Here is a 115,343-nt window from a genome sequence, read left to right on the forward strand (position 1 = left end):
TATAGAAAATATCGTGCTTATTAATTTTGCCCGTTTTGGCACAAAAACTTTATAATTAGCCAACCAGTCAACCACACTTTTTGCGCTTACTTCTGTTTTAACCAAAGTAGCTTCAGCGCCAAATAGCTGACGCCATTCTGATAATGCCGCTAGCTCTTTTATTGCTTCTTGTTTTTCATGAATGCTATCAATATTGTTAGAAAGTAAATCATGAACTAAATGTTCTGTTCCACTTTTCAAACTTGTTCTATTGCTGTATTGAAAAAAAGAACCTCTACCAAACAAATCAATATCTTGACTAAAAGCATGGTCTGTATTGGCATACTCAATTCCATCTGGCAAACGATGAAAATTACGATTTAGAACTTCAAGCTCGGTTTGATTGATTTTGACTAATGCTTGCAGGAGGTCACGTTCGTATATAAGCTTATTATGACGAAGTAAAAGCACAACAAATAGAGCACTTGTTATACCTATAATGCCTAAAATGACTTGTGTATTACCCCAAATAAAATAGAGTGCAATTACGAAACCAACAAACAACAATAAACGCAACATACTTGAAGTATTTAGAGCTATTTTTAACTTTTTTAGCTGTTGCTGAAACTTGATTAGCTGTGATTCATAAAAAGCTTTGGGTGCTGTCATAAAAGTGTATCAAAAAATAAAGCTCCCTCAAATTACTAAGATGAAGGAGCTATAAAAGCATTTTGTGTGTTTATTAATCTTCAATAAATAAATAGTTCAATTTCAAACTATTGAAAGAAGCATTAAAATCTTCTATTTCTTTATCCACTAGACTGTCAAAAGCTGATAATTGTGATTTTATCTTAGTAGAAAGTTCATTCTTAACTGCAATGTCCTGTTCTGTGGGTGGAAAATCATCAATAGAAACCAGGCTATTTAAATGCCCCAGCTTATTGGTCAACCGAATTGGGAAATTTAACGGATCCTGATTACTTCTGTTTTGTGTTTGATACAACGCTTTTTCTATCTCACTAAAATCCTCTTTCATTTTCGTTGCTTTCTCCACTAAATCCTTGGTTTGCTCATTATCCTTATACTGTTTGGAAAAAGCTTCCAATTGCTTATTAATCTTTCGAATTTTTTTGATGGATTGATGTGCTCTATCAATAGTTTCATTAATGTCTGAAATGAAATCATATTGCTTTTGCATATCAGCAACAGAAACCTCTGCTCTTGGATCTGCCAAAATCTTAAAATCTTGAGATTGTGATGTTCCGTTTACATTTAAATGAGCTTTGTATGAACCAGGAACTGCTTTGGCGCCACTAAAATTAGCCCACCAAAAAATCATCCCTTCCAATTTTTTAGCCCCTTTACCACGAGTATCCCAAACATGGGTGTTTCCTCCTTTTTTAGCCTTAAATTTTTTATCCTTTTCTTTTGCAAAAGTGCTATAATTGGCCAAAGTATCACCATTCATAGTGGTATAAGTGATGCTGATACTATCTTTTTCAGACATCTCTTTTAGATAAAAATGCGTAACCACACCATTCGGGTGATTTTGCCCTTCTGTCTTTGAAGACTCTTTTGCAGCAGATCCCTTGGTACGGTAGCTGTCTTTTGGTTTGTACAACATTGTTGTTGCACTTTTAGCAGATGCATTCAATTGATGAAGCACCGTGAGGTCATCTATCATCCAAATGCTTCGCCCTTGTGTAGCAACAATCAAGTTATTCTCTTTAATGGTCATATCTGTGATGGGAACAATGGGTAAATTCAGTTGGAATTTTTCCCATTTTCGCCCGTCATTAAAGGAAACATACATTCCCGTTTCGGTACCAGCATACAATAGACCCTTTCTTTTTGGGTCTTCCCTGAGCACTCTTGTAAAATGCTCATTATTTATACCGTTCGTTATCTTACTCCAGGTCTTTCCATAATCTGTGGTTTTGTAGAGGTATGGTTGAAAGTCTCCCAGCTTATAACGTGTCGCTGCAACATAGCACGTGCCTTCATCAAAAGCTGATGGTTCAATGCTGTTGACCATACTCCACTCTGGCATATTTGGAGGTGTTATATTCTCCCAACTCTGGCCACCATCCTTAGTAATATGAATTAATCCATCATCACTTCCAACCCAAAGCAATCCTTCTTTTAAAGGACTTTCATTGGCCGCAAAAATGGTACAATAATATTCAACACTTGTATTATCTTGTGTAATGGGGCCACCACTAGAAACCAATTTTGTAGGGTCATTTCTTGTAAGGTCATCACTTAACAATTCCCAACTCTGTCCTTCATTAGTGCTCATATGCACATGGTTAGAGAATGTATAGAGTTTTTTGGGATTATGTTTGCTGAAAATAATTGGGAAATTCCATTGAAAGCGGTATTTCATACCCTCCGCACCATGACCCATTGGGTTGTCTGGCCAAACATTGATCCCTCTTACAGTATTGTTTTTATGATTGACACGAGTTAGAAATCCATCGTAACTACCTCCGTAAACAATATCATTATTTAATGGGTCAACTGCAATATGGGCAGATTCACCACCAGCAGTTGGTTCCCAATCGTCCTCCCCGATAGAGCCATCATCACTACGATGATTGATTCTTATTGTTGAATTATCTTGTTGTGCCACATAAATACGATACGGAAACGCATTATCCGTAGTCACTCTGTAGAACTGTGCTGTTGGTTGGTTATAATAGGTACTCCACGTTTCACCACCATCATAACTTACCTGAGCTCCACCATCATCACCAATAATCATTCGTTTAGAGTTCTCCGGCGAAATCCAAAGATCATGGTGGTCACCATGTGGTGCATTAAATGTATTGAAGGTCTTACCACCATCGGTAGATTTATGATACCTTACGTTCATCACATAAACCACATCTTCATCCTCTGTATCTGCATAAACACGAGTATAATACCATGCCCGTTGTCTTAGTTTACGCTCGCTGTTGACCTGTGTCCATTTTTTTCCTCCATCTTCAGAACGGTACAAACCACCTTTTTCCTTATTCTCCACTATGGCCCAAACCCTATCACTATTTTTAGGGGAAACCGTAACTCCAATAATTCCCAGAGTGTCCTTTGGAAATCCTTCATTTTTTGAAATCTCTGTCCAAGTTTCTCCGCTATCTGTACTTTTCCAAAGTGCAGAACCATCTCCGCCACTACTTAAACTATATGGCGTTCTTTTGGCTCGCCAGGTAGAAGCATACAAAATCCTTGGGTTATTTGGGTCAAAAGTCAAATCCACAGCGCCAGACTGGTCATTTACGAATAAAACTTGCTTCCAAGTTTTTCCACCATCAATACTTTTATATACGCCACGCTCTTTGGTTGGTTTATAAATATTACCAAGAACAGCTGCGTATACCGTATTGTAATCGGTTGGATGAATTCGGATTCTGGGGACATGTCTACTTTTTTCCAATCCAGCTTTTTCCCATGTTTTCCCTGCATCTTCCGTTTTCCATACACCATAGCCGCTGGATACATTTCCACGTAGTGTTTTTTCTCCACCGCCAACATAAATGACATTTGGATCACTTTTGGCAACTTCAACAGAACCAATACTTCCTCCAAAATAACCATCAGAGATATTTTCCCAGCTACGACCGCCATTCAATGTTTTCCAAACACCACCGCCGGTAGCGCCAAAATAAAATAGATTAGGTTCTCCTGGAACACCTGTTACTGCCGCAGAACGCCCACCACGAAATGGGCCTACCAAACGATACTCCAAACTGGAATAAAGTTCTTCCGGGTATTCTGGTGCAGTTTGCGTGGATTTGTTACGTCGTTGTGCCTCTGTCGAGAGGGTAAAAAAGCAAAATGCCAGCAAGAACAGGCCGGCTTTGGAAAGCTGTTGTTTCATTTTTATTGTGTTAAATTAGTCGGTATTAAAAGTAACGAAAAAGAGGGAATGATTTCTGCCTATATTTCAAAAATGGTATTTTGGTAGTCATGAAAAAAAAATCATTTACAAGTCTTCTTTTTCTAGTTATTCTTTTTTCAATTTCTGCACAGCAGAAACGCCTTCGTGATCACGGAATAGAAATTGGGGTGCTCAAACCTGGGGCCTTAAATGCCATAACAGATGTACCAGGAGTACAGGTTGGTCATTCAACATTAATAAAAGGTGATAGTATAAGAACTGGAATAACCGCCATCTTACCTCATTCTGGTAATGTTTTTCAGCAAAAAGTGCCTGCCGCTATCTATCTTGGCAATGGTTTTGGGAAACTGGCAGGGTATTCTCAGGTCAAGGAATTGGGTAATTTGGAAACTCCCATTGTTTTAACCAATACTCTTGGGGTTGCTACTACTGTTAATGCCTTAGTGGGCTATACTTTATTACTTCCTGGGAACGAGACCGTACGTTCCGTAAATGCTGTGGTAGGGGAAACAAACGATGGTTATCTTAATGACATTCGTGGGCGCCATGTTACCGAAAAAAATGTATTACAAGCAATAAAAAATGCAAAGACCGGCCAAGTTGAAGAGGGCGGCGTTGGAGCTGGAACGGGTACCATTTGTTTTGGTTTTAAAGGAGGAATTGGAACCTCATCCAGAATACTACCAAAAAAATCTGGAGGATATACCGTAGGTGTTTTGGCGCAAACCAACTTTGGCGGAATGTTAAAAATCGCTGGAGTCGATGTAGGTAAACAAATGGGGCATTACTCTGATAATTTTAAATATGCTACGGATGGTTCTTGCATGATGATAGTCCTCACAGATGCTCCTTTGGATTCCAGAAATTTGGAGCGCTTGGCAAAAAGAGCCATGCTAGGTTTGGGAAGAACCGGGGGAATTGCCAGTAACGGCAGTGGTGATTATGTAATTGCAGTTTCCACCGCGGAAGAATGCAGAATCCCATACGAAAGTGATAGCACTATACAAACTGTGCCGACTTTAAGGAACTCAGCAATGACACCACTATTTTTAGCTACCATTGAAGCTACCGAAGAAGCCATTTTAAATTCGTTGTTTGCAGCAGAAACCATGATTGGTAGAAATGGACATAAAATAGAAGCACTTCCTAAAAAGCAAGTATTGGAAATGCTAAAAGCTGCTGGAAAAATTCGGTAAATATTATTTCCATCACTGCCCCCTTTTTTTTAGCTTTAGAAAACAATTTTTAAAAACACTATTCCATGGATATTTTTAGCAAAATCAAAGAAAAACTCACCCATGAGTTTATTGATATTATTGAATGGCTTGACTATACCGATGACACTATTGCCCATCGGTTTGAACGCTACCAAAATGAGATTAAAAACGGTGCCAAGCTGATTGTTCGCGAAGGACAAACGGCTGTTTTTGTAAACGAAGGACAATTAGCTGATGTTTTTACACCTGGAACTTATGATTTAACTACGCAAAATTTACCTATTCTTAGCACCTTAAAGGGTTGGAAATATGGTTTCAATTCTCCTTTTAAAGCTGAAGTTTATTTTGTGAACACTCATCTATTCACTGATGAGAGATGGGGAACAAAAAGCCCTATTACTTTAAGTGATGATCGTTTTGGGTTGGTGGAAATTCGAGCTTTTGGAACTTATGCCTTTAAAATTTCTGATGCTGGAAAGTTTATTACCGACATTGTTGGTACCGACAACAACTTTACCAATTTTGAAATCAATGAGCACTTAAAAAGTTTGATTGCAACCCGTTTTACCGATACTGTTGGTGAAGCCAATCTGCCCATAGAGCTTTACGCAGCAAATACTTCGGAGCTCTCGGAAACATGTCAAGAGGTGATGAAATCCGAGTTTCTTTCGGTGGGGATTTCCTTGGAGAAATTCTACATTGAAAATGTTTCTATGCCAGAAGATCTTAAAAAAGAAATCTTCGAATATAGTCGTATTGACAAATTGGATTTAGACAAATTGACCAAGTTCAAAACAGCCAAAGCTATTGAAGCCGCTGCCAAAAATGAAGGCGGAACAGCTGGAGCAGGAATGGGTATGGGTATGGGCTTTGTATTAGCACAACAAATGGGCGGGCTAATGAGCCCTCAAATGGGGGGCAGCCAACAAATACAGCAAACTGGAGCAACAATTCCTCCACCAATGCCCTTATCGGTGCAGTATTTCTATGCCGTCAATGGAGCACAACAAGGCCCTGTTTCTTTTGAACAGTTGCAGGCCCTTTTTGCAGGGCGAACGGTAAACCGAGACAGTTTGGTTTGGAAACAAGGTATGGCAGCATGGACCGCATTAAAAGATATTGAAGAGTTGAAGTCATTTTTAGGAGGTAATACCCCACCGCCTTTACCGTCCAATTAATATTTTCTCATTGTCATTTTTAAAATGACTTTTCACCGGATACATGTCTGTAGAACCTAATATCCAAAAAACGGAGCTTAAAAAACCCTGTGTCAATTGTGGTGCAGAGCTCAAATACAAACCCGGAACTACCAATATTAGTTGTGAGTATTGTGGGCATGAGGAATCCATCAAAATAGATGAGAATGGGTTTACAGAGCTAGAGTTATATCCATATCTCAAAGAGATGGGCGCTCAAAAGCACAGCGAAGAAATTTCAATGCTTCATTGTAAAAACTGTGGGGCAAATCAACATGTAGAAGAAAATTACAAGTCTCTTCATTGTGTGTATTGTAGTATGCCTTTGGTCATAGAAGATGCCTATAAAGAGGATTGGATATTACCGGGCGCTGTTTTGCCTTTTCAGATTAAAAAACAACAATCGTTTCTTATTTTTCAAAAATGGGTGAGCAAGTTGTGGTGGGCCCCTAACAAACTTAAAAAGGCATCTTTAGACCCTCAGTTTACCAAGGGATTGTATTTACCCTATTGGACTTTTGATGCGCAACTTTCGGCTTCCTACACTGGGCAGCGAGGTGAATATTATTATGAGACACAGCGCTACAGAGACAGCAATGGCAAAACCCAAACACGGCAAGTTCGCAAGACACGCTGGTATGCAGCTTCGGGCAAGGTTTCTGGTTTTGTAGACGACACTTTGATAGAGGCATCCAAACAAAAGACAGGGAGAATTCCGAGCAAAATTGCACGTTGGAACTTAAAAAAGTTACAACCTTTCAATAGTGGTTTTCTTTCGGGGTTTGTAACCGAAAAATATACCATCCCATTACAAAAAGGCCATTTATCGGCCAAAGGAGAGGCAAAACAAATTGCAGAACGTTGGTGCAGACAAGATATTGGTGGTGATACACAAAGGGTAAACAGTATGGATATGAACTTATCAGAGGAAACCTTTAAACATATTCTATTACCAGTTTACATAAGCGCATATCGGTATAAAAGCAAGGAATATAATTTCTTTATCAATGGCGAAAACGGTCAAATCTCAGGAACCAGACCTTATAGTTTTTGGAAAATATTCTTGGCCATTGTTTTTGCTATTTTGTTGATTTCCATTTTTGTATATTTTGCAAAGGGTTAATCCTCTTTAAAGATTTTAGTTATGAAAAAAATGCTCTTGTTTTGTTTTGTTGTACTCTTAAGTTCTTGTGTAAAACAACAACCTCCAAGTGATTGGCAAGTTGTTCTAAAGACTGATAGAGATGGGAACGTTCTAAAAGGATCTAAAAAAGACTTGATGAACGCGATTAGAAATGGGCAGGATTTAAAAATTGGATGGGGCAGTAAAAGAGAGGATTTGTCCATTGAGCATCTCTCCGTTCCTATTTGGTTGGCCATTCTTAGTGAAAAAGAAGTAATGGCCCATTTAGACCCACAAGTATTGTCAACTATTGATTGGGACAGTCTTAATGTGAATTATAAGGATTCTGATAAATTACAACAGGAATGGCGGGTAGTACTTAGCACAAAAAGTAACTTTGATGCCGTTTGGTATGATAAAAAGGCAGATACCTTAATTAGAAGGTGGCCCCAAAAACATATTATGACATGGTTTTCCAAAGGTTCTGTAGACAAAAAAGCAGTTCCTTTGTTTAACAAATCTTAAAATTTTGGTACGCCTGCGTTAGAATTACTACTTTTAAAACGTGTCAAAACGTATCTCCTTAATATCTATTTTCGTTTTACTCAACATGGGTATAGGTCGCATGTTTCAGGAAAGCTTAGGTATGGCCTGTTTTTCCGAACTCTCTATTCTTGCTATAACCAGTTTCTTTTTTTGGAATGCCTCTGCTAAGCAAATAAAAAAATGGGGCAATAAATGGACAGTTACTTCCTCCGGAAGAAATATCCTAATTCAAAGTGGATTGGGTTTATCTGCCTCTGCTTTAAACATCATTGTGGGCCAGGTTTTAGTTGTATTTTTAATGACCACGGTTTACCAATGCACTTCACCTAGTTTTGATATCCTAAACGCAAGCTTGACCAATAATATAGCTGTAAACCTGCTTTGTTACTTTTTATTACTGTTTTGTTTTGTTGATATCAAAAAAGAAGAAGCTATTGCCATTTCTCAAAATGGGAATACCGAAAGCAATTTTCGTCTGTCAGTTTCCAAAAACAGTTCTCAATTTTTGCTTAGTCCCCAAGAAATCATTTATGTGGAAACCAGTAATAATTGTATTGTACTGCATACAGAAAAGGGGAAGTTTGTTAAGTACCAAAGTTTAAAGTCATTGTCCGTGGAACTTTGTCCTAAAACTTTTAAGCGGGTCCATCGGTCATATCTTGTAAATTCAGATTTAATAGCACATATCCAAAAGAATCATAACGGGGATGGAATACTACATTTAACCACTGGAGATGCTATTAAATTTAGTAGAACTTATCTAAATAGTATTACCAATAAATAGGCTCCTCCTCGATTCACCCTTTTTTTACCGCGACTCACAAAGCAATTCTATACTTTCATTTTACAAGTAACCATCTTTACAGAAATCAATTGAAAATGAGAAAAAGATTATCCTGCATCGTTTTACTTGTTGCCTTTGGCTGCCAAACAAATCCAAAAGAAGATACCACTGAAAGTATCATTACATCAGAAGACCAAGAAATTCTAAGGAACCTAAAAGAGATACAATGGCCAAAAGCCTATAGAGAACAGGATACTGTTTTATTAGATAACATTTTAGCTGATGATTTTCAAATGGTTGATGCCAGCGGTAACTGGTCCAACAAGGTCAAGGAGCTTGAGTGGATCAAAGGACACGCCATGCAACATGATTCTTTTTACTATGAAATTAAGCGTCTAGATATTTTAAACAATGGTACTGCCATGATTTGTGGCACCGGTCATATTTTAAACGATTCCACCGAAACCATTTATCAATCCAGCAATGTGTTAATTAAGCGTGAAGGAAGGTGGAAAGCCATAGCTTCCCATGTTTCCGGGATCAAGAAATTAGATTAGCAAGTTTTTGTGAATATTTGGTCTGAAGAAATGCATATGTAAGACCACCTATGACACCAAAAAGTTAAGTCTTGTTTTAACAAAAGTTTTAAAACATGACCTCTAATTATATAGTAATTTGGGGAAAACAGTCAATCAAATGAAAACACTTCAATGCGTTTTGTTTTTACTATCGTTTTCGCTACAAGCCCAAGCACCCAATAGTTTTATAGACCTAGTTTTTGAAAAAGACCTTATTCCCGAGGGCATTGCCGTTGATATCCAATCAGGAAAACTCTTTATTAATAGTCTTAAGCATGACAAAATAGTGCAATGCAATCTCGATGGCACAGATGCAAAGGATTTTATTCAAAGGAAGGAATATGGCTATTTAGCAGGCTTTGGAATGACTATAAAAGGAGATATTCTGTATGCACTTGGAAATAGCCTTCCAAAAGACAATAATAAATCTATCCTTCTTTTACTGGATATCACTACAGGAGATCTAATTAAATCCTATCTATTGGACAATCCTGAATTTATTTATCTGAATGATATTGCCGTAAGTAATCATGGAAGTGTATTTATTACCGACTCCGAAACCAATAATATTTATACCATCAATCCGTCCAGTGATCATTTGGAAGTGTTTTACTCCAATGATGAAATCAAACATTCCAATGGAATAGCCATATCTGATAATGACAAGTATCTTTATTTTGCGTCGTACACTAGTGGAATTCGCGTATTGGATATTGCGACCCAAAAATTGGTGAATCAGTCCAATGAACACAAAGGAATTGATGGCATGAAATTTTATGAAAACAGTTTAATTACCATAATCAATTCTAGAAGAGATGCTTCTGAAAATGGAGTTTATAAGTTTCATTTAAATAAAGAACAGACCAATATTCTTCAACAGCAAAAATTGATGCCTTTTAGGCTCCCTTCGGACATTCCCACCACTTTTGACTTAGTTAATAACAGCATATATTTTATAGCCGATTCTCAAATGGATATGCTCAATCAGCAAACCAATGAGATTATTGATGCCTCAAATTTGGAAAATTACCAATTGATCATTCGAAAACTTGAATCAGCAGATTGAATTTAAATTCTTCTCTATGAAATCGAAAACCATTTTTTATAGCGTACTCCTTTTTATGCTGTCCATACAATTTTCAACAGCACAAAACCAGAAAAAAAACACGGTCATATCAAAAAATTACTGCACGGAAATAGGCCGTTTTGATTTGCTCATTGATAATGACGAAGTGGCCGGGTCTTACCTATTGATTCATAAAAATGCGCTAGGAGGGGTATGGGGTAGATTAAAAGGTAGTGTCATGACAGGTAGATGGCACGATGCAGATGGAAAAGGCGATATTATCATCACATTTACCGACGACTTTTCCTTTTTTACCGCAAATTATCGCAGCGATGATGCCCCAGAAAAATGGTACAAAGACTCCTGGCATGGAGCCTTGAGACCTAATGAGAACGCTTCTTTTGAATTCAACAATAAAACCTATACCTGTGAATAGCTTAAAAGTCATCTCGATTCTTTTTATCATTCTAATTTTAGGGTGCAAGGAGCAGGCAGAACCTGTGGAGAAAATACAAAATCAGAAATACTCAGGTCCTTTTTTTGGTATTGATCCTACTGCATCACCTCAACTTCTGGCGCCAGAGCTTTTGGCATCACCCTCAACGGAATACAACGGCACCTTCTCGCCCGATGGAACTGAATTTTATTATACTACGGATATGCCCACCAATGCCTATATCACTTTTACTAAAATGATGGAAGACAGCACTTGGAGTGAACCAAGAATAGCTTCTTTTTCGGGAGAATTTTCAGATTACGACCCGCTTTTTTCTCCTGATGGAAATCGTATTTATTTCAGTTCAAGTAGACCTAAAGGCGATAATGAAAACAGCAAAATCTGGTATGTGGAACGAACAGATGCTGGGTGGGGTAAAGTCGTCCGGGTAACCTTAACTGGCGAGGAGGATAATGAATATTATAGCTCGTTAACCCACTCTGGTACTTTATATTTTAATATTTGGTCCAAAGGGGATATTTACAAGGCCATTCCCAACAATACTGATTATACCGTTGAGGCTTTATCAGATGTCATTAACTCTGGAGAAAATAAGGGTGATCCTTTTATCGACCCCGATGAAGAATATTTAATTTTTAGAGGCTATGATGACAGCTTGGGCAAAGGGGATCTATATATCAGTTTCAATTTAGAGGGCGAGTGGACTGCACCCGAAAATTTGGGCGACCCAATCAATTCGTCAGAACACGAGATGTGCCCTTGGGTAAGTCAAGATGGAAAACTATTTGTTTTTGCGAGCGGAAGATTAGAGGAACCCATTAATGTTAAAGCTTTAGAACCTGTTAAAAGAATAAATAGAACGCATAACAATGGGCAATTGAACTTATATTATATGTCAGCTGAGTTCATTCAAAAAATGAAAGAAAAGCACCTTTAAAATCAATCCAAAAACTCAAGGCAAACTGGACTTGGCAATGCTATTTCATTAAGAAATTCCAAGGTTCCTTGTTCAACATTACGTTTGAAGATGGTAATGTTATTGCTTCTCTGATTTGCGACCAATATGAAGTTCCCGCTTGGATCAATAGTAAAGTTCCGCGGCCAATTACCATTCACTGATTCACGACCAACCAATTTCAATTTACCCGTTACTTCATCTACGTAAAAGATGACGATTGAATTTTCTCCACGGTTAGAACCGTACAAGAATCTCCCATCCGAGGATAAATGAATATCAGCACAAAAATTTTCACCTTCAAAAGAAGCATCTAAAGTGCTTTTTGTCTCTATTTCCAAGTAATCACCATCCTTCTGTTTTTGAAAAACCGTAATAGTAGAATTCAGTTCATTGATCACATAAAGAAATTTGTTTTCCTTGCTGAAGACAAAATGTCTTGGGCCCGCACCATCGGGTAAATCCAGTGAAGCTTGACTTGCAGTAGTAAACTGACCATTTTGGTTTTGATAACGTTTTACAGCATCTAGACCTAAGTCTGAAACAAGTAATCCTTCCGAAGAAAACTTTGCCATATGCGCATGGGCCGTTTTAGCTGTATCCAATACTTTATGATCTATAACTTGAGGATTATCCTTTAGTGCCCCATCATCTTCTAATTCAAAAATGGAGAAGTTGCCTCCTGTGTAATTTGAGACGGCCAAATACCCATTATCTGATAAGGACACATGACAGGGATGTGCACCACCGGTGCCCATGCTATTCTGAAGTTCTAAAAGTCCGTCCTTTAATTTAAAAGCAGTAACGCCTCCGCCCAAACTATCAAAATCAGCGGTCTCCTGAACGGCATATAAGTTTGTTCTGTCTCTGGAAATTTTCAAAAAAGAGGGGTTGGGCAACACTGCGGCTAAGCTCTTCTCTTGAAGCACTCCAGAATTGGAATCAAAGGTAAAACGATAAATTCCCTCGCTTTCACCATCAGTATAAGTTCCTACAAATAATGGAAATGTTTTTGTCACTTGCTTTTTTTCAGAACAACCCATTAAAATCAATAAAGAAATACTAAGAATTAAATAAGAAAACTTCATTCGCTAAAAGGTCTTTTGCTAAAAATAGTAACTAAATGCGACATGTAAATTTTCTTTGATGTCTTCTTTCTATTTTTGAAGTATGGACAAGAACGCCATAATATTGGTTTTAAGTTGCTTGGGGATAGCCCAGGCCTTTTTTCTTTCTTTTTATCTCTTCACGCTCAAAAAAGGGAACAGGAAGGCCAACGTTTTTCTGGCACTTGTAATTTTAGGTTTGACCATTCGCATAGGCAAGTCCGTACTTAATGTGCATTTAAATTTGGAACCTTGGCAGCGCAACTTAGGGCTTTCTGGTATTTTATTAACGGGGCCGTTCTTATGGCTTTATGGAAAATCATTGCTAGCCACGCAAAAAAAATTCAGATATAAAGATTATGCTCATACAGTTCCCTTCATCTTATTTGCCCTTTTATGCGGCATTGTTCCCAATACTGGCAACCCAATTTCGTATGCCATATATATTTTGGTGTTTGGGCATTTGGCAACCTACATTGGTCTCTCCTATAAAGTGTTCCACAAACATAGGACAAAAGTTCATCCTCAACGAGCCAAATGGTATAGGAACCTGGTTATGGGGGTCGCTCTAATATGGCTTTTTTATATGGGGCATCTTGCTGGGTTGTTCTCTCTTTACATTGGTGGGGCCATTTTCTTTTCTGTACTAATTTATATTTTCTCTTTTCTTTTTCTTCAAAAACACGCTTTCCAATTGGGAAAGTACAACACATCTTCTTTAGACAAATCTGCCTCGGAAGAGCTATTGAGTGCCCTAAAAAAGTTGTTTGCAAAAGACGAGATTTTTCTGGACAACACCCTTTCACTTGAGTCTATTGCAGAGCGGTTGAACGTCTCTACTAGAAAATTATCCCAAGCCATAAATGAAAATGAACACAAGAATTTTTCAGATTTTGTAAATGGGTATAGAATTGAAAAAGCAAAGGTATTGCTGACCAATCCAAATCATAAAAAGGAAAAAATAGTGGCTATAGCCTATGACTGCGGTTTTAGCAATGCCACATCCTTTAATCTGGCCTTTAAGGCAAAAACACAATTGACCCCTTCTCAGTACAGGAAGGAATTTGGAACAACATAGTTCTTTTTTCGTCTTAAGAATCATGTTTTTTAAAGGGTTGTAGTTTGAGTTTTTCATCATTTGTATAAAAATTACAAAAGATGAACAAATTAGTAATTCCGTTGGCGTTCCTTTTGATAGGTTGCTCACAGAATCAAAAAACTTCTGCTTCAAAGAGTGTTTTATCTCCTTTACCAACAAAACAAATCGTGATGGATAGTCTTAACCATCCTTGGAGCATGGCCTTCTTATCAAACGAGGAAGCTTTGATCTCTGAAAAAGATGGGGATCTTTTGCGCATCAATCTTAACTCGAAAGAAAAACGAATCATCAAAGGATTTCCAACCGATTTAACCGATAGCATACGTGCTATTCATTTTGGTGACAATTCGGGGATTTTTGAGGTGCTAGTTGACCCAGATTTTATAAGCAATAAGTGGGTGTATGTTTCCTATGCGGCCAAAAGAAAAGGTCTAGGTACTACTACAAAAATTATAAGGGCTCAATTGAACAAAGATTCTCTTATTCATCATCAAGTCTTACTTGAAGCCAATCCCTTTACAAAAGAATACTACCATTATGGCGGCGGTATGACATTTGGGCCAGATGGAAAACTTTATATAACCATTGGTGAACGTCTTTTTTGGGAAAAGGATGAACCTGAAATACCAATTGCGCAGGACGTGACCGATAAACGTGGAAAGATATATCGCATTAATCCAGATGGGAGTATTCCAAACGATAATCCTGATTTTGGTCCAAATGCCGTGCCCGGCTTATATGCGATGGGGATACGTGCGGCGCAAGGAATAACCGTTGAGCCCAAAACTGGTAAAATCTGGTTCAGTGAACATGGTACCATTCAAGGCGATGAAATCAACATTCTAAAAGCCAGGGCAAACTATGGATGGCCTAATGTAACGTCTGGAAAACTAAGGAGTCAAGATTACACTCCACCAAAATTTGAAGATGTGACCTTTACGCCTCCAGTTTGGTTTTGGCACCATACTGTGGCCCCAACTGGGCTTACTTTTTACACAGGTGACGAATTCCCCCATTGGAAAAACAATTTAATTGTTCCAGGGCTATCTCGTGGAAGTCTATGGCGATTTCGCATTGAAGATGAAATTATCAAAAGTGCCGAAGAATTATTTATAGACAATCCTGTTCGCATTCGTAAAGTAAGGCAAAGTCCAGATGGAAAACTTTATATTCTCACTGATGAGGATAACGGAAAACTCATTCAAATAAAAACTCAATAAATCATCAATTCTTAAAACTTAAAAACACATGAAAACACAATTCTTGACTTTCACACTTTTACTATTAACCCTTTCTTTATTTGCGCAATCCGAGGAAGAAGCTATACGGCAAACCCTTCAAAATTATATTGATGGTTCATCCTATAGCGACCCAGAACTAATAACGTCAGCGTTTTATGAAGACGCTGATTTATTCCTATCCAAAAAAGACCAAGAATTATGGGTTTTGTCCCCAAAGGAATATGCCAACTTATTTAAGAATAGAGAACAAGGAAAATTCAACGGTAGGAATGGCAAAATATTGATGATTGATTATGCAAACAACATTGCTTCTGCCAAAGCGGAGATTCTGATTCCCAAAGGAGGGCTAAAGTTTATCGATATCTTCTTATTGAAAAAGCTTGAGGGTAAATGGAAAATCATTAGTAAAGCGGCCACCCAAATAGAATAACAAAAACTAGGGTCCAGTTGATACTTCGAGTTTGGTTTTTACTTCTTTACCCAAATAAATGCCTGTAACTATTGTTGCCAAAACATCAGCAATAGGAAATGATAACCAAACTCCAAGTTCTCCCAAAAAACTAGGTAAAATCAAAACAAGTGGAATAAAAAAGAAGCCTTGTCGGGTTAAGGTCAGAAGCAAAGCTGGGATTGCTTTTCCCACAGCTTGAAAATAGGCAGCACCTATTAATTGTAATGCTATAATAGGTGTTGCCGCAAAGACCCATCGCATTGCTGCAGGGGCATGTTCCAATACAAAAGCATTGGCTATTAATTCCTCTGGAGGCAAATCTTCCCTACTGCTTAGAAACAAAGATGTTATAGCATCGGGAAAAACCATCAATCCTATGAATACAAGTGTGGCTACCAAAGCCGCATATTTAATTGCGGTAAAAATGGATTCTTTAACGCGGTCATATTTTAAAGCGCCATAGTTAAATCCTGCAATGGGCAAAAATCCTTGGGTAACGCCAAAAACAGGGAATAGCGCAAACATCAACATTCTACCAATAATAGCGTACACAGCAACCATGGCCTCGCCTCCTAAATTGAACAGAATATTGTTCATCAGCAAATAGGTGATACTGGTAACTGCCTGTCTTGCCAAGGTTACAAAACCAAGAGAGCCAATCTCTTTTAAAATTGGCATGTTCAACCCAAAATGTGGTAGGCTTATTTTTAGCTCTGAATTCTTAGAAAGAAAAAAGTAAAAGATGTAACCAAAACACATTAGGTAACCAACTGTTGTTGCCCATGCTGCTCCATGCATCCCCCAGTCAAAAACATAAATGAAGATGTAATCCATGAGCAGGTTCCCAACAGACGGAATAATCATGGCTATCATGGCAAATTTTGGTTTCCCTTCGGCTCTAATGACCGTATTGCCCATCATACAAAGTGCCAAAAACGGTACCCCGTATAAAATGATGGTGTAATAAACTTTTGCAGGATCAAAGATGGTTCCTTTACCTCCAAAAGCTGGTATAAGATCATCTACAAAGTAGAGCCCCAAAGCCACCATACTGATAGTCACCAAAAGGGTCAGTGTAATCTGGTTTCCAAAAGTTTTAAGGGCTTTTTCTTTGTTTTCAGCTCCCAGTGCCCTGGAAATTATGCTGGAACCGCCAATCCCGATTGCCATTCCCAATGCGGCAATAAAAAACGATACGGGCAATACAACATTAATGGCAGCTATGGCAATGGACCCAATCCAATTTCCTACGAAAATGGAATCCACCAAAACATTCAAGGACATTACCAAAATTCCTATGGAAGCGGGTACTGCTTGCTTGATCAGTAATTTACCAATCGGCTCTGTTCCTAATTGATCAGAGGATACTTTTGCCATCTAAACTGGCAAAGTTTCTTTGGACTGCCAATCATTGACCCATTTGGCCATTAACTCCACCCATTCCTCATTATCATTTAGACAAGGTATGTGAATATAGGACTCGCCACCGGCTTCCATAAATTGGTCCTTTCCTTCCATCGCAATTTCTTCCAACGTCTCCAAACAGTCAGAGACAAATGCTGGAGTAATTACAGCCAATTTTGTCTTTCTTTCTTTTGCCAAACGTTCAAATTCAAAGTCGGTGAAGGGTTTTAGCCATGGATCATTGGGCAATCTAGATTGGAAAGAAATACTGGTTTTATCTTCTGGCAATCCTAAAAAAGCTTTTACTTTTTCAGTAGTGTCAAAACATTGATGACGATAACACGTATGATGCGCTACGGAGTTTGTTTTACAACAGCTTCCGTCTATTTTACAGTGGAATTTTGTTGGGTCCGATTTTCTAATATGACGTTCCGGGATACCATGATAAGAGAACAGGATGTGGTCATAGTCGAACTCTTCAAGTCCTCTTTCAATACTTTTTGAAAGCACCTGAATATAATCGGGATTGTTATAAAATGCAGGTAGCGTAGTAATTTTCATTTCTGGAAAATGTGTAGTTTGCACCTCCATGGTTTTTACCACAACGGTTTCAAAAGAACTCATGGCATATTGTGGATATAGTGGAACCAACAGTACCTCATCCACGCCTTTATCTTGTAATTCCTGTAATGCATTTTTTATGGTGATGGAACCATAACGCATACCAAGGGCAACTGGCATTTCTGTATGACTCTTTACCTTTTCGGCAAAGCGTTCCGAGATTACAATCAATGGAGAACCCTCTTCCCACCAAATCTTGGAATAGGCTTCGGCCGATTTCTTTGGGCGCGTCTGTAATATGATTCCCCTAACAATGATGTTTCGCAACCAGTTGGGAACATCAATAACCCTCTCGTCCATCAAAAATTCATCCAAATAAGGCTTTACATCTTTAGCTGTTGGGCTATCTGGAGAACCCAAATTAACCAATAACACTCCTTTCATAGCAATTTGTTAAGAGCAGTAAAAATACTACTTGAAGATGATTTAACATTTGATTCCATTAATTTGTTTCCTTATAATTCCATAGATAATCCTAATTTAGTTTGGTAAACCTAAATCTGTCTATGTTACACAAGACTGTATTTTATCTTATTTTAATTTTTGCATTGACGGTAGATGCCCAAATCTCCTGCTCTCCAATGGATTCCACCCTATTTTATTCAAAATTGGAAGGGCTCAAAGGAATTGAAGGAGATTCGTATGGCGATTCTGTTGTGGACATCGGTAAATCATTTTTAGGCACTCCATACGTAGAAAAAACCTTGGAAATTGGAGACATTGAAACTCTGGTCGTCAACTTAAGAGGTCTAGATTGTACTACCTATGTTGAAAATGTTTTGGCCTTTGGTCTAATGTTCCAAAATAATCAAACCGACTTTGAAAGTTTTACAGAAAATTTAAAAACCATTCGGTATAGAAATGGTGTGTTAGACGGTTACCCTTCTCGTTTACATTACTTTACAGAATGGATAAGAAACAATGAGGGTAAGGGACTGATCCAAGATATCACTGTTAGTTTGGATGGGATTGAGATGAATAAAGCCATCAATTTTATGGGCACTCATAGAGCATTGTATCCTTTTTTGGAAGAAGACAAAAACTATGCGGCCATTCAAGCTGTTGAGGTAGAACTTGCCAAAGAAAGCCTTTGTATCCTGCCTCAAGATAAGATTGAAAGTAAGGAGCATTTGATTCAATCTGGAGATATTATTGCACTAGCAACATCTATTAAGGGGTTGGATGTAACCCATACTGGATTTGCCATTAAACAAAACGGAAGAATACATCTACTTCATGCTTCCAGTTCTGGATCTGTTAGAATTACCGAAGAACCTTTAGTTGATTATTTGAAAAAAATCAAAAGTAATATTGGTATCATTGTGGCAAGACCTACTCTACTTTCTTCCTAAGCACCATTCAATACCACCTAGTAGATGTTGTCTAAAATCAGGCTCATCAAAAGAAGTCTCTGTGTGGCCGCCTCCGGTATAAAAAGCTCTTCCACCATCAAATTCATGATACCAAGCTATAGGATGATTTTCGCCATTAGTTCCTCCTTCATAACTTTTTTCATCTAAATTAAGTAAGACAGAAACGTTGGGGTTTAGGTTTTTATAATTGTACCATTCATCCGTGCGCATCCAAGAATCAGAAAGATGGGCAGTAGAACCATGTTCTTTATTCAGCACTTCTATCTTGGCTTCATGCACCCCAGGAGGATGGCTATCAAAATAACCTCCAACCAATTTGCCATACCACGTCCAATCATATTCTGTATCTGCGGCAGCGTGAATCCCTAGAAAGCTTCCCCCACCTTTAATATAATTTTCAAAGGCCGCTTGCTGGGTATCATTCAAAACCTCCAATGTAGTACTAAGGAAAACCACTAATTTGTAATTTTTCAAGTTTTGGGGATTAAAATCTGAAGATGTTTCTGTTTGCAGTACAATAAAACCATTCTCCCTGCCTAATTGTCTTAGCGTACGAACTCCTTTTTCAATGGATTCATGCCGATAACCAGTAGTCTTACTAAAAATTAAAACCAGCTCTGGGGTCTTTGGGGTATCCTCTGCTTTTGAGTCATCTTGGGCATTAATAAATAGTGTTGAACAAAGGGCAAATAAGAATAGTCTAATAGGTCTCATCAAAAGGGTTTTAAGCATTTGAAGTTAAATATTTTTTTGGTGTGGTTCCATATTTCTTTTTGAAAGAAGCAATAAAATGACTGGCAGTGCTATACCCTACCCTAAGACCAACTTCGTTTACATTATGACTTCCCGTTTCGAGCATTTTTCGTGCGTATTCCATCTTATAGTCAAACAAAAAGCCATACACTGAATCGCCATAAATCTGTTTGAATCCCTCTTTCAGTTTCTTCAAACTTAACCCAATTTCTTTTGAAAGTTCATTCAATGTAGGTGGCTCTACCATTCTGGAAATCATTATTTCCTTGGCCATTTTTATACGGCGCACATTATCTTCATCTGCCAAGAAAGGGCATTGTTCCAAGTCCGCATCTTTTGTTTTATTAAAATACAGCGAAATCAGCTCATAGACTTTTCCTCTTACGTACAATTCTTTAATGGATGGATGCAGATTATAGTTCATCAATTGACTTAATACCACTGCAATTGCAGGGGAAACAACTTCTTGGGAATAGTATTTCTTTTCTTTATTGTCTTCACTCAAAAATGGAATGTAATTGGCCTCATTGGAAAAAAGAGAATGAAACTTTCTAATGGTCATGATAACTGATAACAACCAGGTGTTAGGGGAAATATTCAAATTTAAAGGCAAATCTTTCTGTGTATTGTACAGCAAAAGAGAGTTCTCTTCAGATACTTCCAATGTATAATGTCCATCATTAAAATTAAACCTGGAACCTCCCTTTAAACAAAAATGAAACTGAATAAATGAGCTGTCTATTTCACGTTCAATTACATTAATTTCTTCCGTATCGTTCTGAATTTTAAGTATATAAAACCCATCCTCAATTAAAATTTCCTCATAAGAACCTTTGGCGACATTTTCCATTGCTAAATGCTGTTTTTTTAAGCAATTAATCCTATTTAGAATGACTCTAAATTGTTTTTGTTAATTCAAATTTACCAATAAAAGCAGTGTTTTTGAAGTATTTAGCCGAAAAGTGCCCATAATTGTGCAAAGGCTGTTATTTATAGTTCCGCTAGCGTTATTTTTTAAAATACAGTGCCCTTATTTTTGTGACGCGATTTTATCCTTTATGAGGAGTTACCACATTTCAAAACATAATTCTTTTTACGCCATTGGCTTAAGCTATAAAAAAGCAGAGGCCGAAGTAAGAGGAAAGTTCAGTCTAGATGTTCCAGCGATAGACCGCATTATGGTCCAAGCTAAGGAGCAGGGTATAGATGGTCTTTTGGCAATCTCTACATGTAACCGGACTGAGCTGTATGGTTTTGCACAACACCCATTTCAACTTATTAAATTGCTTTGTGATCATACCCCTGGGAACATGGAGGAGTTTCAAGAGGTTGCTTACGTTTATAAAAACCATGATGCAATCTCACATATGTTTAAAGTGGGTACTGGTTTGGACAGTCAGATTTTGGGCGATTTCGAAATCATCAGTCAAATCAAGCAAGGTTTTTATCGTTCCAAAAAGCAGGACATGGCAAATCCGTTCATAGAACGCCTATGCAACGCTGTAATCCAAGCAAGCAAACGCATTAAAAATGAAACGGAATTATCCTCAGGGGCCACATCTGTTGCTTTTGCCTCGGTAAAGTATATTTTAAGTACAATTTCAGATATATCTGAAAAGAACATTTTACTTTTCGGTACGGGAAAAATAGGAAGGAACACTTGCGAAAATCTTATCAAGCATTCTAATAACTCTCATATTACCTTAATTAATAGAACTCGCGAAAAAGCTGAAGCCATAGCGGGGAAATTTGATTTGACGGTAAAAGATTACGGTGATCTACAGACGGAAATTAGAAAAGCTGATATTCTTGTGGTTGCTACAGGAGCTCAATTACCAACAATTTCAAAAGCATTGATCTACCCTAAAAAACCACTGCTGATTTTGGACCTTTCCGTCCCAAAAAACGTATCGGACGATGTTTTGGAATTAGACAATGTATCCTTGGTGCATTTGGACCAACTTTCTCAAATTACCAATGATACCTTAACCAAAAGAAAAGAATTTGTCCCTAAAGCGGAAACAATAATTGAGCAGGTAAGAAAAGAGTTTTTAAAATGGTTGGAAACCAGAAAATTTGCGCCTGTTATTAATGCCCTCAAAGAAAAGCTTAAAACGATGAAAGCGGAAGAAATTGACTTTCATTCCAAAAAGCTATCTGATTTTAACCAAAATCAAGCTGAGATTATCTCGGAACGAATTATTCAAAAAATCACAAAGCAGTTTGCCAACCATTTGAAAAGTTCAGACGTTGATACAGAAGATAGCTTAGAACTTATTCAAAAAGTATTTCAGTTAGAAATTGATTCAAAATGAGCAAAATCATAAGAATCGGAACCCGCGATAGCGAATTGGCATTGTGGCAGGCAACAACTGTACAACAACAAATTGAGGCACTGGGCTTTGATACAATATTGGTTCCCATTAAGTCTACTGGAGACCAAGTTTTGGACAAACCACTTTACGAACTTGGGATTACGGGAATTTTCACCAAAACCTTGGATGTATCATTATTAAAGGGCCAAATTGATATTGCGGTACATTCCATGAAAGATGTTCCAACCCAATTGCCAAAAGGAATTGTTCAAACCGCCGTTTTGGAGCGTGCTGTTACCAGTGACATATTGGTCCATAAGGGGATGGGGGTTTTAGAATCTGAAAATACAGCAACAATTGCCACAGGTAGTTTGCGAAGAAAAGCACAATGGCTAAATAAATATCCTCACCACAAAGTAGTGGACTTGCGGGGCAATGTTAACTCTAGACTGCTAAAACTGATTGAAAATGACTGGAACGGTGCCATTTTTGCGCAGGCAGGATTGGAGCGAATAAAGTTATTGCCAAAAGATGCCATATCATTGGATTGGATGGTTCCAGCTCCTGCCCAAGGAGCAATGCTTGTAGTTGCATTGGAAAATGATGTGTTTTCTAGAGAAGTTTCTCAAAAACTCAATCACCAAGATTCAGAAATAACAACAACCATTGAACGTGAGTTTTTAAGAACTCTAGAAGGGGGCTGTACTGCTCCCATTGGGGCTTTGGCACAAATAAAAAATCAATCGATTCATTTTATAGGAGCTGTGTTCTCATTGGACGGAAGACAAAAAATTGAAATTGAAAAAACCATTCCTATTAACTCCGCCAAAGGGTTTGGAGCAATATGTGCACAAGAAATTTTAAACAAGGGTGGAGATAAACTCATGGAAAGTATCAGAAATGAAAACAGTGCTCTCCACTAAAATACTTTCACCTTCACAAAAGGAATTGTTCTTAAACTCTGGAATAGGTTTGGTTGAGTACAATGCGTTGCGTATTGAGTTTCTGGATATTACCCTTCCACTTGACTACCAAAACTATATTTTCACAAGTAAAAATGCCGTTAAAGCTTTTTTAAAGCATTCTAAAAAGGTAGACCTCTCTGATTATAAAGCTTTCTGTGTAGGTGAAAAGACACAAGCACTTTTAGAAGAAAATGGCATAAAAGTGATGAAAATCGTCCAAAATGCTTCAGATTTGGCTGATTTTATAGCAAAAAACCATCAGAATGAAGCTTTTTTGTTTCTATGCGGAAATTGGAGAAGGGAAGAATTACCGAAAATACTATCAAAAAATAACATTCGGTATCTTGAAATGGAAGCTTATCGAACTCATTTAATTCCAAAAAAGTTCAATCGTACTTTTGATGGAATCCTTTTCTTTAGTCCAAGTGGCATAAAAAGTTATATCCAAGAAAATTCTATTTCAAAAAGTTTAGTATTCTGCATTGGTAATACCACTCAAACTGAAGCCAAAAAACACACGGACCAAATTATAATCGCTAACAAGCCAACTATAGAAAACGTGTTGGTTCAAGCTATAAAATACTTTAAGAAAAATGATTAAAAACGACTTGTTTCTAAGAGCTTTAAAAGGTGAAACCGTAGATAGACCTCCCGTTTGGATGATGCGCCAGGCTGGTCGTTATCTTCCAGAGTTTATGGAACTGAAAGAAAAGTACGATTTCTTTACCCGATGCCAAACTCCAGAATTGGCTTCAGAAATAACAGTACAGCCTATTAGACGTTTTGGTATGGATGCAGCGATTTTGTTCAGCGATATCCTGGTTATTCCACAAGCCATGAATATTGAAGTAGAAATGAAACCTAATTTTGGGCCATATCTGCCCAATCCCATTCGTTCTGCCAAAGATTTAGATAGGGTCCTCATTCCAAATATTGAAGAATCTTTAGGGTATGTGCTTGATGCTATTACCATGACCAAGGAAAAATTGGAAGATGAGATTCCATTAATTGGTTTTGCAGGATCTCCTTGGACCATACTTTGTTATTGTGTGGAAGGACAGGGCAGTAAAAGTTTTGATAAAGCCAGGGGGTTTTGTTTTACACAACCTGAAGCCGCCCATCAACTGCTACAAAAAATAACAGATACCACCATAGCCTATTTAAAAGCTAAGGTAAATGCCGGCGTAAATGCTGTTCAGATTTTTGATTCTTGGGGCGGAATGCTATCGCCAGTAGACTACCAAGAATTTTCTTGGAAATACATTCAGCAAATTGTAGATGCCTTAAAAGATGAGGCGCCTGTAATTGTTTTTGGAAAAGGCTGTTGGTTTGCATTAAAAGAAATGTCTCAATCTGGTGCTTCTGCACTAGGTGTAGATTGGACATGTTCCGCACAAAATGCCCGTTACCTAACTGGAGGAAACATTACACTACAGGGCAATTTTGATCCTGCGCGACTACTTTCCCCGCCAGAAGTAATCAAAAAAATGGTAGCTCAAATGATTCGCGAATTTGGCAAGGACAGATACGTAGTGAACTTGGGACATGGCATTCTTCCCCACATACCTGTGGAAAACGCAAGGGCATTTATAGATGCCGTTAAAGAATACGTTGACTAGCTTTTTAGATATTGAAGATGCAAATTGACTTTGAAAACTACAGCATAAGCCCCATTCAAGAAAAAGACGCTTGGAGACTCTGTGATTTTGTGGTTTCAAATTCAGAACGACTCAAAGCTTATTTTCCTCAAACTTTACAGCAAAACCTCACACCTACTTTGGCGCAGTTGTTTGTTGCAAAAAAGGTTAAAGAGTTCATAACCAAAAAGGAGTTTCTCTTTACCATAAAAGAGAACACAAATCGGACTATAATTGGATTGGTGTATGTAAAAGAGCTTCAAAAAATCAAGGATCAAGGAGAATTGGCCTATTGCATAGGCTATCAATACGAAGGCAAAGGCATTATTACGAAAAGTATTCAAAAATTAATTCCATGGTGTTTTGATGAAGTTGAATTACAAACACTTCAAATCATAGTGCACCATGATAATTTGGCCAGTAAAAGAATCGCAGATAAAATTGGATTTGTTTGGAAGCGAACCCTCTCCAAAGAACACACCACTGGCAACAGAGAAGTCGTAGACATGCAACTGTATGAACTCCATAATCCTAAAATTCAAGTTTGAAATCATGAATCTAATTAAAGTTTTAAAACGATTAGATTCAAAAAGCATTTGGGTTTTGATGAAATTATGTTTCCGATTTCCTTTGTTTATTTTTCCCACGCTGTCCGCAACAAAAAAATGTATGTCTATATCAACACAACATTATGGCCGTTTGCATTATAAAAATGGTCCGGCCAATGCTTTTAGACATGCGTTTTGGAATTACTTGATTGCCAAAAATTGCAGTAATCTAACCAAAAATGAAACTGCTACACTTACTTGGTCAGAAAAGATCACAGATTGGCATGAGAAAGCATTTCCAAACCGAGAATTGGCGAGAAAGATGGATCTGCATAATAATGAGGTAGGACGCTTTATTTTTTTAAACCATTCTTCCAAAACAGAACAAGAGGTTATAGAAATTTTAAAAAAATTGACAGTTGCATCTTCCAAAGTAGATTCCAATTCCAACTTTGCTAATTTTAAAAACAAATTGGTTCATATAATTGATGAATAATGAAAGATAAATTCTACTCATACATACAAACCCTCCAAGACACCATTACCTCAAAACTTGAAGAAGTTGATGGAAAAGCCAAATTTAGAGAAGACATTTGGAAACGACCAGAAGGAGGAGGAGGCAGAACTCGAGTTATAGAGAATGGAGCTGTTTTTGAAAAAGGCGGGGTCAATATATCTGGAGTTCATGGAGAACTTCCAAAAAGTATGCAACAATATTTTGGTGTTCAAAATGCAGATTTTTTTGCTTGTGGATTGAGCCTGGTATTGCACCCAAAAAGTCCTATGGTTCCAACGGTCCATGCCAATTGGAGGTATTTTGAAATGTACGATAAGGAAGGAAATATAATAGACCAATGGTTTGGAGGTGGCCAGGACCTTACTCCTTATTATTTATTTGATGAAGATGGGAAACACTTTCATACTATTTGCAAAAAAGCATGTGACGCACATAATCCTGAGTTCTATCCCAACTACAAAAAAAGATGTGATGAATATTTTTGGAACACCCACAGAAATGAAGCACGAGGCTTGGGCGGTCTCTTCTTTGATTATTGCAAAACAACCGATACCATGAACATGGATAACTGGTATAACTTTGTAACTGAGGTTGGCAATAGTTTTCTAGAAGCATATATACCAATCGTTCTTAAAAGAAAAGAGCTTTCATATACTCAAAAACAAAGAGATTGGCAAGAAGTTAGGCGCGGCAGATATGTAGAGTTTAACTTAGTTCATGATAAAGGCACCTTGTTCGGATTAAAAACGAATGGACGTATTGAAAGCATTTTAATGAGTCTTCCGCCGCATGTGCAATGGAAGTATGACCATCATCCTGAAAAAGGAAGTGAAGAGGAAAAATTGATTCAGGTATTGCAAAATCCAAAAGATTGGGTTTAATATGTAGCTTTGTGTTCAAACCAAACCTATGAAACAAAAGATTTACCAAATAGACGCTTTTACCGATACCGTTTTTGGTGGTAATCCAGCTGCTGTATGTATTCTTGATGAATGGCTTGATTCCGATTTAATGCAAAAGATTGCCCAGGAAAACAATCTATCCGAAACGGCTTTTGTAGTGCAAAAAAATGCCACTTATGAATTGCGCTGGTTCACTCCCGAAACCGAAGTAGACCTATGCGGACATGCTACCTTGGCAACAGCTTACGTACTGTTTAATTATCATGGTCACCCAGAAAATACCATTCGTTTTTATTCGCACCGAAGTGGTGAGCTTTTAGTAGAAAAAGCTGCAAATGGTTATATGACAATGAATTTTCCAACCGATGAAACGGTTTCCTTAAGAAGTATTTCAGAAATTAATGAGGCTATTGGTTTAACTCCCCTTAAAACCATAAAAGGAAAGACAGATTATTTACTCATTTATAACTCACAACAAGAAATTGAAGCCATATCACCCAATTTTTATCTATTGGACAAATTGGATTGCCGAGGTGTAATTGTATCAGCACCTGGTGATAGTGTCGATTTTGTGTCACGTGCATTTTTTCCTCAATGTGGTATTCCAGAAGACCCAGTAACCGGTTCTGCACATACCACTTTGACTCCTTATTGGACAAATGTCTTAGGCAAAACTAAAATGACTGCGAAGCAGATTTCTCCAAGAGGTGGCGACTTATTCTGCGAATACTTGGGAGAACGTGTAAAAATATCAGGCAAAGCCGTGCCATACCTTATCGGCGAAATAGAAATATAAAGTTATGTACCCACTAATACGAAATAGAAGACTGCGCGCATCAGAATCCATTAGAAGATTGGTTCGTGAAACAATCATAACTCCAGATGACTTTTTAGTTCCCCTCTTTGTGGTAGAAGGGAAAGGAATAAAGGAAGAAATTCCATCCATGCCCAATTACTATAGATTGAGTTTGGACAACCTAGAAAAAGAAACAAAGGAACTTTGGAAAATGGGGCTTTGTGCAGTCTTACTTTTTGTAAAAGTACCAGATAACCTAAAGGATAATAAAGGTACTGAAGCTCTGAATGACAAAGGTTTGATGCAACGCGCCATCAAAACAGTAAAAGATGCTTGTCCAGAAATGTTAGTGATGACAGATGTTGCGCTGGATCCCTATTCTGCTTACGGTCATGATGGTATCGTTGTTGAAGGACAGATTCTAAATGATGAAACTTCTGAGGTTTTAGCAGAAATGAGCGTTTCACACGCACAAGCTGGTGCAGATTTTGTTGCACCAAGCGATATGATGGATGGTCGTATTCTAACCATTCGGGAAGCTTTGGAAGATGAGGGTTTTCAGGATACAGGAATCATGAGCTATTCAGCTAAATATGCAAGTGCCTTCTATGGGCCTTTCCGAGATGCCTTGGATTCTGCCCCCGTGGACATAGCCAATGTTCCAAAGGACAAAAAGACCTACCAAATGGATTTTGCAAATCGGTTTGAGGCCATTCGTGAAACTCAAATGGATATAGACGAAGGAGCGGATATTGTAATGGTAAAACCTGGATTGGCGTATTTGGATATAGTTCGTGAAATTAAAAACGAGGTTGATGTACCCGTAGCGGTCTATCAAGTTTCCGGAGAATATGCCATGTTAAAAGCCGCAGCCGAAAAAGGCTGGCTAGATCATGATGCCGTAATGACGGAACAACTTATTGCCATTAAAAGAGCTGGCGCAAACATCATTGCCAGCTATTTTGCCAAGGATTTTATACGGGTAATGGGCTAAACTTGCATCAACAAACAAGTTGTTTTATGAAGAATCTGGTTCTTGCATTCCTTACTTTTCTGTTTTTGCAAACAAACAGCGCTCAGCACTATTTGGAAGATGACACACCATATGAAACAGGTTTTGATATGGAATCCATTGCTTTTCAGGTTGATTCAATAATGACCCATGCCATACGGAACCATGCCTTTCCTGGATCGCAATTATTGGTTGCAAAAAACAATCTGGTGATTTTTCATAAAGCATACGGCTATCATACCTATGATAGTATTCAGAACGTTCGCTTAAATGATATATACGACTTGGCTTCGGTTACTAAAATTACTGGACCGCTACCGGCAATCATGAAGTTGGTGGATGAAAAAAAACTCGACTTGGATGTCCCGTTCAGCACGTATTGGAAACCTTGGAGAAAAAGAAAGAGCAAGAAAGATCTTACGTTAAGACAAATCTTAAGTCATCAAGCTGGTTTGGTACCCTACATCGTTTTTATGGCAAAAGTGATGAAAGATGGAAAAATTAAAAAACGATTTATAAGGGAAAAGCCGAGTCCACAATTTCAAAAACAGGTTTATGATGGACTATATATCGGAAATCGATTTCAACGAAAAATGCATCGCATCATTAATCGCTCAAAAGTCTCAGATGATAAGGTCTATAAATATTCTGGACTCTCCTTTCTTATTTTTCCGGAGTTAATCTCTCAACTTACCCAAATGGAATATGAAACATATCTTAAAGAGAACTTTTACAATCCTTTAGGTTGCAAAACCTTAAGTTTTAATCCTAGTAATAAGGGGTTCCCAAATAGTATTGTTCCAACAGAAAAGGATACGCTTTTTAGAAATAACCTCGTAAAAGGATGGGTACATGACGAAAATGCTTCGCTCTTAGGTGGGGTTTCAGGAAATGCAGGATTGTTTGGTACTGCAGAAGACATGTCAAAAATCATGTCCTTCTATCAAAATTATGGTTCCTGTTCAGGCAAGCAGCTTATTTCTGAAGAGACTGTCAAGGAATTTACAAAAGTTCAATTTCCAGATAATGAAAATAGGAGAGGATTAGGTTTTGATAAGCCATTAATTGGTAATGATACACTAGACTTAAAAGATGCCTATCCGTCACCCATGGCAAGCAACACAAGTTTTGGGCACTCAGGATTTACGGGCACTTTTATTTGGGCCGACCCCGAAAACCAATTGGTATTTGTTTTTCTTTCAAACAGGGTATACCCCACAAGAACCAATAGAAATCTTTACAAATTGAACATTAGAACCGCTCTGCAAGATGTTTTTTATAAAGCAACTTTAAATTAACTGGGAGCAAATTCATTGGTATTCATTATCTTGGTGTTTATAGCTAAAACCAATGGGAGTTCTACTTTTTTATGCCTTTATTTCTATATTCTTTTCATTTCTATGTTCCATTCTGGAAGCAGTATTGTTAAGCATTACCCCCACCTTCATCAATATAAAAAAACAAGAAGGCAAGGAGTACGCCAGCGAGCTGGAACTTCTTAAAAAGGATGTGGACAAACCCTTGATTGCCATTCTTACCCTTAATACCATTGCTCATACTGTAGGTGCCATTTTGGTTGGTGTTCAAGCTAAGGTTGCTTATGCAGAACTGTATGGGACTTCTACCCGTACTTTTATGGGATTTGAATTTACTGAGGACCTCATGGTTGGCGTTGTGTCCACCTTAATGACAATTTTAATTTTGGTAGCCTCAGAGATTATTCCAAAAACGATAGGTGCAACTTACTGGAAACAGTTATCCAATTTTACGGCAAAAGCTTTAAATGTGATGGTCTTTATTCTTAAATGGACTGGCTTGCTATGGGTTCTGCAACTGTTTACAAAACTTATCGGAAAAAAGGGGCATCATGGGAGTGTATTAAGTAGAGAAGATTTTACAGCAATGACAGATATTGCCCATGAAGAAGGTGTTTTTCAGGAATCGGAATCCAAAGTGATTAAAAACCTTTTGAAGTTTGATGAAATACTGGCCAAAGATGTAATGACACCTAGAACAGTGCTGAAAATTGCCTCGGAGGAAACTACCATTCAAGATTTTTTCGAAGCCAATAGGCCGCTTCGGTTTTCAAGAATCCCGCTTTATAAAGATCGAATGGATAACATAACCGGCTACTTTCTAAAAGATGAGCTTTTGGAGGCCATCATCAACAAAAAAGGTAAACAAGCCGTTTCTACTTTAAAACGCGAAATTTTAGTTACTGACCGAACAAAACCCATTCCAGAACTATTTGAAAAATTCGTGGCACAAAGAGAGCATGTTTCTTTAGTGGTTGATGAATATGGTTCGGTAAGTGGTTTGGTTACCATGGAAGATGTGATTGAAACATTACTTGGGTTGGAGATTATGGACGAAAGCGACAACGTTGAAGACCTTCAAGTGCTTGCCAGAAAGAACTGGGAAAGCAGAGCAAAGCGCTTAGGGATTATTGAAGAAAAAGATGATATAAACTAATGGAAGTTGCTTATTTACAAACTCCCATGGGTATGGCAGAGCTTCAAGGTGATGAAAACGGACTTGCTTCAGTATCTGTTTTAAACGAAAAAAAACCTATTGGTATAATTCCAGAGGTTTTAGAGGATGCCATATATCAGTTTCAAGAATATTTTGAAGGAACTCGAGAGAATTTTGATTTAAAACTAAACCCCTCTGGAACTGATTTTCAAAAAAAGGTTTGGAAGGCCCTTGTTGAAATCCCCTTTGGAAAAACAGTTTCTTATCTTGAGCTTTCTAAAAAATTGGGTGACCCCAAAGCCATACGCGCCGTAGCCGCCGCCAATGGTAAAAACCCACTCTGGATTATTGTCCCATGCCATCGAGTAATCGGAAGCAATGGAGATCTTGTTGGTTACGCCGGTGGGCTACACCGCAAGAAATGGCTTTTAGAACATGAGAGTCCTGCCAAGCAGATGACTCTCTTTTAATATTTTAATATGCTTTATAAACTTAACCTAGAACATATCCTCTTTTTGGATATTGAAACTGTACCCCAAAAACCAAGTTTCGCAGATTTAGATGAAACCACCCAAATGCTCTGGGAGCAAAAGTCGCAGTACCAACGTAAAGATGAATTTACCCCAGAAGAGTTTTATGAACGTGCAGGAATCTGGGCTGAATTTGGTAAAGTAATCTGCATCTCTGTTGGTTACTTTATCGTCAAAGGCGATACCCGAAACTTTCGAGTCACTTCCTTTTACGGAGAGGAACTAGAACTGTTAAAACAGTTTAAACAATTGCTTCAGGAACATTTTAATCAGACCAGACACCTCCTGTGTGCCCATAATGGCAAAGAATTCGATTTTCCCTATATAGCCAGACGCATGGTCATTAATGGAATGAATTTGCCCTACAAATTAGATTTATTTGGCAAAAAGCCTTGGGACATCCCTCATTTAGATACCATGGAGCTATGGAAGTTTGGGGATTATAAACATTTTACCTCGCTAAAGCTTTTGGCTCATATATTAGGCATTCCATCTCCCAAGGAAGATATGGATGGCAGTATGGTAAAGGATGTTTTTTATGAAGAAAATGATTTGGACCGGATTGTCTCTTATTGTGAATTGGACGTAGTGACCACAGCTCAGGTTTTCTTAAAACTGAGAAACGAAGCCTTGCTTACCGAAGAAGAAATTAAAAAAGTATAACTGCTAGGTAAAACAAAACCTTTTCAGAAAACTTCAGTTCTCCAAACTCGTTTGAAACAATCCCTCCTATTTTAAAAAAGTAGATATGCAATGTATTTAGTTTTTGTAAAATTTAGAGCTTTTCATTCCAGAGTGATCTTGAACAACCAAAACGTATAATCCAGAAGCTAAATCGGAAACATTTATCGCTTCTGTTGGGGTGCCTTTCTTGACTATATTACCTGAAGAAGTCACAATAGAATAAACTGCATCTTCAGACAGTTTTGCATCAACAGTAAGCCATTCCACTGCTGGGTTTGGATACAACATAATTTCCAAAGTTTCATCAAATCCAAAAGATTCGTAGACAATAAGCTGCGTTTCTGCACCATTAAACTCGAATTTAATTTCCTCCGAAAAATCGGATACCACATTCTCGGTACAAATGGAACGAATCCTAGTTTCATAAGTGACTCCCTCTTCCAGATTGGAAAATTCAAAACTGTTTTCCCAAACCAATTCACTATTCCAATTGTTTTCATTCGTGGACTTGTATTGAACTTCAAAAAGAGTCTCCTCAGCATCTGACCATGAAATGGCTGAGCTATCTTCAGTTGAGAAAAGCAACTCAATATCGGAAGGGATTTCTATGTTGCATTTTGAAACTTGGGCTCCAGAAACCAGTAATGAAAAATCTTGAAATCCGTTTACCAATGTCCCTTTATGCGAAACGGTAATGGTATACTCTCCTCTAGCATTATCAATTTCTACTCGTTCAAAAGGATCCACTAGATTGTCTCCTTTTGTAGCCGTATCATTTACTCTGGCAGCATTCAATTTCCAAGGGTAGTAAGTATCTCCGTTTTTGGTGATTCTAATATCCAAATCGTTCATCAATGCTGGGGTCGTACCATTTAAATCCCCTCTATTAATGTATTTTCCTTCTGGATCTGTCCAAGAAATGGAAGCAAACAGGGTTTCATTTCCATTTGCATTAATAGTAATAGAAAAAGTATTGCCATTTGTTAAACTTTCTTCTTCAATAAGGCTGCTATAGCCTTTGTTCTGTAAAACTTCTGCTGCGGCTTTTGCATTCATTATTCCCCATCCCATCTTATAATCTGGTCCTTTAGCATCTACATCATCCGCAGTATGTAAAGCAAGGCCTTTGAGTGTAGCCGCTTTCATAAAACTACCGTAAAGTTCCTCATGGTATTGCTGTAACAGTAGCAAGGCGCCTGTTACTCCAGGAGCTGCCATAGAAGTTCCGGCAGAAGCATCATAACTTGTATTTGTTGTAGAACTCGTTGTAAATATGGAAGACCCATCACCCGCCAAATCCGGTTTTATCCGTCCATCATCAACAGGTCCTAAACTGCTATATGAGGCAACACGAGCTTCCTTCAATTCTCCCATGTTCCCTATTTTGGTATTTGCTCCTGCAATGGTCAAACCATTTTTAGATGTTGCAAATCCAAGTAATAAATCAAACCCATCAGTAGTTGTACCAAAATTAGGAGCCTCATTATCAAAAGATTTTTGTGCATTACCCGCTGCTGTTACCATTAAATAGTAGGGAGCATTGTACATAATCTTATCCCAATCTTGAGATACTTTAATATAAGATCCAAAGTACCAGTCAGGAACCCGGTCAGATTTTATTCCATAAGAGTGATTACTCAGTAAAAGTCCGTTTGCAGCTGCTTCAGCAACTTCAATTTTATCCCTAGTCCAATCATGAGATAGTGCTTCGGCGCCATAGGCCACTCCTTTAGCATTCGGTTTTATTCCAGAGGAGATAAGGTTTCCTGTCACTAAAGTAGCATGCGAGCCTATTTCTTCAGAGTCATCGCCATTTTTTACTCTGTTATCAAATTCCTGATGTGTTGTAAGTGCAACACCAGCATCCCAAACACCTACTTGAAGTCCACTTCCATCCAATCCTAAATTCAAAAGTCCACCTGTGTACAACATGTGTGCTCTAGAAACTTGTTTTGAAGGATCGTTTAGGGTCGTATAGAAGAGAGGCGTTCCATCCGTTCCAATATCTTTAAGTGTTACAATTGAACCATCACTAAGTTCTTCAGTACGCTTCCAGTTATTGGTTTTTAAAATTTGGTCTATTTTGGATTCTTTGGATTGATGTTCGGCCTCCATCTTAGAAACAAATGAGACTATTTTATATTGATTATAGGTAGATTGAATATATTCTTTTTCTGATTTGGATTGTCCAAAAGCGGAAAAAATTCCTGGAAGTAAAAATAAAAGGGATGAAAAAATTCCTCTTGCCCAAGCAGGTATTTTGCAATCCATGATAATTGGTTAAGTAAGATTTGGACTACAAACATATTATCGATTTGATATCTATCGATAAAAAACCCTTTTATTTCGATGAATTGCACGGTGTTTGAAGATGAGCTGTTGTGAAACTACATTTTTATGTGGTGTAGTATTTTTCTTTCTTGTAAAAATTATCCATTTCCTTTTAAAACCACGTAAACTGGAAAGTGATCACTATAGCCTCCTAGGTATTTTTTACCTGCAAAAGTTCTAAATGGATTGCCTTTATATTTCCCTTTCCATTCCTTGAGAAATTTAGGGGCAAAAACTTCAGCTTTTCTAAAACTATGCGTCCCTTTTTCATAGTTCAAAAAACTATGCGAAATTAAAATTTGATCAAAAAGACTCCATTTCCCTTTATAATTGGCACTTCCAGAATTTGGAGACAACAGTTTTTGCATGGGATTTACAAATGCCCCCGTTTCCATAATTTTTTGGATACTTTCAGAGTTTGGGTCATCATTAAAATCCCCCATGATAATACAATTGAAACTCTCCATGGGCATATTGCCTATTTTTTGCAGCACGGTTTCCGCAGCTTTTACCCTTTTATAACTGGTTTCATCTGACCCATATCTGCGTGAAGGCCAATGGTTTACAAAAACATGAACTTCCTCTTCATGTAACATTCCATGTACATATAAAATATCTCTTGTTAAATCTCGATCTCCGTTGTTATTATCCACTAACAAAGGAATGGTCTCGGCGTCCAAAACCTTAAAATGGTCTCTATTATAAACAAGTGCTGTATCTATTCCTCTTTCATCAGGCGAATTAAAATGCACATAAGCGTAATCAATTTCTTTAAGGGCCTTGGTATTAAGAAGTGCATCAATGGCTTTCTTGTTTTCAACTTCAGCAATTCCTATTAAAACTGGAGGTATACTACTCTCTTCTCCACCTATTAACGATATAGTCTTAGCAAGCTTCTTCGTTTTCTTGCTAAATTTAGATTCATCCCATCTCTTCATCCCATCCGGAGTAAAATCATCATCCAACGTATGGGGGTCATTCTTGGTATCAAAAAAGTTTTCGAGATTGTAAAATGCTACGGTAAACTGGTTTTCGAGATTTTTCAACTTGAGAGAGCTTAGGCGAGTTTTTAAAATTATAAAAATCCAAAGTACAAAAAACAGCTTCCAAAACATTGATTAGATTTGCACTTTAATTGATTCAATGCTAGAAAAGAAGGATACGGATTATGAAAAGGCGGTACTTATTGGTGTTATCAATAAGGATCAGGATGAAACCAAGGTCAAAGAATACTTGGACGAATTGGAATTTTTAACCTTTACCGCAGGAGGTGAGGTCTCCCATAGATTTACCCAACGCATGGATGTTCCCAATCCCAAAACTTTAATAGGTAGCGGGAAAATGGAAGAGGTGGAGCAATATGTACAGGCAAATGATATAGGTTCTGTAATTTTTGATGATGAGCTTTCCCCAGCACAACAGCGAAATATTGAAAAGCAACTCCGTTGTAAAATTATAGACAGAACCAGCTTAATCCTGGACATTTTTGCCCAAAGGGCGCAAACCAGCTATGCACGAACGCAGGTGGAATTGGCGCAATACCAATACTTATTGCCAAGACTAACGGGGTTATGGACTCACTTGGAACGACAAAAAGGGGGTATAGGTATGCGTGGCCCTGGAGAAACCGAGATAGAAACAGATAGGCGTATTGTGCGCGACCGTATTTCACTTTTAAAAAAGAAGCTTACCAAAATAGATCGCCAGATGGAAACCCAAAGAGGTAATCGTGGTGCACTGGTCAGGGTTGCTCTAGTGGGCTATACCAATGTTGGTAAATCTACCCTAATGAATGTTATTAGCAAGAGTGATGTCTTTGCTGAGAATAAATTATTTGCCACCTTGGATACTACAGTAAGGAAAGTGGTCATGGGTAATCTTCCTTTTTTGTTAAGTGATACAGTAGGTTTTATACGAAAGCTGCCTACTCAATTGGTGGAAAGCTTTAAAAGTACCTTGGACGAAGTCCGGGAAGCAGATCTCCTATTACATGTTGTAGACATTTCGCATCCGCAGTTTGAAGAACATATTGATTCTGTCAATAAAATATTGGACGAGATTAAAAGTGCAGATAAAAAGGCCATCATGGTCTTTAATAAAATAGATCAATATCAACATGAGACTATAGATACTGATGATTTGGTTACTGAACGCACCTCCATACATTTCACTATTGAAGATTGGAAAAAAACCTGGATGGAAAAAGTAGGTGATAGAGCGCTTTTTATCTCTGCATTGAACAAGGAAAATTTAGATGAATTTAGAAAACGGGTTTATGATGAAGTGCGCGACATTCATGTAACCCGTTTTCCATATAATAACTTTTTGTATCCCGAACATTTGGATCAATATTGAAAGCTCATTAGATGATGTGTTTTAGTTTGCCGATGAAATACAATCGTTAACATTTTCCACCACATGTTTTTAGTTGTTCACAACAAAAATTTAAAGACAAGCAACAGAAAAGCTAATTTCATCCTGTTTTTAAGTGTTAACGTTACGACCTAGTCTTCCATAAGCTTAACCTACTTAGACCATGGTTTTAAAAACACAAAAAATTACGCATAACCCCATAAAAAAAGCCCTCCAATTGGAGGGCTTTTTTGTTACATCATATTTCTTTAAAAGGAGTAACTCAATCCTAATGTCCAATAGGTTTGCAACTCATTATCAATAGTATCAAAAGTAGCGGTTGGGTCAGGAGTTGGTGCATTGTTCACAATATAGTTAAGCGTTTCCTGCTTGTTGTTGCGCAATCCAAAATCAAAACCTACACCTATTACTTTCCATAAAGTATATGCAAAAGAGTTTGTCCAGGTCCAATTGCTCAAATCTCCACTTTCATAACTCTGAAACATGGAAAGATTACTCTTAAAGCTTACAGCGCCAATTTGTTTGGTGTAATCCGCAACAATCTTTGCCCCCAACGAAGAATTGAAAATAGTATCCTCATTGCTAAAAACAAAATTATAGTTTAAGGGATGAATCACTACCACTAAATCTGGTATGGGCGTCCAAGTTGCACCTACCCCTAGATCCAAATAACCAGGATCATTAAAATTACTTAAGATGGTAGTCCTGTATTCTGCCAAACCGGATATGGCAAACTTGTCACTCAATTTTCTTCCGTACAACGAGGAGATATTGAATACATCTGTGGATTCTCTAAAACCATCATCATCTGTTGGGTCATCCTTATCATCCAGTTTTACCCAGTTTAAGTTAATATTTGCAGCATTTCTCCAGAAGAATTTTTCTTCTTGTTGATTTGCAAATGCATTTACAGTAAAACCAATAGTCCCCGAAGAGTTGTTGGGAATACCTTGTGAAAACCAGTTGTTAAAACCAGAAAAGCTTCCGCCTATGGTCCCAAAGGCACCTATTTTCCATCCAGGTAATGCATCTAGCTGCGATTGTAGTGAATTAACCCGACCTTGAATAGCTGCAATGGAATCTTTCTTAGGGCCGATTTGTGATTTTAATTCTTCTTCTGTTTGTGCTTTGATGGAAATGAGCAAAAAAAATGCCCCCACTGTAAAAAGTAGTTTTTTCATAGAGTATGGAGTTTAATGTTTAGAAACGCAAAAGTAAGAAATGTCACATTTAAACGGACATTATTTACTTCTTCTTAAACAAGGGCACAGAAGAACATGCCTCTCCGTACATTACGCTTTTTGCAACTTGCTGAATTTTAGAAATTGCCAAGATATAGGCATTTTCAGGCACTGGTTTATTGGAGCAACCTTTTATGATAATAGGTTTATCCTTAAAATCGGAAACATCCAAATCTTCTAAAAGTGTTTGGTATAAGGACATTTCTAAATCTTCCAAACTTCCAATTACAGCCTTTTTAGAATATGGATTAAGCTTGGATGCTACAAGCATATAAGCCCAGCCGGGAACAATGGCATCTGTAGAACAACCCAACGCAACATAAGCATCTGTATAAGCTGACCAATCATGCTCTTCCAAGTGTTTTCTGAATTCTTTTTCCCTTAAAATAAAACCTTCGTAAAGCCAGTCCTTAATATCGAGTACCACTCTCTGGCCTTGCGGATATAACTCTTCAAGGTCAAAGGTCACTAATTTACTTTGCGCTACTCTGTTTACTATTTCAGACATATGAATTCAGATATCAGTCGTCAGATTTTGTTTTCTAGGTGTTTGATTAAACCATAAATAGTTTTGGAAATTTCATCGCAAATACCATAGGTTTTATCAAAAATAGTTTTGGTAATATAGTTTACATCCAATGCTAAATACAATTGAGATTTTACTTCATAACATGATGCTTTTGCAACATTTAAAAAGTAAATGAACTCTTTATTCGTTTTTCTTCCAGAACCTTCTGCAATGTTAGAAGAAATTGAAATCGAAGCTATTCTTATCTGATCACGTAGTGCAAAATATTTTGAAAAAACCTTCTCATCCGTAATCTGATATATTTCTTTGTTGAGCTCTCTAGCCTTTCTCCATGAAACTATTTGTTCAAACCCCTTATCCATACTAATTAATTTCTGATATCCGAGGTCCGATATCTTATTTTTACTTACAACATTCCCAACTCAAGTTTGGCTTCTTCGCTCATCAATTCTTGTGTCCAAGGGGGATCAAAAGTAATTTCAACTTCTACATCTTTTAAAGCATCCAAAGATTTAACTTTTTCTTCCACCTCAACTGGTAATGTTTCAGCAACGGGGCAATTAGGTGATGTCAATGTCATCAAAATTTTGACATCATTATCTTCATTTACAAATACATCGTAAATAAGACCTAACTCATATATATCAACTGGAATTTCAGGATCATAAATGGTTTTAAGGACCCTCACTATTTTCTCTCCCAGTTCCTGTGTATCTATTGCGATTTCTTCACTCATTTTTCTCAATTTAATTGTGTTTGATAAGCGATAGCATATAATTTCAACTGTTTTATCATACTTACCAATCCGTTTGCCCGTGTTGGCGAAAGATGCTCTTTAAGACCTATTTCATCAATAAAGTCTGTATTGGCATCAATAATATCTTGGGGTTTTTGATTGCTAAATGTTCTGATCAAAATAGCAATGATCCCTTTGGTGATGATCGCATCGCTATCCGCAGTAAAAACTAATTTATCAGTATCCAGTTCTGCATGTACCCACACTTTACTTTGACAGCCTTTGATAATATTATCATCGGTCTTGTATTGCTCATCAATCAGAGGAAGTGATTTGCCCAATTCAATCATGTACTCATACCGTTGCATCCAATCATCGAACATGGAGAACTCATCTACAATCTCTTCCTGTATCTTTTCTATGGTCATGTGTCAGTTTTGTTCAAAAATACAATTAGGATGGTTGCTAATCAAACGTTTAAGATAAAGATAACTTCTATGTTAAAGCAGCATATTTCTAGCTCGCTTTACACCTTCAACCAAAACATCCACCTCTTCTTTTGTGTTATAAAAACTGAAGCTGGCCCTAACGGTGCCCGGTATTTGGTAAAAGTCCATAATGGGCTGCGCACAGTGATGACCAGTACGAACCGCTATACCTAATTTATCTAAAATACTACCAATATCATATGGGTGGATTCCTTCTATATTAAAGGAGATGACAGAGGTCTTGTTTTTAGCAGTTCCATAAATCTTTAATCCATCAATCGTGAGTAATTGTTCCGTGGCATATTGAAGCAATTCTTCTTCATACTGGGCAATTGATTCAAACCCTATACTGTTCATATAGTCCAGAGCGGCACCAAAAGCTATCCCACCACAGATATTTGGAGTTCCTGCTTCAAACTTGTGTGGTAAATCGGCGTATGTGGTTTTTTCAAAAGTAACCTCGGCAATCATTTCTCCACCACCTTGATATGGAGGTAATTTCTTTAACCATTCCTCTTTGCCATAAAGCATTCCCACACCTGTAGGGCCACAAACTTTATGTGCTGACACGGTGTAAAAATCAACATCCAAAGCTTGCATATCGGCTTTTATATGAGGAGCGGCCTGCGCGCCATCAACTAAAACCGCCGCACCTACTTCATGGGATGCTTTAATAATCTCTTCTATGGGATTTATAGTTCCCAAAGCATTGGAAACGTGATTACAAAACACCATCTTGGTCTTGTCCGAAAGCAAATCATGAAATGCCTCCATAACCAACTCACCATTCTGGTTCATTGGGATTACTTTTAAAATAGCTCCAGTACGTTCACAAAGCATTTGCCATGGCACTATGTTGGAATGGTGTTCCATGGCCGAAACCAGAATTTCATCTCCTTCTTTTACAAAAGAGGCAAAACCATTAGCCACTAAGTTAATGCTATGCGTAGTCCCAGAAGTTAGAATTACCTCATAGGTTTTGGCTATGTTGTAGTGTTTTTGAATTTTGATTCTTGCCGCTTCATAAGCATCCGTAGCTTCTTGCGAAAGACTATGCACGCCACGGTGAATATTGGCGTTGTAATTTTGGTAATAGTCAACAATGACATCTATTACCTGTTGGGGTGTTTGCGACGTAGCAGCATTGTCTAAATACACCAATGGTTTTCCATTGACTTCTCTATTTAAAATGGGGAAGTCTTTTCTTACTTTATTTAAATCGATCATAGCAATCAAAATAGATTACAAAGATACTTACAATAGGGGAATACTGTTAAGGCCCAGAGGTAATTCAGTGGGCCAATTGATTGAATTATACTAAAAACAGAAACCTGCACCGAATTTTAAAAATCCTAAGTCTTGTTCGATATCAGATAAGCCGGGGTTGTCGATATTGTTCTGAATATAATCATACTGTGCCTGTATAAAAAAGCGCTTGGTAATATCATACGATAATCCTAAGTTGATATTTATCCCTCCATCCGTAGATGTATCTGAGACTCCTCTTCCCAATCCTGGAAAGTCACCTTCAAATTTTGATGTGATTATTGTATATCCCAACCCAATAGATGGCCTGAGTTTTTCCAATGCGGGAATCTTGAACTCCATAAAAACCTTTGGTTGGATCAACCAGTTAGTTTCATCAAAATCAAAAGTTTCACCGTCAGCGAATGTACGTAAATCATCACGAAAAAACCCAGCATTTATAACTGCTCCCAGTCGAGCAAAACCAATCTCTAGAAATCTATATTTGAGTCCTAGGTCAACAATTCCTGGATTGTCATTGCCCAGCTCATCACCTATAGAAATAGGATAGTTGGCTTCAACACTCCAGTTAAAATTTTGTGCATTTACGATACAAGTAGCGCATAAAAAAAGAGAAAGAAATGGACTTTTCATTATAAAGATTTTGAATTAAGATTGCAAAACAAACAAACAATCAGAAATGTCGGTAGTCAAAAAATCATTAATTTATAAATCTTAAAAATGGAAAAACCTTATTCCAAAAAGCATTACAATTCGAACCCAACACGAACGCCAAGTTTATTGGCTATAATCTTGTTGATTCTAGTTTTAAGCTCAGGAATTCTAACGCTTTCCAAAACGTTATTGGCAAAGGCATACATTAACAAAGCTGTTGCCTCTTTCTTGGGAATACCTCTGGACTGAAGATAAAACAAAGCATCCTCATCCAATTGTCCAATGGTACATCCGTGTGAGCACTTAACATCATCGGCAAAAATTTCTAGTTGCGGTTTCGTGTTGATGGTAGCCTTATCACTAATTAATATGTTATTGTTCTGCTGAAAGGCATTGGTTTTTTGGGCAATCTTGTCTACAATAATCTTTCCATTGAAGACCCCTGTAGATTTCTCACCAAAAATTCCTTTATAATCCTGATGACTTTCACAATTTGGTTCTGCATGGTGTACCAACGTGTGATGATCCACATGCTGTTTTTCACCCAAAATAGTTACTCCTTTTAACACGGAGTCCATATACTCACCGTTTTGGTAGAAGTTTAGATTATTACGTGTCAATTTCCCTCCAAACGAAAAGGTATGCACACGAACAATGCTCTTATCCTTTTGAGAAATATAGGTGTTATCAATTAGAGAAGCTGTGTTCTCATCATTCTGAACCTTATAGTAATCCACATTTGCATCCTTGGCTGCAAATATTTCGGTTACAGAATTGGTAAGCACCTCATTTCCCGTCAAACTTTGATGACGTTCTATAATCTGAACTTCAGCGTTCTCCTCAACAATTACCAAGTTTCGGGGTTGCAGCATCAAAGCAGCTTCATTGCCAGTTGCCAAATGCACTATTTGAATAGGCTTTTTGGGCACTTTATTCTTTGGAATATAAATGTAGGCTCCTTCTTTACTAAAAGCCGTATTCAAAGTAGTTAAAGACTCATCTTTAGAAGCCACTTTATTGAAGTATACATCTATGACCTGCTTGTATTGTGGTTTGGTCAATGCGGCACTCATCAAACATACATCGACACCATCATGGGTGGTTTCCGATAGGTATGAACTATAAACTCCGTCAATAAATACAATCTTATAGGTATCTATTTCATGTAGGAAATACTTTTTAATATCCTTGTACTCCAGTGTATTTTCCTTTTTTGGGAAAATACTAAAGTCCACTTTTTGAATACCGTTCAAGGACGTATATTTCCAAGCTTCTTCTTTTTTAGAAGGAAAGCCTTTTTCTTCAAAATTTTTGATGGCCTCTGAACGAACTTCGTGTACTGGATGGTCCAAGTCCACATTGTTCTCAAAAGCTAGAAATGAAGAAAGTAATTTATCTTTTAAATCCATTGTAATCAGTGTTCAGCTATCAGTTCTCAGAAATCTGATAATCTTAATATCTGTTATTTATACTATCGCTTCTTGCTTTATCCAGTCGTATCCCTTCTCTTCCAATTCCAGAGCCAATTCCTTTGAGCCCGACTTTACAATTTTTCCATCATGCAATACATGCACAAAATCAGGAACAATGTATTCCAACAATCTTTGGTAGTGAGTAATCACGATAATAGCATTGTCTTTTCCCCTAAGCTTGTTGACCCCATTGGCCACAATACGAAGCGCATCAATATCCAGTCCTGAGTCTGTCTCATCTAAAATGGCCAACTTAGGTTCTAACATTGCCATTTGAAAAATTTCGTTTCTTTTTTTCTCTCCTCCTGAAAATCCTTCATTAAGGGAACGCGATAAAAACTTTCTATCAATTTCCAACATTTCGGATTTTTCACGAATCAGTTTCAGCATTTGGTTGGCGGGCATATCCTCTAAGCCTCTTGCTTTTCTAGATGCGTTAATTGCCGTTTTCATAAAATTGGTCACAGAAACCCCAGGAATCTCAACTGGGTATTGAAATGATAAGAAGATTCCTTTGTGCGCTCTTTCTTCTGGATCTAATTCTTCTAAATCTTCACCATCCAAAGCAAGACTGCCTTTCTTTATTTCAAACTCTTCTTTTCCGGCAATCACAGATGCCAAGGTGCTCTTACCTGAACCATTTGGCCCCATAATAGCATGAACTTCTCCTGCGTTCACCTTAAGATTGATTCCGTTCAAGATTTTTTTATCCTCTATGCTTGCGTGTAAATCCTTAATCTCTAGCATTCTCTTGTAATTCAATATTATTTTAAAAAGTTGGGTGTCTTAGGCAGTTTTTCAAAATCTCCCTTAGCATGTTGTATATAGACTTTTGCTCCCTTTTCTTCTGCAAAAGCTTCAAAAGCAGCCATACTGGCTTTGGTTTGATCTACATCAAAATTAAAGCTGGGCACTCTTTTATGTTCCCTGTTTTCATAAAAATGATACAAATCTCCAGATAGCAAAAGTGGTCCGTGCTCTGGCATATCCAAATAAAGTACTTGATGCCCTGGTGTATGTCCTGGCATGGATTTTATAACTACACTGCCATCTCCAAAAACATCAAAATCGCCAGAAAACTTTTTGGTGTTTTGAAGTTCTTTTATGGCATTATAATTATCAGCATTGTTTTTTTGAGTCTCTTCGCTTGTAATAAAATCATACTCTGCTTGTTGAACCAACCAAGTGGATCCAGCAAACACATTGGCATGCCCAGTGTGATCAAAATGTGTATGGGAAAGGGCAATGAAATCAATGTCATCCACTTTCATTCCAATGCTTGCCAGCTGGTTAACAACAGAGTCATTTCTTGATACTGTAAAAGCTCCACTTGGATCAGTAAATGGTTCTGGCATACCAACAAGCCCTTCAGGTAGGCCTGCATCCCACATTAAGTTTCCTTTGGGATGGCTTATAACATAGAAGGCATCTGCAAACTCCTTGGATTGGCCAGTGTATGTTGTATCCTGCGAAAAGATTTCCAACATGTTGGCCCTTACATTGCCCCCACTAAAGGTGTAAAGCTTAACTTCTGGTTTTACAACTTCAACTATATTCTCTTCGGTCTTGTCAGCATCTTTTTTAGCCTTTTTACAAGAAAAAGAGCCAATAATTAAAAGTGATGCAAGTATTTTTTTCATGGTTTCGTTTTGATTATCCTACTGAGCCCTCAAGGCTTATTTCCAATAATTTTTGAGCTTCTACGGCAAACTCCATTGGGAGCTTATTCAACACTTCTTTGCTAAAACCATTTACGATCAAGGCAATTGCTTTTTCAGTATCAATTCCACGCTGATTGCAATAGAATATTTGATCTTCCCCGATTTTACTGGTAGTAGCTTCGTGCTCTATCTGGGCTGTTCTGTTTTTTGCTTCGATATAAGGGAAGGTATGCGCCCCACATTCATTTCCCATTAACAATGAATCACATTGCGAAAAGTTTCGAGCGTTCTCTGCTCTAGAACCAATTTGAACCAATCCTCTATAGCTATTCTGGGATTTTCCTGCAGAAATTCCTTTGGAAATAATTGTGCTCTTTGTGTTTTTACCCAAGTGAATCATCTTGGTTCCTGTATCTGCTTGCTGAAAATTATTGGTTACAGCAATTGAGTAGAACTCGCCCACGGAGTTGTTTCCTTTTAAAATACAGGAAGGGTATTTCCAAGTTACTGCTGAACCCGTTTCTACCTGGGTCCAAGAAATCTTAGAATTTGTTTCGCACAAACCGCGTTTTGTCACAAAGTTGTACACTCCTCCTTTTCCTTCTTTATTTCCAGGAAACCAATTCTGAACGGTAGAGTATTTAATTTCAGCGTCATCTAAAGCAATAAGCTCTACAACAGCAGCATGTAATTGATTTTCATCACGTGATGGAGCAGTGCAGCCTTCCAAATAACTCACGTAGCTTCCTTCATCTGCAATCACCAAAGTCCGTTCAAACTGTCCGGTACCTCCTTCATTAATTCTAAAGTAGGTTGATAATTCCATAGGACATTTTACTCCTTTTGGAATGTAACAGAAAGAACCATCTGTAAATACAGCTGAATTTAAGGCGGCGTAAAAGTTATCCGTTGTTGGAACAACAGTGCCCATATATTTTTTTACCAATTCTGGATGTTCTTGGATTGCCTCGGAAATAGGCATAAAGATAATTCCCTTTTCTGCTAAAGTTTTTTTGAAGGTCGTTGCTACGGAAACAGAATCTACTACAATATCAACAGCGACATTTTGCAATTTCTTTTGTTCATCAACAGAAATTCCCAATTTTCGATACATTTCCAGTAAATCGGGATCTACATCTTCCAATGATTTATTGGGATCTGCTGCTTTGGGCGCGGAATAGTAGCTGATAGCTTGAAAGTCTGGCTTTTCATAATGAACATTTGCCCATTCTGGTTCTTCCATTTTTTCCCAACCACGAAAAGCTTCTAAACGCCACTCCGTCATCCACTCAGGTTCGTTCTTTTTTTTGGAAATTGCACGAACAATATCCTCACTTAACCCTTTGGGAAAAGTATCAGACTCTATATCAGTATAGAAACCATATTCGTATTCTTTGGTTTCTAATTCTTTCTTTAATTCTTCCTCTGTATAAGCCATGTGCTCTCAGTTAGTCAATTGACAATAAACAATTAGCAATATTTTTAAAGCGAAAAGCTTTCCCCGCACCCACACGTACGCTGGGCATTTGGATTGTTGAAGACAAAGCCTTTCCCGTTCAACCCACCTGAATATTCCAAAGTGGTACCAACTAGATATAAAAAGCTTTTTTTATCAACGATTATACGTACAGTATTATCTTCAAAAACTTTATCGGAATCTGTAGAAGATTTATCAAATTTTAATTCATAGGATAATCCGCTACAACCTCCGCTTTTTACACCCACACGTACAAAATCTGTAGAAGCGTTAAAGCCTTCTTCGCTCATCATGGTCACCACTTTTTGTCTGGCTGTTTCTGAAACTTTAATCATTCTTACTTGGATTTAATCTAAATAGCTAACAAATATAGTTTATAAGTAGGGTTTTTCAACGCTTCCTAACATTATAATAACGAATAATCCAATAGGTGTTATCTATGGAAAAGTAAGTGCTATTTTATTTTAATGACCACAAGGTCGGTCATGCCCTTTAGTTGAAGATTCGGAAAATCTTCACTGGCGGTTTCTCCTACTAGAATTAGGCTTCCGTCTTCGGTTTCCAATGCATCAAAACCATAATCCAAGCCGGATCCTCCAAAAGTACTTTGATATACTATGTTTCCATTGGAATCTGTCTTTATGAGCCAAAGATCATTTTCTCCATTATTCTCATTAAGATCACCATCAGAACTCTTTGAGTTCCCTGCAATTGCAAAGCCTCCATCTGAGGTTAAGCTGAGTCCCCTAGCTGCATCAAAGCCTATACCTCCAAAGGTTTTTTCCCATACAAGGTTGCCATTGTCATCAATTTTAATCAGCCAAACATCTGATTCACCGTTATTCTTTGAAATATCTATATCCGTACTGAATGTGTTTCCTGTGATTACATATGAATTGTCATTGGTTTTTACAATATCATAAGACTTATCAATTCCTGTTCCACCAAAAGAGCTTTCCCAAAGTAGTGTTCCGGTACTACTAATTTTCACCACCCAAAAATCATAGCTTCCTTTTGAGTTCGACACATCAAAATCGTTGCTTTCTGATGCTCCTGCCATCAATATCCCTCCATCATTTGCCTCGAGCACTCCAAAAGATCTGTCATTGTTTGTTCCTCCAAAATACCTCCGCCAGACCAGATTGCCATCAATATCCAGTTTCGTGCCCCAGAACTCTCCTACACCATGACGAGTCAAGTAGTTTCCCTTTCCTGTATTTCCTTCACCACCAGATGAGGTCACGTCCAAAAATCCGGTAAAGAAAAGTCCTCCATCTGAAGTTTCAGTAACATCATAGGAGTGGTCGTGCCCAGAAAACCCAAAACTCTTTTCCCATAAAATATTTCCATTAGCGTCTAGGCGTAAAATCCAATTGTCATGAAATCCTTCATTATTGCTTCCATCACCATCATCACTCATGGCGTACCCTACAATGGCATATCCCCCATCTGAGGTCTGCACCACAGATTGACCTCTGTCATCCTTGCTTCCTCCATAAGTCTTATTCCATTGCAAATTGCCTTCAGCATCTAACTTTAATAGCCAATAGTCATTTACAGCAGTCGTTTTTCCTACCAAATCCCCATCTGTGCTATTGCTGTATCCTAAAACGGCAAAGCCTCCGTCTGAGGTTTGAACAACTGCCTGTGCAGTATCTTCTCCTGTACCACCAAAACTCTTAACCCAATCCACTTCACCTAAAAATGTAACCTCCTCTATGGGGTTTGGTTCAGAATCATCGCTTGTACATGATGCAAAAGCAACCAGTGCAAAAACCGCCAACATCTTTTTCATAGCTAAAGTTTAATTGGATTTTTGAACTACAAATAGTCCCGAGTCAGTATCATTTATGATAATCTTTCCACTTTCAAAAAAGGGATAGACACTCCACACACCATCAAACCGAGCGGTGTTATTGGAAGGGTACGTATCAAAAAATGCTATTTCCGTAATTGTTTCGTTTTCAATATCTGAAATATCCAAAACACGCATTCCTGCGGTATAATTGGCCAAGAAAAATTCATCCCCAAGCACATAACCATTATGGTCAATGGCACCTGTTGGGCCAAGATATGTAGTATGTAATACGGGGTTGTCCAAATCCGTTAAATCAAAAACCAGGGTTCTGGAATTGAATCCAAAATCTGTTTCATCAAGCTCGTCTCCCAAAATAAAATACCGCTGATCTTCTGTAAACCAGCCTTGGTGGGTATACCCTAAATTACCATACATCAATGTCCCAATCTCAACTGGGCTGGCCTTATCTGTTATATCTGCTATTGCTATTTGATTTTCGTTAGCGCCAATAAATATTTCACGCCCAGCATAATCAGCATCTGGTCCGTTATAGGTTATTACCTGCGCATCGTGCGTATAACCGTTAGTTCCATACCCTCCCACTCCATTGGGGCTTGTTGGATTTTGAATATCAATAAAATGAACCCCTCCATTAAAAGCATCATTACGTGCTGTTCCCACAGGGTACGCAAAACCCAATTCTTCATTGATCACAATGTTATGGGCATTTCCTATTCCCGTATATCTAGCATCTGAAGTAAACTGTTGCGGTGGACTTGCAACATTCCGCAATTTGGTCAGATCAAAAACCTGCATGCCGTGGTTAGCCGCCTCAGCAACAATAAAAGCATGATTGCCATAGACTTTAACATCTCGCCAAGTGCTAGATGAAGTAGCGGTTAAAAGTTTTCCCAAATAGACAGGGTCTTGGGCATCGGTAATATCAACAAAGGCTGTTCCGTTATCCAATCCTATTATAGCGTACTCTTTATTGTTTGGTGTATCTGTCCATCCCCAAATATCATTTGCGGAGGATGCACCAAATGCACTTAAGTCCATTTGAAATAGCAAATCGTAACCGTTACAGGGATAGATGGAAGCAGTGCCGCTTTGGCATGGAGTGAAACTTGTAGCTACCAGACCGGTACCTAAATTTGATGCATCTTCATTGTTCCCTGAATTGGGATCCCCTCCATCATCACTTGAACACCCAAAAACCAGAAACACCGCAAGAAGCGTTAATAAAGTAGGTCTCAACATTCTATAGCAATTTTAAGTTTATTCTAAAGATACAATTTATAATTATCCTCTTATTTTTGCCGAATGATAGAAGATAAAAGTCCACAAAGAACATCGCTTGAGAATTTAGGGGAATTTGGATTGATAAAACATTTGACCAAAAACTTTGAGTTGAATCAAGATTCATCAGTTGTGGGAATCGGTGATGATGCCGCCGTCTTGGATTTTAAAGGCAAAAAAACAATAGTTACTACGGATATGCTTGTAGAGGGGGTTCACTTTGACCTCAGCTATATGCCATTAAAGCATCTGGGTTATAAATCTGTGATTGTAAATCTTTCGGACATCTATGCCATGAACGCAAAGGCAACCCAAATTACAGTTTCCATTGCAGTCTCCAATAGATTTCCTTTAGAGGCACTTGAAGAATTTTATGAAGGTGTGGCCATGGCCTGCCAAATGTATAAGGTGGATTTGGTTGGTGGAGATACTACCTCATCAACAAAAGGTATGCTGGTTAGTATTACCGCTTTAGGAATTGCTGAGGAAAATGAAATAGTTTATAGAAGCGGAACAAAGCCTAATGACTTGTTGGTCGTTACCGGCGACTTGGGCGGAGCCTATCTTGGGCTTCAAGTTTTAGAAAGAGAAAAAGAAGTCTTCAAAGTAAATCCCAATAATCAGCCAGACCTTGAACCTTATTCTTATGTTGTTGAGCGTCAACTAAAGCCAGAGGCTAGAAGAGATATTGTTGAAATATTGGAAAAACTTGAAGTTAGACCCACTGCAATGATTGATATTAGCGATGGGCTCTCTTCTGAGATTTTACACCTATGCGAACAAAGTGGTGTAGGCTGCAATCTTTTTGAAGATAAAATTCCTTTGGACCCAACCGTTATTTCCGCGGCCGAAGAATTTAAAATGGATTCTACGATGATTGCTTTGAGTGGAGGTGAGGATTATGAATTGTTGATGACCATTGATCAAGCAGATTTTCCAAAAATAAAGGGTAATCCCAACCTAACAGTTATTGGGCACATGGCAACCAAAGAAGAAGGAGTGCATTTAATTACGCGGGGCGACACAAAAATTCCGTTATCGGCACAGGGGTGGAATTCGTTTACTTCATAAAAAAATCCCGAAAACCAAGAGCATTTCTCGCTAGACGGTCTTGGGGCACAGGACTGAATAGACAAAGCGCTTTCTTAACTTCCGGGAATAAACCTTGAAATTATTTTTTAGAAAGTAAAACTTAAATTAAGCTACTTGCGGAACTTGTCTATTATGTCTTTTACGGTACATATCTTCCAAAGTACTATTGATGTCTTGCATTTGTGGAGTCAACGCAGATAGTTTGCCACTTACATCTGTGGTAACTTCTTTTTGACAATGCAAACACTTGTACTCTTTAATGTGTTCAGTAACTTTTTTGGACACTACATAATGATGCCCGAATAAGTTACAGAAGAAAGAAGAGAATTTGTTGCCATGTTGAGTAGTGGATGTCTTCATAAGTTAGGTTTTGTTTGGGGGGCGCATTAGTACGATTTGGGAACCGAAAAATGCAAAAAACATTTTTACTGTAATTTTATATTATATGAGTTAATTTTTAGTTAATCATTATTTAAGCAACGCATGTTAATAACTTTTTATTTTATCAACTTTTCCGCAAAGCCATTTTTTCGATGAAATACACGCTTATCGATAAAAAGTTATATTCGAACGGTGAAATACAATGCTCTAATATAGTTTTTTGATTTATTTTAACAAAAAAAATTATTAACAATATATGAATCGTAAAACCATCGCCATAACCGCTTTTGCACTTTTCTCTTTATTCTTTGGTGCAGGCAATCTTATTCTTCCCCCACAATTAGGTTTTAAGTCTGGCGACCTTTGGTGGTTGGTAGCTTTTGGATTTTGTCTTTCCGCAGTTCTAATTCCTATTTTAGGAATTTTGGCCCATGCCAAGTTGCAAGGCACCATGTTTGATTTTGCCAAGAAAGTATCCCCAACGTTCAGTTTGGTGTATTGTTATATTGTGTACGCGATTTCCATTTCGTTGCCCTCACCAAGAACAGCTTCGGTTACGCACGAGATGGCCATTCAACCTTTATGGGATTCCTCTTCATTAGTTACCAGCATTGTTTACTTTGGTCTGGTTTATATTTTTGTGGTCAATCGTTCTAAGATCTTAGACGTAGTGGGAAAGTTCCTTACTCCGGGAATATTACTGATTCTACTCCTTATTATAGGAGCGTCCATCTTTACTTTAGATTTTGACTTTGGAACAACAGAATTTAGTAGCCCATTTACCCATGGAATCTTGGAGGGGTATCAAACCTTTGATGCTATTGGTGCTGTAGTGGTGGGTGGTGTTATTATTATTTCCATCAATCTAAAAGATGATGCGGCATCTTACGAGGTCAAAAGAAGCTTGATCCGCAAAGTAGGTTGGTTGGCCGGGCTTGGTCTCTTTTTAGTCTACACCGGACTTATTATTACAGGAGCCCTGTTTCATGATTCTTTTGATGCTGAAATTTCCAGAACCGCCCTGCTAAATGGTATAAGTTTAAAAACCTTGGGAAGTACAGCCAATTTAATGCTCAGTATTTTGGTAAGCCTTGCATGTTTTACCACTGCTGTTGGTATTGTAACGGGAACGGCAGATTTTATTAAAGGCCGTTTTAATGATTCTAGACAGGCCTATATTATTACCGCTATTATTGGCTGTATTCTTGGGGTGTTGATGGGACAATTCAACGTAGGTTACATTATTGCTGTGGCCCTGCCCGCCCTTATGTTTATCTATCCTATTACCATTGTCTTGATTCTTTTGAATGTGGCACCTGATAAATTTGCCTCAGCCAAAGTATTTAGATGGGTGGTTATAGCAACCATAATATTTAGTATCCCCGACTTTTTAGGGAGCATTGGTTGGGGTGAATCCATATCTGGAATTACGCTATGGATTCCATTAAGCCAATTTCATATGGGATGGGTATTGCCTGCTTTGGTGGTATTTGTTTTGGCAAATTTTATTGGCAAAAAATCGGGATAGGTTTTAGGTGCACTTATTGGTTTGTTTATGAGCAGTGGCGGGTTTTTCACAACAGCTTTTCAGTTTACAATATATTTTAGTTTAACGAAAAAATGGTTCGGGTTAGCACCCAAACCGCTATTGCTTATACACCATGTTAGCTGCTGGTTTTTTCCAATTCCATTATAGTTTTCTGACAGGAACGCAAATATCTACTTCAAAAATACCGTTTTCAGGCTCTTCAGGGTATAACTCGAAACAAGCTTTGTCATCAGGTTGATATCCACTTGTTGGAAACCACTTTCCCATTAACCAATCCCAAGCCTGTTGGAATTCTTCTGCTTTTACTGTAAATCTTGCCACGACATATTTGCCTTTTTCGAGTACCATTTTTCCTATTTCGCCGTCCACTTTGGTGTTTTCTGGTGCAGTCAGACAAACACTTGTTCTTAATTTGCTTTTATCGGCAACGTTCACGTCATCGTGGTAAACTATGGCAGTTTGGAAGTCTCCATTATCCAATACTCCTTTTGGACCAGCCCAAGCGAATAGCTTACTGAACAATCTTTCAAATAATTCAGCGTCTCCTTGATAAGGTCCGATGTGTCTTACATAAATTACAGGTATGTTTGGTAATTCTTTTATTTCAATGCTTTCGTTGTTTTTCATAGCTACTTTCCATTTAATTGATTTTGTTTGATTACAAATGTAAACGGAAGGTGTTTCAATATTTTTATCTTGAGTGCTATTCACTTTATTCAAATTGCTATTTTTCTTTTTGAATGAAGTTGCTGATTCATTAAAATGAGATTTGAAATTCTTTGAAAATACTGGTAAACTTTTAAATCCACATTTAAGAGCAATATCAGAAATCGAATCGTTTCCATTACTCAAAAGTGATGCTGCTCTTTCCAATCGGAGACGAAGAATCAATTTAAATGATGTTTCTCCGGTTATGTCTTGAAATATTCTACTGAAATGAAATTTTGAAAAGTTGGAAATTTTTGCCAATTCGTCCAATGAAAAATCATTGTCCAAATTTCTCTCGATATGGTCAATTACTTTATTGATTCGATGTTTATATTCATTATCAATCATTCGGTTCGTTCAAACTTGCAGCTAACGCTAAGCTAAAAATCGTTTTAATGATAGTTTAACAACTGATAAGTGAAGTTAGCCGAATTTAAGTTTAAAATCAAGGAAAGATTGATGGTTTGAACTCGCCAAAAGGCCAAACCCAATTTACATTTGACAAGGCAGATTGAGGTAGTACCTATACTTAAGAAAAAGGATTCCTTATGGGAATATCAAATGGGATGGTTTTAATTTTCAACTAGGCTATTTGGTTATTTTATATCTAAACTCAAGTTTAATGGTGTCCTGAGTATCCGTATGTATCCCGTGAAGTACTTCCCAATTTGTAAAAGGAACAATCTGGGGTTTATACGGAATCTCTAAATAATGTTCAGGCGTCTCATACCCATTAGATCTGATATAAAACTTTCTTTTATTCTCATAAAAAATAGCATTCCTGTTTTCATACAAATAAAAGTCACCTTCTATTTTTTCATTCTTCATTTTACTATGTGACCCTCCTTTGGAACTTCTGAATGAAAAAGTTCCATCTTTTAAGCTTTCTGTTGTTCTAATTTCAAATGTTAGCCTATGCGCTTGTTTTTCTATACTCACTTGTCTGGGAGTTCCTATTTCAAAAAATGTAACAGCAAGTATTAATAATGGCAGTGCTATAGGAACGAAAAAAAGAAATTTAATCCAAGTGGAACTAATACCCTTGAAAAAAAAGGCGTTGACAATGGTAAGAACAACTGCAATTAAAAGTAATATTCCCAGACCGTAAAAAAAGGTCAGCCCTTTTGCCATTCCATTTCCTGCGGCATCACTCCCAGTAAATTGTTGGTTTGAGAAACTTATGTACATAATGACCAATATGACAACATAAATTGCTACGGAGGTAATGATAATTTTATTTGATGTCATATAGTTTTTAAGTCTTTAAAATTGTCACCCTTACATTAAACAACGTAAAAGGATAAGGTATTGGGACGCTTATCGGTTTGTCTAAACTGTGTTTTAATACAGTTTAGGTTTTGTTGGGAAATGTTTCAGTATTTGATCTATCTCCATAAAACCTGTTAAAAATTAAGCAAGCAGTAAGATCTCCAGTCACATTAACTGAAGTTCTAAACATTCCTAATATGCGGTCTATGCCAATAATAACAATAAGTCCATCAATTGGAATTCCTGCACTCTGTAATACCGAAGCAAGAATAATAACCCCACCTCCTGGAATGGCAGGTGTTCCTATAGAAGCGGCCACAACAGTGAAAGTGATTAACAATAGGTTTATTATGGATAATTCAATGCCATATGCTTGTGCCATAAATAAAGTTGTCACACATTGAAATAATGCCGTACCATCCATATTAATTGTGGCCCCAACTGGGATAACAAAATCGCTGATATTAGAGGATACCCCTAATTTCTCATCTGCTGTTTTCATGGATAGCGGCATAACAGCTGCGGAACTGGCGGTAGAAAAGGCCAATAGTTGTGGTTCCCTGATCGCCTGCAAGAATTTGAACGGACTTTTCTTGATGATTGTCAAGACCAGCACTAAATAAAATACCATTAATAGGAAGAGGCCCAAAATAACCACTCCCATGTAGTAACCCAAGCCAAGGAAAATTTCAACACCTGTTCTGGATAACAAAGCTGCAATTAGGCCAAATACGGCGTAAGGCACCAGCATCATAGCCCAGGATACTACGATCATGCAAATTTTCTGGATGGCTTCTGAAAAACGAATGATAGGCCTTGCAGTCTCCTCTTGGAGCTGGGTAATTGCGACACCAATTAGAATGGTAAAAATTACAACGCCCAACATCTCTCCCGTCAAAATGGACTCAAGCGGATTATTGGGGATAAGGTTTGATATAGCATTTGGAATGTTCTCAATAAGGCTAGTTTGCTCAACAGGCAGGTTTTGACTTTCACTGCTATTTGGAAATCCGCCAAGCGAAAAAATATATTGACCGGGTTTCAAAATAAGTGTTACAGCTAGACCTATCAAGATGGCGATAGCGGTGGTAAAAACGAAATATAGCAATAGCCGAAGGCCAAAGGATTTAAGATTCTCGGATGTGTTGCTCACTATTCCTGTCAGAATCGATGTAAATATCAATGGGATCATGATCATTTGAACCAATCGCATAAAAATTTGACCCGGGAGATCAAGCCAGTCAGCCAACCGCAAACTAATTTCTTCTGAAAGTAGTCCTGTAGATGGATTAAGCAGAACTCCTGCTCCCGCCCCTAAAACGAGCCCAATAATTACCTTAAGCCATAAGCGGCCTTTAATAAGGCGATCTAGGTGAACCGATAAATTATTAAGAGGTCTAAATTCAATCATGGTGTTCTTAATATTGGCCAACTATTACAATATGGTTCGTTTTTAATTGACTATATCAATGGATAAGTGAAGTTACCCGAATTTAAGTTTAGAATCAAGAACCCCTAATTAAAAACGCAAAGCGTTAGTAACTGAAATATCATCTAAATTTTATATGGGATGGACCCTGTCTGCTTTGGTGGTTTTTGTATTGGTGAACTTTATTGACAAAGAATCAGGATAAGCTTTATGCGTAGCTACAATACATTTATTTCATCCAAATCACTTTTTGATCAGATTCATGATTTTGCCCAATAATCTTATTGTATAGTTCTGGTCTTCGGGCCTTTATATAACGATTCCCGCCAGCCCTAGTTAGAGCTTCTGGATTCAATGTTGCAATTGCTATTTCATTGTCAAAAGAAGTGCATTCAGCTAAAACATCTCCGTACGGATCAATAATCATGGAATGACCATTTTTCAGTTGATCATCATCCATTCCTATTGGATTGGAAAATACAGCAAAAATATTGTTGTCATATGCCCTAGCTGGCAACCATTTCATAAGCCATCGTCTGCCCTTCATTCCTTCAAACTCTAGCCGTAAAGATGTTGGGTCATTTACCCTATTTTCCCAAAGAGCAGCATCTACAAACCCCGCTCCTGGTCTAGTTGATGGGGTACACATGGTTACATGAGGCATAAAAATGATATCCGCACCGAGCAATTTTGTCGCTCTAACATTTTCAATAATATTGTTATCATAGCAAACAAGAATACCACATGTCCACCCTTTTATTTTAAATATGCAGTATGAATCTCCCGGTGTAATATTTGGATTGATAAAAGGATGAAGCTTTCTGTACTTGGCAACCAATCCCTCCTTACTTACACAAACATGCGCCTTATATATATTATTTTCCTTGTCTTTCTCAAAAAGCCCACAAAGAATATGGATGTTATTATCCTTGGCTATTTTTTGGAGTTTACCTATTGTTGGCCCTTCAGGAATGTATTCGGCAAGATTTAGCATTTGTTCCTTAGACAGATTTCTAGCGAAAGTATAGCCGTGTATGGAACATTCATGAAACGCTATTACATTAGCACCACTTTCAGATGCTTGAGTCACTAAGTTGTTTATGATTATTAAGTTAGCTTCTTTGTTCCCGCTATAATTTTCAAATTGTGCCGTAGCAATTCTTAAAGGTTCCATCTTATTTTTTATGTAAAGATTAAACATGGAACTTTTTCAAAATTGTAAAAACCCGACAAAAATTATGCTACTTCTATTAAGTTTACTGCTATAGCTCTCGCCTTGATGTATTCCATCGGAGTCATTCTCGTAATATTCTTAAACTCTTTAATTAAATGGGATTGGTCATAGTAACCAGCTTCAAAAACGGAAGAAGTAATCTTCTTACTTATCAAATTCGTGTGTAAGTGCCCTATAAAGGAATGTAGTTTTACGATTTGGATAAACTTTTTTGGTGAAATTCCAATTTGGTCAGCAAACAACCTTTGAAGTTTTCTTTCGTGCAGAAGAAACTCATCTTTAATATTTTGAATAGAAATAATCCCTCTATTTCTGATGATTTTATCCGTTATATGAGTTGTAATAGTAGATGATTTAGGCAGTGGATCTACTATTAAGCTCTGAAAGTATTTATTTAAACGCTTAACTATTAAATCCTTACTTCCAATTCCAATAACCGCATCTCTTATTGTTTTAATTTCTTTTCCAAAAACATGCTCTGCATCCACTATAGCGTCTTTTATTCTATTGGCCGATAGATTCGTCAATCTGTGAAGTCCATTTGGCTGAAATATTATCGCCAATATTTTGGTATTTCCACTTAACTGAATGTCAATTGAAGTTGTTATTTGCCCAAAAACAAATATTTCAGGAATAACCACACCGTCAATCTTAGAATCATTTGAATTTTCGTTTAACACAAAAACCAATGCGGGATTACCATTAGAGAATAATCTATATTTTTTTGAAACATTACTGTTTAACTCCAGAAACAAATAGTGTTTAAGAAACAATGATAATTCTAATGGCGCTTGAATTTGCATTAATTATTTATCGTAATTAAGATAATCCTTAAAAGTCAAAAACATTATGCTCAAAGTATTTGGTAATCACTAAGAACCCCTCTTCTTTTTATTATAATAGTAAATAGCATAAGCAATCCCTATTAAAGCCACAAAGGGTAAATAGCTGCCAATAACAACACCAATCTCATAGGCACTGTCTGGTGCTTCATTTATTTTTTCTTCAATATTGGGCTGTTGTGCTACTAAAAAGAAAATCAGTTTCATATTCACATCAATTTTCATCCTTCGACGGGCTCAGGATGACAAGTATTATTTTATCAAAACCGAAAAACCATCAACTCTTCATTAGTTCTTCAATTTCCTCAACTTCAATGGGAATGTTTTTCATCAAATTAAAAGGCTCTCCTGTTTCTTGGATAACCACATCATCTTCTAGCCGAATACCCATTTGCTCATTTGGAACGTAAATACCAGGCTCTACTGTAAAGACCATATTAGGTTTCATTGGCATTTTTAGTTCCCCATAATCGTGAGTGTCCAATCCAATATGATGGCTGGTGCCGTGCATGAAGTATTTTTTATAAGCAGGCCAATTCTTGTTTTCATTCTGCACATCGGCTTTATCCAGCAAGCCTAGCCCCAATAATTCTGAGGTCATGATTTTGCCAACTTCTTTATGGTATTCTGCCCAAATGGTTCCTGGGACCAGCATTTTGGTTGCTTCATTTTTTACCCTGAGTACCGCGTTATAAACTGCTTTCTGTCTATCAGTAAACTTTCCATTCGCGGGAATGGTCCGTGTCATGTCACTGGAGTAATTGGCATATTCCGCTGCAACGTCCATTAAAATTAAATCCCCATCCTGAACTTGTTGGTTGTTCTCTATGTAGTGAAGCACATTTGCATTATCTCCGCCAGCTATAATTGGAGTATAGGCAAATCCTTTAGAGCGATTTCTTATAAACTCATGCAAATACTCTGCCTCCATTTCATATTCCCACACTCCGGGTTTAGTGAATTGTAAAATTCTTCGGAATCCTTTTTCGGTAATATCACAAGCTTGCTGCATTAAGGCAATCTCCTCTGGTTCTTTTACGCCTCGTATTTGCTGTAAAATAGGATTGCTTTTTGCCCATTGATGAGCAGGAAATTCTCTTTTACATCGTTCTATAAAACGGTCTTCGCGAGTTTGAGTTTCTACTGCTTGACGGTAATGCTCATTGGTATTAAAATATATGGTATCCGCTTCCGTCATTACATCAAAAAACACCTTGTCAAAATCAGATAACCAATAAATAGTTTCAATTCCTGAAACTTGTGTCGCTTTTTCCTTGGTCAATTTGGCTCCTTCCCAAACTGCAATGTGATCGTTGGTCTCCCTGACAAATAAAACTTCCCTATGTTTTTTATCCATTGCTTCTGGGAACAAAACCAAAATGGTTTCTTCTTGGTCCGCTCCACTTAAATAAAAAATATCCCTGTGCTGTTCAAAAGGCATAGTGCTATCTGCACTAACAGGGTAAATGTCGTTGGAATTGAACACCGCAATACTTTTTGGCTTCATTTGAGCCATAAATTTTTTGCGGTTTTTTACAAAAAGTTCACTATTGATTTGATGGTACTTCATTACGCAGTGTTGTTTTTCCAAATGTAGAAATTTGGTTGTGGGACTACAAACAAAAAAGGAGCCATAAAGGCTCCTTGACTACTTTTTTTATTTGCTTATTTGGACATCGCATTCTTTATGGCACCAACAATTGCCATAATAACGCCACCACCAACACCACCGCCAGCAACGCTTCCAAGGATTCCAGAGACATCCATTCCTCCATCAGTTCCCAAACCAAGCATTCCAAGCAAATATCCTCCCAGTCCTCCACCGAGAATTCCAGAAATTGAATTCCCCAATGTTCCTAAATTCAATTTAGGTAATAATTTTGCGGCCAGATTTCCACCTGCCGCACCAGAAACTAGTTGAATAATCAACGGTAAATACTCTTCCATAATTTATAGTTAAATGGTTAATTAGTAATAAATAAACATTTTTTTAATGAATTTGACAAAAATAAGGTTCTCAAATTTTGATTTCATTAATTTTTTGAGCAGAATAATTCAGTTTTCCTAGTTTGTTCCTGCAATTTCTTATTCATAACTTGACCAAGAGAACTAAACCTTGATTTTGATGAAAAACCTTCTGTCTTTTTGCTTGATTTTATTTGTTCAAGTGGCCATTGCCCAACAATCTTCAACTTCTTCAGAAAAGGTCATGGAGGCCTTGGAACAAAAAGCCAAAATGGCCGAAAATTCATTGGTCAAGAACATTCCTTTAAAAAACATTGGTCCTTCCGTAATGAGTGGTCGTGTGGTAGATTTGGATGTTAACCCAGACAATCCAACCGAATTCTATGTGGCCTATGCTTCTGGTGGGTTATGGCATACGGCAACCAACGGAATTTCATTTACACCAGTTTTAGATACTACCAATACACAAAACATAGGGGATATTGCCGTTGATTGGGCAACGGGGACCATTTGGGTTGGAACAGGAGAAAATAATTCTTCGCGTTCTTCGTATGCGGGAATTGGAATGCTAAAATCTACGGACAAAGGGAAGACCTGGAAAAATATGGGCTTGCATGATTCTCAACATATTGGCAGAATTTTAATCAATCCAAATAATAGCAATGAAGTTGTGGTAGGAGTAACTGGCCATCTATACTCTTCCAACCAAGAAAGAGGCGTCTATAAAACTTCTGATGGTGGAAAAACCTGGAATAAAACCTTGTCTATAAATGACGCCACTGGTATCATTGATATGGCCTTTGCTCCAAACAATTTCAACATACAATATGCAGCAGCTTGGCAAAAAGACCGTAAAGCTTGGAATTTTGAGGGTAGTGGTGCCGCATCTGGAATTTATAAAAGTGTAGATGGAGGTAGCAACTGGTCTTTGGTTACGACCCCAGAAAGTGGATTCCCCACTGGAGAAGGCGTTGGTAGAATTGGCCTTGCTGTTTTTGACCATAATACGGTTTATGCAGTACATGATAGTCAGTTTAGAAGAGAGAAAAAAGCAACAGAGAAGAAAGATGAGCTTACCAAAAATGATTTTAAGACTATGGACAAGGAAACTTTCCTTGCTTTAGATGTTAAAAAACTGAACGATTATTTAAAGACCAATGGCTTTCAGGAAAAGTACAGGGCAGAGAATGTAAAACAAATGGTGCGCAGTGGTGCCGTAATACCAGTGGATCTTTCCAAGTATTTAGAGAATGCCAATTCGCTATTGTTTGATACTCCAGTGGTAGGGGCCGAAGTTTATAGAAGTGATGACGCTGGAACTACATGGAAAAAAATGAATGAAAATTTTATAGATGATCTGTTCTATAGCTACGGATATTATTTTGCCCAAATAAGAGTTGACCCCAGCAATAAGGACCGTATTTATTTGGCAGGAGTTCCCTTGATTAAATCTGAAGATGGTGGAAATACATACACCTCCATAGGAAAGGAAAACGTACATGCCGATCATCACGCTCTTTGGATAAATCCAAAAACGCCCGGTCACCTTGTAAACGGAAATGATGGGGGTTTAAACATTTCATACGATGATGGCAAAAACTGGATGAAAAATAACTCGCCAACCGTTGCCCAGTTCTATGCCATTAATGTGGATAATGAAAAACCTTATAATGTTTATGGCGGCCTACAAGATAATGGTGTTTGGAAAGGAGCCCATAATAACAAACAGAACAGTCATTGGCACCAAACCGGGAAAAATCCTTGGGAGATGATCATGGGTGGCGACGGTATGCAAGTACAGATTGATGACAGAAATTCCAATATCGTATATACCGGTTTTCAGTTTGGAAATTATTATCGCTTGGATTTAGCAAACGGTAAACGAAAATACATTCAGCCCAAACATGAATTGGGTGAATCTCCATATCGATTCAATTGGCAAACACCAATTTTATTATCACCGCACAACCAAGACATCCTTTATTTGGGAGGAAACAAACTACACCGCTCTTTAAATCAAGGTGATGATTGGGAGGTAGTTTCTGAAGATTTAACCCAAGGAGGTAAAAAGGGCAATGTTGCTTACGGCACTATAGCAGCTATTTCGGAATCCACATTTAAATTTGGATTACTATATACCGGTAGCGACGATGGTTTGGTGCAAATTTCCAAAAACGGAGGTGGTAGTTGGGAAAACATCTCTTCTTCTTTTCCTAAAAATTTATGGGTAACTGAAGTGGCTGCATCCAAGCATAAAAAGGAACGGGTTTATGCCACCCTTAACGGATATCGTTGGGATGATTTTACTCCTTATGTATTTGTAAGTGAAAACTATGGGAAAAGCTGGAAAAACATTTCTAGCAACATTCCAGCTTCCCCGGTAAATGCTTTGGTGGAAGATCCAGAAAACGAAGACCTTCTATTTGTAGGCACAGATAATGGTCTTTATGTAAGCTTTAATCGTGGCGAGTCATGGGAGTTGTTCCAAAATGGCATGCCAAACGTAGCAGTACATGACTTGGTAATTCAGCCCGAAGCAAAACATTTGCTTATAGGCACACATGGACGTAGCATATATAAAGCGGACATTGCGGCATTACAACAAATAAAACCCGAAGTGCTATCCAAAGATTTGGTGGTTTTCGATGTTGAAAACATAAAACATTCAAAAGGTTGGGGCAACTCATGGAGTTCTTGGGCAAAACCGGATACTCCAGGGTTAGATGTAAATTTTTATTGCGCTGCACCAGGCACATGCATAGCAAAAGTGCTAACCGCAAATGGCACAGAAGTAAGTTCCACTGAAATGGGTGTAAGCGAAGGTTTGAACATCCTTTCTTATGACCTGGCATTCTCCAAGAAAGGAAAAAGCAATTTTCTGAAAAAGAACAAAATGAAGTTGACGGAAGCCAAAAATGGAAAAACATATCTCCCAAAAGGAAGCTATGCAATTGAAATTTCTGGTAATGGTCAAACTGAAAAAATTGAGTTTAAAGTAGAGTAAATGCAATTGTCCCTAAGTATTCCAGCGCTTTTATTTCCCGCTATTTCTCTTACCATGTTGGCCTATAATGCCCGCTACTTGGCCATTGCCGCGCTAATTCGTCAGTTGCATAAACAATATGCAGAAGATGCCACCCCTCCGGTAAAAAGACAAATAGAGCAATTGCGTAAAAGGCTAAGTATCATTAAAAATATGCAGGCCACTGCCATAATAAGCTTTTTACTAGCTGTAATTACTATGTTTCTGATATATGTAGAACAGAGCATCTGGGCAAACATCATTTTTGGAGCTAGTCTTATCGCCCTGATTATATCTTTACTTTTATCACTTATTGAAGTGCAATTGTCTACCAAGGCTTTAGGCATTCAGTTAAAGAATATGGAAAAATAACTTTTAAGCAATTCTTTTGGAATCTGGATTTGGGTATGGCTCAAGAAATTCTGGGAAAAATCCCGCATCACCTATATTTAGTACAAATAACAAACGATTGGTTTAAACCAATCTTTGAAATGATATTAAAAAAATAAGTTTTATAGTACAAAAATTCAGGAAGTTTACTGTCTCCCGCAAGCTTTTCCTTGCAAGAAAAAGTCAAGAATATTAATATCTTTACCATTGCTATCTGAAATACCATTCTTTCGCTATGAAGCGCGTCACGGATTTAGACTTTTTTAAAAATATACGGGAGATAAGAGAATTTGAATTTGGAATTTTCTATTATTTCGAAGGCTTGGTCATTTCTGAAATGAAAGAAGGGGTCACCATGAATTGGAATATGGCAAAAAAAGCTGTTGATGCTGCTGATGAAATTTTTGGAGAAGATAAACCCATCGCCTATATCTCTAATCGCATCAACAACTATTATGTAGTGCCGTCTGATTGGGCCAAATTCTACAAACATCGCCATCGACTCAATTTTTACTCTGTAGTGGGTAACACTAAAGGTAGTTTTACCAGCCTTGTGCTTGAGCGCATGTTTTTTCAAAACTCCATTAAACAGTTTTCGGATTTAGAAGAAGCTGTAGAGTGGAGCCTTGCTAAAATTGAGAAACAAAAAGAATTGGCTTAGCGAATTTTATTTCCCTATATGAAATAGGGCATCTCCTTGATTTACTACAGCCTGATTATTTATACAAAAAACAAATCCATCAAAAAGGGCTTTTATTTTTTTGCTTTTTTTGGCATAGGTGTCTGTAATGGTTCCCAATACTTGCCCTTTTAAAATAGGACTACCGTTTTTTACCTCAGGAATAAACATTCCCGCTCTAGATGCACGAATCCATCTTGTTGCATCAAACTCGATTGAGGTTTTCTTTGGTGCTTTTCCTGAAAGCATTTCCAACCCTGTCAAAATATTTTTTACTCCTTGAATACCAATTTCTATGGATTGTTCATCAAAACGCATACTCTCTCCTGCTTCATAAACAATAATTGGTTTCCCCATTTTAAAAGCTGCTTTTCTAAAAGAACCCGTTATCAATCTTGAAGGAAAATGAAAAGGCGCATTAAAAAGTAATGCCAAGTCTTTGCTCCGTTCATCCTCTAGGGTATATCTAATTTGTGGAAAATTATGGCGTAGTCCTCCCCCAGTATGCAGATCAATGCCAAAATCTATTTGGGGTAGAATTTCATTGGTATAGTGATACGCAATCCTACTTGCCAATGATCCCGCCCTACTTCCAGGAAAACTCCGATTTACATCCTTACCATCTGGTACGTCTCTGGAAAAATGGATAAATCCAAAGACATTTAAGATGGGAACAACGATAACAGCACCCTTTTTAATTTTAAACTGGTTATCCTGAAGTAATCTCCGCAGCGTTTCCACTCCATTTATTTCATCACCATGCAGGCCTGCTTGCACCAAAATTGTGGGTCCAGCTTTTTTCCCATTGAACACATGTACGGGAATGTCTATTAAGGTGCCGGTTGGTAGGCGAGCAATATTAATCTGAACCAATTTGTTTTGGCCGGGTAAAATGGTATCTCCATTTATAACTATGGCTTTATTTTCTACTTCTGCGGCCATTTTTTTCAACAAATTGAATTATATGTTTAGCTACATTAATTCCAGTTGCAGCTTCAACCCCTTTAAGACCGGGAGAAGCATTTACTTCTATTAAAACTGGTCCTCTTTTGGAACGCATTAAATCTACACCTGCTACACCCAAACCTAAATACTTGGTAGCATTCAAGGCAATAAACTGTTCTTTTGCCGTTGGTTTTATAGCCTCTGTGTCACCCCCTCTGTGTACATTGGATCTAAAGTCATCCAGATCACTGGTGCGTTTCATGCTAGCTACTACTTTATTTCCAACAACAATGATTCTAACATCCTCCCCGTTTGCTTCTTCAATATATTGTTGAAGTAGAATGCTCGTATCCATTTTATAAAAAGTATCTATTATAGATTTTGCCGATTTCTTGCTTTCAGCCAAAATCACTCCTAAACCTTGAGTACCTTCCTGAAGTTTAATGATTACGGGAGGACCTCCCAATAGTTTTATCTGTTCCTCAATATTATCTGGATTAATGGAAAATACTGTTTCTGGAATGGGGATTCCTTTTCTTGCCATAATTTGAAGGGTGCGGACCTTATTTCTAGCTCTAGTAATACCCAAAGAACGGGCAGTGCTAAAAACATTGTTCATCTCAAACTGCTTTACTATGGCAGCTCCATGCCTGGTTACCTTAGCACCTATTCTTGGAATAATTGCATCAAATTCATCGGTAACATTCTCCTCTCCCAAGTAAATTTGTGGTTTTCCATCGCCTAACTTAACGGAGCATTTTGTGTGGTCAATCAATTCTACGTAATGGCCTGCTTTTTGAGCTTCCTCCACTATCCTTTTAGTAGAGTGCACATTAAGACTAACAGATAAAATAGCAATATCCACGAGATTGGTTTAGCAATTTTTAAACTGCCATCAATATCGGTAAAAATTGTAATATACTTTGGGGCAGTTTCTTTATAATCAGGAAAAACTGTATTTAAGACCCCAAACGCTATGTAACAACAGTTTCAGGAAGTTGAATCAAGACCAAAGTACCTGTGGGTTTCTTTGTGGTGGCATTGACCAAATCTTGAATAGCATATTGGTAAGTCATCCCAAATTTTTTAGAAAACAAATCCAATCTGTCCCTTACTAAAATAAGCCCTAAAGATTCTTTTTTGAATGGGTTTTCAGCATTTCGCTCTTGGGTGACCTTGCGGCCAACGCCGTTATCTTGTATTTTAATTTTTATAGTTTGGGGAGCCTTATCCCTTTCAATGTGAAGACTTAATATTTTTTTTCCTTGCTTGGTAGAAAGGCCGTGCCAAATAGCATTCTCAACAAACGGCTGCAAAAAAAGCGCGGGAACCATAACTTTTTCTGTAGTTATTGATTTATCTATTACAATAGAAAACTCAATGTCATTTTTAAACCTGTCGCTTTCAATTTCAACATACATTTCAAGAATATCAAGTTCTTCTGCCAACGAAATATGTTCTTTTCTGGAACTCTCAAGAATACCTCTAATCAATTTTGAAAACTTGGTCAGGTAAAAAATGGCTTTATCCCGATTGTTCTCAATAAAATATGACTTTATTGAATTGAGCGCATTGAAAATAAAGTGCGGACTCATTTGGCTCCTGATGGCGTCTAGTCGAAGTTGAGAGAATTTGTTCTCAAACTTCATGGTCAATTTTTCCGTTCGTTCCCGTTGGGCTTCAGCCGTAATATCCTCCATTTCAAAACGGGTCTGGTTCAATTCCTCAGAAAGCGTCCTGTTGATACTCTCTTTTATGGTATGGTTTTCCTCCAACTGTTTTATGTATTTTTCCTGCACTATCGCCTTCTCTTTATAAACAACTTTTTGCTCCAGCCCAATGGCAAGCGCAAAGAGTAGGCTCTCTATTAAAATACCTATATAGAAAATATACAAGGTCTGGTTATTAGCCCTTAGGTTTTGAAAGGAATAAAAGAAAATTATAAAATAGGTAGTTGCTAAAACAACCATACCTGCCAAGATGTACCATTTGATGTCTGCTTTTTGTTTGAAAACCATATAAAGCACCCAAAAAAATACCAGGTAACCCACAGGTATAAAAACAAAAGCATGAAAATAATCTATCATAAACGACCCTCTGTTTATCAAAAAAATCCCCCAAAGGCTCAAGTAAATGACAGACAGAATCAAAAAATAATAGTTAATGATCTTCACTGCTTTTGGATATTCCTTTTTGATCTGCATAATCTCCAAAATGAAGTAGGTAAAAAGCATGGTGCCAAAAAGCTGAGATGGGTAGTGAGACCAAGTGACAAAACTCTTCCCCACCGCAGTGTCAAAATAATTTGAAAAAAACACGCCATCAATATATTTAAGAAGACCTACTCCATTGATCAATGCATACAAACTGTAGAGCAGGTAAAACCGTTTTTTATGTTGAAAAAATTGGATTAGAAAAAAAACAAAAAGATAGAACAGCACCGTTACCACCAAAAACCCAAAACCGTTTTGATTACTGTTCTCTAAAAAATTAAGAGGGCCTGTTGTCTCTTGCATGATGTTTTAAAGTGACATTTTATTCAGAAAGGCTTCTTTCTTAAGTCGGGATACCGGTATTTTTTTCTTGTTTGAGAGTACAACATAATTTTCTGTTCTAAGGTATTCCGTAACTTTTAATGTGTGTATTATATAAGAATTGTGTACCCTGAAAAAGGTTGAACCCATCAACATATCTTCCAACTCTTTGAGTTTTTTAGAGACATATAGGTTTTCCGAGGATTCAAGGTATATTTTTGAATAATTGCCATCAGACTCGCAATATATAATGTCATTTGCACGTATAAATAAAATCTTGCCATTAACGGGAATCTGCAACATTTGAGGGGCACTTGCTTTGGAAAGCGCATCAATTGTTTCCTGAAAATGAACTTGAAAATTATCGGCGTCATTTGTTTTCTTCAACTTTTCAACCACCGCTTTAATCTCATCACCATCTATAGGTTTGAGCAAATAATCCAATGCGCTTTCTTTTATGGCCTGAATAGCATATTGATTGTATGCTGTGGTGATCACCACAGCAAAATTGCGATAATCCAATTTCTGTAGTAAGGCAAACCCGTTCATTTCAGGCATTTCAATATCCAAAAAAACACAGTCTGGTTTTAGGTAATTAATTCCTGAAAGGGCTTCTTTGGCTGAGGTGAATGTTTCAACAACGGTTATGGTGTCTGAAAATTTGCGCAACTCCCAAGTAAGACTATTAATAGCAGCTATCTCATCATCAACCACGATTGCTCTCATCATATCATAGATTTTGATTCAAAATACATGCTGTTACACTCATTTGATTCGGTATTGTTATCAATGACCAAAATTGATGTACAAATGGTCACTTATACGTACAAGCTGCAGAATGAGGTTCTAAATCGTTATATGCACTGATTATACAATAAAAGTACGCACAAATAAATTGGTTGACACATACCATCATACTCGTCTAAGTTTCTGTTTTCGCGCCATTTTAAATTAGATGACTTAACAATAAATGTTTATTATGAAAACAAGAAAAATCAGAATTCTAATCCATTTGGCAGTGCTTGGATTGTTAATCGTATCATGTTCTGCAGAAGATGGTGCAACAGGGCCAGCTGGACCAGCTGGGCCACAAGGTGAACAGGGAACAGCAGGAGCGGATGGTGCTGACGGCACAGATGGCACCAACGGAGAACAAGGTGACCAGGGAGATACAGGCACCGCTAATGTGATTTTTTCGGATTGGATCGATACAGAATTTGCAGCTAATATTATAGCTACTGGAGCAGGTTTTGACATTGATGTTGCCGAACTTACCCAAGAAAACATTAATGAAGCCGCAATTTTGGTATATGGCAGAAACTTTCCTGGACTATCAACTCCAGATATATTCCCTTTGCCCTTTATTACCAGCTCCAACCAACATAACTATCGAATACAAGATGTTGGTGTTTTGCGCATTACTATAGCTTCCATTGAAGGATTATCCATTGGATCGCCATTTTTTGAAGATTACCGATACGTAATAATCCCAGGGGGAAATCCCGCAGGAGGTCCAGGAGCAGGTGGCGGTCTTGGTACCAAAAATGGGTCAGTGGATTATACCAAAATGTCCTATAAAGAAATCACAGATCATTTTGGAATAGAGTAAAGTATATTAATCCCGATTAAGAGAATTCAAGAGGCTTTTTTATCTAGAAAAGGATTAGTTTGGCAGTTTCTGTGTGCATTTTGTTTCTAGCCCCAGTTCTGGGGCTTTTTTGTTAAATTAATATTCCTATTTTTAACATAAATCCTTTACTTAGTTCAACAAACACCCTTTCATTCTATATTCATTCTAAATAGTGCCTTTTAAAATATTCAAAGCTTGTTAAAAACTTACTTGTGCCGTAAATTTGTAAGTAAAACCAGCACTAATGAGTGGATTGATAAAATCTTCGATTGCCCGTAAAGTAGTGATGGCACTTTCGGGTCTTTTTCTTGTATTTTTTCTTACACAACACTTCGTCATCAACATCACCTCGGTCATAGACCCAGAAACCTTTAACTCTTGGTCCCACTTTATGGGGTATAACCCACTAGTACAATTTGTTCTACAACCGGTTTTAATTGCCGGTGTAATTATTCATTTTGTTATGGGTTTTGTTCTAGAAATTCAGAATAAAAAAGCAAGAGGCATCAACTATGTGAAGTACAAAGGAAGCGCTAATGCTCCTTGGGTATCTAGAAACATGATTTATTCAGGATTGGTCGTATTGGCTTTCTTAGGACTCCACTTTTATGACTTCTGGGTGCATGAAATGACATATAAATATGTGGAATTCTTGCCACAAGACCCTTCTCGTTATCATGCCGAAACCGTAGAAAAGTTTGCCCCTTTTTGGAGAACTATTATTTATATAGTATCCTTTATTTTATTGACACTACACCTATGGCACGGCTTTTCATCTTCGTTTCAGACCATGGGGGTTAATAATAAATACACCCCAGCCATAAAAGCATTCGCTAAAATATTTTCAGTGGTAATTCCTTTGGGCTTTGCATTCATTGCCCTTTATCACCACCTTAACCCAATAACACATTAATTATGGGCATATTGGATTCTAAAGAACCACAAGGGCCATTGGCCGATAAGTGGACCAAACATAAAAATGAAATTGACCTCGTTAACCCTGCAAACAAACGTAATATTGATATTATCATTGTTGGAACAGGTCTGGCAGGAGGTTCTGCGGCAGCCACTTTAGCAGAATTGGGATATAATGTAAAAACCTTTTGCTATCAAGATTCACCAAGAAGAGCACATTCCATTGCGGCTCAAGGAGGTGTAAATGCAGCTAAAAATTATCAAGGCGATGGTGACAGTGTCTACCGTTTGTTTTATGATACCGTAAAGGGTGGAGATTATCGTTCCCGTGAATCCAATGTATATCGTTTGGCTGAGGTTTCTTCCAATATTATTGACCAATGTGTTGCGCAAGGGGTTCCTTTTGCCCGTGAATATGGCGGTCTTTTGGACAACCGTTCTTTTGGTGGGGTTTTGGTTTCTAGAACCTTCTACGCTAAGGGCCAAACAGGGCAACAATTGCTTTTGGGTGCCTATGGCGCCATGAACAGACAAATTCATAGAGGTAAAATAAAATCCTATACACGTCATGAGATGTTGGATTTGGTTTTGGTTGATGGGAAAGCACGGGGAATCATTGCAAGAAACTTGGTCACAGGAGAAATTGAAAGACATTCGGCCCATGCCGTGGTTTTAGCAACAGGGGGTTACGGAAATCTATTCTTCCTCTCCACCTATGCTATGGGTGCCAATGTAATGGCGGCTTGGCGAGCACATCGAAGAGGTGCTTTCTTTGCCAATCCATGTTTTACCCAAATTCACCCAACATGCATTCCTGTTTCAGGAGATCATCAATCCAAACTAACATTGATGTCAGAGTCCTTGCGAAATGATGGTCGTATTTGGGTGCCTAAAAGAAAAGAAGACGCTATAGCAATTAGAGAAGGTAAGTTAAAACCTGTCCAATTAAGTGAGGAAGAACGGGATTATTACTTGGAAAGACGTTATCCTGCTTTTGGAAACTTGGTGCCAAGAGATGTTGCCTCCAGAGCGGCAAAAGAACGCTGTGATGCTGGTTTTGGTGTAAATAAAACCGGAGAAGCTGTTTTCCTTGATTTTGCTTCGGCAATTATGCGTTATGGAAAAGAGAAAGCACTGACCTCTGGGATGAAAGACCCAGATAACAATACTATTCGAGAACTAGGAGAGAAAGTCGTTGAAGCCAAGTATGGTAACCTTTTTCAGATGTATGAGAAAATAGTGGATGCTAACCCGTACAAAACTCCTATGATGATTTATCCAGCGGTACACTATACCATGGGTGGGCTTTGGGTAGATTATAACCTTCAAACTACAATTCCCGGTTGCTATGCTGCTGGTGAGGCCAATTTTAGTGATCATGGTGCCAACCGTTTAGGTGCTTCTGCTTTAATGCAGGGCTTGGCAGATGGTTACTTTGTGTTGCCATATACCATTGGAGATTATTTATCCGATGATATTAGAACAGGAGCCATTCCTACAGATTCTCCAGAGTTTGACGCTGCTGAAAAAGATGTAAAGGATCGTATGGAAAAGCTTATGTCTGGCACAGGAATCCATTCTGTGGATTATTACCACAAGAAATTGGGTAAAATCATGTGGAACAAATGTGGAATGTCCCGTAATGAAAAAGATTTGAAAGAGGCAATAAAAGAGATTGCTGATTTACGGAAAGATTTCTGGGAAAATGTGAAAATTCCCGGTAGTCTAGATAGTAAAAACCAAGAGCTTGAAAAAGCGGGAAGGGTTGCTGATTTCTTGGAGTTAGGAGAACTTTTTGCGAAAGATGCCCTAGAGCGTAACGAGTCTTGTGGCGGACACTTTAGAGAAGAATATCAAACTCCAGAGGGAGAAGCATTAAGGGATGATGAAAACTTCAAATTTGTCTCTGCTTGGGAATATAAGGGAGAGCCAAGCGCAGCAAAACTCCACAAAGAAGATTTGGTTTATGAAAACATCAAACTAAAAACACGTTCTTACAAATAAAAGCTATGAAATTATACTTAAAGATTTGGAGACAAAAAGATGCTTCTACTAAGGGTCAAATGGTGGACTATACCTTGGACGGTGTGGAAAGGGATATGTCCTTTTTAGAAATGTTGGACATTTTAAATGAAGAGTTGATTTCCAAAGGAGAAGAACCCATTGAATTTGATCATGATTGTCGTGAAGGTATTTGCGGTACGTGTTCATTACAAATAAACGGAAGGCCTCATGGTCCAGATACTATGATTACGGTATGCCAATTACATATGCGCAGCTTTAATGATGGCGATGAAATTGTAATTGAACCATGGAGGGCAAAGGCCTTTCCTGTCATCAAAGACCTTATTGTTGATCGCACCGCTTTTGATAGAATTCAACAAGCTGGAGGTTATATTTCGGTAAATACTTCGGGAAGACCGGTGGATGCCAACGCAATTCCCATTAAAAAACATATAGCGGATACAGCTATGGACGCCGCAACTTGTATTGGTTGTGGAGCTTGTGTTGCTGCTTGCAAAAATGCAAGTGCCATGTTGTTCACATCTGCAAAAGTTTCTCAGTTTGCATTATTACCGCAAGGTCAGGTCGAAGCAGTTGATCGTGTTCAGAATATGGTCCGCCAGATGGATTTGGAAGGTTTTGGAAACTGCACCAATACTGGAGCTTGCGAAATTGAATGCCCAAAAGGTATTTCATTAGAGAATATTGCACGTATGAATCGTGAGTATTTTTCAGCGAGCATAAAAGGATAAAGTTTCTTGATTCTTAAATAGCATGACCCAAATTCTTAAGAGAGTTTGGGTTTTTTATTTAGATAATCTATCCCTTCTATAATGATAAATAAACTGTTTAACATTGTCTTCAACATCCATTTCTTCACGAGCGTCAAAGTCAGTAGTGTTAATACTCATTTTAATTAGCTCAGGATAAAACTTGCAAACTTTTGAATATAAAAACTCAACATCTGAAATTTTCTCTATGTATTCATAATTCTCTTTCGTCAATGCAGATACGTATTTATTGTCCCAAATAGTTGGAAAAATTCGAATGTAACACCCTATTGCATCTTTTGAATTTATTTGAGCTTCTAAATATTCCTTGGATTTATCCTTTTTGCGTTCATGAAGTAAGGTCATAATCATTCTATTCTCATGCAGAAATGGATTTGTAAAGAAAGGATGGTCATTTGAAGCAATCATTTTATCAATTATCATATGTTCAAGATTCTTCTTAAACTCTTGACCTCCGAATTGTCTAGTAAAATAGCAGAGTTCCCGAAAGTCTAACTTTTCCCCAAGAACTAATGATATTTTTTTAGTTTTGGGAGAATCATTTTCATTTAATTTCTCTCCAATAGTCTCTATAATATCCAATCTATTAGTTTTTCCAAAAACATCACGCTCTGAAATCGGAAACATCTCTTTTTTGTCGAACAAAAATTTATATAGATTGCTGCTTAGCTCTTTATCCTTTGCAAATTCAATCAAAGCCAAAATTCTATATTTTATCTTAGAGTAATTATGTTTATTGAACAAATTAGTATAAACATCATTTGCTTCATCAAAGTCTTCCTTCTCTATACATGTGAGAAACTTCTCAACCATGCCCTCTGATATTTTCCCTTTTATGTGATAAGAAAAATACTTGTCAAAATGATAAATGTGGTTAATCCTCAATTCATTATTAAGTTCGTCTTCTGATTTATGTTTTGCTCTGAAGTTTATTGCGTCGGTAGGAAACAATATATTAATAATAGGCATTGACTTTACAAACTGGTTTTGGAGCACCTCCCTAAACCCATTCAAATTATTATTATTTGAACCTAATGAGTCATTAAAAGTAATCCTATTATTTAATGTGCCTAATATTGGATTTGTGTAATAGTTCTTAATTTGCTCATAACAATCCGAATATTTTAACTTAAGATAATTTAGCCAAAATAAATCCCTAAGATGTACCTCTTCACCAATTGAAAATGCATCTATAAAAAAGCTATTGAAAAGTCTAATTATTTCTCTAGGATTTGTAAAATAATCAGAATTATATTCCTTTTTAATCTCTTCTATCTCTTCATTTTTTTTGGTTCCAGTGCCATCATATTGCAAATTGGTTGTAACTACTTTCAAATTTTTCTCAAAAAAACTCCTTAAGTCCTCTTCTTCTATTTTAGGCAGCCTTATTGGAATTTGAACGATTTTTTCCAAATAAAGTCTACCATCTTGAACTCTGTCACCATATCTATCCTTAATCACTTTGCATATTTGGTCATCATCCATGGTTATTAGGTAAACCACATTTTTGAAGTTTGCATTTAACTTAATTATCTTTAGCAGGGAGTATACTTCTTCTTTATCCAATCTGTCTATATCATCAATGAAAATTGCAATTTTAAAATTGGCTTTTATTAAGGCATCATTGATTAAATCTTTCAAATCCTCAATAGAGGTCGTACTTTTATTTTCTAAATCTCCTCCCAGAACTTTAAAAATTTCAGACGGATCAAAAGTAACTTTCCCAGAGAAAGCTTTTGGTACTCCCACTGATGCAGAGAGTTTAACAGCCTTGAGATATCTTCCTAGCCCTTTTATCAATTTGGCTGCCTTTTTAATATTTTCATTATCTGATATCCCTAATCTTTGAGAAAAACCTTCAAAGAAGTCAAATAAAATTTCCTCTTCATTTCCATATCTCCATGGATTAAAATGAAATTTCATTATTCCTTTTTCTCCATCCAATTTTTTAAACAAATCAATTTTATTTTCTATCAAATTCAAAAATGAAGTTTTCCCATCTCCCCATTTTCCATATATTCCTATGACGAGCGGTTCGTTACTTTTTGTTGATCTTTGGATTATTTCTTGTACTTTTTTAGAGTAAAACTTAAAATTGAACAAGTCTTCCTCATCCTTACTAATTGGTTTTTCAACAATCAATGAATCATTCATATTTGAAATTGATTTCCAGTTTTTAATGAATACCTTTAAAAGGTAATCAATTCCTAATGTTTATATTATAAAATTGTATGGATTGATAGTATCCTTTTTGTTTACTATGCCTGAAAAATATCCCAAAGAGCGTATCAAAGTTCCTCGTTTTAACGAGGAAGCTGGATTCTACACGACCCCAGAGCGTTCCAAGATAATGGGGAAGATACGAGGCAAGAATACCAAGCCAGAGCTTGCGTTTAGAAAGGCATTGTGGGCGGCCGGATATCGTTATCGCATTAATTACAAAAAGTTAATTGGGAAACCGGACATCGTTTTAAATAGATACAAGACGATTATTTTTATAGATGGAGAATTCTGGCATGGTTATAATTGGCAAGAACGAAAAGACAAAATAAAAACCAATCGCGAATTCTGGATTCCAAAAATTGAACGCAACATTCAACGAGACAAAGAAGTTAATGCCGCTTTGGAAAATCTTGGTTATACTATTTTTCGATTTTGGGAAACTGATATAAAAAAGAATCTCGATACTTGTTTACAAAAGGTAATAACATCACTAAGAAAAGATCATTAAGAATGACGCATATCGATTCAAAATTACCCAATGTAGGTACAAACATATTTACCGCTATTGGTAAACTGGCAAACGAGCACAATGCTGTAAACCTATCTCAAGGATTTCCAAACTTCGGTGCTGACCCCAAACTTTTGCAGTTGGTAGACGATGCTTTAAAAAGTGGTTATAACCAATACGCCCCCATGCAAGGCTCATTTTCTTTGCGCAATATTATTTCTGAGAAAATTGCTGCGCTATATGGAAAAACATATCATCCAGAGTCCGAAATAACAGTTACTTCTGGCGCTACACAAGCTATTTTTACCGCCATATCCGCTTTTGTAAGGCCAGGTGATGAGGTCATTGTTTTAAAGCCTGCTTATGATTGTTATGAACCAGCCATTGAACTTTTTGGAGGTAAAACAGTTCCCATTCAGCTGGAGGGTCTCGATTATAAGTTAAACTGGGATACGTTTAAATCTGCCATCACCTCTAAAACCAAAATGGTAATCATAAACACACCCCACAACCCTGCAGGAACCATCTGGTCCAAAAATGATATGCTCCAGCTCCAAGAAATTCTCAAGGACACCAATATTATTTTGCTGAGCGATGAAGTATATGAGCACATTGTATTTGACGGAAAACAACATGAGAGCGTTGCTAAATATCCAGACTTGGCGTCCAGAAGTTTTATTTGCTCTTCTTTTGGAAAAACCTTTCATGTTACCGGCTGGAAAATTGGGTATTGTGTTGCTCCAAAAGCTTTGATGAACGAGTTTCAAAAAGTGCATCAATTTAATGTGTTCTGTGTAAACCATCCAACGCAAGAAGCTTTGGCCAAATACTTGGAAATCCCAGAACATTATCTAAACCTTGGTCTGTTCTATCAGGAAAAGCGAGATTATTTTTTAAATGCTATCCGTAGTTCCCGTTTTAAAATGATTCCCTCATCCGGAACCTACTTTCAAATATTGGACTATTCTGATATTACCAACGAAGGGGACACTAAATTTGCAGAAAGGTTGATCAAAGACTATAAATTGGCAAGTATTCCAGTTTCAGTATTTAATTTGAATAATCTTGATAACAAGCAACTTCGTTTTTGCTTTGCAAAGACCAATGATGTTCTAGACCAAGCGGCAGAAATTTTAAATCGAATTTAAACAGGTCCACCTCTTCTATTGTCCAATAGTTATACTTGTTTTTTTATCACTTTAAAGACTTGTAAAATATCTTTTAGAGGCAGTTCAAAATCTTGATATTCCGGAGATTTATTTAGGTTTTGACAGTAAATCGTGTTCTTTTCACTGCTAAAACCCGTAACCCATTTACAAATAATCCTATCCTTACAAACCAATACATAAGGTTTGTTAAATACCATACCTTCGCCTTTGGCCAGCAAATCCATATTCAGTCTTAAACCCAAAACAATTGCTTTGTTTGGAATGGCATCAATACTATTATCATTCATAGAATCACCAGTAATTTCAAAAGCCATGTGTGCTTCTTCATCTAAAAAGTCTAAGATGAACCCGGCCTGAAATGCATTTTTTCTAAAATCAGTTACTGCAGCGTTTTCAATATATTTCCCTTGTTGTTCCATTAACACCAATGGTGACATAATCAGGTATTTTCCATGTTCCAAAGGATAAAAGACACTTCCGTGTTTTGTAAATGGTTGCCTTTGCACGTAGGACCCTTCTAAATCATTTACCTCATGCAGATATAATTCTGCAATACTCTTCTCAAAGTACTCTGCAATTTTGGTGAGGTTTTTAATTGGAATGTTAGCCTCTTTTCTTTCATAAAGCTGTATTGTGCGAAGGCTAACACCAATCTCTGTAGCCAAATCTGATTGGCTGATATTTTTTTTACGCCTTAATTGCTTTATAATGTACATATTATTGCTATATTGTGTAATATTATTACGTACTTACTATTTTACGCAGTAAAAACCCCAATTTCTGTAATTCAATTACAATCAAATATAGAAAATTGAATTCGGCTATGATTCATTAATCAATAAGTACATATACAATTGTTATGGGTTCAATCAAACATTTTGACCTTGTTATCAATAGTGATAACATCTTTTTGAATGAAGATTATGGGAAACCAATCAGCGAAAGACTTTCTATAGTTCTGCGAAGGAATGTCTCCAAAAACGATTTTGCCAACATTGCTATAAGAAGTAACATCAGTTTTTCCACTATCAGAGATGTAGTGTATAGAACTAATAGCTTAACCAAGGCCAACGCCAAAGCAATTTCGCTATTAATTCATGCTGCTTTTGAAAATTCCATTGCCTTTAAGTTACAGGCTGAAGGTGATATTCTATTTCTGAATAGTCTGCTAAAGGTCTAGCCTAAGGAGCCAATCTGTTTGCTTGTCCTTTCCTATGTAGTAGGGATGTGTGTCAAATTTTTTGAAGCCATGTTTTTGATAAAATCTAATGGCAGCAGTATTTTTCTCCCACACTCCAAGCCACAAATAATCCTTACCTTCTTTTTTGGTCAGTTCCAAAACTTGTTGCAGTATCCATGCTCCTATTCTTTTACCTTGATGTGTCCCTATCACATAAATACGTTCCAATTCAAAAGAGAATTCATCTTTAACGTCTGTTTGTGCTTCGTTTTCATTTAACTTAAAATACCCTACCAATTCATCTTTCTCAAACACAAAGTAAAACCTAGAATTTTCATTTTCCAGTTCTGATAACACCTTCTCTTTGTTGAAGGCAAAACCTATGTATTTCTTAAAATCTTGCGGATCATTAGCTTCTTCAAAAGCAGCAACAAAAGTTTCTCTGGAAATATCAACCAATACTTCTAAATCCAAATTTGTACACCTACGAAAATTCAAGTTCATCCATGCTCGTTTCTAACTTAAAAATACGGCAAAAAAAAAGAGCCAACGTATTAGTTGACTCTCAAGTTTTTTGTGATTTGATTGTTCTTAAAGCATGAAAAGCTTTTTGATCAATAGCATAAATCCTGTAAAAAAATCATTTCGGTAGACTTGGATGCTGTCTTCCATTGATGTTTGGTTTAATTTGGGTGCCATGATATAAATTTTTATGGTGTTAATTTGGGTAAAAAAATCGATAAAAGCAAATATAACATCGACGTACTACCAAAAACAAAAAAATGTTGTGAAATAATCCAATCTTGTTGTAAACAAACTAATCGGTATTTACTATATCTCCATTTCGGGTATTTCTCCTTCCACCAGTAGTTTACCCTCTGTTGCTTTTATAATGGTATCCACAGAAACTCCAGGGGCTCTTTCCAATAGTTTGAAACCCTTTGTTGTAACTTCCATAACTGCCAGATTAGTCACTATTTTCTTTACACAACCAACCCCCGTTAAGGGTAGCGTACACTTTTTCAACAGCTTAGATACTCCGGCCTTATTGGTGTGCATCATGGCAACTATAATATTTTCTGCAGAAGCTACTAGATCCATTGCTCCCCCCATGCCTTTCACCATTTTACCCGGAATCTTCCAATTGGCAATATCTCCATTTTCTGCAACTTCCATTGCTCCCAAAATAGTCAAGTCCACATGTTTTCCCCTAATCATACCAAAACTCATGGCTGAGTCAAAAAAAGAAGCGCCCGGAAGGGTCGTTATCGTCTGTTTCCCTGCGTTTATAACATCTGCATCTTCTTCTCCTTCAAAAGGGAAAGGACCCATCCCTAGAACACCGTTTTCACTTTGAAACTCAACACTGATATCATCCCGAACAAAGTTGGCAACCAAGGTTGGGATACCAATACCCAAGTTCACATAATATCCGTCTTTAACCTCTTTTGCAATTCGCTTTGCTATTCCGTTTTTATCCAACATATTTATCCTTTTTGCCTAACGGTTCTTTGTTCTATTCTTTTTTCATAATTGGTGCCCTGAAAAATGCGCTGAACAAATATTCCAGGAACATGAATTTCATTGGGATCTAAGCTTCCGGCTGGTAACAGTTCTTCAACCTCAGCAACGGTGATTTTTGCAGCACCACACATGCAAGGGTTAAAATTGCGCGCGGTTCCTTTGAATATAAGATTTCCAGCCTCATCACCTTTCCAAGCTTTTACAAATGAGAAATCTGCTTTGAACGCTGGCTCCAGCACATGCATTTTTCCATCAAATTCTCTAGTTTCTTTTCCTTCAGCTACTTCGGTCCCGTAACCTGCTGGGGTATAAAAAGCGGGGAAACCTGCCTGTGCAGCTCTACATTTTTCTGCAAGCGTACCTTGTGGAGTCAATTCCACCTCTAGTTCACCGCTTAACATTTGTCTTTCAAATTCATCATTTTCACCCACATAGGATGAAATCATTTTTTTTACCTGATGCTTTTGCAATAACAAGCCTAATCCAAAATCATCTACTCCTGCATTGTTAGAGATACAGGTGATATCACTTATGCCCAACTTCACCAATTCTGCAATTGCATTTTCTGGAATGCCGCATAGTCCAAAACCCCCTAACATAAATGTCATTCCATTGGCCACACCCTTTAGTGCGCTCTCTACATTCTGAACTGTTTTTTTAATCATCTGCTCTTATTTTTCTAATGGAATGAAATTACGATTTAAATAAAAAAGCCCCAAGATATAAATACATCTTGGGGCAAAATTTTTAATGCGGTTGAAGATTAAAATCCAACGTCTTCTAAATCATCTTCGGTATCCAAATCGTCTTTAAGATCTTTGAGCACTTTTGTACAATCTACATTGATAGACATGTTCTCTGGTTCTTCAAAAGCATCTTTGGAAATTCCCAATTCTTCGTTTTCATAATTCTTCTTCATATACATGCCCCATATAGGTAAGGCCATTGAAGCTCCTTGACCGTATGTAAGACTCTTAAAGTGAATAGATCTTTCTTCTCCTCCTACCCATACACCTGTGACCAAATTGGGCACCATTCCCATAAACCAACCATCACTTTGGTTCTGGGTTGTTCCGGTTTTACCCGCAATGGGATTGGTCAATTCATACGGATATCCAGTGATAACTTCTTTGTACACGGTCTGGTTTTTGGCAAAAGAGTGTCTTAGCCTTCCCCCAGAACCATACTGGGTAACCCCTTCCATTAAATTTACCATGGCATAGGCAACATCTTTACTTAAAACATCTTTTGTTTTAGGCACATATTCATAGAGCACCGATCCATTCTTGTCCTCTATGCGTGTTACCATAACCGGCTTTACATAAACGCCTTGATTTGCAAAAGTTCCATATGCCCCAACCATTTCATAAACATTAACATCCAGTGTTCCCAATGCAATGGAAGGTACTTCTAGAATCTCTTTGGAAAGTCCCATATTCTTGGCTATGGCAACTACAGAGCTTGGACCTACTTTGTCTATTAATTGAGCCGTTACCGTATTAACGGAGTTGGCCAATGCATTCTTTAATGTTAAATCCTCTCCAGAGTATTTTCCATTTGAATTCTTAGGGCACCAAGCTTCCATGTTTCCATGTTTTAAGGGCTCTATGCAATATTGGTTGTCCGGAAGGGAATCGCATGGCGAGTAGCGTAATTGATCAATAGCCGCAGCATATACAAAAGGCTTAAAGGTTGAACCTGCTTGTCTAGCTCCCTGGATTACATTGTCATATTGAAAATGTTTGTAGTCAACACCACCAACCCATGCTTTTACATGACCTGTTTGAGGCTCCATAGACATCATGGCCGTTCTTAAAAATGTTTTGTAATATCTGATAGAGTCCAAAGGAGTCATTAGGGTATCTTTCTCATAAGAATCACTATTCCAATCAAATACATTCATCTCCGTTTTCTTCCTGAAAGAAGCTCTTATTTCGTTTTCGGATTTACCATCTCGTTTCATGGCCTTCCAACGGACAGAATTCTTCATGGCTTGTTCCATGATATTATCAATTTGAAAAGTTTCCAAATCCAAGAACGGTGCGGTAGGGTTCCTGTCAGGTGTATTTTGATGAAAGAACTCAGTCTGTAAATTTTTCATATGGGCCTGAACAGCATCCTCAGCATTCTGTTGCATTCTGGAATCAATAGTGGTATAAATCTTTAATCCATCTAAATAGATGTTATACTTTTCCCCATCTAGTTTTGGATTTTCCTTTACCCATTTGTTGAGCCAACGCTGCATATACATTCTAAAATAGGTAGCCAAACCTTCTTTATGCGACTCTGGATTAAAATTGATATCCATTTTAAGTTGCTGAAGCGAATCTTTCTCCTTTTCGGTAATATATTCATACTTGGCCATTTGCGATAAAACCGTATTTCTTCGGTTTAGCACCAGTTCTTCCCTTCTTAAAGGGTTGTATAGTGAAGAGTTTTTGAGCATCCCAACAAGTACCGCAGATTCTTCTATCTTCAACTCAGCAGGCTCTTTTCCAAAATAAATTCTAGCGGCAGAACGTATTCCATCCGCAGCATAGCCAAAATCATAAATATTAAGATACATGGCTATAATTTCTTCTTTGGTATAATTACGTTCCAATCTAGTGGCAATGACCCATTCCTTTATTTTTTGGGTATACTTTGTCCAGTCTTTTGCCCGTATTCCTACAAATAGCTGTCTGGCCAACTGCTGAGAAATGGTACTTGCACCACCTTTAGAACCTAAATAGACAAATGCCCTTATGGTTCCCCTAGCATCAATCCCTGAATGATTGTAGTACCGTGCATCTTCCGTGGCCACAAGCGCATTGACTAGATTTTCAGGAAGTTTTTTATAGGAAACAGGCGTTCTATTATCATCAAGGTAAAGCTTACCTAATGTTTGCCCATCTGAAGAAATAAATTCAGTAGCGAGATTGGTCTGCGGATTTTCCAAACGCTCAAAAGTGGGCATTTCACCAAATACCCCCCATGAAGCCAAAAGAAAAACCAGCATAATTAAGAATAAACCAGATCCGAAAAGAATCCAAAACCACTTGATGTATGTAAAGAAGCCTTTTTGCTTCTTTTGCTTAGCTTTTGCCATTGTTATTATTGCGTACTTTTTTCAATTTCTAAACCAACATCCGTAATGCCATCCAACACATAAATACCATCTACATCTCCATTTTTGCGCATGGCATGGGTAATATTTACCTTATATACGCCAGAATCATCAAAAACGATTTTTTCTTGAAACCATAGTTTATTTTCCTTAATGCTTCCAAGTCCTTTGCCCAACCATTCACCACTGGGTTCGGCCATCTTATATTCTAATGTGTCCTTCAATGTATTTCCATTTGGATACTCCAATTCAGTTATCAAAAAAAGATTGTTGAACTGAAAGGTATTATCATTTCTAATGTTGATGAACATATTATGTGTCTGAATGGAATCCAATTTTGAAAACTCAAACTTTATTGGATTATCCATACTCCACGATCCATTCTCCATTGCCTCGTAATCTGAAAAGACCAAATTACTGTTGCATGAAACCAGAACTAAAGAGAAAACCAAGACAATGAGGAATTTATTGTGCATTGGGAGAAGCTTTTGGTTTATTTTTTCTTCGTTTTTTATTATTTCGCTTATTTTTTCTAGGTCTATCAAACCGGGTAAGACTATCTTGGCCAACTACATTTTCAAAGACCATTTTTTCTTCGCTCACATTGTCTTGAGCATATTCTTCCAAGCTGTCAATTTTTTCATTCTTTTTGTTGATTTCCAAAATTTCCAATACATGATCTTTTCCCAATGCATGCCAAGTGGCTGGGTCATCTTTGTATGAAAACCACAATGTTTCTTTAAAAATATCTGCTTTTTGACAAAAGGCAATTCCTTTTTTGGTCATGATTTTGCTGTCTTGCGGCGGAAAGTCATTCAATGCCTCTAGATACATATCCAGCTCATAATTGAGGCAGCATTTTAGTTTGCCACATTGTCCAGCTAATTTTTGAGGATTTAGGGCAAGTTGTTGATATCTGGCAGAGGCTGTGCTTACAGACCTAAAATCTGTTAGCCAGGTAGAACAGCAAAGTTCCCTTCCACAAGAACCTATTCCGCCTAAGCGTTGAGCTTCTTGACGATATCCTATTTGGCGCATTTCAATTCGGATACTAAAGGCTTTTGCCATATCCTTTATCAATTGCCTAAAATCTACACGATCTTCTGCCGTATAATAGAATGTTGCTTTTGAGCCATCTCCTTGAAACTCCACATCACTGAGCTTCATTTGAAGTTTTAACGAAATTGCAATTTCCCGAGATCGCTTTTGAATTTCGGCTTCTTTGTCCCTACATTTTTGCCAAATGTCAATATCTCTTTGAGATGCTTTTCTATAAATTTTTGGTATTTCTTCATCATCTGACGCAACCTTCTTTCTTTTCATTTGCACTTTTACCAATTCTCCGGTAAGCGTTACAATTCCAACATCATGTCCAGACTTTGCCTGTGTAGCGACAACATCTCCTATTGCCAAAGGGAGACTGTCCGCATTCCTAAAAAACTCTTTTCTACTATTCTTGAAACGTACCTCAACACAATCAAAAGGTTTTTGACCGTTGGGTAGCGACATATTGGAAAGCCAATCAAAAACTGTTAGCTTGTTACAACCATCAGTGCCGCAAGTACCATTGTTCTTGCAACCACGCGGTTGTCCATCCTTGCCGGTTGAACAACTGCTACATCCCATATTTTGTATCTTGATTTAAAGAAATGACAACCATTTCCTTAAAAAGGGTTCATAAATAACTAGTCGTAAATATAGCACAAATTGTGGCAGAAGAGAAATGCTACTTTTTATACTTTAATACTTCTGAGCGCCCTTTTTTAAAAATTTTGTTGCTTGCTTTTTTCCCTTTGCGGAGAACCTTTTGTTCCTCATATGGTAATGAGTGGGTTTCCTTGCAATCTAATGAGCAACATTCCTGCATTGCCTCAGCACATTCTTTACATTGAATAAAAAGCAGGTGACATGCCTCATTTGCACAATTAACATGGGTGTCACAAGGTTTTCCACATTGATGGCAATTGGCAATGACATCTTCAGATATACGTTCTCCCCTTCTATGATCAAAAACAAAGTTCTTCCCCAAAAACTTATTCTCCAAATCTTGGTTTTTTACCTGGCGCGTGTATTCGATAATACCTCCCTCTAATTGGTACACTTTTTTGAAGCCCTTGTGTTTGTAATAAGCACTGGCCTTTTCGCACCGGATACCTCCGGTACAGTACATCACCAATTTTTTGTCCTCTTTGTGTTCGGCAAGGTCTTTTTCAATAATGTCCAAGGAATCCCTGAAGGTATCTACATCTGGTGTTACGGCGTTTTTAAAATGCCCTATTTCACTTTCGTAGTGGTTGCGCATATCTACCAGAACGGTTTCTGGGTCTTCAATTAGCTCATTAAATTTTTTCGCTCCTACGTGGATTCCCTTATTGGTGACATCAAAGGTTTTATCATTCAATCCATCTGCTACAATTTTTTCGCGAACCTTGACCTTCAGCTTAAGGAATGATTTATTGTCTTGTTCAATGGCAATATTAAGACGCACATTTTCTAAAAAAGTGATGCTGTCCAAATGCTTTTTAAACAATTCAAAATTATCCGCTGGAACTGAAAGTTGAGCATTAATCCCTTCATGGGCAACATAAATTCTACCTAGCACTTCCAACTCATCCCAATGGATAAATAAGTGGTTTCTAAAAATTTTAGGATTTCCAAGGTGTGCATATTTGTAGAAAGAGATGGTAAGTCGGTCCTTGCCGGCTTCCTCAATAAGTTTTTCCCTTTCTTTTGCACTTAATGTATTGTACAGTTGCATGCTATACCAATAATTTAAGTTAAAGAATAGTTTAAATAGTAAATCGGATGCAAAGGTAAAAATTCCTAATTCTTAAAAAGAAAAGGGGCTCTTAAATTTAAGAGCCCCTTTTTACCACATGTTTCTTTTCATAGCACAAATTTCCCTTTTGCCTTGTGGCCGTAAATTCCAGAATGGAATCCACTATTTTGTTTATTCGAGTTAGTATGTTGTAGATACGGTCTTTTAAAAAGGTTGCGTCCCTTTTGCCGTATGTAGAAAGAAATGGTAATTTAGCCTTCCTAATAACGAGAACAATGAGCAACGAAAAAGAAGCAAAATTAAAAGCCTTAAAACTTACACTGGATAAATTGGACAAGACCTACGGAAAAGGTGCTGTCATGAAAATGGGAGATAGCGTAGTTGAAGATGTTGAGGTAATCCCTTCTGGATCGTTAGGACTAGATATTGCCTTGGGCGTAAGTGGTTATCCAAGAGGTAGGGTTGTTGAAATTTATGGTCCAGAATCTTCTGGTAAAACTACATTGACACTACATGCCATTGCCGAAGCTCAAAAAAATGGAGGTATTGCTGCTTTTATTGATGCAGAACATGCTTTTGACCGTTTTTATGCCCAAAAATTGGGTGTAGATATAGACAATCTTATCATTTCTCAACCAGATAATGGTGAGCAGGCATTAGAAATAGCAGATAATCTTATACGATCAGGCGCTATTGATATTGTTATTATTGACTCTGTTGCCGCACTTACTCCAAAAAGTGAAATTGAAGGAGAAATGGGAGATTCTAAAATGGGGCTTCACGCTCGTTTAATGTCTCAAGCATTGCGAAAATTGACTTCTTCAATCAGCAAAACAAATTGCACCGTAATCTTCATTAACCAATTGCGAGAAAAAATTGGGGTCATGTTTGGAAATCCGGAAACTACTACGGGTGGAAATGCCCTTAAATTCTATGCTTCTGTACGTTTAGATATTAGACGCTCTACACAAATAAAAGATACAGACGGAGCTGTACTAGGAAACAAAACAAGGGTCAAGGTGGTAAAGAATAAAGTTGCTCCTCCTTTTAGAACTGCAGAATTTGATATTATGTATGGAGAAGGCATCTCTAAAATTGGAGAAATCCTTGATCTTGGAGTGGCCTATGAAATTGTGAAGAAAAGCGGTTCTTGGTTTAGCTATGGAGACACAAAGCTTGGTCAAGGAAGAGATGCGGTAAAATCACTACTTGCTGACAATCCAGAACTATCTGATGAACTAGAGGCAAAAATTAGAGAAGCTATTACCGCAGTTAACGCCTAAATCTGGTCTAACATATGTTCTAGTTTAACCATAGGTTGTGAAAATCCCACGCAACCCTTGTATATACCTTTCATCTAAGGGTTAAAAAAGATTTTAATGATGAAAAAGGGAATCGTGCTATTTATTCTTTTTGGGATAAGCCTATTAGTTACCTCCTGTGATCTGGATGATGATGGCCAAAACTTTCATTTTACAACACTTGCCGGGGTAGAAGCAAATTTTCCAGACTCTTTTGAACTAAACGAAACGTATGATATTGAGGTCACTTATCTTAGACCTAATGGATGTACTTTTTTTGAAGGGTTCGATGTAGCTAAAACAGGTGAGACCGATAGAGATATCGTTGTAATTGGATCTGTGTTTACAGATAATGATACCGCTTGTACAGAGGCAGTAGAAGAAGTTGTCGCCACATTAAAATTCAATGTGATTTTTACAGGAGAATATCATTTTAGACTTTATACAGGAATAGATGAAAATGAGGACGCGGTTTATGTAGAATATACAGTTCCAGTAGTTCAATAATTACCGTGCCAACAAACTTAATATCAACAATCCAAAAATGACCAACATTTGGATATTGAAGAGCTGATACATAATTGTAAAAAGGGCAAACGACAAGCGCAAGCTGAATTATACCGGAAATATTCCGGTATTCTTTTCGGTATGTGCCTTAAATACTCCCGTAACAAAACTGAGGCAGAAGACAATCTGCACGACAGTTTTATGACAATTTTCAACAAAATAGAGCAATTCAATTTTAATGGTTCTTTTGAAGGTTGGATTAAACGAATCACGGTAAATACAGTACTACAGAAATACAGAAAAGAACAGCATCTAAATGTGGTTTCTGAAAATGTTGGTGAAGAAATAGATGTAGACGTAGAACAAGCGGATATAAGCCTGAGCAGGTTATTGGGATACATTCAAGAGTTACCAAATAAATATAGGTTAACGTTCAACCTGTATGTTTTGGATGGGTATAGCCATAAAGAAATAAGTGAGATGTTGGGGACATCCACTGGAACTTCAAAATCTAACCTGGCCAGGGCCAAAATGATTTTGAGGGAAAAAATAGAAAAAGAAAATATAAACATTGCTTAAATGATTTAAGAATGGGGAAAAAGGATTTAGAGCAATTGTTCAAAGAAACCTTTACAGAGTTTCATGAGATTCCAGAAGAAAAAGTCTGGAGTTCCATTGAGGATTCTTTGGACAAGAAGAAACAAAAGAAAAGAGTTATTCCAATTTGGTGGCGCCTGGGAGGGGTAGCTGCATTATTGGCAATTTTATTCTATGTTATCAATCCATTTGATAACTCAACTAGTGATGGGGAAATCATTATTACGGAAACTGAAGACAACACTGTTCCTTTTCAAAAGGACAGTGTTATTAAGGAGTCAAAAGAATTCAAAGAAGAATTACGGTCAAACAAAGCAAAAAATTTGGCAGAATCGTCCAATGAAAATAGTGGAGATGCTGTAGAAAGTTCTGCAACGGAAGCAGAAAAAGATGCCGAGAATTCTATTATCAGAAATCAAAGCATAAAAATTCAAGAACAGCAAGTAACATCGAATACAAAAGAAGAAGGAGAAATTCTTAAAAAGAAGGAATTTCTAAAAAATTACTTGACGCAAGACAATGAATCAAATGTTACCAAGAATTCCACTAAAAATGTAGCTTCAGTAAACACTGAAATACTTAAAAGTAAAGAGGAGAAATCTGAACAATCTGATATAATAGGTCTTTCCAACGAGAAGAAATCTGACGCTATAGCAGCAATGGACAAGGAAGACAATAACAACCCCTTGCCTTCGGATAAAACCCAAAAAGAAATATTACAAGAAGAAAAAGTATTGGAAGGTCTTAAAGAAGATGAGGCTGTGGCACAAAATGAAGAAGAAAATGAAAAACGATCAATTTTTGAGGTGATAAAAGAGCAGGAAGAAGAAGTTATTGCCGAAAATACCAGTGGGAAATGGACTGTAGGGCCATCTGTAGCTCCTGTATATTTTAATGCTTCTGGTGAAGGTTCTCCCATTCACTCCAATTTTGCATCCAACTCAAAATCTGGAAATGTCAATTTAAGCTATGGTGTTACCGTTGCTTACAATGTGGGCAAAAGACTAAAAGTGCGTTCTGGTATCCATAAAGTTGATTTTGGCTATGACACCAATGAAGTACTATTCTCTTCCTCCTTGGAAGGCTCTACAAACGAATTGATCGATAATATTAGTTACAGTCAAACTTCTAGAAATCTTGTTCTACAAAGCAAGAACAGTGTACCACGCGAATCTGCAACAAATGATGCCTTTTTTGAGCTGTCAGCGAATGAAAGTCCTGCTTTAGATGGTAAAATGGTGCAGCAATTAGGCTATATAGAAGTGCCTTTAGAACTGAACTATGCCCTCATTGATAAAAAATTTGGGGTTAACCTTATTGGAGGGGTCAGCTCTCTTTTCCTTGTGGACAATTCCGTGCTATTGGAATCTGAAGGGTTGGTTACAGAAGTGGGTGAAGCAAATAATGCAAACTCTGTAAACTTTAGCACCAACGTAGGGGTTGGTCTTAATTATGAATTTTCTCCAAAAGTGGAGCTTAATTTGGAGCCTGTTTTTAAATATCAATTGAACACCTTTTCTGAAACTGCAGGTGCATTTAGACCGTTTTCAATTGGCGTTTATAGTGGTGTTACTTTTAAGTTTTAGTTATATAAAGAAGTTGGTTAGGAAGGTTGCCCCTTTAGGCAATCATTTAGGCACCTCGCTTCAGTGGGGTGCCTTATTCTTAAGTTTAGAGCAACAAACATCCAATTAAATTGTATCCTGCCTTTACTATTTCTGGTATATAAAACACAGGATGCCAATCTGGATTTTCAGAAGGTTCTAACTTCACCTGGTCTATTCAAGAGATCTGAGACTTTTAAAGAAAAACATATTTATCAAAAAGAAAAGAAATCTAGAGGGTTGGAGGCGACAAAACAGCGTTTAGAATCTTTAAGTGATGATTCCAATAGTATTAAAATTATTGACAAGATTGATCGCAATAATCAACCTTTGGGCACCAAAACCATTATTAAGATTCCGACAGATCATTTTTGAACAACTCTTCCTGCTCAAATAGTATGATTTTCACTCAGTTCTTTCAAAATAACTTCTCGTACTTCTTCACGCAGGGTGGATTTGTCATCTTCTGCCAAAATACCTGTCTCAAAAAACTCGTGTACCTTGGCCCTTATTTTGCCTGGACCACCACTTAAAAAAGTAAAGGAAAAACGTCTTTTGTTGTCATAAAAAGTAATTGGCACAATCGGAATTTTATGTGCTATCGCCATTTTAAAGGCACCATCCTTAAATTCGTCCAAAACAACATCTTCTTCAGGAACTCCTCCTTCGGGGAAAATGCAAATGCTCAATCCTTGGTCTAATCTTCGTTGTGCTCGTCGGTATACTCCTGTTCTACTTTTAATATTATCCCTATCCACCAAAATACAAACACGTTTGTAAAAAAATCCAAAAACAGGAATCTTCACCAATTCTTTTTTGCCCACAAACACAAACGGATTCTTACTCACCATGAGCATCAACATTATGTCCAACATACTGGTGTGGTTTGCAATTAACATATAGCTTTTTCCTTTTTCCATATGCTGCTCCCTAACAATTTTTGGAAAGCACCCCATACCATATAATATGGTTTTAGCCCATAAATTTCTGGCTAACCAAAAAAACTGCGGATAGGTTTTTTCAGAGAAAGTCGTCACCAACAAAAAGGGAAAGAAAATGAATATAGGAAGTGTTACAAGGATGTAAAACCAAATTCTATACAAGACATGTCCTATGTTTTTGAAGATTGCAAACACGACCCAAAAGTAGAATTTTTGAATATCTTTATGTAAACAATCTAAAAATCAATTATATGGGACTACTTTATGCGTTGTTAATTGGAGCTCTTGCAGGGTGGCTTGCAGGTAAAATTATGAAGGGTGGTGGATTTGGAACCCTATTGAATATTATTCTGGGTATTGTGGGAGGTGTTGTGGGCAACTGGCTCTTTGGAACATTAGGGGTTCATATTGGCTCTGGAATTGTCGGTGATGTTATTACTGGAGTTATTGGAGCAGTGGTAATCCTTTTTGTTGCAGGACTGTTTAAAAAATAGGTTTTGGCATTCTTTTCCCAATAGCGGCTTATGCCGCTTTTTTTATCCCATGTGGATTGTTACATTTACGCCTTAAAAATTAGGTATGTCCAGAATTTTAACCGGAATTCAAAGTACAGGAACTCCACATTTGGGAAACATATTGGGGGCAATAATCCCGGCGATTCAAATGGCGCAAAATCCCAAAAACGAGTCTTTTCTTTTTATCGCTGATATGCATTCCCTCACCCAGATAAAGAATGGGGAAGAATTAAGAAACAACACCTATGCCACCGCAGCTACTTGGCTAGCTTTTGGCCTGGATATTGAAAAGACTGTTTTTTACAGACAAAGTGATGTTCCCCAAGTAACCGAACTGGCATGGTATCTTAGTTGTTTTTATCCGTATCAACGCCTAACCTTGGCACATTCTTTTAAGGACAAGGCGGATCGATTGGAAGATGTAAACTCTGGGCTATTTACCTACCCTATGCTCATGGCAGCCGATATTTTATTGTATGATGCACATATTGTTCCGGTAGGCAAAGACCAACTGCAACATTTGGAAATGACAAGGGATGTCGCTTCTAGGTTTCATCACCAATTAGGGGAAACTTTTGTAATCCCTGAAGCCAAAGTGCAAAAGGAAACCATGTATGTTCCTGGTACGGATGGCGAAAAAATGAGCAAAAGCAAAGGAAATACCATTAATCTGTTCCAGCCAGATAAAAAATTACGAAAGCAGCTTATGGGCATTGTTACGGACAGCACTCCTATGGAAGACCCAAAAGACCCAGCTAAGGACAATGTCTTTGCTTTATATAAAATACTGGCATCTCCAGAGCAAATAGAAGAAATGAGTGCTAATTACTTAGCAGGAAATTATGGGTATGGTCATGCAAAGCAAGCACTATATGAGGTTATCTTGAACAGGTTTGAAGAGCCCCGTGAAAAATTTGAGTACTACATGAACCACTTAAATGAAGTGGATGAAGCTTTGAACTTTGGAGCAGAAAAAGCCAAAAAGGTGGCTGATGGTGTTTTGGATCGGGTGAGAGGTAAGTTGGGGTATTAATTACCCTTTTCTCAGCTTAGTTATTCAAATGCTCCAACAGTGTTTAATATTCCTCCTTCGGCAGAACTTCCCGCGATTATCCAAATTTTGTCTTCAAAAACAACTGTTGTAGGCCTGTTTGTTCCTGCAAAAACTACATCTTCAACACTTTGAGTCCATGTGACTCCATCTGAAGAATACCACGCATCATTTTTCCATCCTTCCATGCTTACTCCTCCAATCACCCACATTTTGTCATCAAAAACAACGGATGAATGTGAGCTTCTTTCTATAAAAAGTGCATTTGCAGTCTCCTCTATCCAAGTAATTCCATCAATGCTTGACCATACATCATTCATTCTTTGCAAATCTCTTCCACCAATTACCCACATCTTGTTGTTAAATACCAAAGTAGTATGTGTAAATCTTCCTAGGAATGATGTTTCAGCACTTGCCTCTATCCAATTAACCCCATCTGAGGTATACCATACATCATTTTTGTATGTACTACTCCCATATTCAAATCCTCCAATAACCCATATCTTATTGTCAAAAACAACCGAAGTATGCCCATATCGTTTAGAAAATGATTCTCCTACAGGGTTTTCTGCAGTCCATGTTGCTCCATCTGTACTTGACCAAACACTATTCACTTCTGATTCCCCTCCATTTAGTTGCCCTCCTATCATCCATATTTTATCATCAAAAACAACTGTTGAATGGTATTGTCTTCCTAAAAAAGCAGGGTTTGTTGCCTCCTCTGTCCATAGGATACCGTCGTCACTTGACCACACATCATTGACATAAGCATTATCAGGGTTAAAGCCAGCAAGAATCCAAAGTCTATCTTTAAATATTACTCCCGATTGCCTAAATCTTATTGAAAAATCTGCATTTTCCATAACAACTGGTGATGAAAAACTTACATTTCGCGTACTAAAGCTAAACACTTCAGATGCTGTGGTTTCATTTCCATCAGATGCCACTATTTGCCAATAATATGTTGTACATCTATCAAGGGTATTATCAATGTTGTAACTAATCCCATCTATATCTGAAGCAATAACTGTTGAAGGTGTTTCATTTTGGTCCAACAAAACACTATAAGAAACGACATCGTTCTCTGGATCCACTGCTTCATTCCAAGAAACCGTAGGAAGCAAGTCTACATTTATTGCATTGTTTGCGATACCCCCAAGATTAAATTCCATAGGTGGTGAATTAATTTCTGAACTGTCATCTTCTTTATTATCAGAACTACAACTTAAAGTCGTAATTATTAATGATAATAGCATGCATTTAATGAGGTTGATTTTTGTAGACATCGAATTAGCTTATAATTATCAATAATCGCAAATATTATGGACTTTCTAAAATTTAATTGTCTTATTAGCATACTTGTAGATTTCAAAGGTTCTAACTGTTCTTATTTTTAGCATCATAACAAGCATTTTCTTGTAAAACTTCTTTAGTATGACAATTCAAATCGCCTCAAACAGTTTACCAGGTAACGGCCGAACTACACCTTTCATCTCCATATTAAAAAGTGTGGACGCTGTTTTAAAAATGGGTAGGTTACACTCCAAGGCAACAGTATCAAGCAACTGTTTTCCGTTCATTTGCAAGTAGGAATAGATAATCTTTTCTGTTTCATCTAATTCTACAAATAACTGTTTTTGAACCGAAGAGTTTTTCTCTTTTTCTTCCAATTCCCATCCCAATAGGTACACCAACTCTGCTGCAGAAGTTAACATATGTGCTTTTTGGCGTTTGATCAGGTCATTGCATCCTTTGCTAAACTTATCTGTAGATCTTCCGGGAACGGCAAATACTTCTCTATTGTATCCGTTTGCAATATCTGCAGTAACCAAGCTTCCTCCTTTTTCTGCCGATTCAATCACAACCGTAGCTTCACTCATCCCTGCAATAATACGGTTTCGTTTTAAAAAATTCTCCCTATCCGGATTACTAGTGCTCCAAAATTCCGTTAAAAACCCGCCATTCTTTTCTATTGGGGAAACATATTTTTTATGCGCTTTTGGGTAAACCTGATTTAGTCCATGTGCCAGACAACCAATGGTCTGTAATCCTTTTTCGTTAGCTACTTTTTGGATTGCAATGTCCACACCGTAAGCAAAACCACTTACAATTATAGGGTCTAGAGGTGCAATCTCTTCTATAAAAGCTTCGCAAAATGCAGTGCCATAACTGGTAATGTTTCTAGTGCCTACTACACTGATAATTTTTTTATTCTTCAAATCAATGTTCCCGCTTTGAAAAAGCAGTATAGGGCCATCAATACAATGTTGAAGATACGTTGGATAAGCCTCATCCATAAAGTAGGTGAAAACTATCTTCTCTTTTAATAGGTAATCATACTCCGCTTCGGCTTCCTCTTGATGAATTGAGTCATGAAGTCCTTTTAGTTTTGTTCGTCCAATTCCCACAATTTTTAATAAGTGTTGCTTTTTGTCCTTAAAAACTGCTTTTGGGCTACCACAATGGGAAATCAGTTTTTTTGCCGTTACGTCACCAATATTTGGAATTTTCTGCAGCCGAAGTGCAGCAAGAATTTCATCCTCAGTCATTTAAATAAGTGGTTAAGTTGTTCACAAAATACATAATTTCAAATGTTAATAAAAAGTGATAGGCTCTATTTTGTTCTCTTGCTTTTTTTACAATATTTGTGACAATGCAGATTGAATCTTACATAGAAGAATTATTATACAATTACAATTGTGTTGTTGTCCCAGGATTTGGAGCTTTTTTGGCGCATGGGAAATCTGCGGAGCTTGATAATCAGACCAATACTTTAATTCCTCCATCCAAAACAGTTTCCTTTAACTCGCAATTATCCAAAAATGATGGCCTGCTCGTATCGCATATTGCGAAAGAAAAGCGTCTTGGTTATGAAGAATTGTTGCAAGAAGTTGAAAATGTAGCGGAAACTTGGAACAAAAAACTGCAACGTGGAGAAAATATTGAACTTTTTGGTGTTGGTAAGTTGTGGTTGAACAGGGAGCAAAGAATTCAGTTTCAACCTGAAAATAAAATCAACTATCTAACCTCTTCTTTTGGTCTTTCCACTTTTGCTGCAACGCCTATTCAGCGTGAAGTATTAAAAGAGGAAGTTGAAGAATTGGAAGAAAAGATTCCATTTATAATCACTCCAGAAAAAAGAGAGCAATCTTCTTTTAGACCGTGGTTAAAATATGCCGCCGTAATTCTTTTAGCTGTTTCCTTGGGCTCTACTTCTTATAGTGTCTATGATGGTATTCAAGAAAAACAAGTTGCTGCACAGCAAGATGCACAAAAACAAGTTTCCCGACTTATTCAAGAAGCCACTTTTTTTGAAAGTGCTCCATTAGAATTTCCTGCCATAAACATCAAAGTCAACAAAAAGCAGCTTGGAAAACATCATATAATTGCTGGTGCTTTCAGAATTGAAAAAAATGCCGAAAAGAAAGTAAATCTTCTAAAAGAAAAAGGCTATAATGCATTTTATATAGGTGTAAATAAATTTGGTTTACATCAAGTGGCTTATGACAGCTTTGAAAACCCAAAAGAGGCTCTTTCCTTTTTAAGAAAGATTAAAAGAACAGAGTCTGCAGATGCTTGGATGTTATCTGAGAAATAATCCTTGTTTCTTTAAAACCATATTCCACACTTCAATATCTTTGCGCAAAATTAAAACGCTATGCGCACAAAAACACCGAGTGAATCACGAACTGTAATGACCGATATGGTATTGCCAAGTGAAACCAATCCTTTGAACAATCTTTTTGGAGGGGAACTTTTAGCTCGCATGGATAGAGCTGCCAGTATAGCGGCTAGACGGCACAGTAGAAGAATTACGGTCACAGCGGCGGTAAACCATGTTGCATTTAGCCGTTCTGTCCCTTTAGGAAGCGTGGTAACTGTTGAAGCTGCCGTTTCAAGAGCTTTTAAAAGTTCTATGGAAATATTTATTGATGTTTGGATGGAAGACCGTTTTACAGGGGAACGCGCCAAAGCAAATGAGGCTATTTACACCTTTGTTGCGGTTGACGATACTGGAGTCCCCACTGAGGTCCCACAACTAGATCCCCAAACGGATTTGGAAAAGGAACGTTTTGCCGCCGCACTGCGCAGAAAACAGCTTAGTTTGGTCTTGGCAGGAAAAATGAAGCCTTCAGATGCTACCGAATTGAAAGCTCTATTTACTCCTTAAGACTTAAAAATCAAAATTATCCGGGTCTGGCCCAAATCTTTTATCCCTATTTAGGCCGTCAAGTATTTGAACATCTTCTTTAGAAAGTTCAAAATCAAAAATAGCGGCATTTGAGATAATGCGTTCTTTTTTAGAGGATTTTGGGATAGTAACCACTCCTTTTTGAAGGTCCCAGCGTAAAACAATTTGGGCAGCGGTCTTATTGTACTTTTTTGCCAAGTCTTTCAAAAGAGGAATATCAAAAATGTTCCCCTGCATCATAGGTGACCATGCTTCGTACTGAATTCCATTTTTATGACAGAAATCGATTAAATCTTGCTGCACTAAGTATGGATGAAACTCCATTTGGTTGACCATCGGTGTTATTTTCGCTTCCGTCAACAAATCTTCCAAGTGGTGTTGCATAAAATTGCTCACTCCAATGGCACGTACTCTCTTTTCGTTATACAAACGTTCCATCGCCCTCCAGGTATCTTTAGATTTGCTTCCCTTAGGCCAGTGGATTAAATAGAGGTCTAAATAATCCATCCCCAATCTTTCCAAACTATCATCAAAGGCTTTTAATGTAGCATCATATCCTTGATCATCGTTCCAAACCTTGCTTACAACAAAAATATCTTTTCGATCAACACTACTTTGTTTGACCCCTTGACCTACACCATTTTCGTTCTTATATATTGAGGCTGTATCAATGTGTCTGTAACCGTGGTTCAAAGCATCCTTAACGGCATTTACAACCTCATCTCCATCTTTTGATAGATAAACTCCTAAACCAAAATAGGGCATTAGAACACCGTTGTTCAACTCAAACGTTCCCTGTAAATCTGTAATTGTTCTCATGTCTTATAATTGATATATCCAATCCTCAGGATTCAATCGATTGGAATCTTGATAAAGATAAAACTTCAACTTTGTAGTACCATCAAACCGATTGGTATAAATATCGCCAAGCACCTCTTTTACAAGGACTTTATCTCCCTTTTTTACGTATACATTGGATAAGTTATAATAGGTGCTAATATAATTTCCATGCTTTATCTGCACACCTCTACTACCTCCAGGAACCGTTAAAATTGCAATGACTTCACCTTCAAAAATTGCTCTTGCTTTGCTACCTTGATCTGTAGCAATAGTGACACCATTGTTTCTGTGTTTTATTCCAGGGTATAGTTTATCGTTGTACACGCCATACCCTTGACTTTTAATTCCCTTTTCTACAGGCCAAATAAGTTTCCCTTTATTTGCGGAAAAATTATTCGCAACCAATTTAGCTTCCGGAGTCAATACAAATTTGGTTCTACTAGATTTACCAGCCTTTTTATTGGTACTTGCAATAGCGCTTTTTATTAGCCGTTCTATTTCCCTATCAATTTTACGGGACTCCTTCTGTTTTTCTGCGATGGCTGCAGTGTATTTTGTTTCATTTTGTCTAATACTTCGCAATAGGTTCTTTTGGGATTCTATTTCGTTGAATAGCTCGTTTTTTACTTTTTTATTTTCTGCCAACAATTGTTCTTTGGTCTTACGCTGAGTTACCAAATCTTGGTTCAGTGTAGCAAGTTCATTGGTTTTTGTGATGATATCTTCACCTTGTTTCTTTCTATGCTTTGCATATTGCTCCATGTACTGGAGTCTCTTAAATGCTTGATAAAAGTTTTCTGAGGATAAGAGAAACATTAGTCGATTACTTTGTGCCTTATTCTGATATGATTTTTGAATAAGGTTAGCATAATCATCTCTCAGAATTTTAAGATCTTCTCTAAGTTTACTAATACTTCTAATATTTACATTAATTTGTCTGTTGAGTAAATTAGATTGTTGATTGGTAACTCTAATAAGTTCTTGCCTTACATTAATTCTCTTATCCAAAGCTTCCATTTGGTCCAGAACGGTGCCCTTTTCTTTCTTTTCCGCAAAAAGCAATCTGTTGATTTCTTTTATTTCCTGCTGCAATCTCTCTCGTTTGGACTCTAAAGCCTTTTGCTCACTAGTCTGTGCATTAGTGGAAATTGAAATGAAAAACGTAAAAATCAGACAACAAACGCAATATGAAATCTTATCTATCATATTACTTTAATATAATTTCATCAAACCCCTTTGGAACTTTATAAGGAAAATTCAAAGATCTGTTCAATTCCAGGTTCTTAAAACTTAAATCAATGATGGTTTTATCTTCTTCTTCAGCGGCCACAATCTGAATTTCATTTGGAAATATCTTACCAGAAATATCCTGATAGGTATATTTTGCTTGTAATTGTCGGGCCTCCTCTGGTTGTGAAATTTCTTGAGAAGAAATCTTGAAGTTTCTAGGCTCTAATTGAAACAATATTTTAAATAGCTCTTTTGCCTTTTTTGGTTTTAATTGATAATCTCCTTGATTGATTGCAGAGGTGTATTTTTCCTTTCTAAGGTCAAAAACTGCATTCCCCAACAACAGATTCTGAACTTTGTCAAAATCAAGCTCTGTACCCAAGAGTTCACTTAAATAACTAAAGTCCCCATCAAAATATTCTCCTTGTAATTTGTTGTAAAAGGATACTTTCTCTGGGGTTATATGGGCCTTTACCACGCCAAGGGGAGCGCTAATCCAAATCACTTTATTTTTTTCCATTCTAAGGCTCACACTTACTCCTTGGTTCTTTTTCCCATCTGAGTAATCAATTTTTACTCTTCCACTCAAGGTTTTAAAATCGACCTGGTTGGCATAATGATTTTCTATAATGCGTCTTGTAGAAATTCCTGAATCAACTTCACCCCCTACAACAGTCTTAGTACTTTTACAGGAGCTTAAAGCTATCGTACACAAGAACAAAAGGGTGATCTGTTTCTTTATTTGAAATTGAAATAACCGCATTACAGGCCTGTTTTTATTTTGTTCAAATATTCGTTTGCCTTAGAGGCATTGCCAATAGCCGTATATGCTTTTGATAATTCTGCGTAAATCTTGTTGGCCAAGGAAACATCATCCAACAGATAATCCAGAGCGCTTTCTAAAACTTCCACCGCTTTGGTAGATTTTGAAGTTCTATTAAGTGCCGTTCCATATGCATAGTGAAAATAGGGTTGAAGTGGATAAGAATCCAAAGCTTCTTTTGAAACCTCCTCCATATTCTTGAAATCCCCTCTTACCAAAAGCCCTTCTATTTGCGATTGATATTGTGCTATTGGACCATCCTCTTTTTGTACTGTCTTTTCCGGCTTAACCGCCGTAGTTAGTTTTTCATTTACACGCTGGATGGAGTCATTGATTTTTAATGTTAAATCAGTGGCGAATTTTGAGTTTCCAAGCCCTTCCAAAACCTTTAATGCATCATTGTATTTTCTCTTTTTAAAATAGAAAACAGCAAGATTCTCCTGCAACTTGTTGTTAGAAAAAGGAAGTTGTTGCTGAATTACATCAATGGAGGTTCCTTGTTTTTCCAAAACACGCAATAGGGTTTCTAAATACCAGAAATCCATTGGTTTTGCTTTCAAGGCATCTACAGCATATTCTTGAGCCTGAATATATTGCTTATCCAAAAAATAGGCCTTTGCCAATTCATAATCAATGACACTGTTTGAAGAGTCCAACCGTTTGCATTCTAAAAACAAATCAATGGCTCTATCATAATTCTGAATCCCTTTTTGTTTTAGTGCCTCAAAAAAGCTTTCTTGAAATTCATCTGTATATTCTTCTAAAAAAACCTCAGCACTTTGCTCTTCTTCTTGGGCATATGTCCAAAAAGAAAACAAAGAAATAAATATATATGTGCCTATTAGTCTTTTCAATTTATATTAGATTTTGTTTTCCAACTAAAACAATCTATACAACTATTCCATAACGGAATAGTCTCCTATGCTTATGGTCTCAAAATTACCATCAAAAACTACATGGTTGCCAATCATGGCATTATCCAAATTAGCGTTTTTGATCATGCTATTACTTTGAATTAAGCTATTTTTAACGGTTGAGTTTTCAATAACCGTGCCTGCACCAACAGATACGTAAGGGCCAACTGTAGCATTTTTAAGAACCACATTTTCTCCTATAAAGCAAGGCTCAATAATATTTACGTTCTCTTTTTCAACAGAGCTTGCAATTAATCCCTCGCCATCTTTTTCTAAAAAGCCTAGCATTCGTTGATTTGTTTCTATAGTCACATTTTTGTTTCCACAGTCCATCCACTCGTCTACCTTACCTGGGACAAATTTCATGCCCTTCTCCATCATTCGTTTTATTCCATCATTTATTTGATACTCTCCACCATTGATAATATCATTGTCCAAAACGTATTGCAATTCATTTTTTAGAACACTTACATCTTTAAAATAGTAAATGCCAATTACAGCCAGGTCGGAAACAAACTCTTGTGGTTTTTCAACCAACTCTATTATCTCATTTTGTTCACTTAATTTTACAACGCCAAATGCCTCTGGTTTATCAACTTGTTTTACCCAAATAACACTGTCTGCGGATTTATCCAAATCAAAATCAGCGCGTATTAGTGTATCTGCATAGGCTATCACTGCAGGCCCGCTTAATGAATCCTTGGCGCTCATAATGGCATGTCCTGTTCCCAATGGTTCATCTTGTCTATAGATGGATCCTTTGGCACCAAGACTCTTTGCCAACTGCATAAGGCTGTCCACCACATCGTCTCCAAAAAAAGCAGGGTCTCCCAAGATAAAAGCAACTTCTTCTATTTCTTCTCCCAATACTTTAGCAATATCACTCACCAATCGATGAACAATAGGTTTACCAGCAACCGGAATTAATGGTTTTGGAACTGTTAATGTATGTGGTCTTAATCGGGAACCTCTTCCCGCCATGGGTACAATAATTTTCATGTGTTCTTTAATATAACGTAGTTAGTGTTTAGGTTTATTGTGTTCCGGTACTGCCAAAACCTCCGGCGCCCCTATCTGTCTCAGAAAGTGAGTCTACTTTAACCCATTCTGCTCGTTCATGCTTTGCAATCACCATTTGGGCAATACGCTCCCCATTTTCAATGGTAAAATCGTCTGCAGAAAGGTTTACTAGAATAACACCCACCTCACCTCTGTAGTCGGCATCGACTGTTCCCGGGGCATTTAGCACGGTAATCCCTTTTTTTGCCGCAAGCCCACTGCGTGGTCTTACTTGCGCCTCGTAACCAACAGGTAATTCTATAAAAATTCCGGTGGGCACAATAGCTCTTTCCAATGACTTTAGCGTAATAGGTTCGGCAATATTTGCCCTTAGATCCATACCTGCGGAAGCAAGCGTTTCATAATGGGGCAATTGATGATTTGATGTGTTGATTATTTTAATTTTCACGTTGTAGAAATATAGTCTTTAACTTGTCTCCTTCCATTTTGTAAACTAGTGTCAAAAATAGCAAAAGTAAGACCCCTCCAGCTATTAAATTTCGGCTAAAAGCATAAAAAGACAGTGCAGAAAATAGTATGGAAACGGATAAGTAGAATACTATTTTTCGCATGTTGTATGGAACTGGGTAATACTTCCTTCCAAAATAATAAGACAGTACCATCATGCTTGCATACGCTGCCAAAGTTGCCAAGGCGGATGCCATATATCCAATTTTTGGGATAAAGGCAATGTTTATCATTAGGGTAATCAAGGCCCCAATTGAAGAGATATAGGCCCCAAACTTTGTTTGGTCCGTTACTTTGTACCAAACAGATAGGTTATGGTATATTCCCAAACAAAGACTTCCCAATAATATAATGGGCACTACGTCCAATGCTTCCCAATAGGTGGCATTTCGTATTAACAATTCTCCTAAAACATCTATAAAAACCACAACGGCCAGTAGTATTATACTTCCCAATATCACAAAATAATTGGTGATTTGGGCATAGGTTTTTTGTGGTTTTTCCGTTTTGGCATGACTAAAGAAAAAAGGCTCTACTCCCATTCTAAATGCGGTTCCGAACAAGGTCATAAAAAGTGCCAGTTTATAACATGCACCATATTTTCCAACTTCGCTTGCAGCAATGTCTTGTGGTAGCAGCTCTGTCAATAAAATTTTATCCACTACCTCATTTATGGTAAAGGCAATCCCTGCCACCATAATAGGGCCGGAATATTTAAGCATCTGCTTCCATAAGGTGGAATCAAACTTGTACGAAACTTTAAAGTACGTGGGTAGAAGCAATAATAAGGTAACTGCGCTGGCAATAATGTTGGAGATAAAAATGTACTGGATTTCCCAGCCCTCCCTATATATTGAATTTAGAAATCCTTCATTAGTATCTTGAACTGCTTTTGGTAGAATGAGCAAGAAAAAAACATTGAATCCTAAATTTATGGCAACATTTACAGTTTTTAAGAGCGCATATTTCATTGGTTTTTCTTGAGCTCTTAAAAGCGCAAAAGGAATGATTACCAATGCATCTAATACCAAAATATATGTAGTAAACTTTATATAGTCCACATTGATATTGGTAAAGTTTGCCAAGCTTTCGTTTACCAATAACGCCACCACTAGAAATAATAGTGATGATGCCAATAACGAAATTAAAGAGGTAGAGATAACAGGTTTTTTATCTTCTCTTTTATGATAAAAACGGAAAAAAGCGGTTTCCATTCCGTACGCTAAAAAGACATTGAAGATAGCAATCCAAGCATATATGTTTATATACTGGCCATACCCGGAAGCATTTTCAAAAACGGAAGTGTAAAGCGGGAGCAAAAAGAAGGAAATGACCCTTGGCAAAACAGTTGCCAAACCATAAATAAAAGTTTGTTTGAAAAGTCTTTTTAATGGGTTCAATAGAAATCCGTTCTTTAAGAAAGCCTCTAACTAGGTGGGCACAAGTTACGCAAAACCCCTTAGTTATTGGCTTGCAACCTTAATTAGTGTTTTTTATCCCCCACAAATTTATGAATACACAACTTCAAACTAAAACATCTCCTTCAATCATATTGAAGTAAATAATTTATATCTTTTGAGTGTAAACAATTCCACCCATGAAAACTTATTTAAAACGAATGGCGGCCATCATACTTCTCTTGGCAGTAATATCCTGTGTTGAGAAGAAAAAAGCTGATCCTATAGTCCACGAAAAACCCAATATCATCTTCATCATGTCAGATGATCATGCCTATCAAGCGATAAGCACCTATAGAGATCATTTAATTGAGACTCCCAATATTGATCGCATTGGCAACGAGGGCATTGTATTTACAAATGCTTCCGTAACCAACTCCATTTGTGCTCCATCTCGAGCTACTATTTTAACTGGGAAGCATACACATATCAACGGCAAGGTGGATAACCAGATGCCTTTTGATACGACTCAGGTTACCTTTCCTCAAATTTTCCAACAGGCAGGTTATCAAACAGCAATGTTTGGAAAGCTTCATTTTGGCAACAACCCCAAAGGCGTAGATGAATTTATGATTTTGCCTGGGCAAGGTTCATACATCAATCCTGATTTTATTACCAAAAATGGAGATACCACCAGAATTGAAGGATATGTAACTGATATTATTACAGATTTGACTTTGAATTGGTTGGACAAAAAAAGAGATACTTTAAAGCCATTTATGCTGATGTATCTGCACAAAGCTCCGCACAGACCTTGGTGGCCAAGACCAGATAAGTTTAAGGAGTTTTTAGGCAAGAAATTCCCAGAGCCCGCTTCATTATTTGACGACTATAAAAACAGAGGCGCAGCGGCCAAAACTGCCGAAATGAACTTGCTGTACGACATGATGTATAGCCACGACAGCAAAATACGACCAGAAACTGTTGCCAGAATGAAGAATTTAACTCCAGCAGTAAGAGAGTATGCTGGGGGATGGGAGAATCCATATGTGAATAGAATAACCGAAGAACAAAAAGCATTATATGAGCCTATTTTGGATGAAATCAATAAAGATTTTGAAGAAAATTGGCCATCAATGACGGACAAGGAGAAAATGCAATGGAAATACCAACGTTACATGCAAGATTATTTGGCCTGTATTTCTTCTGTGGACGATAATGTTGGGCGCCTGTTGGAATACTTGGATGATAGCAAATTATCTGACAATACCATGGTAGTATATACCTCTGACCAAGGTTTCTATCTGGGTGAACATGGTTGGTTTGATAAGCGTTTTATTTATGATGAATCTTTTAAAACGCCATTGCTAGTTCGTTGGCCAAACAGGATTGAGCCAGGAATAACAAGCGAAGAAATGGTACAAAATTTAGATTTTGCCCAAACCTTTTTGGAAGCCGCGCAAATTGAAGCTCCTGACGATATGCAAGGGGAAAGCTTAATGCCTCTTTTAACGTCCAATACCGCTGAATGGACACGGGATGCAGTATATTATCATTATTATGAATATCCTGCGGTACATCAAGTAAAAAGACATTATGGGATAGTGACCATTGATTACAAACTGGCGCATTTTTATTACGATGTTGATGAATGGGAACTTTATGACCGCAAAAAGGACCCACAGGAAATGAACAATGTGTATGGTGATCCTGAATATGCAGAGGTGGTTACAGAACTCAAGAAAAAACTGGAAGAGCTGCGTGTTCAATACAAAGATTCAGATGAATTGAATCAGCAGTATATCGATATTCACCATGCGAATAGTATTGATTCGCCTTTGAATAAAAAGGGTTAAAAAGCATAAGCTTGTCAGGTTTAGCATGTAGAACGATATTTCTACATTGCTTAAATCATAAACTTCGATTGGCTCAGTTTGACAATTTGAACCGACAAAAAGCAAAAAGCCACTTCCAAAGAAGTGGCTTTTTATAAATATTTATATCAAGCTTAGTTGTTCAATGCCTCGGCACCACCAACAATCTCCAAAATTTCATTGGTAATTGCAGCTTGTCTTGCTTTGTTATAGGTCAATTTTAATTGATCTCTAAGCTCTGTAGCATTATCTGTTGCTTTGTGCATCGCTGTCATACGTGCTCCATGCTCACTGGCAAAAGAATCGCGAACAGCTTTGTACAATTGTGTCTTCAATGATTTTGGAATCAATTCCTCCACAATCTCGGGCTTGGAAGGCTCAAAAATATAATCTGCAGCACCAGAAGTATCTCCTTCAACAGGAACAATAGGTAAAAACTGCTCTGACATCACAATTTGTGTGGCAGCATTTTTAAACTTATTGTAAACCAATTCTATTCTGTCGTAATTGCCTTCCGTAAAATGATTCATCAAATCTTGGGCAATTACCGCTACGTTATCAAAGGTTAAATCATCATAAACTTGACTGCGATTGGCAATTACATTGCCTTTTTTTCCAAGGATATCATTTCCTTTCTTTCCAATAGCTAAAAAATCAACCTGCTTTCCTGCATGAGTATCCTCAAGCAAAGCCATGGATTGCTTAATAATATTGGTGTTAAATGCGCCACATAATCCACGGTTAGAAGTAATGGCTACAACCAATACCTTATTAACCGCTCTATTATCTGCAAACTTACTTCCAGCATCACCATCTAAACTTGCGCTAAGATTTTGCAATAACTCAGTAAGTTTATTTGCATAAGGACGCATTGCGGTAATAGCATCTTGAGCCTTTTTCAACTTAGCAGCAGAAACCATTTTCATGGCACTGGTAATCTGCATCGTTGATGATACCGTAACTATCCTATTTCTTATTTCTTTTAGATTCGCCATTTATATTTGGGCTTAAGCTCTATACTTTCCTGAAAGATCTTTACAAACAGCAGTCAATGTATCTGTTACCTCATCTGTCAATTTTCCAGCCTTTAAGGTGTCCAGTACATCTCTGTGCTTGGCATTCATAAACTCAATGAAGTCTCTTTCAAATTCTTTTATCTTGTCAACAGGAACATCTCTCAAAAGGTTTTTAGAACCTGCAAAGATAATGGCGACCTGATCTTCAACTGTAAAAGGATCGTTTTGCGCTTGTTTCAAAATCTCAACATTTCTACGTCCTTTTTCAATTACGTTCAATGTAGCCGCATCCAAATCAGAACCAAACTTGGCAAAAGCTTCCAATTCACGGAACTGGGCTTGATCCAGTTTCAATGTACCTGCTACTTTTTTCATTGCTTTGATCTGGGCATTACCCCCAACACGAGATACAGAAATACCTACGTTAATTGCAGGCCTTACCCCTTGGTTGAATAAATCTTGCTCCAAGAATATCTGTCCGTCTGTAATAGAAATTACATTCGTTGGAATATATGCAGAAACGTCACCCGCCTGAGTTTCAATAATAGGTAGCGCCGTTAAAGAACCGCCGCCTTTTACCATTGGCTTTAAGACATCAGGAAGGTCATTCATATCTTTTGCAATGGTGTCATCATTGATCACTTTTGCCGAACGCTCCAATAATCTTGAGTGAAGGTAGAATACATCACCAGGATATGCCTCACGTCCCGGAGGTCTTCTTAACAAAAGAGATACCTCACGATATGCAACCGCTTGTTTTGATAAATCATCATAGATAATCAAAGCTGGTCTACCTGTATCCCTAAAGTATTCTCCAATAGCAGCACCTGCAAATGGAGCATAAACCTGCATTGGGGCAGGATCAGATGCGTTTGCCGCAACTATGGTTGTATATGCCAATGCGCCTTTGTCTTCTAAAACCTGAGCAATAGCGGCAACAGTAGAAGCCTTTTGTCCAATAGCAACATAGATACAATATACAGGCTCACCTGCATCGTAAAATTCTTTTTGATTTAAAATGGTATCGATACAAACTGTTGTTTTTCCAGTTTGACGGTCACCAATAACCAACTCACGTTGACCTCTACCTACGGGAATCATGGCATCAATTGCCTTGATACCTGTTTGTAATGGCTCGGTTACTGGCTCACGGAAGATAACACCAGGAGCTTTACGCTCTAGTGGCATTTCAAAAGTTTCCCCTGAAATAGAACCTTTACCATCGATAGGAACACCTAAGGTATTTACCACACGACCAACAATGCCTTCACCAACATTAATAGAAGCAATCGTTTGTGTTCTTTTTACAACAGAACCTTCTTTCACATCACGTGAAGGGCTCAATAGTACAACACCAACGTTATCTTCTTCCAAGTTCAAAACGATACCTTTCAGTCCGCCATCAAACTCAACTAATTCTCCGTATTGTACATTAGATAAACCGTATACGCGTGCGATACCATCACCTACTTGCAATACTGTACCTACTTCGTCCAATGAAGCGGTAGCTTCGAACCCTGATAATTGTTTCTTTAAAATTGCTGATACTTCAGCGGCTTTTACTCCTGCCATTTTTATAGACTATTTGTAAATTCTCTTTTTAATCCGTTCAATTTGTTTGTTACGCTGGCGTCATATTGTAAATCACCAACACGTAAAACAAATCCTCCTATAATGCTTTCGTCAATCTTGTTTTCTATCGTGACCTCATTTGTGGTCATCTTAGCAACTTCAGCCAATATTTTCTTTTCAAGCTCTCCGGTTAAAGGAACTGCTGTGGTAACATAGGCAATATCTTCTCCTTTTAATTGCTCATGGAGAATAATGTATTTCAGCGCTACTTCTTGCAGCAATGTTATTCTTTTATTGTCTGTTAAAGTGCTAATAAGCCCTTTGGTAATTTCTTGTGAACCCTTGAAAATTTCGTGTAACGAATTCTTTTTTACCTCACCTTTAACCACTGGGTTCTCCAAAAGATTTTGAAGCTCCAAATTTTCTACGATTACAGCTGCTATTTCTCGCATATCTTTCTCAACGGCGTCTGCCGCTTTCTTTTCGATAGCGAAATCTAAGGTTGCTTTTGCGTAGCGTATGGCTGCTCTGCTCTCGTTCATGCTTTCTTAGTTCAATTTGATATCGCCCAACATATCATCTACCAACTTCAATTGCTTCTTCTTGTCGGACAATTCTCCTTTGATGATTTTTTCTGCAATGTCTACTGAAAGATTGGCTACTTGTGCTTTTATCTCAGCAACGGCAGCTGTCTTTTCGCTTTCAATAGTGGCTTGGGCTTGTTTTATCATTTTGTCCCCTTCAGATTTGGCCTGTTCTTTAGCCTCTGCAACAATTCCCTCTTTTAATTCTCTTGCTTCCTTAAGCATGGCATCCCTCTCAGCCCTTGCTTCTTTAAGAATACGCTCATTGTCTGCTTGAAGGTTTTGCATCTCTTTTTTAGCATCTTCAGCTGACTCCAATGCATCTTTGATAGATTTTTCTCTATCGCTAACTGCTCCTAAAATAGGTTTCCAAGCAAACTTTCTTAAAATCCACAAAAGGATTAAAAATGTAATCGCTGTCCAAAAGACTAATCCAAACCCAGGGTTTACTAAATCCATTTCTTAGTGTATTAACTAAATCAAACTTTGTCTTAACTATAAATAAAAGATACAGAAGCAACCAACCGTTACTTCTGTATCCAAAAATTACTTAGGCTGCTGGAGCTGCTTGCAATAAAGCAACAACCACACCGAATAACGCTACCGCTTCAACGAAAGCAGCAAGAATAAGCGCAGAAGCTTGAATCTTTCCGTGCATTTCTGGCTGACGAGCCATAGCTTCCATAGCTTTCCCACCGATGTTACCAATACCAACACCAGCTCCGATAGCTGCTAAACCAGCTCCAATAGCTGCGATTCCATAAATAGTCATATTACAAAATTTAAATTAATGATGTTCTTCTTCTGTTGCCATTCCAAAATAAAGGGCTGACAATATTGTAAAAATATATGCTTGTATTGCCGTTACGACAATTTCTATTACGGTTATAAACAATGAAAATGCCACAGAGATTGGAGAAACCCAAACTGTTTCAAAAATGAAAATCAATGACATCAATGCCAAAATAATGATGTGGCCTGCTGTAATATTTGCAAACAAACGAATCATTAAAGAGATTGGCTTAGTGAAAATACCTATTAGCTCTATTGGCATTAAGAATATTTTCATTGGCACAGGAACTCCTGGCATCCAAAAAATATGTTTCCAGTAATTTTTGTTACCACTAAAAGTTGTAATGATAAAAGTGAAAACTGCAAGTGTCATGGTAAACGCTATGTTTCCACTAAGGTTAGCTCCATTTAAAATTGGGATAAGGCCAAAAATATTGTTAATCCAAATGAAGAAGAATATAGTCAATAAGTAAGGCATGTACTTTTTGTACTTGTGCTCTCCTATCATTGGCTTTGCAATTTCGTCACGCACAAAGACAATGAGCGGTTCTACAAAACCAGCGATACCCGTTGGAACCTTGTTTTCTGATTTTTTATAAACCCTTGCGGCAGAAATAAAAATCAAAAGGAGCACCAACACAGAAATCCACATCATAAAAACGTTTCTAGTAATAGAAATATCCAATGGCTTTGAAGCGTTTGTTGGGTGGTGCTTATCATCGAACGCTACGGCCGTAGCACGATTGTTCAATTGATATATTTTCTCATGTAGTTTTACAAAACTCCCACCATTTTTCTCAACAATTACCTTACCCTCGTCATCATGATGAAACTCACTAGACATGAATGTAGTAAGGCCATTATCCGTCCACAAAATTATTGGCAAAGGGAGTGATATAGGTTTGTCATCAATATCAATGATGTGAAATTCATGTGCATCTTTAACATGATGCATAATCATCTCATTCGGATCAAATTTTTTATCTGATTCCGTATTATCTTTATCTATGGCAAAACCAGCAATAGGTAGTGTAAGTAAAAATCCTAAAAAAACTGCCTTAAAAGTACTTATTCGCATTCGTTCGTCAGATTAAAAATACCGCCCTCAAAAATTCGGTGCAAATGTACATTACATTATATTAATTGACAAACAATAATAACACGGATTATTTGGGCGCTAAAAACTGATTAATGCTATAAACTTCAAATGCTAAAAAGATGAAATAAGGGATAAAAAAATTAACGGCATCACCAACCTTATTAGCTGCCTCTGAAAGAAATAATGGAAGTAGAAAAATAACAACCAAAACCATCTTCAAAATCATCAGCAATATAAAAGAATTAAATACCTGAGTTTTCCCATTAGAAAATCGAAAATTAATGATGGAATAGACAATTAATACTGATATAAAATGAAACACATAAACATTCCACAACGGTATTATAAGTTCTCTATCAGGAAGCAGTGCGTTTAGCAAATAAACATGAAGCAAATAAAGAACTGCAGTTCCAATAATTAACTGCAACATAAAAAGCAGTTGGCGCTTTTTAAAAGACTCATTCATAGTATTTAACGATTAGACATCTTCATAATCTGTCTAATGACAAAATATATCGAAATTAAAACCGCAAATAAAGAACAAATAATAGTATAAATAGGATGCTTATTTGGGAATTTTTCGTCCAAATAAACTCCAAGATATGTGCCTCCACCAATAATCGCTATCATTTGGAAAGCAATACCAGAGAATCTTGCGTAATTATTTAATGATCTTTTCTTCTTAGGAGACTTTTGCTGGCTCATTGGTCTTTGTGGACTGCAGTCTTTGGGTAGGTGCCGCAGCCGTTGTTGTTGCAGCTCCTTTGCCCATTGTACAGGCAGCATTAAACGTGGCTCCTGGCTCTACGGAAAGTTTGGAAACATTTACTGTTCCTTCAATAACAGCAGATGCTTTTAAAGAAAGTAGGTCATTAACCAAAAGTTCGCCATTAAACTTTCCTTCAATATCTGCATTTACACATTCTACTTTTCCATTAATGTAGCCATCTTTACCAATGACCACCTTACCGGATGTCTTTACATTACCTTCCAATTTACCGTCAATTCTGAAATCGGCTTCGGAGGTAATGTTTCCTTTTATTTTCGTGTTCTTCTCAATTCTGTTGGGTTGTCCTCCAAATTCTGTCATAGGGCGAGGTTTTTTGTTGTCAGAAAACATTATGTTCTAGGGTTTTGGGGTTAAAATATGTTCTTTGTAAGTCTCTAAATTTTTATGGACTTGTATGATTTTATAATTGTTCGATAAAATTACAAAATTCTCATCTTTGATACGGTAGTCCTTATTCTTTTTTATGAGTTCTGCATAGCCAAGGGCAAAGTCTTTTGATTTGAAACCATGCACCACCACAAACTGATCTTCTAAATTATAGATATCCTTAGATATTATATTTCTATATTTTAAATCTTTGATGACCCCTTCTAGCCTTTCCTTAAGTTTCAACGCTTTTTCATTGTCCTTTATTTTAAAAGGGAAGACAACTTTCCAATTACCTGTTCCGGTAGAACCTATTTCCGGAGAAAATTCTTTCGTCTCCAGTTTTGGTAATTGATCTGCTACCATCTGCTCTGCTTTTTTTCCTTCGAGGTTATTTGGATACGTTAGTGCCACATAATTTAGTGCCTCTTTAAAGGATTCAAAACCTTGAAGGCGACCTATGGCATTTGCTTTCAACATTTCAAATTTGGGAACTATTGGGTCCCCTGTAAACCTGTTGATATACTCTTGCGATTTTGTGATGACCTGAAGGAATTCTTGTTCTTGGTACAGCGTATACAATGATGCATACCTTGCATCTGGACTATCCGTGTTTCCTTTAAGAATAGCTTGAGGATTCAGTAGGATTTCCGCGTAACGTGTATCTGGATGGTTGATAATGATATCCTGTTTCATATTCAAAGCCAAGGGACTTCCGGACTCTTCATAAATTTTGAACAGATTATACTTTGATGGTAAAATCAGTCTTTCTTCTGGATTGGAAACTAAAACGCGCTCTAATTTGCCAGCTGCAAGCAGGTTATCTTTGAACTTCTCTTTGTATATGAGTCCCAATTGATAGTTGGCAAAATTTCTTTCGGTTTTCAAACTATCAATTACCGTAACCTCCGTAGGAACTTGTTCTAAATAAAAGGCCAGTGAATATTTTTGCTCGTCAGTAACCTCAACAGCAGGTTGTCCATTGGCTAAAATATCTTCTCCCGTAGCCTCTGAAGGCAACGCTCTGTTTTTGTTGCTCCATCTCCAATCATCTTCAAGTATACGGTCACCCCATCTAGTTTTAAAATCATTTTTGCCATACCCTAAACTGGCGATGTTGTAAAAATAAAACTTGCCTTTATTCTCCTTACCCCCTTTGGTTTCTGCGAACGCGGCAAAGCCTGCAGTTGTCCTTTTCAATTCTTTTTCGGCGGCCTCTTCATCTTTCCGTTTTAGCTCGGTAATGTACTCCTCAAAATATGCTTTGCGTTCAGCTTCCGGCATATCATAAACAGTAACAACACTATCTGCATACTGCACGATGTCTTCATACTTAATGACATCTTCAAGGTTATCCAACTTCTTTTTTATTCTTCGGTATTTCCTTGTGTTTTCCGTGAGGTTGGTCAAAGTACTGTCATAATAGGCCCCTGCAGTTTTGTATTCGTCCTGATCAAAATTGTAATCCGCTAAACTTTGATAGTTCAATGCGCTCAACTTTCTTTCACCTTGATTTGCCTTAAGCGATTTGTTGTAATATGCTATTCCCAAACTATCAGATTGGTTGGCCATATGAAACTGCGCTATCTCTCTATAAATCTTGTCTAGAAAAGGTCTGTTCTCCCTGTTCTCTTCCAAATCCGTCAAATATTCCAACAACGCTTCTCTATTAGAATCTGTGATTTCTGTATTCTGAATTTTCTTTAAGTGGGAATTGATCATATAGACCCTTGGCGACTTTCGGTTGAGCGCAATCACTTTATCAAAAGCATAATTGGCGCTATCCTTATGCCCCATTTGATTGTACAGTTGCCCTATTATAAACAAATACCTTCCTTTTTCTGGGTTCTTTTTGGTATAGCCTTGGGCTATTTTTAATTTTTGAATAGCGGTGTCAGCAGCTTTTAGATTAATATAACACTGAGCCAATACTGCATTGGCATCTGCGTATTCTTGATTTTTTAACGTTTCAAACTTAAAGAGCCTTCTTAAATTCTGGATTGCTAATTCTGGATTGTCCAGACGCATATTGGTTTTTTCGCGCCATATGGTAGCCTCATTTAGCTTGTCGCTTTCTACATATTTTCTAAGGATATAATTGAAGGATTCCAAAGCGGGAATGTAACGTTGATCAAAGTATCTTGCTTTGCCCAGCAACAAAAAAGCTTCATCAGTCTGAGGATTGCGTTCCTCATCCTTAATGTCCATACTGTGCTTTTGAATGGCTTTTGTAGCTTTTTCCTCGGCAATTATAAAGTTGGGGTTGTTGTCTTCTGAATCCAATTTAATTTCTTCAGTAACCTCCAAGCGTTCTACTGGAAGCACTTCCCAATAATCGTCACGATAGCTGGAATTTAATTCTTCTCGTCCTTGCTCAAAAGCAATATTACCATTGTATAGGGTATTATACTTGGTGTTTAGCGCATGCCAATTGCGGTTAATGAATTTATCTTTTTTGGTGGAGCAGGCGTTAAAAACCAGTCCCCCTAAAATGATTGCTATTAAAAGTGTTTGTTGAAGCTTCAAAATTATTGATAATCGTATCTAACCTTAACTGAAAAACGGTCAGTTTATTATAAGGCTCATCGGTAAAATGCAATAATTTTTGCTGGTCGTAAAAACATTAACAAAAACTGTGCTCTACCAAGCTGTTGGTCTTTCGAAATGAACCCTGCTTCTATTGTATTTTGTCTTGTAGGCAACAGGGGATAGTCCGGCGTATTTTTTAAATACTGTCCTAAACGCCTTTTGATCTGCATAGCCCACTTGGTACATCACCTCATTTACGTTTTGTTCTGTAGACTCCAGACTACGTTTGGCCGCTTCTATTTTTACTCGTTGAATATATTCCAAAGGAGTATTTTGGGTGGCCTTTTTAAATCTGCGCACAAAATTTCTACTACTAATGGCATACTTCTTAGCCAATTGCTCCACTGATATTTTATGCTCAACATTGCTTTCAATATATTTTTGGGCTTCTTTAATGGCAATATCCTCATGATCTTTCTGCCCTTGAAAAATGGCAAACTGGTTTTGGTCCACACGATCCATATCAATTTCAAAAAACTTAGAAATGTAAATAGCCACTCCACGACCGCAGTGTTTCTCCACCAAATGTAGCATTAGGTTTAAGAAGGAAAAGGCCCCTCCACTGGAATAGATTCCATCTTCATCTGTCACAATTTTATTGGAAACCAGATTTACTTGCGGAAACATTTTTTTGAACATTTCCATTGCTGCCCAATGCGTAGCACACTGCTTGTTATCAACCAGCCCGGTTTGCGCCAAAACAAAAGCGCCCATGCACATGCTGGCAACCTCAGCATTATGTTTGTTACGTTGGTGCAAAATCCAAGGAACAAAAGCTTGGTTGCTCTCCAAATCTTCAGCCAGCTTATCTGGTCGTAAGGCGGGAATTAATATCAAATCTGTTTTTTCAATATCCGTGATCATACTATCACAATGAATACTGAACATTCCATTATATAATGAATAATCATGTTCAAGGCCTACTAAATGGGTTTCAAAAAAGTCATCGCTTCTTGCTCCGGTTTGTTTTAAAAACTGATTTACCGCCATTAGCACTTTAAATGGTCCAACTACATTGCTTAAAATGGCATTCCCCTTGGGCACCAAAATACTTACGTGTTTCATTATCAACGATTTTAGTGCTATAAATGTAGTCGTTATACTTGGCACAATCAACCCTTAAAAGTGTCTTATTCGCCCTTATCTTGGCTTGAATGCCTTTTGTAGCTTTGGAATATGGAGTTTGAAAAATTCAAGGAGGTCCGTGAATTATTTTGTTTGAAGCACCCAGAGGTTACAGAAGGAAAAATGATGAGTTCCCCTGCTATCCATTACAAAAACAAAGTATTTGCATTCTTCTCCAAAAAGGAAAAAATGGTATTCAAATTGGGAAAGGGCTACCCTTTGAAAGAGCAAGATTTTGAGCTTTCTGAATTCAACCCTTTTAAAACCAAAAAACCTTTAGCAGGTTGGTACGAAGTTGATTTTGAATACCATGAAAAATGGGAGAAGCTTGCACATAAGGCGTTGGAATTGATAAAATCGAATTGAAGATGGGGGTAAAGGGAGCGAAAATTACGCAAGGTTCAGTATTGGCTGCAGAGCAGATAGTTCAAAAATTGAGTTCAATAAGTGACATTTCAGCAAAAAAAATGTTTGGTGGCCATGGTATATTTCATACAGGTAAGATGTTTGGAATTATTGATTCAAAAGGGACTGCTTACCTGAAAGTGGATATTTCCAATCAAAAGGATTATGAAAAAAATGGAGCTAGCAAACACGGCAAAATGCCTTATTACTCCATTCCTGATACGGTTTTTGATGATGTTGATACGCTTTTGCTTTGGGTCAAAAAATCAAT

At 37.4% G+C, this 115,343-nt stretch carries 117 protein-coding genes (2 of these 117 cut by a window edge); 51 read left to right on the plus strand and 66 right to left on the minus strand.

Features of this window, described 5'->3' with window-relative positions; translation table 11 throughout:
* Together SJY44_RS02005 and SJY44_RS02010 are read right to left on the minus strand one after the other, a co-directional pair.
* Nucleotides 1-648, minus strand: partial view of a DNA mismatch repair protein MutS gene (locus SJY44_RS02005; RefSeq protein WP_396591062.1) — the start only. The gene continues 1,125 nt to the left of window position 1, outside the view; 648 of the gene's 1,773 nt are visible here — the first part of the coding sequence; the start codon lies at nucleotides 646-648; its stop codon lies off the left edge, out of view.
* A 73-nt stretch (nucleotides 649-721) separates the two neighbouring features.
* Complete coding sequence (locus SJY44_RS02010) at nucleotides 722-3,859, minus strand: glycosyl hydrolase (RefSeq protein ID WP_396591063.1); 3,138 nt, start codon at nucleotides 3,857-3,859, stop codon at nucleotides 722-724.
* Between the two features lie 89 nt (nucleotides 3,860-3,948).
* Between SJY44_RS02010 and SJY44_RS02015 the strand changes: the two genes are divergently transcribed.
* The 9 genes from SJY44_RS02015 (at nucleotide 3,949) to SJY44_RS02055 (ending at nucleotide 11,784) form a co-directional block, all read left to right on the plus strand.
* Nucleotides 3,949-5,076, plus strand: a complete 1,128-nt coding sequence (locus SJY44_RS02015; protein ID WP_396591064.1) for a P1 family peptidase — start codon at nucleotides 3,949-3,951, stop codon at nucleotides 5,074-5,076.
* 65 nt (nucleotides 5,077-5,141) lie between these two features.
* Nucleotides 5,142-6,275: an SPFH domain-containing protein gene (locus tag SJY44_RS02020; protein WP_396591065.1), complete on the plus strand. Its 1,134-nt coding sequence runs from the start codon at nucleotides 5,142-5,144 to the stop codon at nucleotides 6,273-6,275.
* A gap of 43 nt (nucleotides 6,276-6,318) precedes the next feature.
* Nucleotides 6,319-7,416 carry a DNA helicase PriA gene (locus SJY44_RS02025; protein ID WP_396591066.1) on the plus strand — a complete coding sequence of 366 codons (1,098 nt, stop codon included), beginning with the start codon at nucleotides 6,319-6,321 and terminating at the stop codon, nucleotides 7,414-7,416.
* 21 nt (nucleotides 7,417-7,437) lie between these two features.
* Nucleotides 7,438-7,941: a hypothetical protein gene (locus SJY44_RS02030; protein ID WP_396591067.1), complete on the plus strand. Its 504-nt coding sequence runs from the start codon at nucleotides 7,438-7,440 to the stop codon at nucleotides 7,939-7,941.
* A gap of 40 nt (nucleotides 7,942-7,981) precedes the next feature.
* Nucleotides 7,982-8,746, plus strand: a complete 765-nt coding sequence (locus SJY44_RS02035; protein WP_396591068.1) for a LytR/AlgR family response regulator transcription factor — start codon at nucleotides 7,982-7,984, stop codon at nucleotides 8,744-8,746.
* A 95-nt stretch (nucleotides 8,747-8,841) separates the two neighbouring features.
* Complete coding sequence (locus tag SJY44_RS02040; protein ID WP_396591069.1) at nucleotides 8,842-9,303, plus strand: nuclear transport factor 2 family protein; 462 nt, start codon at nucleotides 8,842-8,844, stop codon at nucleotides 9,301-9,303.
* 139 nt (nucleotides 9,304-9,442) lie between these two features.
* Nucleotides 9,443-10,390 carry an SMP-30/gluconolactonase/LRE family protein gene (locus SJY44_RS02045; RefSeq protein ID WP_396591070.1) on the plus strand — a complete coding sequence of 316 codons (948 nt, stop codon included), beginning with the start codon at nucleotides 9,443-9,445 and terminating at the stop codon, nucleotides 10,388-10,390.
* Nucleotides 10,391-10,406: 16 nt separating this feature from the next.
* Entirely contained in the window at nucleotides 10,407-10,826 is a 420-nt protein-coding gene (locus SJY44_RS02050; protein ID WP_396591071.1) for a hypothetical protein, read from the plus strand.
* Entirely contained in the window at nucleotides 10,819-11,784 is a 966-nt protein-coding gene (locus SJY44_RS02055; protein WP_396591072.1) for a hypothetical protein, read from the plus strand. Before SJY44_RS02050 ends, SJY44_RS02055 begins: the two co-directional genes overlap by 8 nt.
* A gap of 2 nt (nucleotides 11,785-11,786) precedes the next feature.
* Here the strand turns inward: SJY44_RS02055 and SJY44_RS02060 are convergent, their stop codons facing one another.
* Nucleotides 11,787-12,890, minus strand: a complete 1,104-nt coding sequence (locus tag SJY44_RS02060) for a lactonase family protein (RefSeq protein ID WP_396591073.1) — start codon at nucleotides 12,888-12,890, stop codon at nucleotides 11,787-11,789.
* Between the two features lie 82 nt (nucleotides 12,891-12,972).
* On the opposite strand from SJY44_RS02060, the gene SJY44_RS02065 reads away from it, so the two are divergent.
* The 3 genes from SJY44_RS02065 (at nucleotide 12,973) to SJY44_RS02075 (ending at nucleotide 15,678) form a co-directional block, all read left to right on the plus strand.
* Nucleotides 12,973-13,986, plus strand: coding sequence for a helix-turn-helix domain-containing protein (locus SJY44_RS02065; RefSeq protein WP_396591074.1), 1,014 nt, complete (start codon nucleotides 12,973-12,975; stop codon nucleotides 13,984-13,986).
* Nucleotides 13,987-14,066: 80 nt separating this feature from the next.
* On the plus strand, nucleotides 14,067-15,227 hold the full coding sequence (locus SJY44_RS02070) for a PQQ-dependent sugar dehydrogenase (protein ID WP_396591075.1): 1,161 nt from the start codon (nucleotides 14,067-14,069) through the stop codon (nucleotides 15,225-15,227).
* Nucleotides 15,228-15,255: 28 nt separating this feature from the next.
* A complete protein-coding gene (locus SJY44_RS02075; RefSeq protein ID WP_298923153.1) occupies nucleotides 15,256-15,678 on the plus strand; it encodes a nuclear transport factor 2 family protein in 423 nt (140 codons plus the stop codon).
* A 6-nt stretch (nucleotides 15,679-15,684) separates the two neighbouring features.
* Here the strand turns inward: SJY44_RS02075 and SJY44_RS02080 are convergent, their stop codons facing one another.
* Complete coding sequence (locus SJY44_RS02080; protein WP_396591076.1) at nucleotides 15,685-17,076, minus strand: MATE family efflux transporter; 1,392 nt, start codon at nucleotides 17,074-17,076, stop codon at nucleotides 15,685-15,687.
* The gene (gene hemH, locus SJY44_RS02085) at nucleotides 17,077-18,108 is read right to left on the minus strand and encodes a ferrochelatase (RefSeq protein WP_396591077.1); all 1,032 of its coding nucleotides are present in this window, start codon (nucleotides 18,106-18,108) and stop codon (nucleotides 17,077-17,079) included.
* Nucleotides 18,109-18,230: 122 nt separating this feature from the next.
* On the opposite strand from hemH, the gene SJY44_RS02090 reads away from it, so the two are divergent.
* Complete coding sequence (locus SJY44_RS02090; RefSeq protein ID WP_396591078.1) at nucleotides 18,231-19,076, plus strand: N-acetylmuramoyl-L-alanine amidase-like domain-containing protein; 846 nt, start codon at nucleotides 18,231-18,233, stop codon at nucleotides 19,074-19,076.
* Here SJY44_RS02090 and SJY44_RS02095 read toward each other — a convergent pair.
* Nucleotides 19,062-19,811 (minus strand): ThuA domain-containing protein, encoded by a 750-nt coding sequence (locus tag SJY44_RS02095; protein WP_396591079.1) that lies wholly within the window; start codon nucleotides 19,809-19,811, stop codon nucleotides 19,062-19,064. The genes SJY44_RS02090 and SJY44_RS02095 overlap by 15 nt on opposite strands.
* A 10-nt stretch (nucleotides 19,812-19,821) precedes the next feature.
* Complete coding sequence (locus tag SJY44_RS02100) at nucleotides 19,822-20,700, minus strand: helix-turn-helix transcriptional regulator (protein WP_396591080.1); 879 nt, start codon at nucleotides 20,698-20,700, stop codon at nucleotides 19,822-19,824.
* A 208-nt stretch (nucleotides 20,701-20,908) separates the two neighbouring features.
* On the opposite strand from SJY44_RS02100, the gene hemA reads away from it, so the two are divergent.
* From hemA to SJY44_RS02165, 13 genes are read left to right on the plus strand one after another with little or no spacing between them, the layout of a single operon-like run.
* Nucleotides 20,909-22,165 (plus strand): glutamyl-tRNA reductase, encoded by a 1,257-nt coding sequence (gene hemA, locus SJY44_RS02105; protein WP_396591081.1) that lies wholly within the window; start codon nucleotides 20,909-20,911, stop codon nucleotides 22,163-22,165.
* The gene (hemC, locus tag SJY44_RS02110; protein ID WP_396591082.1) at nucleotides 22,162-23,088 is read left to right on the plus strand and encodes a hydroxymethylbilane synthase; all 927 of its coding nucleotides are present in this window, start codon (nucleotides 22,162-22,164) and stop codon (nucleotides 23,086-23,088) included. The genes hemA and hemC overlap by 4 nt, the downstream gene beginning before the upstream one ends.
* The gene (locus tag SJY44_RS02115; RefSeq protein WP_396591083.1) at nucleotides 23,066-23,731 is read left to right on the plus strand and encodes a uroporphyrinogen-III synthase; all 666 of its coding nucleotides are present in this window, start codon (nucleotides 23,066-23,068) and stop codon (nucleotides 23,729-23,731) included. Before hemC ends, SJY44_RS02115 begins: the two co-directional genes overlap by 23 nt.
* Entirely contained in the window at nucleotides 23,724-24,749 is a 1,026-nt protein-coding gene (hemE, locus tag SJY44_RS02120; protein ID WP_396591084.1) for a uroporphyrinogen decarboxylase, read from the plus strand. The genes SJY44_RS02115 and hemE overlap by 8 nt, the downstream gene beginning before the upstream one ends.
* 17 nt (nucleotides 24,750-24,766) lie before the next feature.
* Nucleotides 24,767-25,315, plus strand: coding sequence for a GNAT family N-acetyltransferase (locus SJY44_RS02125; protein ID WP_396591085.1), 549 nt, complete (start codon nucleotides 24,767-24,769; stop codon nucleotides 25,313-25,315).
* A 58-nt stretch (nucleotides 25,316-25,373) separates the two neighbouring features.
* Nucleotides 25,374-25,811, plus strand: a complete 438-nt coding sequence (locus SJY44_RS02130) for a DUF6973 domain-containing protein (RefSeq protein WP_396592112.1) — start codon at nucleotides 25,374-25,376, stop codon at nucleotides 25,809-25,811.
* A complete protein-coding gene (gene hemF / locus SJY44_RS02135; protein WP_396591086.1) occupies nucleotides 25,811-26,713 on the plus strand; it encodes an oxygen-dependent coproporphyrinogen oxidase in 903 nt (300 codons plus the stop codon). The genes SJY44_RS02130 and hemF overlap by 1 nt, the downstream gene beginning before the upstream one ends.
* Nucleotides 26,714-26,741: 28 nt before the next feature.
* Complete coding sequence (locus SJY44_RS02140) at nucleotides 26,742-27,530, plus strand: PhzF family phenazine biosynthesis protein (protein ID WP_396591087.1); 789 nt, start codon at nucleotides 26,742-26,744, stop codon at nucleotides 27,528-27,530.
* Nucleotides 27,531-27,534: 4 nt separating this feature from the next.
* A complete protein-coding gene (gene hemB / locus SJY44_RS02145; protein ID WP_396591088.1) occupies nucleotides 27,535-28,524 on the plus strand; it encodes a porphobilinogen synthase in 990 nt (329 codons plus the stop codon).
* 26 nt (nucleotides 28,525-28,550) lie between these two features.
* On the plus strand, nucleotides 28,551-29,840 hold the full coding sequence (locus SJY44_RS02150) for a serine hydrolase domain-containing protein (protein ID WP_396591089.1): 1,290 nt from the start codon (nucleotides 28,551-28,553) through the stop codon (nucleotides 29,838-29,840).
* A gap of 52 nt (nucleotides 29,841-29,892) precedes the next feature.
* The gene (locus SJY44_RS02155; RefSeq protein ID WP_396591090.1) at nucleotides 29,893-31,014 is read left to right on the plus strand and encodes a CNNM domain-containing protein; all 1,122 of its coding nucleotides are present in this window, start codon (nucleotides 29,893-29,895) and stop codon (nucleotides 31,012-31,014) included.
* Nucleotides 31,014-31,484 carry a methylated-DNA--[protein]-cysteine S-methyltransferase gene (locus SJY44_RS02160; protein ID WP_396591091.1) on the plus strand — a complete coding sequence of 157 codons (471 nt, stop codon included), beginning with the start codon at nucleotides 31,014-31,016 and terminating at the stop codon, nucleotides 31,482-31,484. Before SJY44_RS02155 ends, SJY44_RS02160 begins: the two co-directional genes overlap by 1 nt.
* 9 nt (nucleotides 31,485-31,493) lie before the next feature.
* Nucleotides 31,494-32,207, plus strand: a complete 714-nt coding sequence (locus SJY44_RS02165) for a 3'-5' exonuclease (RefSeq protein WP_396591092.1) — start codon at nucleotides 31,494-31,496, stop codon at nucleotides 32,205-32,207.
* Between the two features lie 96 nt (nucleotides 32,208-32,303).
* Here the strand turns inward: SJY44_RS02165 and SJY44_RS02170 are convergent, their stop codons facing one another.
* Together SJY44_RS02170 and SJY44_RS02175 are read right to left on the minus strand one after the other, a co-directional pair.
* Nucleotides 32,304-34,499, minus strand: a complete 2,196-nt coding sequence (locus SJY44_RS02170) for a S8 family serine peptidase (protein ID WP_396591093.1) — start codon at nucleotides 34,497-34,499, stop codon at nucleotides 32,304-32,306.
* Between the two features lie 158 nt (nucleotides 34,500-34,657).
* Nucleotides 34,658-35,605, minus strand: a complete 948-nt coding sequence (locus SJY44_RS02175) for an endonuclease (protein WP_396591094.1) — start codon at nucleotides 35,603-35,605, stop codon at nucleotides 34,658-34,660.
* A 97-nt stretch (nucleotides 35,606-35,702) separates the two neighbouring features.
* Between SJY44_RS02175 and hflX the strand changes: the two genes are divergently transcribed.
* Nucleotides 35,703-36,914, plus strand: coding sequence for a GTPase HflX (hflX, locus tag SJY44_RS02180; RefSeq protein WP_396591095.1), 1,212 nt, complete (start codon nucleotides 35,703-35,705; stop codon nucleotides 36,912-36,914).
* 266 nt (nucleotides 36,915-37,180) lie between these two features.
* On the opposite strand, the gene SJY44_RS02185 is transcribed toward hflX, so the two are convergent.
* From SJY44_RS02185 to SJY44_RS02250, 14 genes are all read right to left on the minus strand, one after another.
* A complete protein-coding gene (locus SJY44_RS02185; RefSeq protein ID WP_396591096.1) occupies nucleotides 37,181-38,113 on the minus strand; it encodes a DUF3078 domain-containing protein in 933 nt (310 codons plus the stop codon).
* Between the two features lie 64 nt (nucleotides 38,114-38,177).
* A complete protein-coding gene (locus SJY44_RS02190) occupies nucleotides 38,178-38,681 on the minus strand; it encodes a DUF2480 family protein (protein WP_298923204.1) in 504 nt (167 codons plus the stop codon).
* A gap of 20 nt (nucleotides 38,682-38,701) precedes the next feature.
* Nucleotides 38,702-39,064, minus strand: a complete 363-nt coding sequence (locus tag SJY44_RS02195; RefSeq protein ID WP_396591097.1) for a four helix bundle protein — start codon at nucleotides 39,062-39,064, stop codon at nucleotides 38,702-38,704.
* A gap of 44 nt (nucleotides 39,065-39,108) precedes the next feature.
* Nucleotides 39,109-39,438, minus strand: coding sequence for an SUF system Fe-S cluster assembly protein (locus SJY44_RS02200; RefSeq protein ID WP_298923208.1), 330 nt, complete (start codon nucleotides 39,436-39,438; stop codon nucleotides 39,109-39,111).
* A gap of 5 nt (nucleotides 39,439-39,443) precedes the next feature.
* A complete protein-coding gene (locus SJY44_RS02205; RefSeq protein ID WP_396591098.1) occupies nucleotides 39,444-39,866 on the minus strand; it encodes a SufE family protein in 423 nt (140 codons plus the stop codon).
* 72 nt (nucleotides 39,867-39,938) lie between these two features.
* Nucleotides 39,939-41,153 (minus strand): aminotransferase class V-fold PLP-dependent enzyme, encoded by a 1,215-nt coding sequence (locus tag SJY44_RS02210; protein ID WP_396591099.1) that lies wholly within the window; start codon nucleotides 41,151-41,153, stop codon nucleotides 39,939-39,941.
* Between the two features lie 90 nt (nucleotides 41,154-41,243).
* Nucleotides 41,244-41,825 (minus strand): outer membrane beta-barrel protein, encoded by a 582-nt coding sequence (locus tag SJY44_RS02215; protein ID WP_396591100.1) that lies wholly within the window; start codon nucleotides 41,823-41,825, stop codon nucleotides 41,244-41,246.
* 113 nt (nucleotides 41,826-41,938) lie between these two features.
* Complete coding sequence (gene sufD / locus SJY44_RS02220) at nucleotides 41,939-43,255, minus strand: Fe-S cluster assembly protein SufD (protein ID WP_396591101.1); 1,317 nt, start codon at nucleotides 43,253-43,255, stop codon at nucleotides 41,939-41,941.
* Nucleotides 43,256-43,312: 57 nt separating this feature from the next.
* Nucleotides 43,313-44,065 (minus strand): Fe-S cluster assembly ATPase SufC, encoded by a 753-nt coding sequence (sufC, locus tag SJY44_RS02225; protein ID WP_396591102.1) that lies wholly within the window; start codon nucleotides 44,063-44,065, stop codon nucleotides 43,313-43,315.
* 17 nt (nucleotides 44,066-44,082) lie between these two features.
* Nucleotides 44,083-44,958, minus strand: coding sequence for an N-acyl homoserine lactonase family protein (locus SJY44_RS02230; protein WP_396591103.1), 876 nt, complete (start codon nucleotides 44,956-44,958; stop codon nucleotides 44,083-44,085).
* 13 nt (nucleotides 44,959-44,971) lie between these two features.
* On the minus strand, nucleotides 44,972-46,417 hold the full coding sequence (gene sufB / locus SJY44_RS02235; protein ID WP_298923220.1) for a Fe-S cluster assembly protein SufB: 1,446 nt from the start codon (nucleotides 46,415-46,417) through the stop codon (nucleotides 44,972-44,974).
* A 44-nt stretch (nucleotides 46,418-46,461) separates the two neighbouring features.
* Nucleotides 46,462-46,791 (minus strand): iron-sulfur cluster assembly accessory protein, encoded by a 330-nt coding sequence (locus SJY44_RS02240; protein ID WP_298923222.1) that lies wholly within the window; start codon nucleotides 46,789-46,791, stop codon nucleotides 46,462-46,464.
* A 119-nt stretch (nucleotides 46,792-46,910) separates the two neighbouring features.
* Nucleotides 46,911-48,251, minus strand: a complete 1,341-nt coding sequence (locus SJY44_RS02245) for a hypothetical protein (protein WP_396591104.1) — start codon at nucleotides 48,249-48,251, stop codon at nucleotides 46,911-46,913.
* Nucleotides 48,252-48,260: 9 nt separating this feature from the next.
* Complete coding sequence (locus SJY44_RS02250; protein WP_396591105.1) at nucleotides 48,261-49,514, minus strand: choice-of-anchor B family protein; 1,254 nt, start codon at nucleotides 49,512-49,514, stop codon at nucleotides 48,261-48,263.
* 63 nt (nucleotides 49,515-49,577) lie between these two features.
* On the opposite strand from SJY44_RS02250, the gene thiL reads away from it, so the two are divergent.
* Nucleotides 49,578-50,624 (plus strand): thiamine-phosphate kinase, encoded by a 1,047-nt coding sequence (thiL, locus tag SJY44_RS02255; protein WP_396591106.1) that lies wholly within the window; start codon nucleotides 49,578-49,580, stop codon nucleotides 50,622-50,624.
* 126 nt (nucleotides 50,625-50,750) lie between these two features.
* Here the strand turns inward: thiL and SJY44_RS02260 are convergent, their stop codons facing one another.
* A complete protein-coding gene (locus tag SJY44_RS02260) occupies nucleotides 50,751-51,005 on the minus strand; it encodes a hypothetical protein (protein WP_298923229.1) in 255 nt (84 codons plus the stop codon).
* A 277-nt stretch (nucleotides 51,006-51,282) separates the two neighbouring features.
* On the opposite strand from SJY44_RS02260, the gene brnQ reads away from it, so the two are divergent.
* Nucleotides 51,283-52,554, plus strand: coding sequence for a branched-chain amino acid transport system II carrier protein (brnQ, locus tag SJY44_RS02265; RefSeq protein ID WP_396591107.1), 1,272 nt, complete (start codon nucleotides 51,283-51,285; stop codon nucleotides 52,552-52,554).
* A gap of 162 nt (nucleotides 52,555-52,716) precedes the next feature.
* On the opposite strand, the gene SJY44_RS02270 is transcribed toward brnQ, so the two are convergent.
* The 8 genes from SJY44_RS02270 to SJY44_RS02305 all read right to left on the minus strand — a co-directional run bounded on the left by SJY44_RS02270 (nucleotide 52,717) and on the right by SJY44_RS02305 (nucleotide 60,004).
* Nucleotides 52,717-53,631 (minus strand): GyrI-like domain-containing protein, encoded by a 915-nt coding sequence (locus SJY44_RS02270; protein ID WP_298923233.1) that lies wholly within the window; start codon nucleotides 53,629-53,631, stop codon nucleotides 52,717-52,719.
* Between the two features lie 240 nt (nucleotides 53,632-53,871).
* The gene (locus tag SJY44_RS02275) at nucleotides 53,872-54,531 is read right to left on the minus strand and encodes a hypothetical protein (protein ID WP_396591108.1); all 660 of its coding nucleotides are present in this window, start codon (nucleotides 54,529-54,531) and stop codon (nucleotides 53,872-53,874) included.
* Nucleotides 54,532-54,634: 103 nt separating this feature from the next.
* Nucleotides 54,635-55,963, minus strand: a complete 1,329-nt coding sequence (locus tag SJY44_RS02280; protein WP_396591109.1) for a dicarboxylate/amino acid:cation symporter — start codon at nucleotides 55,961-55,963, stop codon at nucleotides 54,635-54,637.
* A 247-nt stretch (nucleotides 55,964-56,210) separates the two neighbouring features.
* Nucleotides 56,211-57,155 carry a nitrilase-related carbon-nitrogen hydrolase gene (locus SJY44_RS02285; RefSeq protein ID WP_396591110.1) on the minus strand — a complete coding sequence of 315 codons (945 nt, stop codon included), beginning with the start codon at nucleotides 57,153-57,155 and terminating at the stop codon, nucleotides 56,211-56,213.
* Between the two features lie 62 nt (nucleotides 57,156-57,217).
* On the minus strand, nucleotides 57,218-58,018 hold the full coding sequence (locus tag SJY44_RS02290; protein WP_396591111.1) for a DUF6597 domain-containing transcriptional factor: 801 nt from the start codon (nucleotides 58,016-58,018) through the stop codon (nucleotides 57,218-57,220).
* 69 nt (nucleotides 58,019-58,087) lie between these two features.
* Nucleotides 58,088-58,264, minus strand: a complete 177-nt coding sequence (locus SJY44_RS02295) for a hypothetical protein (RefSeq protein ID WP_396591112.1) — start codon at nucleotides 58,262-58,264, stop codon at nucleotides 58,088-58,090.
* A gap of 70 nt (nucleotides 58,265-58,334) precedes the next feature.
* Entirely contained in the window at nucleotides 58,335-59,627 is a 1,293-nt protein-coding gene (locus SJY44_RS02300) for an aminopeptidase P family protein (RefSeq protein ID WP_396591113.1), read from the minus strand.
* A gap of 95 nt (nucleotides 59,628-59,722) precedes the next feature.
* The gene (locus tag SJY44_RS02305; RefSeq protein WP_298923239.1) at nucleotides 59,723-60,004 is read right to left on the minus strand and encodes a hypothetical protein; all 282 of its coding nucleotides are present in this window, start codon (nucleotides 60,002-60,004) and stop codon (nucleotides 59,723-59,725) included.
* Between the two features lie 178 nt (nucleotides 60,005-60,182).
* On the opposite strand from SJY44_RS02305, the gene SJY44_RS02310 reads away from it, so the two are divergent.
* From SJY44_RS02310 to SJY44_RS02320, 3 genes are all read left to right on the plus strand, one after another.
* Nucleotides 60,183-63,026 (plus strand): WD40/YVTN/BNR-like repeat-containing protein, encoded by a 2,844-nt coding sequence (locus SJY44_RS02310; RefSeq protein WP_396591114.1) that lies wholly within the window; start codon nucleotides 60,183-60,185, stop codon nucleotides 63,024-63,026.
* On the plus strand, nucleotides 63,027-63,416 hold the full coding sequence (locus SJY44_RS02315; RefSeq protein WP_298923243.1) for a DUF2721 domain-containing protein: 390 nt from the start codon (nucleotides 63,027-63,029) through the stop codon (nucleotides 63,414-63,416).
* Between the two features lie 253 nt (nucleotides 63,417-63,669).
* Nucleotides 63,670-64,095 carry a hypothetical protein gene (locus SJY44_RS02320; protein ID WP_298923245.1) on the plus strand — a complete coding sequence of 142 codons (426 nt, stop codon included), beginning with the start codon at nucleotides 63,670-63,672 and terminating at the stop codon, nucleotides 64,093-64,095.
* A 6-nt stretch (nucleotides 64,096-64,101) separates the two neighbouring features.
* Here SJY44_RS02320 and SJY44_RS02325 read toward each other — a convergent pair whose 3' ends face one another.
* From SJY44_RS02325 to SJY44_RS02340, 4 genes are all read right to left on the minus strand, one after another.
* Entirely contained in the window at nucleotides 64,102-65,055 is a 954-nt protein-coding gene (locus tag SJY44_RS02325; protein ID WP_396591115.1) for a succinylglutamate desuccinylase/aspartoacylase family protein, read from the minus strand.
* The gene (locus tag SJY44_RS02330; protein ID WP_396591116.1) at nucleotides 65,033-65,923 is read right to left on the minus strand and encodes a RimK family alpha-L-glutamate ligase; all 891 of its coding nucleotides are present in this window, start codon (nucleotides 65,921-65,923) and stop codon (nucleotides 65,033-65,035) included. Before SJY44_RS02330 ends, SJY44_RS02325 begins: the two co-directional genes overlap by 23 nt.
* 109 nt (nucleotides 65,924-66,032) lie before the next feature.
* Complete coding sequence (locus tag SJY44_RS02335; protein ID WP_396591117.1) at nucleotides 66,033-67,574, minus strand: sensor histidine kinase; 1,542 nt, start codon at nucleotides 67,572-67,574, stop codon at nucleotides 66,033-66,035.
* 6 nt (nucleotides 67,575-67,580) lie between these two features.
* Nucleotides 67,581-68,321, minus strand: coding sequence for a LytTR family DNA-binding domain-containing protein (locus tag SJY44_RS02340; protein ID WP_298923254.1), 741 nt, complete (start codon nucleotides 68,319-68,321; stop codon nucleotides 67,581-67,583).
* A gap of 250 nt (nucleotides 68,322-68,571) precedes the next feature.
* Between SJY44_RS02340 and SJY44_RS02345 the strand changes: the two genes are divergently transcribed.
* The 4 genes from SJY44_RS02345 (at nucleotide 68,572) to SJY44_RS02360 (ending at nucleotide 72,893) form a co-directional block, all read left to right on the plus strand.
* Complete coding sequence (locus tag SJY44_RS02345) at nucleotides 68,572-69,201, plus strand: hypothetical protein (protein WP_396591118.1); 630 nt, start codon at nucleotides 68,572-68,574, stop codon at nucleotides 69,199-69,201.
* A gap of 265 nt (nucleotides 69,202-69,466) precedes the next feature.
* On the plus strand, nucleotides 69,467-70,135 hold the full coding sequence (locus SJY44_RS02350) for a succinate dehydrogenase cytochrome b subunit (protein ID WP_298923258.1): 669 nt from the start codon (nucleotides 69,467-69,469) through the stop codon (nucleotides 70,133-70,135).
* Between the two features lie 2 nt (nucleotides 70,136-70,137).
* Nucleotides 70,138-72,141 (plus strand): fumarate reductase/succinate dehydrogenase flavoprotein subunit, encoded by a 2,004-nt coding sequence (locus tag SJY44_RS02355; RefSeq protein ID WP_298923260.1) that lies wholly within the window; start codon nucleotides 70,138-70,140, stop codon nucleotides 72,139-72,141.
* A 5-nt stretch (nucleotides 72,142-72,146) separates the two neighbouring features.
* The gene (locus SJY44_RS02360) at nucleotides 72,147-72,893 is read left to right on the plus strand and encodes a succinate dehydrogenase/fumarate reductase iron-sulfur subunit (protein WP_396591119.1); all 747 of its coding nucleotides are present in this window, start codon (nucleotides 72,147-72,149) and stop codon (nucleotides 72,891-72,893) included.
* Between the two features lie 54 nt (nucleotides 72,894-72,947).
* Here SJY44_RS02360 and SJY44_RS02365 read toward each other — a convergent pair whose 3' ends face one another.
* Nucleotides 72,948-75,086: a P-loop NTPase fold protein gene (locus tag SJY44_RS02365; protein WP_396591120.1), complete on the minus strand. Its 2,139-nt coding sequence runs from the start codon at nucleotides 75,084-75,086 to the stop codon at nucleotides 72,948-72,950.
* A gap of 82 nt (nucleotides 75,087-75,168) precedes the next feature.
* Between SJY44_RS02365 and SJY44_RS02370 the strand changes: the two genes are divergently transcribed.
* Both SJY44_RS02370 and SJY44_RS02375 read left to right on the plus strand, forming a co-directional pair.
* On the plus strand, nucleotides 75,169-75,663 hold the full coding sequence (locus SJY44_RS02370; RefSeq protein WP_396591121.1) for a very short patch repair endonuclease: 495 nt from the start codon (nucleotides 75,169-75,171) through the stop codon (nucleotides 75,661-75,663).
* 2 nt (nucleotides 75,664-75,665) lie between these two features.
* Complete coding sequence (locus SJY44_RS02375) at nucleotides 75,666-76,811, plus strand: methionine aminotransferase (RefSeq protein ID WP_396591122.1); 1,146 nt, start codon at nucleotides 75,666-75,668, stop codon at nucleotides 76,809-76,811.
* A gap of 29 nt (nucleotides 76,812-76,840) precedes the next feature.
* Here SJY44_RS02375 and SJY44_RS02380 read toward each other — a convergent pair whose 3' ends face one another.
* Nucleotides 76,841-77,548, minus strand: a complete 708-nt coding sequence (locus SJY44_RS02380) for a helix-turn-helix domain-containing protein (RefSeq protein ID WP_396591123.1) — start codon at nucleotides 77,546-77,548, stop codon at nucleotides 76,841-76,843.
* 143 nt (nucleotides 77,549-77,691) lie between these two features.
* Between SJY44_RS02380 and SJY44_RS02385 the strand changes: the two genes are divergently transcribed.
* Nucleotides 77,692-78,012: a hypothetical protein gene (locus SJY44_RS02385; protein WP_396591124.1), complete on the plus strand. Its 321-nt coding sequence runs from the start codon at nucleotides 77,692-77,694 to the stop codon at nucleotides 78,010-78,012.
* On the opposite strand, the gene SJY44_RS02390 is transcribed toward SJY44_RS02385, so the two are convergent.
* The 7 genes from SJY44_RS02390 to SJY44_RS02420 all read right to left on the minus strand — a co-directional run bounded on the left by SJY44_RS02390 (nucleotide 78,001) and on the right by SJY44_RS02420 (nucleotide 85,400).
* A complete protein-coding gene (locus SJY44_RS02390; protein ID WP_298923272.1) occupies nucleotides 78,001-78,516 on the minus strand; it encodes a GNAT family N-acetyltransferase in 516 nt (171 codons plus the stop codon). The two genes, SJY44_RS02385 and SJY44_RS02390, sit on opposite strands and share 12 nt — an antisense overlap.
* A gap of 327 nt (nucleotides 78,517-78,843) precedes the next feature.
* Nucleotides 78,844-79,497, minus strand: a complete 654-nt coding sequence (locus SJY44_RS02395; RefSeq protein WP_298923275.1) for a 3-oxoacid CoA-transferase subunit B — start codon at nucleotides 79,495-79,497, stop codon at nucleotides 78,844-78,846.
* A 2-nt stretch (nucleotides 79,498-79,499) separates the two neighbouring features.
* On the minus strand, nucleotides 79,500-80,201 hold the full coding sequence (locus SJY44_RS02400; protein ID WP_396591125.1) for a CoA transferase subunit A: 702 nt from the start codon (nucleotides 80,199-80,201) through the stop codon (nucleotides 79,500-79,502).
* 98 nt (nucleotides 80,202-80,299) lie between these two features.
* Nucleotides 80,300-82,624, minus strand: coding sequence for a penicillin-binding protein 1A (locus SJY44_RS02405; RefSeq protein ID WP_396591126.1), 2,325 nt, complete (start codon nucleotides 82,622-82,624; stop codon nucleotides 80,300-80,302).
* A gap of 5 nt (nucleotides 82,625-82,629) precedes the next feature.
* Nucleotides 82,630-83,118: a gliding motility lipoprotein GldH gene (locus tag SJY44_RS02410; RefSeq protein ID WP_298923281.1), complete on the minus strand. Its 489-nt coding sequence runs from the start codon at nucleotides 83,116-83,118 to the stop codon at nucleotides 82,630-82,632.
* The gene (locus tag SJY44_RS02415) at nucleotides 83,108-84,268 is read right to left on the minus strand and encodes a stage 0 sporulation family protein (protein ID WP_396591127.1); all 1,161 of its coding nucleotides are present in this window, start codon (nucleotides 84,266-84,268) and stop codon (nucleotides 83,108-83,110) included. Before SJY44_RS02415 ends, SJY44_RS02410 begins: the two co-directional genes overlap by 11 nt.
* A 100-nt stretch (nucleotides 84,269-84,368) precedes the next feature.
* Nucleotides 84,369-85,400 carry a rhodanese-related sulfurtransferase gene (locus SJY44_RS02420; protein ID WP_396591128.1) on the minus strand — a complete coding sequence of 344 codons (1,032 nt, stop codon included), beginning with the start codon at nucleotides 85,398-85,400 and terminating at the stop codon, nucleotides 84,369-84,371.
* Between the two features lie 296 nt (nucleotides 85,401-85,696).
* Between SJY44_RS02420 and recA the strand changes: the two genes are divergently transcribed.
* The 5 genes from recA to SJY44_RS02445 all read left to right on the plus strand — a co-directional run bounded on the left by recA (nucleotide 85,697) and on the right by SJY44_RS02445 (nucleotide 89,805).
* A complete protein-coding gene (gene recA, locus SJY44_RS02425) occupies nucleotides 85,697-86,704 on the plus strand; it encodes a recombinase RecA (RefSeq protein WP_396591129.1) in 1,008 nt (335 codons plus the stop codon).
* Nucleotides 86,705-86,800: 96 nt separating this feature from the next.
* A complete protein-coding gene (locus tag SJY44_RS02430; RefSeq protein ID WP_396591130.1) occupies nucleotides 86,801-87,229 on the plus strand; it encodes a hypothetical protein in 429 nt (142 codons plus the stop codon).
* Between the two features lie 48 nt (nucleotides 87,230-87,277).
* Nucleotides 87,278-87,808: an RNA polymerase sigma factor gene (locus tag SJY44_RS02435; protein WP_396591131.1), complete on the plus strand. Its 531-nt coding sequence runs from the start codon at nucleotides 87,278-87,280 to the stop codon at nucleotides 87,806-87,808.
* 11 nt (nucleotides 87,809-87,819) lie between these two features.
* Nucleotides 87,820-89,412, plus strand: a complete 1,593-nt coding sequence (locus SJY44_RS02440) for a hypothetical protein (protein ID WP_396591132.1) — start codon at nucleotides 87,820-87,822, stop codon at nucleotides 89,410-89,412.
* A gap of 63 nt (nucleotides 89,413-89,475) precedes the next feature.
* Nucleotides 89,476-89,805: a hypothetical protein gene (locus tag SJY44_RS02445; protein WP_396591133.1), complete on the plus strand. Its 330-nt coding sequence runs from the start codon at nucleotides 89,476-89,478 to the stop codon at nucleotides 89,803-89,805.
* Nucleotides 89,806-89,819: 14 nt separating this feature from the next.
* On the opposite strand, the gene SJY44_RS02450 is transcribed toward SJY44_RS02445, so the two are convergent.
* Nucleotides 89,820-90,566, minus strand: coding sequence for a lysophospholipid acyltransferase family protein (locus tag SJY44_RS02450; protein WP_396591134.1), 747 nt, complete (start codon nucleotides 90,564-90,566; stop codon nucleotides 89,820-89,822).
* A gap of 56 nt (nucleotides 90,567-90,622) precedes the next feature.
* Here SJY44_RS02450 and SJY44_RS02455 point away from each other — a divergent pair, with 56 nt between their 5' ends.
* Together SJY44_RS02455 and trpS are read left to right on the plus strand one after the other, a co-directional pair.
* On the plus strand, nucleotides 90,623-90,865 hold the full coding sequence (locus SJY44_RS02455) for a GlsB/YeaQ/YmgE family stress response membrane protein (RefSeq protein WP_147741620.1): 243 nt from the start codon (nucleotides 90,623-90,625) through the stop codon (nucleotides 90,863-90,865).
* 85 nt (nucleotides 90,866-90,950) lie between these two features.
* Nucleotides 90,951-91,919, plus strand: a complete 969-nt coding sequence (gene trpS / locus SJY44_RS02460; RefSeq protein ID WP_147741622.1) for a tryptophan--tRNA ligase — start codon at nucleotides 90,951-90,953, stop codon at nucleotides 91,917-91,919.
* Nucleotides 91,920-91,939: 20 nt separating this feature from the next.
* On the opposite strand, the gene SJY44_RS02465 is transcribed toward trpS, so the two are convergent.
* Nucleotides 91,940-93,193 (minus strand): hypothetical protein, encoded by a 1,254-nt coding sequence (locus SJY44_RS02465; protein ID WP_396591135.1) that lies wholly within the window; start codon nucleotides 93,191-93,193, stop codon nucleotides 91,940-91,942.
* 186 nt (nucleotides 93,194-93,379) lie between these two features.
* The gene (dprA, locus tag SJY44_RS02470) at nucleotides 93,380-94,486 is read right to left on the minus strand and encodes a DNA-processing protein DprA (protein WP_396591136.1); all 1,107 of its coding nucleotides are present in this window, start codon (nucleotides 94,484-94,486) and stop codon (nucleotides 93,380-93,382) included.
* Between the two features lie 104 nt (nucleotides 94,487-94,590).
* Between dprA and SJY44_RS02475 the strand changes: the two genes are divergently transcribed.
* Both SJY44_RS02475 and SJY44_RS02480 read left to right on the plus strand, forming a co-directional pair.
* A complete protein-coding gene (locus SJY44_RS02475; RefSeq protein WP_396591137.1) occupies nucleotides 94,591-95,535 on the plus strand; it encodes an SPOR domain-containing protein in 945 nt (314 codons plus the stop codon).
* A gap of 60 nt (nucleotides 95,536-95,595) precedes the next feature.
* Nucleotides 95,596-96,108, plus strand: coding sequence for an acyl-CoA thioesterase (locus tag SJY44_RS02480; protein WP_396591138.1), 513 nt, complete (start codon nucleotides 95,596-95,598; stop codon nucleotides 96,106-96,108).
* 3 nt (nucleotides 96,109-96,111) lie between these two features.
* On the opposite strand, the gene SJY44_RS02485 is transcribed toward SJY44_RS02480, so the two are convergent.
* From SJY44_RS02485 to SJY44_RS02515, 7 genes are all read right to left on the minus strand, one after another.
* Nucleotides 96,112-96,948 (minus strand): aldo/keto reductase, encoded by an 837-nt coding sequence (locus tag SJY44_RS02485; protein ID WP_396591139.1) that lies wholly within the window; start codon nucleotides 96,946-96,948, stop codon nucleotides 96,112-96,114.
* Between the two features lie 3 nt (nucleotides 96,949-96,951).
* Nucleotides 96,952-98,061, minus strand: a complete 1,110-nt coding sequence (locus SJY44_RS02490; RefSeq protein ID WP_313789842.1) for a peptidoglycan DD-metalloendopeptidase family protein — start codon at nucleotides 98,059-98,061, stop codon at nucleotides 96,952-96,954.
* Between the two features lie 115 nt (nucleotides 98,062-98,176).
* Entirely contained in the window at nucleotides 98,177-98,962 is a 786-nt protein-coding gene (locus tag SJY44_RS02495) for a DUF4292 domain-containing protein (RefSeq protein ID WP_298923315.1), read from the minus strand.
* The gene (locus tag SJY44_RS02500) at nucleotides 98,962-99,876 is read right to left on the minus strand and encodes a tetratricopeptide repeat protein (protein WP_396591140.1); all 915 of its coding nucleotides are present in this window, start codon (nucleotides 99,874-99,876) and stop codon (nucleotides 98,962-98,964) included. Before SJY44_RS02500 ends, SJY44_RS02495 begins: the two co-directional genes overlap by 1 nt.
* 42 nt (nucleotides 99,877-99,918) lie before the next feature.
* Entirely contained in the window at nucleotides 99,919-100,935 is a 1,017-nt protein-coding gene (locus tag SJY44_RS02505; protein WP_396591141.1) for a sugar phosphate nucleotidyltransferase, read from the minus strand.
* Between the two features lie 34 nt (nucleotides 100,936-100,969).
* Nucleotides 100,970-101,404, minus strand: a complete 435-nt coding sequence (gene dut, locus SJY44_RS02510) for a dUTP diphosphatase (RefSeq protein WP_298923321.1) — start codon at nucleotides 101,402-101,404, stop codon at nucleotides 100,970-100,972.
* Nucleotides 101,394-102,863, minus strand: a complete 1,470-nt coding sequence (locus SJY44_RS02515; protein ID WP_396591142.1) for a lipopolysaccharide biosynthesis protein — start codon at nucleotides 102,861-102,863, stop codon at nucleotides 101,394-101,396. The genes dut and SJY44_RS02515 overlap by 11 nt, the downstream gene beginning before the upstream one ends.
* Before the next feature lie 197 nt (nucleotides 102,864-103,060).
* Between SJY44_RS02515 and SJY44_RS02520 the strand changes: the two genes are divergently transcribed.
* Nucleotides 103,061-104,716 (plus strand): sulfatase, encoded by a 1,656-nt coding sequence (locus SJY44_RS02520; protein ID WP_396591143.1) that lies wholly within the window; start codon nucleotides 103,061-103,063, stop codon nucleotides 104,714-104,716.
* 152 nt (nucleotides 104,717-104,868) lie between these two features.
* Here SJY44_RS02520 and atpG read toward each other — a convergent pair whose 3' ends face one another.
* The 11 genes from atpG to SJY44_RS02575 all read right to left on the minus strand — a co-directional run bounded on the left by atpG (nucleotide 104,869) and on the right by SJY44_RS02575 (nucleotide 114,607).
* Complete coding sequence (atpG, locus tag SJY44_RS02525; RefSeq protein WP_298923327.1) at nucleotides 104,869-105,729, minus strand: ATP synthase F1 subunit gamma; 861 nt, start codon at nucleotides 105,727-105,729, stop codon at nucleotides 104,869-104,871.
* Between the two features lie 12 nt (nucleotides 105,730-105,741).
* Nucleotides 105,742-107,322 (minus strand): F0F1 ATP synthase subunit alpha, encoded by a 1,581-nt coding sequence (atpA, locus tag SJY44_RS02530; protein ID WP_396591144.1) that lies wholly within the window; start codon nucleotides 107,320-107,322, stop codon nucleotides 105,742-105,744.
* 2 nt (nucleotides 107,323-107,324) lie between these two features.
* Entirely contained in the window at nucleotides 107,325-107,864 is a 540-nt protein-coding gene (atpH, locus tag SJY44_RS02535) for an ATP synthase F1 subunit delta (protein ID WP_298923331.1), read from the minus strand.
* A 6-nt stretch (nucleotides 107,865-107,870) separates the two neighbouring features.
* Entirely contained in the window at nucleotides 107,871-108,365 is a 495-nt protein-coding gene (locus SJY44_RS02540; protein ID WP_396591145.1) for a F0F1 ATP synthase subunit B, read from the minus strand.
* Between the two features lie 91 nt (nucleotides 108,366-108,456).
* A complete protein-coding gene (gene atpE, locus SJY44_RS02545; protein WP_396591146.1) occupies nucleotides 108,457-108,678 on the minus strand; it encodes an ATP synthase F0 subunit C in 222 nt (73 codons plus the stop codon).
* 15 nt (nucleotides 108,679-108,693) lie between these two features.
* Complete coding sequence (gene atpB / locus SJY44_RS02550; protein ID WP_396591147.1) at nucleotides 108,694-109,776, minus strand: F0F1 ATP synthase subunit A; 1,083 nt, start codon at nucleotides 109,774-109,776, stop codon at nucleotides 108,694-108,696.
* Between the two features lie 88 nt (nucleotides 109,777-109,864).
* Nucleotides 109,865-110,263 carry a hypothetical protein gene (locus SJY44_RS02555; protein WP_396591148.1) on the minus strand — a complete coding sequence of 133 codons (399 nt, stop codon included), beginning with the start codon at nucleotides 110,261-110,263 and terminating at the stop codon, nucleotides 109,865-109,867.
* A 5-nt stretch (nucleotides 110,264-110,268) separates the two neighbouring features.
* Nucleotides 110,269-110,583, minus strand: a complete 315-nt coding sequence (locus SJY44_RS02560; RefSeq protein ID WP_396591149.1) for an AtpZ/AtpI family protein — start codon at nucleotides 110,581-110,583, stop codon at nucleotides 110,269-110,271.
* Nucleotides 110,480-110,917, minus strand: a complete 438-nt coding sequence (locus SJY44_RS02565; RefSeq protein ID WP_396591150.1) for a polymer-forming cytoskeletal protein — start codon at nucleotides 110,915-110,917, stop codon at nucleotides 110,480-110,482. Before SJY44_RS02565 ends, SJY44_RS02560 begins: the two co-directional genes overlap by 104 nt.
* A 6-nt stretch (nucleotides 110,918-110,923) precedes the next feature.
* Complete coding sequence (locus SJY44_RS02570) at nucleotides 110,924-113,479, minus strand: tetratricopeptide repeat protein (RefSeq protein ID WP_396591151.1); 2,556 nt, start codon at nucleotides 113,477-113,479, stop codon at nucleotides 110,924-110,926.
* 114 nt (nucleotides 113,480-113,593) lie between these two features.
* Nucleotides 113,594-114,607, minus strand: coding sequence for a helix-turn-helix domain-containing protein (locus tag SJY44_RS02575; RefSeq protein WP_298923354.1), 1,014 nt, complete (start codon nucleotides 114,605-114,607; stop codon nucleotides 113,594-113,596).
* A gap of 111 nt (nucleotides 114,608-114,718) precedes the next feature.
* On the opposite strand from SJY44_RS02575, the gene SJY44_RS02580 reads away from it, so the two are divergent.
* Nucleotides 114,719-115,033, plus strand: a complete 315-nt coding sequence (locus SJY44_RS02580) for a hypothetical protein (RefSeq protein WP_396591152.1) — start codon at nucleotides 114,719-114,721, stop codon at nucleotides 115,031-115,033.
* A 2-nt stretch (nucleotides 115,034-115,035) separates the two neighbouring features.
* A protein-coding gene (locus tag SJY44_RS02585) for a TfoX/Sxy family protein (protein WP_396591153.1) crosses the window boundary here: on the plus strand, nucleotides 115,036-115,343 show its 5' portion. It continues 19 nt past the right edge of the window; 308 of the gene's 327 nt are visible here — the first part of the coding sequence; the start codon lies at nucleotides 115,036-115,038; the stop codon falls past the right edge of the window.

This window comes from Allomuricauda sp. R78024 (assembly GCF_044596045.1).
Taxonomy (GTDB): domain Bacteria; phylum Bacteroidota; class Bacteroidia; order Flavobacteriales; family Flavobacteriaceae; genus Flagellimonas.

Excerpts from the sequence above, each read along its gene's own strand:
- hemF (WP_396591086.1), top strand. The coding sequence starts at position 25,811 with ATGAAAGATAAATTCTACTCATACATACAAACCCTCCAAGACACCATT.
- SJY44_RS02060 (WP_396591073.1), bottom strand. The coding sequence starts at position 12,890 with ATGAAGTTTTCTTATTTAATTCTTAGTATTTCTTTATTGATTTTAATG.
- SJY44_RS02315 (WP_298923243.1), top strand. The coding sequence starts at position 63,027 with ATGCAATTGTCCCTAAGTATTCCAGCGCTTTTATTTCCCGCTATTTCT.
- SJY44_RS02195 (WP_396591097.1), bottom strand. The coding sequence starts at position 39,064 with ATGGATAAGGGGTTTGAACAAATAGTTTCATGGAGAAAGGCTAGAGAG.
- SJY44_RS02415 (WP_396591127.1), bottom strand. The coding sequence starts at position 84,268 with ATGGGATGTAGCAGTTGTTCAACCGGCAAGGATGGACAACCGCGTGGT.
- sufD (WP_396591101.1), bottom strand. The coding sequence starts at position 43,255 with ATGGATTTAAAAGATAAATTACTTTCTTCATTTCTAGCTTTTGAGAAC.
- SJY44_RS02420 (WP_396591128.1), bottom strand. The coding sequence starts at position 85,400 with ATGCAACTGTACAATACATTAAGTGCAAAAGAAAGGGAAAAACTTATT.
- SJY44_RS02305 (WP_298923239.1), bottom strand. The coding sequence starts at position 60,004 with ATGGAAGAGTATTTACCGTTGATTATTCAACTAGTTTCTGGTGCGGCA.
- hemH (WP_396591077.1), bottom strand. The coding sequence starts at position 18,108 with ATGAAAGGAGTGTTATTGGTTAATTTGGGTTCTCCAGATAGCCCAACA.
- SJY44_RS02295 (WP_396591112.1), bottom strand. The coding sequence starts at position 58,264 with ATGAAACTGATTTTCTTTTTAGTAGCACAACAGCCCAATATTGAAGAA.
- SJY44_RS02565 (WP_396591150.1), bottom strand. The coding sequence starts at position 110,917 with ATGTTTTCTGACAACAAAAAACCTCGCCCTATGACAGAATTTGGAGGA.
- sufB (WP_298923220.1), bottom strand. The coding sequence starts at position 46,417 with ATGGCTTATACAGAGGAAGAATTAAAGAAAGAATTAGAAACCAAAGAA.
- SJY44_RS02395 (WP_298923275.1), bottom strand. The coding sequence starts at position 79,497 with ATGTTGGATAAAAACGGAATAGCAAAGCGAATTGCAAAAGAGGTTAAA.
- SJY44_RS02050 (WP_396591071.1), top strand. The coding sequence starts at position 10,407 with ATGAAATCGAAAACCATTTTTTATAGCGTACTCCTTTTTATGCTGTCC.
- recA (WP_396591129.1), top strand. The coding sequence starts at position 85,697 with ATGAGCAACGAAAAAGAAGCAAAATTAAAAGCCTTAAAACTTACACTG.
- SJY44_RS02100 (WP_396591080.1), bottom strand. The coding sequence starts at position 20,700 with ATGGAAAATGTCGCCAAAGGTTCTTATGAGGAAATTTTAATTGAGGAT.
- SJY44_RS02150 (WP_396591089.1), top strand. The coding sequence starts at position 28,551 with ATGAAGAATCTGGTTCTTGCATTCCTTACTTTTCTGTTTTTGCAAACA.
- SJY44_RS02580 (WP_396591152.1), top strand. The coding sequence starts at position 114,719 with ATGGAGTTTGAAAAATTCAAGGAGGTCCGTGAATTATTTTGTTTGAAG.
- sufC (WP_396591102.1), bottom strand. The coding sequence starts at position 44,065 with ATGCTAGAGATTAAGGATTTACACGCAAGCATAGAGGATAAAAAAATC.
- SJY44_RS02240 (WP_298923222.1), bottom strand. The coding sequence starts at position 46,791 with ATGATTAAAGTTTCAGAAACAGCCAGACAAAAAGTGGTGACCATGATG.
- atpA (WP_396591144.1), bottom strand. The coding sequence starts at position 107,322 with ATGGCAGGAGTAAAAGCCGCTGAAGTATCAGCAATTTTAAAGAAACAA.
- SJY44_RS02475 (WP_396591137.1), top strand. The coding sequence starts at position 94,591 with ATGCAGATTGAATCTTACATAGAAGAATTATTATACAATTACAATTGT.
- SJY44_RS02190 (WP_298923204.1), bottom strand. The coding sequence starts at position 38,681 with ATGTCTGAAATAGTAAACAGAGTAGCGCAAAGTAAATTAGTGACCTTT.
- SJY44_RS02355 (WP_298923260.1), top strand. The coding sequence starts at position 70,138 with ATGGGCATATTGGATTCTAAAGAACCACAAGGGCCATTGGCCGATAAG.
- atpH (WP_298923331.1), bottom strand. The coding sequence starts at position 107,864 with ATGAACGAGAGCAGAGCAGCCATACGCTACGCAAAAGCAACCTTAGAT.
- SJY44_RS02025 (WP_396591066.1), top strand. The coding sequence starts at position 6,319 with ATGTCTGTAGAACCTAATATCCAAAAAACGGAGCTTAAAAAACCCTGT.
- trpS (WP_147741622.1), top strand. The coding sequence starts at position 90,951 with ATGTCCAGAATTTTAACCGGAATTCAAAGTACAGGAACTCCACATTTG.
- SJY44_RS02380 (WP_396591123.1), bottom strand. The coding sequence starts at position 77,548 with ATGTACATTATAAAGCAATTAAGGCGTAAAAAAAATATCAGCCAATCA.
- SJY44_RS02285 (WP_396591110.1), bottom strand. The coding sequence starts at position 57,155 with ATGGAACCTTTAAGAATTGCTACGGCACAATTTGAAAATTATAGCGGG.
- SJY44_RS02080 (WP_396591076.1), bottom strand. The coding sequence starts at position 17,076 with ATGGCAAAAGTATCCTCTGATCAATTAGGAACAGAGCCGATTGGTAAA.
- SJY44_RS02540 (WP_396591145.1), bottom strand. The coding sequence starts at position 108,365 with ATGGATTTAGTAAACCCTGGGTTTGGATTAGTCTTTTGGACAGCGATT.
- SJY44_RS02495 (WP_298923315.1), bottom strand. The coding sequence starts at position 98,962 with ATGCGGTTATTTCAATTTCAAATAAAGAAACAGATCACCCTTTTGTTC.
- SJY44_RS02340 (WP_298923254.1), bottom strand. The coding sequence starts at position 68,321 with ATGATGAGAGCAATCGTGGTTGATGATGAGATAGCTGCTATTAATAGT.
- SJY44_RS02455 (WP_147741620.1), top strand. The coding sequence starts at position 90,623 with ATGGGACTACTTTATGCGTTGTTAATTGGAGCTCTTGCAGGGTGGCTT.
- SJY44_RS02115 (WP_396591083.1), top strand. The coding sequence starts at position 23,066 with ATGAAAACAGTGCTCTCCACTAAAATACTTTCACCTTCACAAAAGGAA.
- SJY44_RS02230 (WP_396591103.1), bottom strand. The coding sequence starts at position 44,958 with ATGAAAAAAATACTTGCATCACTTTTAATTATTGGCTCTTTTTCTTGT.
- SJY44_RS02520 (WP_396591143.1), top strand. The coding sequence starts at position 103,061 with ATGAAAACTTATTTAAAACGAATGGCGGCCATCATACTTCTCTTGGCA.
- SJY44_RS02170 (WP_396591093.1), bottom strand. The coding sequence starts at position 34,499 with ATGGATTGCAAAATACCTGCTTGGGCAAGAGGAATTTTTTCATCCCTT.
- SJY44_RS02045 (WP_396591070.1), top strand. The coding sequence starts at position 9,443 with ATGAAAACACTTCAATGCGTTTTGTTTTTACTATCGTTTTCGCTACAA.
- SJY44_RS02310 (WP_396591114.1), top strand. The coding sequence starts at position 60,183 with ATGAAAAACCTTCTGTCTTTTTGCTTGATTTTATTTGTTCAAGTGGCC.
- SJY44_RS02090 (WP_396591078.1), top strand. The coding sequence starts at position 18,231 with ATGTTACACAAGACTGTATTTTATCTTATTTTAATTTTTGCATTGACG.
- SJY44_RS02070 (WP_396591075.1), top strand. The coding sequence starts at position 14,067 with ATGAACAAATTAGTAATTCCGTTGGCGTTCCTTTTGATAGGTTGCTCA.
- SJY44_RS02160 (WP_396591091.1), top strand. The coding sequence starts at position 31,014 with ATGGAAGTTGCTTATTTACAAACTCCCATGGGTATGGCAGAGCTTCAA.
- SJY44_RS02205 (WP_396591098.1), bottom strand. The coding sequence starts at position 39,866 with ATGACCATAGAAAAGATACAGGAAGAGATTGTAGATGAGTTCTCCATG.
- SJY44_RS02200 (WP_298923208.1), bottom strand. The coding sequence starts at position 39,438 with ATGAGTGAAGAAATCGCAATAGATACACAGGAACTGGGAGAGAAAATA.
- SJY44_RS02250 (WP_396591105.1), bottom strand. The coding sequence starts at position 49,514 with ATGTTGAGACCTACTTTATTAACGCTTCTTGCGGTGTTTCTGGTTTTT.
- SJY44_RS02015 (WP_396591064.1), top strand. The coding sequence starts at position 3,949 with ATGAAAAAAAAATCATTTACAAGTCTTCTTTTTCTAGTTATTCTTTTT.
- hemB (WP_396591088.1), top strand. The coding sequence starts at position 27,535 with ATGTACCCACTAATACGAAATAGAAGACTGCGCGCATCAGAATCCATT.
- atpB (WP_396591147.1), bottom strand. The coding sequence starts at position 109,776 with ATGCGAATAAGTACTTTTAAGGCAGTTTTTTTAGGATTTTTACTTACA.
- hflX (WP_396591095.1), top strand. The coding sequence starts at position 35,703 with ATGCTAGAAAAGAAGGATACGGATTATGAAAAGGCGGTACTTATTGGT.
- SJY44_RS02405 (WP_396591126.1), bottom strand. The coding sequence starts at position 82,624 with ATGGCAAAAGCTAAGCAAAAGAAGCAAAAAGGCTTCTTTACATACATC.
- SJY44_RS02275 (WP_396591108.1), bottom strand. The coding sequence starts at position 54,531 with ATGACATCAAATAAAATTATCATTACCTCCGTAGCAATTTATGTTGTC.
- SJY44_RS02245 (WP_396591104.1), bottom strand. The coding sequence starts at position 48,251 with ATGAAAAAGATGTTGGCGGTTTTTGCACTGGTTGCTTTTGCATCATGT.
- SJY44_RS02575 (WP_298923354.1), bottom strand. The coding sequence starts at position 114,607 with ATGAAACACGTAAGTATTTTGGTGCCCAAGGGGAATGCCATTTTAAGC.
- SJY44_RS02410 (WP_298923281.1), bottom strand. The coding sequence starts at position 83,118 with ATGCACAATAAATTCCTCATTGTCTTGGTTTTCTCTTTAGTTCTGGTT.
- SJY44_RS02020 (WP_396591065.1), top strand. The coding sequence starts at position 5,142 with ATGGATATTTTTAGCAAAATCAAAGAAAAACTCACCCATGAGTTTATT.
- SJY44_RS02560 (WP_396591149.1), bottom strand. The coding sequence starts at position 110,583 with ATGCTGCCTGTACAATGGGCAAAGGAGCTGCAACAACAACGGCTGCGG.
- SJY44_RS02375 (WP_396591122.1), top strand. The coding sequence starts at position 75,666 with ATGACGCATATCGATTCAAAATTACCCAATGTAGGTACAAACATATTT.
- SJY44_RS02385 (WP_396591124.1), top strand. The coding sequence starts at position 77,692 with ATGGGTTCAATCAAACATTTTGACCTTGTTATCAATAGTGATAACATC.
- SJY44_RS02430 (WP_396591130.1), top strand. The coding sequence starts at position 86,801 with ATGATGAAAAAGGGAATCGTGCTATTTATTCTTTTTGGGATAAGCCTA.
- SJY44_RS02125 (WP_396591085.1), top strand. The coding sequence starts at position 24,767 with ATGCAAATTGACTTTGAAAACTACAGCATAAGCCCCATTCAAGAAAAA.
- SJY44_RS02365 (WP_396591120.1), bottom strand. The coding sequence starts at position 75,086 with ATGAATGATTCATTGATTGTTGAAAAACCAATTAGTAAGGATGAGGAA.
- SJY44_RS02335 (WP_396591117.1), bottom strand. The coding sequence starts at position 67,574 with ATGCAAGAGACAACAGGCCCTCTTAATTTTTTAGAGAACAGTAATCAA.
- SJY44_RS02040 (WP_396591069.1), top strand. The coding sequence starts at position 8,842 with ATGAGAAAAAGATTATCCTGCATCGTTTTACTTGTTGCCTTTGGCTGC.
- SJY44_RS02185 (WP_396591096.1), bottom strand. The coding sequence starts at position 38,113 with ATGAAAAAACTACTTTTTACAGTGGGGGCATTTTTTTTGCTCATTTCC.
- SJY44_RS02210 (WP_396591099.1), bottom strand. The coding sequence starts at position 41,153 with ATGATCGATTTAAATAAAGTAAGAAAAGACTTCCCCATTTTAAATAGA.
- hemE (WP_396591084.1), top strand. The coding sequence starts at position 23,724 with ATGATTAAAAACGACTTGTTTCTAAGAGCTTTAAAAGGTGAAACCGTA.
- SJY44_RS02140 (WP_396591087.1), top strand. The coding sequence starts at position 26,742 with ATGAAACAAAAGATTTACCAAATAGACGCTTTTACCGATACCGTTTTT.
- SJY44_RS02320 (WP_298923245.1), top strand. The coding sequence starts at position 63,670 with ATGAAGCGCGTCACGGATTTAGACTTTTTTAAAAATATACGGGAGATA.
- SJY44_RS02155 (WP_396591090.1), top strand. The coding sequence starts at position 29,893 with ATGGGAGTTCTACTTTTTTATGCCTTTATTTCTATATTCTTTTCATTT.
- atpG (WP_298923327.1), bottom strand. The coding sequence starts at position 105,729 with ATGGCGAATCTAAAAGAAATAAGAAATAGGATAGTTACGGTATCATCA.
- SJY44_RS02360 (WP_396591119.1), top strand. The coding sequence starts at position 72,147 with ATGAAATTATACTTAAAGATTTGGAGACAAAAAGATGCTTCTACTAAG.
- SJY44_RS02280 (WP_396591109.1), bottom strand. The coding sequence starts at position 55,963 with ATGATTGAATTTAGACCTCTTAATAATTTATCGGTTCACCTAGATCGC.
- SJY44_RS02010 (WP_396591063.1), bottom strand. The coding sequence starts at position 3,859 with ATGAAACAACAGCTTTCCAAAGCCGGCCTGTTCTTGCTGGCATTTTGC.
- SJY44_RS02505 (WP_396591141.1), bottom strand. The coding sequence starts at position 100,935 with ATGAAAATTATTGTACCCATGGCGGGAAGAGGTTCCCGATTAAGACCA.
- hemC (WP_396591082.1), top strand. The coding sequence starts at position 22,162 with ATGAGCAAAATCATAAGAATCGGAACCCGCGATAGCGAATTGGCATTG.
- SJY44_RS02300 (WP_396591113.1), bottom strand. The coding sequence starts at position 59,627 with ATGAAGTACCATCAAATCAATAGTGAACTTTTTGTAAAAAACCGCAAA.
- thiL (WP_396591106.1), top strand. The coding sequence starts at position 49,578 with ATGATAGAAGATAAAAGTCCACAAAGAACATCGCTTGAGAATTTAGGG.
- atpE (WP_396591146.1), bottom strand. The coding sequence starts at position 108,678 with ATGACTATTTATGGAATCGCAGCTATTGGAGCTGGTTTAGCAGCTATC.
- SJY44_RS02290 (WP_396591111.1), bottom strand. The coding sequence starts at position 58,018 with ATGCAAATTCAAGCGCCATTAGAATTATCATTGTTTCTTAAACACTAT.
- SJY44_RS02480 (WP_396591138.1), top strand. The coding sequence starts at position 95,596 with ATGCGCACAAAAACACCGAGTGAATCACGAACTGTAATGACCGATATG.
- SJY44_RS02440 (WP_396591132.1), top strand. The coding sequence starts at position 87,820 with ATGGGGAAAAAGGATTTAGAGCAATTGTTCAAAGAAACCTTTACAGAG.
- SJY44_RS02465 (WP_396591135.1), bottom strand. The coding sequence starts at position 93,193 with ATGCTATTATCATTAATAATTACGACTTTAAGTTGTAGTTCTGATAAT.
- SJY44_RS02350 (WP_298923258.1), top strand. The coding sequence starts at position 69,467 with ATGAGTGGATTGATAAAATCTTCGATTGCCCGTAAAGTAGTGATGGCA.
- SJY44_RS02325 (WP_396591115.1), bottom strand. The coding sequence starts at position 65,055 with ATGGCCGCAGAAGTAGAAAATAAAGCCATAGTTATAAATGGAGATACC.
- SJY44_RS02270 (WP_298923233.1), bottom strand. The coding sequence starts at position 53,631 with ATGATTGATAATGAATATAAACATCGAATCAATAAAGTAATTGACCAT.
- hemA (WP_396591081.1), top strand. The coding sequence starts at position 20,909 with ATGAGGAGTTACCACATTTCAAAACATAATTCTTTTTACGCCATTGGC.
- SJY44_RS02030 (WP_396591067.1), top strand. The coding sequence starts at position 7,438 with ATGAAAAAAATGCTCTTGTTTTGTTTTGTTGTACTCTTAAGTTCTTGT.
- dprA (WP_396591136.1), bottom strand. The coding sequence starts at position 94,486 with ATGACTGAGGATGAAATTCTTGCTGCACTTCGGCTGCAGAAAATTCCA.
- brnQ (WP_396591107.1), top strand. The coding sequence starts at position 51,283 with ATGAATCGTAAAACCATCGCCATAACCGCTTTTGCACTTTTCTCTTTA.
- SJY44_RS02065 (WP_396591074.1), top strand. The coding sequence starts at position 12,973 with ATGGACAAGAACGCCATAATATTGGTTTTAAGTTGCTTGGGGATAGCC.
- SJY44_RS02400 (WP_396591125.1), bottom strand. The coding sequence starts at position 80,201 with ATGATTAAAAAAACAGTTCAGAATGTAGAGAGCGCACTAAAGGGTGTG.
- SJY44_RS02345 (WP_396591118.1), top strand. The coding sequence starts at position 68,572 with ATGAAAACAAGAAAAATCAGAATTCTAATCCATTTGGCAGTGCTTGGA.
- SJY44_RS02485 (WP_396591139.1), bottom strand. The coding sequence starts at position 96,948 with ATGAGAACAATTACAGATTTACAGGGAACGTTTGAGTTGAACAACGGT.
- SJY44_RS02095 (WP_396591079.1), bottom strand. The coding sequence starts at position 19,811 with ATGAGACCTATTAGACTATTCTTATTTGCCCTTTGTTCAACACTATTT.
- SJY44_RS02215 (WP_396591100.1), bottom strand. The coding sequence starts at position 41,825 with ATGAAAAGTCCATTTCTTTCTCTTTTTTTATGCGCTACTTGTATCGTA.
- SJY44_RS02260 (WP_298923229.1), bottom strand. The coding sequence starts at position 51,005 with ATGAAGACATCCACTACTCAACATGGCAACAAATTCTCTTCTTTCTTC.
- SJY44_RS02075 (WP_298923153.1), top strand. The coding sequence starts at position 15,256 with ATGAAAACACAATTCTTGACTTTCACACTTTTACTATTAACCCTTTCT.
- SJY44_RS02390 (WP_298923272.1), bottom strand. The coding sequence starts at position 78,516 with ATGAACTTGAATTTTCGTAGGTGTACAAATTTGGATTTAGAAGTATTG.
- SJY44_RS02130 (WP_396592112.1), top strand. The coding sequence starts at position 25,374 with ATGAAATTATGTTTCCGATTTCCTTTGTTTATTTTTCCCACGCTGTCC.
- SJY44_RS02555 (WP_396591148.1), bottom strand. The coding sequence starts at position 110,263 with ATGAATGAGTCTTTTAAAAAGCGCCAACTGCTTTTTATGTTGCAGTTA.
- SJY44_RS02165 (WP_396591092.1), top strand. The coding sequence starts at position 31,494 with ATGCTTTATAAACTTAACCTAGAACATATCCTCTTTTTGGATATTGAA.